Origin of the sequence: Corynebacterium auriscanis (assembly GCF_030408435.1) — a bacterium.
GTDB lineage: Bacteria > Actinomycetota > Actinomycetes > Mycobacteriales > Mycobacteriaceae > Corynebacterium > Corynebacterium auriscanis.
On sequence record NZ_CP047046.1, the window covers coordinates 1,152,225 to 1,267,567 of the forward strand.

The following is a 115,343-nucleotide window of genomic DNA, read 5'->3' on the forward strand; positions in this document are numbered from 1 at the left end:
GCCGCGTGCGGGTACGCCCTCCAAGGCAAGCGGGTCCATGTCATCACCGTGAACTCGTACTTAGCCGGTCGTGACGACAAATGGATGGGCCCGCTTTTCGATTTCTTTGGGCTGACCCACGGGGCGATCAACGAAAACCACACTAGTGACGAACGCCGCGATATTTACTCCCGCGACATTGTTTTCGGCGCGATCAACGAGTTGGGCTTCGATGTGCTGCGCGATCAACTCATCACCCGCCAGGAAGATGCCGTCCGCACCGATGCAGACGTGGCCGTGATCGACGAAGCGGATTCCGTCATGGTGGACGAAGCACTCGTGCCCCTGGTCCTCGCGGGTTCCGAACCCGGCCCCGCCCCAGCCGGTCGCATCACGGACCTGGTGAAGTCCATGAAGGAAGGCGAGCACTTCCATATCTCCGAGGATCAACGCAACGTCTTCCTCACCGACGATGGCGCCGCTTATGTGGAACGGGAGCTTGGCATCGACTCGCTGTACGGCACTTCTGATCTCGACGCCACCACGGGCTCCGCTCAGGCCGTTGAAAAAGGGGAGGAGGCTAAGCCCGGCGACACCCTAGTGCAGGTCAACGTAGCGCTTCATGCTGAACATCTGCTGATCCGCGACGTGCATTACATCGTCCGCGACGGCAAGGTTGCCCTCATTGACGGTTCCCGTGGCCGCGTGGCCGACCTGCAGCGCTGGCCAGATGGACTGCAAGCTGCCGTGGAAGCCAAGGAAGGCCTGGATGTCACAGACGGGGGTCGCATCCTAGACCAAATCACCATTCAGGCACTGGTGGGAATGTATCCCGAGGTCTGTGGCATGACCGGTACTGCGTTGGCCGCTAGCGACCAGCTGCGGCAGTTCTACGACCTATTCGTTTCCGTCATTGAACCCAACGTACCCACGAAACGCTTCGACGAGGCCGATCGGGTGTACGTATCCGCCGAGGAACGCAACCGCGCGGTGATTGAGCACATCATCGACGTACAAAATACCGGGCAACCCCAACTGGTGGGAACTCAAGACGTCGCGGAATCCGAAGCATTGGCCGATGCTCTGGCGAAGGCCGGAGTGGACTGCAATGTGCTGAACGCCAAAAACCATGAAGCGGAAGCCGGCGTCATTGCAGAAGCGGGCCGCCCCGGCAGCGTGACCGTATCCACCCAGATGGCAGGGCGCGGTACGGACATCAAGTTGGGAGGGACCGATGAAACGGAACGCGAAGAAGTAGTGGAGACCGGTGGCCTGCATGTGGTGGGCGTGGGCCGGTACCGGTCGGCGCGATTGGACAGTCAGCTGCGCGGGCGAGCCGGGCGGCAGGGCGATCCGGGAAGTTCGGTGTTTTTCGTTGCATTGGAGGATGACGTTGTAGCCGTCGGTGGTGCGGGCGAAGAACTGCAGGCCCGCCCCGAGGACGATGGGCTGCTGCCGCAGAAGAAAGTTTTGCAGTTTGTCGATCACTGCCAGCGTGTGACCGAGGGCCAAATGCTGGATATCCACGCGACCACGTGGAAGTACAACAAGCTGATCAAGGACCAACGCGACATCATCAACGAGCGCCGCCGGCAATTGTTGACGACCGATGCCGCGTGGCAGGACCTCAGTTACCACGACGTAGATAAGGCCAACGCGTTGAAAAGCCGTGGGATTGAGCAGTCCGTACTGGAGCAGGCAGCGCGCGAAGTGATGCTGTTTCACCTAGATTCCGCGTGGAGTGACCACTTGGCGTACCTCGATGACATTCGCGAGTCGATCCACTTACGCGCCATTGCCCGCGAATCGCCCATCGATGAATTCCATCGGATGTCGATCGCGGCCTTTAAGGACCTTGCAGAGTCCGCAGTGGATAAGGCCCGCTCGACCTTCAGTGAGGTGGATATCGACGAGGAAGGTGCGCATTTGGAGGAGCTGGGGCTGCATAAGCCGAGCGCAACGTGGACCTACATGGTCAACGACAATCCGTTGTCCAGTGGCGGAGGATCCGTGGTCGGGTCGATTGCGCAGATGTTCCGCTAAGCAGGCGCTGGCGCCCTCGCTGTGAGGGCACAATTCCATAACCATTTGATCTCAGGTTGGGGTGGGGCCTACAAAATGCGCACCGGGGTAGTATGGTTGAAAGCGTTGTACGTGGAACCTGCGTGCACCAGTGGGTTCACCTCGAACGAGGGGAGCGATGGGCTGGTGAGGGCGACTAGGTTCCAAGCCCTAAACGTTCCAGAGAGGACTAGAACATGAGCGAAAACACCGGAGTTCCGGAGGCATCTGTCGAGACGACGTCTGTGTTCCGCGCTGATCTCCTGAAGGAAATGGAGTCCGGCTCTCAAACGGATGCTGCTCCTGCCGGTGTGGAGGGCCTGCCCGAAGGCTCCGCACTGCTCGTTGTGAAGCGTGGACCAAACGCCGGCTCCCGCTTCCTGTTGGACCAGGACACCACCGCTGCGGGCCGTCACCCTGACAGCGATATCTTCCTTGACGATGTCACCGTATCCCGTCGCCACGCAGAGTTCCGCCGCAATGGCGATCAGTACGAGGTTGTCGATGTGGGATCTTTGAACGGAACCTACGTTAACCGCGAGCCAAAGAACTCCTCTGTGCTCAGCAACGGCGACGAAATCCAGATCGGCAAGTTCCGCCTGGTTTTTCTTAACGGCACCAAGTAGGGAGTAGGACACAAGTGAGCGCTCAGGCCGCACGCGCGCAAGCCGCCCGCAAGGTCTCCTCATCGACCGGGGTAAGTCAGGTTCTGCCCACCTCGTCCATTGGCGATGTGCTGAAGCAGCTGAAGCCGGACTTCCCCGATGTCACTGTGTCCAAGATCCGCTTCCTCGAGTCCGAAGGGCTCATCAGCCCGCGGCGAAGCCAGTCCGGATACCGGCGTTTCTCTCCCGACGATATCGCCCGTTTGCGGTACATCCTGACTCACCAACGGGATAACTACTTGCCACTCAAGGTTATTCGCGAGCAGCTGGCCGCGATGGATTCCGGCAAGGTCACTCCGGTGAGCGCTAAGCAGGGGCGCACCGGTGCTGTGAGTGCCGATCAGTTGCGTGCTGCGGAATCTCGCCGTCTGACTCGAGCGGATGTGACTGCTCGCGCTGGTGTGAATGATTCTTTCACCGGCAGTGTAATCCGCATGGGTTTGATCAATGCCGATGGTTCGGGGTTCTATTCCGTCGATGACGTGGAAGTTGTCCAGCTAGCTCATTCGTTGACCGAATACGGGCTGGATTCCCGTCACTTGAAGTCGCTGCTGACAATCGCTAATCGTCAGTACGACATTGTGGCGCGGGTGTCTGAGCCCCTCGCACACGGCAGGGATGAGAACGCCCGTCAGCGTTCTTTGGAGACCGCGCGCGAGGTGAGCGCCTTGTTGGTGTCTCTCAACACAGCCTTGGTTAAGGGGAATCTCGGCTAGTGCGTTCCCTCAATTTCATCGGGCGCCTAAATTCGACGTTCCTCTCGGAGGCGGAGTGGAATGCAGCGAGCCCCGATGTTCTCGTTTTCGGTACTGCGGATTTCACCCATATTTTGCCGGTGTGGGTGGAGCGCACGCACAACTTTGGTGGCCGCCCCACCGATGCAGTGGTGCTGGCTACTATGTTGGCTTTAGATTCGGATGGCCCCGTGTGGTCCGCGGAGATCGCAACCGGCGCGCGCGGGCAATTCACGGCAGCGCTGACCGCGGGGGATCGATACATCGATTGCCGCCCCAGCCTCCTGGAACCATTAGTTCGTACCGGCGCGGTCCGGGAGCTTCGCATGAAGCCCGCCTTGGAATCTGCCCTCATTCCGGTCAACCGGGAGTGGTTGGAGAAGCTGCAGGCTGCTTGCGGGGAGCAGGTTTATCGCTTTATTGAACGACGCCCCGCTGCGTCCGATCCCGGCCGGGAATGGGCGGATGACCTGTTCGACGACGATAAGGGTGTGGAGGATTCCGATACTTTTGCCACACTTATTGACGAGGGCTTTGAACCCGAGCGCGTGCGATTGGTCATGGAAACCGATGATGAAATGCAGGGGCCCGGGGGAGTGTTTTTGCGGTGGTCAGGACTGAATCTGGGTGTTCCTGCGGACGTTCGCGAGGGGTTTGAGCGCATGTGGGAAGCGCTGGGGTTAGATGATGAACTCGACGCGTGGTTGTCGGACACGGTCAATGAATCCGATGGGGATGCACCGCGCGAGTAGTTTCTCTGGGAACACGATAATGAGGGCGCTTGGCGCCCTCATTTTTTTTCTATGACTCACGCGCGTGTTGTTACATGCGTGAAATTTGTGACTAGTGTTAAACTGAACCCTGAAGTTGAACTCAAAGGTTAGAGTTTCACTATTTCTTCGAGCGATTTAGGCCGTGCTGTTGACGCAGGGCGAAAACTTGAAGAAGATAAACAAGAGTTGAAATTACACTCGTGGAAATTTAGCGAGTGTCACACAGCGCCAGGAGCGACGTTTTATGAGCACCAAGAACTTCGAGCCCCAACAGGATGCCCTCTTCGACATCAACGGGCCCGACGAGGAAGTGGGCTACCGCGTACCCATTGCGTGCCAAGTCGCGGGTATTACCTACCGGCAGCTGGATTACTGGGCACGGACGGGGCTCGTCCAGCCGACTATCCGCACGGCGGCGGGCTCCGGTTCCCAGCGTCTCTACTCTTTCCGTGACATTCTGGTCCTGAAGATCGTCAAAGGGCTCTTGGATACGGGCATCTCGCTGCAGAACATCCGCAAGGCAGTGGAGAAATTGGAAAACCTTGGTGTGGATGACCTCTCCGGTATCACGCTCGTATCGGATGGCACCACCGTGTATGAATGTCGCTCTCCGGAAGAGGTCATCGACCTCCTCAACGGCGGTCAAGGAGTCTTCGGCATCGCAGTTCCCGGATTGATGAAGGAATTGACCGGCACGATTACCGCATTCCCATCGGAGAAGGTGGCGCAAGATCCAGCGATCGACGAGCTGGCGGAGCGCCGCCGTCGTCGGATGGCCTAGGCGAACTAACCGCAGCGTTCTATCAGCTAGACGGAGCTATAGCCTTTATCGCAACGCTGCAGTCAGAGCGCGATCGAACTGCAAAGAATCCGGCGAGTAGTGCACTTTACCTCCCGCAGCCCCCGCAATGGTTTCCATTGCGGGGCGTTCTACGTTTGGCCCAATGGCCACCACGTCGAGGCGCACCGGGGCCTTTCCGTGCAACGCACGGATCTGCGCTGCTGCCGTGTCGAGGGTCAGCCTGCCACCATCATTGGGCCCATCCGTGATGAGAATAACGCGGGCAGGAGTTTGTGCCTTGGAGTCGCCTGCACCCGCAACGGCCGAGGCGTATGCCGCTGCAATGGACTCATAGGTGTGAGTACCGCCCTTCGCGCCCAACTGGTTTAGGATCGCCACGGCGATGGCGCCATCGTCCCGGTTCGTGATATCCACGTTATTGCGGAAAGGGGTGCGCGCCCCCTCACTCAAAGGGGATGAGTAGTTCCACAGTGCAACGGCCCCACCGCGCTGACCAACGCCGTGCATTGCCTGGGCCAACGAGCCCCGGATGTTGTTCAACCGTGTAGCCGAACCTTCCACCAACGTCATTGATCCCGAAGTATCTAGGACAAACGTTACATCGCGTGGCGCTGATGCGGGGGCCTTGCGGGCATCGGGAGTGGCACGTGATTCGGGGGTGGCCTGTGTCGGGGTGGTCGCAGAAACGCTGTCAGCTCCGTTGTCCAAGGCGAACTGTTCAAAGTCCTGGGCTGCGCGCCTAGCTTGTTCGTCGATCCGGTCACCAGCGCTCAACAACAACAGACTGCCACCACCGATCTTGGCCATGTCTCCGGCACCGACGTGCATCCCGGCGCGATTGGCCGCGGTGATGGCGCCGTCGGTATCTGCGGGCAACCATGCCGCCACATTCCTGGGGTTTTGGAGCTTGGATTTTACGTCGGCATCGGATGCCTGGGTAAAGGAGATCGAGGTGCACTTATCGCGAACCACGCGATTGCTGGCGTTGTATTTTTCGGCGAACTGTTTGGCTGCGGCCTCCCGCTCCGGCGCTGTCCACGCCTCGAGAGTGTAGTCACCTTCCGCACATGCCGGGGTGTTGACCTCTGCCTGGTTGTCTGCGGCGATCTTCTGCCAACCGAACACTAGCGCAGCGACAGCAATGAAAGTGATGAGAACTACCCACACCCATCCGGCGAGCTGAAAGCTAGATTTGCCACTGGAATGCCGAGCCATTGATCCTCCGACTAGTCTTCACGCTTGATGTTTGTCAGCTTATCGCATGCGTGTCAGTCATCTGGCTGGGATTCAGATAACACCGGATAGGTGGCGCGCAACAGCGCGATGAGCTGGGTGCGCAGGGCCTGGCCCCGGTCCATCAGCTGCTGTTGCCTTCGTACATATTCCGCACGGCCCTGGGGTGTTTCAATCGTGACCGGTTCAAAGCCCCACGCGGTTAAATCATAAGGGCTGGCTTCCATGTCCAACTGGCGGACATCGCACGCTAACCCGAAAGTATCCAACCACAAGTCACCCGGCACCAATGGGCCCAGTTTCGTGGCCCACTTGTATACGTCCATCGTGGCGTGCAGGCACCCGGGTTGTTCCAACATGGGCTGAGTGTCCCGCGTGGGGGTGAGCTGGTTGCGCGGGGCAGCGGCGGGCGTAAAGAAGCGGAACGCATCGTAGTGCGTGCACTTTAAGTGCGACTGCTCTACCACGGCATTCGTTGCCTCCGCACCCAACCTGAGGGGTTCGGGGTGGCGGGGCGAATCGCGGTACACCATCGCCCATTCGTGTAAGCCGAAGCAACCCAGCTGTGGTGTGTGATGCAACGTTCGGGTCAGCAGGTCGTGCACGTAGCGGATGGTCGAGCCACGAGCGGCCCAGAAGGCATCAACATCGAGCATCCAGGCCTCCACTGGCAGCGCATCATGCCAACGGTAGAGGTTCTTAAACGTGGGCAACCATGAGGGTTGGGAATCATCACCAGCTGCTAACACGATCCCGCGCAACGCCCCCGGATGCCAGTGGGCCAGCTTGCCCGGGGTGATGGGGTAGTAGTCAAACATGAAATCCCACACCGGGTGGCGTTGACCACGAGCGCGGCGGGATAGGTGGTCCCGCGTGAGTCGCTCCACTCGCTGCCTATGGGACACCTGCTCCGCGCGGGCCTGGGTGGCGTCGAGTAAAGAAAAGCCGGAAGCCGTGCGAGTAGAACTGCGAGTGGAACTAATCGTCATGTGTCCAGTCTCGCACGGTGCCCACGAGCTCCTCAATGATGTCCTCCAAGGTCACCATGCCGATGATCGCACCCGTGGCATCCTCTACCGCCGCCACGTGGCTGGAATTGGTGCGCATGCGGCGCATGGCCACATCGAAGCTGTCTTCTGCCGTGACACGAATCAGTGGGCGCACGTCCCCGGTATCGAGGTAAGGGTTCTGATCGGACGTGCCGTCAACGACCAGATTATTGAGCGCATCCTTGACGTGGACATAGCCAATCCACGTTCCAGTGGTGTCCGTGACGGGGTAGCGGGAGAAACCAGTATCGGCCACAGCCTTTTCCACATCACCAACGCGCAGGTTGCGGCCGGTCTGCTCGATGACATGAATATCCGCAATCGGAATGAGGACCTCACGCAATGTTCGACGGCTGGACTTCAGAGCGCGGTTGAGGCGTGTTGCCTCGGCTGGGGCGATCAGGCCCTCGGTGCGGGACTCCTGAATCATCGAGGCCAGCTCGCCGGCGGAGACCGTGGAATCCAATTCGTCCTTTTGCTCTACACCGAATAGCTTCAGCGTGATGCGGGCCACCCAGTTGAGGAACAACATAACCGGTCTAGTGACGCGCACGAACAACATGTGTGGGCGCACTAAGTACGTCGCGACCGTCTCAGGACCGGCCAGCGAAATACTCTTGGGAACCATTTCACCCAAAATGATGTGCAGCACCGTCACCAGCATCAACGCAATGGCGAAACCAACGGGGTGCAGCAGTTGGTCGGGCAGCCCCAGAGCGTGAAACGGCTTTTCGATCAGGTGGGCAATTGCGGGTTCGCCGACTTTACCCAGAAGCACCGACGCCAAGGTGATGCCGAACTGGGCTCCAGCCAGCATGATCGACAGATGCTCAATCGCGTACTGCACGTCTTTAGCGCGGCGGTTGCCCGTCGACAGCATGGACTCCAGGCGATCGCGACGCGACGAGATCAAGGCGAACTCGACGGAGACGAAGAAGGCATTGAATCCCAGAAGGACGAATGTCAACAGCACGCCGAAAATGTCGCCATTCATCGCTCGTCCCCCTTCACGATGGGTTGCAGAATCACGCGGTCAACGCGGCGGTTATCCATGGCCTTCACTACGGCCTCCCACCGGTTAGGGATGCCAGATTCGAAGCTATCCATGAACTCGTTATCGCCGATGGGCAGGACTACGCGATCGCCTTCGGCTGGAATGCGCCCCAGGGTGGCCATGACCAGGCCGCCCAGCGTTTCGTAGTCACCTTCGGGGGCGGTGTAACCGACGGCGTCGACAAGCTCATCGGTGCGAACCAGGCCGGAGACCTCCCAGCTGTGGCCCGTGCGTTTGACCTCGCGGTCGGTTTCTACGTCGTCGTATTCGTCGAAGACCTCGCCGAGAATCTCCTCGACCACGTCCTCGATGGTGACGATGCCGGATGTACCGCCGTACTCGTCGGCTACCAGTACCAGCTGGGAACCCGCGCGGCGCACGTGGTTCAATACAGCATCGCCGGCTAAGGAATCGGGGATAACGGGCACCTGGCGGGCCATGGTTTTCACCTTCGTGGTGGCACGTTCCTGGGCGGGAATTGCGATGGCATCCTTGACGTGGACCACACCTATAGTGTCGTCGAGGTCACCCCGTGTGACGGGGAACCGAGAGTGCCCGGTCTCTAGGGCAAGCTGAATAAGGTCCAGAGCGGTTTCATCCTGGTCCAGGGTTTGGACGGTTGAGCGGGGCGTCATGATGTCCTCGGCGCTGGCATCGCCAAAGCGCAGCGATAAATCCAGGATCCGTGCCTTGGCCTGAGTGATTCCGGCGCTACCTGCGGAGTTGCGCACGAGGGCAGACAGCTCTTCGGCGGAACGGGCGGAGGCCAACTCGTCCGCAGGCTCTATACCCAGCCTGCGCACGATGCTGTTGGATACAGTATTGAGCCCCTTGATGAAATACTTTAGTGCTTTGTTGAATCCCCAGACGGGGCGAACAACGGCGCGGGCAACGGGCAGCGGCTGGGAGATAGCCCAGTTCTTGGGTACTAATTCGCCAAAAACCATGGATAGCCCAGTGGCGATTACCAGGGACAGGATCAATGCGATAGCCACAGTGGCAGAATCCGGCACGCCCACGAGGTCCAAGAGGGGAGTAAGGAAGCGCGCTAGGATCGGCTCGGCCAAATAACCCGTGGCTAGGGTGGTGATGGTGATTCCCAGTTGCGCACCGGACAAGACGAAACTTAAATCGCCGTGAGCGCGACGAACCATCTTGGCCGAGGCATCGCCTACCTCGCTCACATGGTGGTCAACCGTGGAACGCTCGAGGCCGGTGAGGGCAAACTCGATGGCCACGAATAAGCCGGTCGCACCGGTCAGTGCTATGAACCCCACGAGCCCCAGAATCGAAAGCAGAATATCCATTATCGTGCAGCCTTCTTCGCCTGCGCTGCGATGTCCGGGCCACTCACAACATCCGGGGTTACCCCGGCCTGTCGCATCATTTTTAGCGTGTCATTCTTTGTATCGGTGAAGGTCAACGTGATGACCGTGCCTTTGGCACCCGCACGGGCAGTACGGCCAGCCCGGTGAACATAAGACTTGTGCTCGGCGGGAGCATCGATGTGCACTACCAGCTCAACATCCCGCACATCGATACCGCGGGCGGCGATGTCCGTGGCCACCAATACGGACACCTCACCGGAAGCAAACGATTCCAGCGCTTTTGTACGCGTAGTTTGACCCTTGTTGCCATGCAATCCAACGGCGTTGACACCCGCACGGACAAGTTTCCTGACTTGACGATCCACGGCGTACTTGGTTCGAACGAACATGACCGTGCGGAAGCCTAGCTTGCCCAGATCGAGGATGGCTTGATTCCGTCCATCGCGATCATCGAAGACTGCCAGTACGTGCTTCATCGAATCCACGCTGGCGGTTGCCTCACCCGTCGAATGGGTAATGGGGTTGTTCATGAATCGGTTCACGAGCACGTGCACATCCCCGTCCAGCGTGGCGGAGAACAACAAGTGCTGACAATCGCGCGGTAGTCGCTTGAGTAGGCGGGTGACCTGTGGCAAGAAGCCCATGTCCGCCATCTGATCGGCCTCATCCAAAGCCGCCACGCGCACATCCGAGAAATCGATGTGGTGCTGATCAAGCAAATCCTGCGCGCGGCCGGGAGTGGCCACCAAGATATCTACGGGACGTGCGAGTGCCGTGATATTGCGGCTGATTTTCACCCCGCCGACGACTTCCAGGATTCGTTGGCCAGCTGCATTGGCTATGGGTTCGAGCCGTTCCCTCACTTGGGCGGCGAGCTCGCGGGTGGGCACCAGAATCAGGGCACGGGGCTTCTTTGGTGCCGACGCCCCTCGCTGGAGCGACTCAATAATCGGCAGGCCAAAGGTAAATGTCTTACCCGAACCGGTAGGGCCCCGTCCGAGAATGTCTTTCCCTTCGATAGCCTGCGGTATTGCCGCGGCTTGGATAGGGAAAGGGTGCTTCACCCCCTCGGCGGTCAGTGCCTTAACGATTGGCAACGACAAGCCGAGGTCGGCAAAGGTGGTAGTTGTGTCTGCCATGGCTGAGTGGGTCGATTCAGGCGCAGACTGAGGGGCCGTTTTTGGCGTGGTCTTGCGTTGGTCGGGCAAAGATTGGGCGCGGCTACCGCGTCGCTGATCGCGGCGCCGCTTGGGGGATCGATCTGGTGATTGCGAACTCGAATTGTCTTCGCGTTTCACCGTGCGGGATCGGTGCCCTCGGTTAGATCGGGAGGAGCGGGATCCAGAGGATCTCAATTTATGCTTCCACCTCGCTACGATCGCCAGACCACAAGGTGTGGAAAGCACCCGGCTTGTCGATTCGGCCGTACGTGTGCGCACCGAAGAAGTCGCGCTGGCCCTGGATCAGTGCTGCTGGCAGGCGCTCTGCACGCAGGGAGTCGTAGTAGGACAAGCTAGAGGCGAATACCGGTACGGGCAAGCCCAAGCCGGTGGCCGTGATGACAACCTTGCGCCACGAGTCAATCAACCCCTGCAGTTCGTTGTTGAAGTAAGGAGCCAACAGCAGGGATTCTAGCTGTGGATTCTCGTCATATGCCTCGGTGATGCGGTTGAGGAAACGCGCGCGGATGATGCAACCGCCGCGCCAAATGCGAGCCATGTCCTTGGGATCCAAATCCCAGTTGTATTCTTGGGAGCCCGCCAGAATTTGGTCGAAGCCTTGGGCATAGGCAACCAACTTTGAAGCGTACAGTGCCCGGCGAACATCCTCGATGAAAGCATCCCGATCTGCCGGCTCTACGGCCGAGGCGATGCTGCCGGATGGTAGCTTCCCGAGTGTGGCGGCGCGCTGAGAACGCGCACCGGAAAGGGCGCGGGCAAAGACGGCCTCGCCAATACCGGTCACTGGAATACCCAAATCCAGCGCAGACTTCACTGTCCACCGGCCGGTTCCCTTTTGGCCAGCCGCATCCACGATGATGTCAACCAAGGGCTTGCCGGTTTCGGCATCCGTCTGAGCCAGTACCTCAGCAGTGATCTGGATAAGGTAAGAATCCAGATCGCCTGCGTTCCATTCACGGAAGACATCCGCAATCTCGGCTGGCTCCATGCCCGCTGCATTGCGCAGCAGGTGGTAGGCCTCACCGATGACCTGCATGTCGGCGTACTCGATGCCGTTATGGACCATCTTCACGAAGTGGCCGGCACCGTCGGGTCCAATGTGGGTGCAGCATGGTTCGCCATCGACCTTGGCCGAGATGGACTCCAACAGCGGTCCCAAGGACTCGTAGGATTCGGCTGGGCCACCGGGCATGATGGAAGGGCCGTTCAGCGCGCCTTCCTCGCCGCCAGAGATGCCCGCACCCACGAAGTGTAGGCCGCGCTCGCGAATCTCCTTTTCGCGACGGATGGTATCCGTGTACAGCGCATTACCGCCGTCGATAATGATGTCGCCCGGTTCCATGAGGTCAGCAAGCTGGCCGATGACGGCATCGGTACCCGCACCTGCTTGGACCATGATTAGAGCGCGACGGGGGCGTTCCAGGGATTGCACGAAATCCTCGATGGTCGCAGAAGCGACGAAGCTTCCGGAGCCCCCGAAATCCTCCATGAACTTTTCTGTTTTAGCCGTCGTGCGGTTGTACACAGCCACGGTGTGACCGTGGTTAGCGAAGTTGCGGGCAATGTTGGACCCCATCACGGCCAGACCAACAACTCCAATATGAGCGGTGCCAGTGGGGGTGGAAGATGCGTTCGAAGTCGAAGAAGATTCGGAAGCGGTAGTCATGGTTAAACATTCTACATTTATCAAACGACAATCCGCGGTAATGCCTGTGCGGTAACTTGTGCATCAGCAAAAGGAATTTTTGCCTACGCAGAAACCTCGAATTCACCGATTGAAGGAAGAAGGCGATTGATCATGGAGATCCCGGCGCAGCGAATCGAAGGTCTCAAAGCATTGGCCACAATCAAAAAAGCCCTAGCTACGGGTGCCGCAACACAGGACATTGTCGCGGAGGCCAACAAAGAAATCGAGTTGCACCCTTCGCTGGATCGTACCCTGGGCGTGCGTTACCGCAGCCTCGCACGAGATTCTGTCACCATTGCATGCGAGGTCACATGGGAGCATACCCAGCCGGTGGGTCTTGCCAACGGTGGGCTTTTCGCCTCGTTGGGAGAAACTGCTGGTTCCATGGCAGGCTTCTTGGCCGTTGACAACAGCATGCAGGTCATGGGAACCACCAACACAACCGAGTTTTTACGCCCGGCTTTTCCGGGTGACGTGATCATCAGTTCCGCCCGGGCTATCCACCTTGGTCGAACCTCGCAGTTATGGCGGATTGAACACACTAATGAAAAGACCGGCAAGCTGCTTGCAATCACCAGCTTGCGAACAGCGGTGCGCCCAATCGGGTAGAGCGTGGCGTCGACAAGGAAAAAGCCCTAGGGGCTACCTAGGGCAAAGGGGGGTTGCGCGCTGACTAATCGGAAACGGCGCGGGTGTTCCGACCCTCGCCGAAGCGCAGGTTATCGCGAACCTCGATGGAGCGCTCGTCGTTTTCGTCCTCATACGCACGCAACTTGCTGATCGCATTGCGGGCATGCAGTTGCTGGCGGGTTGCCACCAGCTGCCAACGCCGGCGAGACACGGAGTTCAAGCCCCAAGAAAACGCTGCGACAGCACGGTTGCGGAAGCCGACCATGTACAGCAGGTGGAGGACGAGCCACATGATCCAGCCGACGAAGCCCGAAACCTCGGCCTTGTTCATCTTCACCACGGCATTGAAGCGGGAAACGATGGCCATCGAGCCCTTGTCGAAGTAATCAAAGGGTTTGCGGGCCTCGGGGGACGTGCCGTTTTCTACTTCGTCGATGATGGTGCGGGCAGCGTACTGACCACCCTGCATTGCCACCTGAGCCACGCCGGGAAGGCGGTCGAGGGACATCATGTCGCCCACGATGAAGACGTGGCGGTCATCGCCAACGGTTAGGTCGCGATTGACAGGCACACGGCCGGCGCGGTCGACCTCCACACCCAGTTGCTCGGCGATGTGCTTACCCAGTGGGGAAGCAGCCACACCAGCGGACCAGATCTTGGCGTAAGAAGGCACGAATGTCTCTTCGTTGGTCTTCATGTCTTTGAATTTCACGCCCTGGCGGTTGACGTCCGTCACCATGGAGTTGAGAACTACCTCCACCCCCATGGCTTCCAGACGGTGGGAAGCCCGACGGCCTAGGCGCTTGCCGAAGGGGCCCAGAACCTGTGGTCCACCATCGACCAAGATAATGCGAGTATCGGTGGTGTTAATGCTGCGGAACTCGTTACGCAGGGTGCGGTATGCCATCTCGGCCAACTGGCCAGCCAGCTCCACACCGGTGGGACCGCCGCCTACAACCACGAAAGTCAACAGGCGCTCGCGCTCAGCGGGATCGTCGGTGATCTCGGCGCGCTCGAATGCGCCGGTGACGCGGGCGCGGATCTCTAGGGCATCGTCGATGGACTTCATACCAGGAGCGAACTCCGCGAAGTGTTCGTTACCGAAGTAGGATTGGCCCGCACCGGCAGCCACGATGAGCGAGTCGTAATCCAAAACGGCATCCTTGCCGCCCAGATCGGCGGTCACGCGCTTGGCGTTGACATCAACATCGCGAACTTCGCCCTTGACCACGCGGACATTGTCTTGGTTAGCCAAGATCTGGCGAATGGAAGGTGCGATCTCACCGGAAGACAAGATGCCCGTTGCTACTTGGTACAGCAGCGGTTGGAAGAGGTGGTGGTTCGTGCGATCAACGATGGTAACGGACACGTCTGCATCTTTGAACTTCTTCGCAGCAAACAGGCCACCGAATCCGGCGCCGATGATGACGACGCGGTGGCGGCCGCTCATGTTGCGGTGGCTATAGCTCATTAGGGGGGTTCTCCTCGGTCAACGAGTGGAAGCGATTCATTCTCAAATTTTCGCAAGTTGTACGGCCACCATCCTAACGCTTGTGAGGAATCCGCTCACATTAACCGTGGTTGGTCAGGTGAGGATGTGCCCTTTTTGCCGTATGGGGGCGATAAAAGCGTGGATAAACCGGCGATGCCTGCACTATAAGATGTGGTTTTGCTAGTAACTTCGGGGGGAGTTCCATAACGATATCGAGGAGGCTAAATACCGGTGGTGGAGAGGATGAATACGCAGTATGTTGATCCGAAGCGCTGGCCGCACCTGGTTGCGCCTCTCGATGCGCATTTTCAAGGCCGACGGGCCGAGGAGGCCTCCAAGCGGTTGGAAGCCCTCGCAGCGGAATACGATCTTTCGCTCACCGGAGCCACCACCCCTTTCCTGGATGTGCACGACGGAGAGCTGTTCGACCGCATCGTGGCCCACGAGTGGTTGGGCGTGGCAGAAAGTTACATGCTGGGGCAGTGGGATGCAGAGCCCCTGCCCGAAGTGCTAGAAATCCTGCTGCAGCAAAACTTGGAGGGGCGGCTGGGGGCATTGCTGAACCGTAAACGCAAGCACGGTAACTTCGGTGCCCCCTTACCAGGCGAGGTGCCAGATGGGTTGGTGGAGCTCTACGCCGGTGAAACGCGCGCCACGGGTGCCGCGTTATTCAAGTCCGCAGCTCGCACCACCACAACGGAGTCGGTGAGTGTGCCCGTTTCCCCCGGCGCGAAGAAAACCACCCAGCTCACGCTGGATCTAACATATTTCGGGGCGCCGGACAACGTAGATCGCCAAGACCTTGACGATGCTCAAATGCGCCGTATTGAAAGCATGCTCGACGAGGCCGGTGTGGGCCCCGGGGACCGAGTGTTGGAACTGACTAGTTCGGGCGGCACGCTGGCCATCCAAGCTGCAAAGCGTGGGGCCAGCGTGGATGTCCTTACCAGCGATGCCGAACATGCCGAGACTATCGGTGCGCGCGTCCGCGCTGCCGGAGTTGCGGGTGCCGTGCGCATTGAAAGAATCGTCGGGAGTATCCCCTCACCACGCCAATGGTCGGGCAGTTACGATGTGATCTTTTCCATTGAACGCATGGAGACGCTGGGGCGCGCCGGGATCCCTCATTTCCTGCGGGCTATTGATCGTATGTTGGCTCGCGGTGGGGTGGCGGTCGTTCAATCTATAGTTTCGACGCCAACCGCCCGCGAGACCGCCAAAGGCTCCCTAGACGTGATGCGCGCCTACGTGTGGCCCGCGCTGGAATACCCGCTGGTAGGTGAGGTGCGAGCGGCCACGTTATCCGCGACGAAATTGAATCTGGTGGCGGAGAACTACTTGGGTTCGCACCTGGCTGCCACATTGCCGCTATGGCGGAGCAATTTTTTAGCGCGTGAGCGGCAGGCTGCGGCGGCCGGGTTCGACCTCATTTTCCGCCGCTTGTGGGATTACCAGCTGGCGCTGCATCAGGCGTTGATGAGCGCCGGGGATATCGACTGCGTGCAGTTCGTTTTCGAACCGCGCAGCTAAGTGGCAGGAGGACCTAGATGTCCTTCATGTCCACGTGGCTGGTTTCACGCATCAAGAGGACGGCGACCAAGGTGATTGCCGTTGCAACCCCCAAGTACAAACCAACCGCGTGTACTCCGTAGGAGGCCACGAGCGCGGTGGCGATAAAAGGTGCCACAGCTGCACCCAAGATTGAGGCCACGTTGTACGAGATGCCCGAACCGGTGTAGCGCACATTGGTGGGGAACATCTCGGGCAACACGGCCGACATTGGCCCAAAGACCAGGCCCATTAATGCCATACCGATGGCAAGCCACACACCCACGGTGAATTCAGTCGCGGTTTCTTGCTTGAGGAAGAGGGAGAAGCTGGCCGCGAAAACCAACATCAGAACGGAGATTACGGCCAAGTAGTTCTTGCGGCCGAAGCGGTCCGCCAAACGACCGGAGATTGGCACGGCGAGAGCGAAGAACCAGATGGTGATCAGCTGCAGTTTGAGGAAGTCGACATAGGGGATGCCTAGGCCCCGGGTTTTGGCCGGGTTCGCAATGCCGTAGGACAAGACCCACGTGGTCACCAGGTAGAACAACGTGTACGTCGAAAGCATGATGAACGTACCCAGAACTAACGGTCGCCACGCGACCTTGAAGACATCGAGCACGGGGGCGTCGAGCTTCTTGCCCTTATCCACGGCCTCCCGGAACACAGGGGTTTCCTCCAGCTTGAAACGCACGTACAAGCCCACGATGACCATAACAGCGGACAGCAAGAATGGCACGCGCCAACCCCACTGCATGAATGCGCCGTCGGTCTTGCCGTTTTCGTGGCCCAAGCCGATAACGAGGATGAGGAAAAGACCATTGGCCAGAATGAAGCCAAATGGTGCACCCAGCTGCGGCCACATCGCGGCGCGGGCACGTTTGCCCGGCTCGGCGTTCTCCGTAGCTAGAAGCGCGGCGCCCGACCACTCACCGCCGAGGCCCAGCCCTTGGCAGAAACGCATGAGAGCCAAGATAGCCGGGGCGATGATACCGATGCTGGCGTAGGTGGGCAGCAAACCGATGATGAAGGTAGCGATGCCCATGGTCAGGAGAGATGCAACCAAAGTCACTTTGCGGCCGGCGCGGTCACCGAAGTGGCCGAAAACGATAGAGCCCAACGGGCGGGCAACGAAGGCCAGTCCGAACGTGGCAAAAGAAGCCAAGAGGGCGACCGTGGGGTTGTCATTCTTCGGGAAGAACAGGTGAGGGAAGACGGCAACGGCTGCCGTGGCATATGCATAGAAGTCGTAGAACTCAATGGTCGTACCCACCGTGGAGGCGAGAATGATGCGACGACGCACAGTCTTGTCTGCAATGGGGGTGGCGGGTAGGGCTGGTGACGCGCCGGCTGGGTCTGGGGTGACGGGATTGCCGGTTTCCGTGGAAAACTGCGACATTCAAACCTCCTTCTTTCCTGTATGGGTTGTGAACTTAATTAGGCAAGATATGCGAACGGACGAACGCCGGAGGGAAAACGTGAATATGCATTCACAACAGGGGTAAAAACACTAATGTGTTTTGCAGAACAAACACGTCACGGAATGGAGAACAAAATGACGAATGCCAACGTTGAACGCAACCGCACCGATGCTCCGGTGATCATTGTGGGCGCCGGTCTGGCCGGACTGGTGGCAGCGCACGAAGCGGTGAAAAGTGGATTGAAAGTCCTCGTACTAGATCAGGAAAACCGCAACAATCTGGGTGGGCAGGCGTTTTGGTCTCTGGGAGGATTGTTCTACGTCAACAGCCCCGAGCAACGCCTGATGGGTGTAAAGGACAGCGAGGAATTGGCGTGGCGGGACTGGGAGAACTCCGCCGACTACGACAATGCGGACAACGACTATTGGCCACGCAAGTGGGGTAGGGAATACGTTCGCTTCGCGACCCATGAAAAACGCGACTACCTTAAGGCTCTCGGGCTACATGTAGTTCCCACTGTGGGCTGGGCCGAGCGCGGGCACGGCGATGCCTCAGCGCACGGAAACTCGGTTCCACGGTTCCATCTAACATGGGGCACCGGCCCCGAGGTGGTGCGCGTTTTCCGCGAACCTCTGGAGGAGGCCGAGCGCCAGGGCAAGATCGAGTTCCGATTCCGTCACCAGGTGGATGAGCTGTTGACTGAGCCCGACGGGGACGGTGTGCGCGTGGTCGGCGTGCGCGGTAGTGTGCTGGAACCGACGGATCTGGAGCGCGGTCAGGCGAGCTCGCGCGAGGTTGTCGGCGACTTCGAACTTCGTGCACCCGCGGTGGTCGTGACCACTGGTGGTATTGGTGGCAACTTGGATTTGGTGCGTCGCACGTGGCCCACCGAGCGCTGGGGGGAATGCCCCAAGGAATTGGTACGGGGTGTGCCAGCGCACGTCGATGGTCGCATGATTGAGATCTCGAAGCAGGCGGGCGCGCGCCTGACGAACACTGATCGAATGTGGCACTACACCGAGGGCATGATGAATTGGGATCCCATTTGGCCTACCCACGGAATCCGCATTATCCCTGGCCCCAGCTCTCTGTGGTTGGATGCCGAAGGTAACCGTCTGCCCACCACGCTTATCCCCGGTGGAGATAACCTCGCGACCCTCGAGCACATTGGTCGCACTGGGCACGGCTATTCGTGGTTTGTGCTGACCAAGGCGATCGCCGATAAGGAGTTTATCTTCTCTGGATCCGAGCAAAACCCGGATCTCACCATCAAGAAGTTCAAGAACTTGCTGTCCAAGGTTGGGCCGGGCACTCACCCTGCAATTCAAAATTTCATGGATCACGGAGAAGACTGGGTGATTGCCGATGACCTAGACAATCTGGTCGAAGGTATGAACGAGGTCACGGCGGAGGATGCCCCACGCATCGATGCCCAAAAACTACGCCGCGTGATCGAAGATCGCGACAGCCAGCTCGACAACAAGTTCTCCAAGGATTCCCAGATCAACTACATTCGTACCGCCCGCGGATACTTGGGTGACAAGATTGTCCGCTGTGCTGCCCCGCACCGGTTGCTCGATGAGTCCAAGGGACCACTGATTGCGGTGCGTATGCGCATCCTTACCCGTAAGACTCTAGGCGGTATTGAAACTGATCTGTCGGGTCGTTGCGTGCAATCCGATGGCTCGGTACTGCCTGGCCTGTACGCCGCCGGCGAGGTCTCGGGCTTCGGTGGGGGTGGAATGCATGGCAAGAATGCGCTGGAAGGTACCTTCTTGGGTGGGTGTATCCACTCGGGCAAGCGTGTGGGTGAGGCCCTGAAACCGCAGATCGAGGCCCTGCTGCGCGAATCTCAAACCGCCCGAGGCGAAGACCGTGGGTAAGCATTCCTTCGACCTTCCATGGCATGCATTCTCGGCGGCGCAGTGGCGGGAAGCGGCCATAACCGAGGGGGCCGAGGTTGGAATCCACGCTGCTCTGGAGCGCATCGATGCTAAAGACGACCTGATTAATGCTTTCACCGTAGTTCTGCGCGAGGAGGCATTGGAAGCCGCTCGGCAACTCGACCGCGCGGCCACTTCCACACCTGGCCCGCTGTTCGGCGTGCCTATCGCCATCAAGGAAGAAATCGACGTCGCCGGCACCGTGACCACGTTTGGAACCAACGCCAACACATCGGTTCGCACTACTGATTCCGAGATTGTCCGGCGCCTCCGCAACGCCGGTGCCGTCATCATCGGCAAGACTGCCATGCCGGCCTTCGGTGCATTCCCGTTCACCGAATCCGAAGCCACGGGAATCACTCGCAACCCGCGTGATCTTACCCGCACCCCAGGCGGATCCTCCGGCGGCACAGCGGCGGCAATCGCTGCGGGCATGGTGCCAGTCGCTATTGGTGGCGACGGAGGCGGATCAGTGCGCATTCCCGCTGCCCATTGCGGGCTCGTGGGCCTGAAACCAGGACGGGGGGTGCTGCCCACAGATCCTTACCCCGACCTTTGGTTATCGCTTGGGACTGCCGGGCCGCTCGGCGCTTGTGTGGCTGATGTTGCTCTGGTATTCGACGCCCTGCGTGGCAGTTATGAACATCAACCCGCAGGGTCGCGGACAGCATGGGAACGCCCCTTGCGGGTTGTCCTGGATACGCACCCTGTGAGCCCTCTCACTCCTCCCCATGAAGATCACGTGGCCGCGGTCCATAGGATTGGTGAGGAGCTTAGGGGTGCGGGGCATGGCGTCGAGAAGAAAAAGTTGAGTTACCCCGACCCCACGCCGGCCTTTCTAGCCCAGTTCTACGCTGGGATTCGCCAAGAGATCGCCGGGTTAGATCACCCCGAGAGGATCGAGCCGCGCCACAAGCGGACGGCCCTGATGGGGGTGTGGACAATGCCGCAGCGGGTGCATGATTGGGCCCGGCGGGCTTCGCAGCAGCTGGGGGACCTCATTGAACGGGAGATCTTTAGCCAGTACGACCTGATCGTAACCCCGACGGTGGCAGGTCGGCCGATAAAGGCTGGACGCTTGATGCAGATGGGAACTATTGCAGCACAGCTGGCGAGTTTGCCGTCGGTGGCGTACACCGCCACGTGGAACGTCAGTGGGCATCCCGCGATCGCCATTCCTGTAGGGGTAGGGCGCGACGGTTTGCCGGTGAGTGTGCAATTGGTGGCCTCGCGCGATGGTGGGGAAGACCTGTTATTGGACGTGGCTGCGCGCATTGAAGAAAGGATTGGTCGGTTTCACCCCGTTGCGTAGGTGGGTACCACGTCCAGGGGTGGTTATGCATAGCTAAGTACCACGTCCGGGGGTAGTTATTAGTTTTGTAAACAGAATTTTTATTAAATCCCACCCTTCCTGTGAGTTGGATCACCATACTGAATGTGTCGATTGATTCGATTCAACTGGAAGGTGGACACTGATGAAGATTCATGCACGTCAAAGCCGTGTTTTGTGGGCGGCCTTGATGATTCCCGGGCTAGCGCTGGGCGGGGTGGGAACAGCTTTTGCTGAAGAGGACGCGCCAGGATCGGGTGCGGCAACGGCGGGGTCGTCGGGTGCTGAAGGATCGTCGGGCAGCGAGGCGCGCGTGGAAAAGGGTGATCATGACCCGTTCTATGATCTCGTGGATGTTTCCGGTAGGCGCCCAGGAGACGTGGTGAAAATCCAGGATGCGCCGTATGGTCGGGTTTTCGGGAACTTGGATTACAAGCTGCCGAATTCTGTGCACAAGATTATGTACACCTCCACCACACAAACCGGCCAGAAAGTACCCGTCACAGGTTACGTCGTGGAGCCAGTCGTGAAGTGGAAAGGCAAGGGGCCCCGGCCAACAGTAGTGGTAGGGCGTGGAACGGTGGGGCAGGGTGATCAGTGTGCGCCATCGCGCAACTGGCCACTGGATAACCAACCTAACCCTATTGCTTCGGAACGCGCCGTGGCGCTGGAAGGGATGTACGACTGGGTCTTTTCTAACCAGGGCGTGCGCGTTGTTGTCACAGATTATGTGGGCATGGGCACTGCGGGTGTGCACACCTACATGAACCGGTTGGATCAGGCGCATGCCATGATCGATGCAGCTAGGGCTACGCGCAACCTGGTGGAAGAAAAGGGTGGGAACTTCGGCAAGGTGTCATTCTATGGGCACTCGCAGGGTGGCGGAGCAGCTGCGGCTGCCATTGAAACCATCGGCGCGTATGCGCCAGAGCTGGATCCCGCGGGCGCTTATGCATCCGCTCCACCGGCCGATTTGGATGCGGTGCAGCGCAATATCGACGGATCGGACCTGGTGGGTGCGATTGGCTTTACTATCAACGGATTGCTGGAGCGCTATCCAGAGCTGCAGGCGGATTTGGAGGCCAATCTCAATGATCGAGGCAAGGTCGCACTGGAGGATCTGAAGACGATGTGTACGAACGAGATCACGGAAAAATACGGGCACCAGACGACCTCCATGTGGACGAAAGATGGGCGCAGTCTGGATGAGCTGTTGAAGTCAATGCCGAAGGCGCAGGCTGCCATGGAAGCTCAACGCATCGGAAAGTCCATACCGGCGGCGCCTGTCATGATCGTCTCCGGTCGGTACGATCTCAATGTGGAGTATCAGCAAGCCAAGGACTTGGCGCGGAAGTGGTGTGCTGCGGGGACGTCCGTCCTGTACCGAGATGACTATATGGCCAAGCTTGGCGATTACAACCACTTCGTCCAAGCGATATCCGGCGCGGAATTCGGCATTCCGTTCATTTTGGATCGCTTCAACGGTGTGCCGGTCAAGGGTGCGTGCCAAATTCCCGAAAAGGCCAATCCTATTGGCAGCGCGCAGGGGTCTGCAGAGGGCGCGGTGAACTTATCTGACGTTGCTGTGGGGTCCAGTGTGCTGGGTAGCAGCTAGCCGGGGTGGGTGCCCAGTAGCTTATTCGGGTGATATGACTCAGCGGAGCGCATCCGGCTGACATGAATGAGGGGTTGAGTTATGGGTTAGGGGGTTGAGTTTTGGGTTAGGGGGTTGAGTTTTGGGTTAGGGGGTTGGGTGCCCATAAGGGGGCCGGCGCCCCTTCATCCGCGAAGTGTCATAATATATATTATCGGCTAAAGGGCTGAACGCTCGCTATAGCTCGAGGTCATTACTGGTAGCTCATTACCTGCACAAGCTGGTGGTACGTTACCCATTAAAAAAGCGTTTAGATTTATCCGGCGAGTATCGTCGTTGTGCTAGCCATATTGCGACTCTGGGTCTAGGGTTATCCTTCGTGCAAACTAACGCAACAACACCACGGTTGCATCCCACCCAAGTGGTCGCCGTGGGTTTTATCGTACTGATCCTCATCGGTACGTTCGTCTTGATGCTGCCGGTGTCATCAACCGACGGAACGGCGACGGACTTTCTGCCGTCTCTCTTTACAGCCACAAGTGCTGTATCGCTGACGGGACTAGTCGTTGAGGATACGGCGACCCATTGGACTAGCTTCGGCCAGGTTGTCATTATTACGTTGATTCAGCTTGGCGGGTTCGGCGTCATGAGTCTGACATCCTTGGCCGCCATGATGCTGACTGGGCGCTTGAGTCTCCGCTCGCAGCTCAATACCTTGGCAGAAGGTCGAACGCAGGATGCTAGCAGCGTGCGCAAAACGCTTGTTATGACACTTGTGTTTATGGCGGGCACCGAGTTCCTTGTGGCCATCTTCCTCGCCTGTCGTTTCCACTTTGGATACGATAGGCCCTTTGGACAAGCTGTGTGGCACGGTGTATTCCACGCGATTTCCGCATTCAATAACGCGGGATTCAGCATCTACTCCGATAACCTCATTAGCCTGGCTACCGATGCTGCGGTCATCCTTCCCATCGCTTTCGCACTGATCGTCGGCGGGGTGGGTTTCCAAGTCCTGTTGGAAATCTTTAACAAGGCACGTCGGCGAATCCTCAACCCCCGTAACCGCAGTGATAACGTACGCTTTTCGGTAACCGCCACTGTCACCTTGTGGGGTACGGCATTTCTTCTGGTCGCAGGCTGGATTTGGTACGCGTTCTTCGAATGGAAGGCCACCCTTGCTCCCCTAGCTTTTCACGACAAGATGTTGTTGAGCTTCTTCGGATCAGCTACGGCTAGAACCGCAGGGTTCAATGCCGTCGATTACGGCATGCTGCACCCGTCTACTCTTATGGGAACGGACATCTTGATGTTCATCGGCGGCGGATCCGGTGGTACCGCCGGTGGCATCCGCATCACGACCGCGGCCATCATCCTGGCTGCGATGTTGACCGAATTTCGTGGTGAAAACAGCGTCACCATTAACCGAAGGCGCATTAGTCCCTCCACCATTCGCCGCGCACTCACCGTGGTGAGCTTCGGCGTGGCTCTCGTAGTGACGGCCATCGTGCTCATCCGCACGCTGGACCCGCAGTTCACCGCAGACCAAGTGGTGTTGGAGACCCTCTCCGCCTTTTCTACCGTTGGTCTCTCCACTGGTATCACCCCTTACCTCAGCGGTGCCTCACAGGGCATCCTCATCGCGATCATGTATCTTGGTCGCATCGGGCCAATCACATTGGTCACGGCGATGGCTTTGAAAAAGTTCAAGCGTCGTTTCGAATACCCAGAAGAAAGGCCGTTCATTGGTTAGGTTCTTTGGCCCGTCCGCAAAAAATCGGGCAAAAATCAATATTCCCCCTGTTGCTGTTCTCGGGCTCGGACGCTTCGGTTCTTCGCTCGCGAAAGAGCTGACCGCTCACGGCGTGGAAGTCTTGGGTGTCGATGCCGATGCCCGCCTCGTTGAGCAGTGCAAGAGTGAGCTCACAGATGCTGCCGTGGCGGATACCACCGATATGGATGCGCTGCAGCAGCTTGGGATCGGTGACTTTGACCGCGTGGTTCTGGGCATCGGTTCCTCCCTAGAATCGTCGATCCTCACGGCCTCGGCCCTGTTGGAGCTCGGAGTGCCCGATGTGTGGGCTAAGGCCGATTCCAAGGCGCACGCGCGCATCTTGACTCAGATCGGTGTGCACCACGTGGTGCGACCGGAACGCGATACGGGGCGCCGCGTGGCTCACCTTTTGGGCGGGCGTTTCCAGGACTTCGCGGAGTTCGATGAGGATTTCGGCATGATCAAAATGCACCCACCTGCTTTCTTGCAGGGCGGCCCTGTAGACAACGAAGCGTTGTCGGCCCGGGCGGGCGTGTGGGTTGTGCAAGCCCGTGTTAACGGTGATTGGCAACCCATTACTTCCGATACCCGCTTGAGCTCCGAAGACCTTATCATCGTTGCCGGCGAGCTCTCGGCGCTCGAGAAATTCGGATAATTCAACCCGAACGGTGGCGGTTGGGCGCTCCCCTCCTCTGGCAACGAAGGGTGCCGGGCGGGGGTGCCCAGCCGCCAGTCCGCACAATGTGCAGCAGAACTCTGGCAACGAAGGGTGCCGGGCGGGCTGCCCAGCCACCAGTCCGCACAATGTGCAGCAGAACTCTGACAAAATGACGCGTTTTTGTTGGAGTTCTGCTGCACATTCGTTTTCTTTCGCTGTTCAGCGGGAGGATACGGGCGCCGGGGCGTCCGAGACTGCCCCCGTACCCAGCCGAACCGCCCAGACCCCAATAAATTCACCCGCAGAGGTGACGACCTATGTAAAACAGCCCGGTTCGGCACAGTTACCCCGGTTTTGCTGCGCACACCGCCCCCGTGCTCCTACCCCGGCGTTGCTGCTGAATTGCCCTGTTGCCGCACTACCCTGCCGCCGCGATCTGCTCCGCCATAATCGCCCCCGCAATGGTGAAGTAGATAATCAAACCGGTTGCATCGACCAAGGTGGAGACCACAGGGGTGGAGAACACGGCAGGGTCCACACCGAGCTTTTTAGCCACCAACGGCAACATGCCTCCGACGATGCATGCCCACGAGCAAATGCACACGATCGCCAAGGAAATTGTGGCTGCGACTTGCGGATAATACAGCAGGGCCACGATGGGGAAAATCACCGCTCCAAGGAAAACACCCAGTAGGAATCCTACGCGCACCTCGCGCCAGATCACGCGGAAAACATCACTGGGGCGTACTTCATCAATAGCTAGGGCACGAACCACCGAACTGGCCGCCTGCGAACCCGCATTGCCACCAGTACCGATAATCATGGGAACGAACACACTGAGCACCACCACTTTTTCCAGAGTGGATTCAAACACTTCCATGACGTTGATGGTCAAAAACGCCGCGAAAATGAGCACAATCAACCACAGCCCGCGCTTGCGGGCCAACGTGAACACCGTTGCAGTCAGGTATGGCTCGTTGAGTGGCTCTTGGCCACCGGAACGATAGGCATCCTCGGTTTCTTCGTCCTCAAGGATCTCCATGGCGTCGTCCACCGTAAGAAGCCCCAGCAGCCGGTCTTCCTCATCGACAACCGGAAGTGCCAACAAGTCAGCTTCTTGCACCAATCTGGCCGCGAATTCCTGGTCGTCATGGGCATACACGCGGTGCTTCTCGGACTGCAGCACGTCACTCACTGGAGTGCCAGCGGGCGCGGTCACGAGGTCCGCCAAGTTCACCATCCCGATTAACCGGCGGGAATTGTCGGTGACGGGGACGGTGGCAAAGGCCTCCCCACGCAGCTGGAGTTTCTCGAGCGCTTCTTCCCTATTTGAATCCGAGGATAAAACCACCGTGACAGGTAGCATTGCGCGCCCAGCGGACCGGGCAGGATATCCCAGCAGTACCGAGGTGGCCCGGCGATCTTCCTGCGGTAGGTCACGAAGCAGGCGCGAGGCGACTTTGGCTGGCATCTCATCCAAGAGCGCCGCGCGGTCGTCAGCAGCGATGGATCCAAACAATTCGCCTACATGCTCATCGCGGAGTGCCTCCAGCAAATCCGCCTGGTGCGGTGGGTCCAAGTACTCGAACACACTGAGCGCGCGTTCCTTATCCAACAGCCGAAACGCAACCGCCTGTAACTCAGGCTTTAATCGCCCCAATTCAGCGGCGATATCAACACTGGTTTGTTCGGCAAGCCACCGCTGGGCCGATACTAGCTCGCGCTCATCACGGGAGGCCAGCAAGCGCGGCAATTCGCGGTCTTCCGGCAGGTCCTTCCTGGGATCTACCCGGGTAGCGGTCATTGCTTACTTCCTCGCCTTCGCAATTTGCCATGCTGTGAGGAGGAAAAACACCATGCACACTGCGGCAAACACCCAACCCAGCGGGTTCCCGCCGATACCGACAAACACCATGTACGCGCCGAAACCCACCAGCACAACTGCCCGCATAATGCGGGAGAGGTTCATCATTTCCGGTGACATTCTGCCTCCAATTACTTGCGCTGTTCGAAGACGAGCAGCAGGTCGATGGTGCCTTCTTCCGCGATCTTTGCGGCCACAAATTCGGGCGATTCCAATCCGAAGTCACTGCGGTGCACGGGGACATTGCCTGAGACAACGATGTTTTCCCCCGTGCGCAACACCTTGAGTGTAACTGGAACCTGTTTGGACACACCGTGCAACTTCAGATCGCCCGTCACCTGCACCTCGGCGGGCTTACCATCGTCGGGTACGTGCGAAATATCGACCGGTTTGGTTAGAGTGAAACTGGCCTCCGGGAACGCATCGGTTTCCAGGATGCGCCGGCGAACGTTGATATCGCGTTTTTCCACATCACTGGAAATCGCTGCGACCTTGACGGTTACTACGGCCTCCTCCAGTTTCCCGTCGGTCACGCGCATTTGCCCAGTCACGTTGTCGTCCTGAGCATTATCTGCACGTCCGGACGTGGTTTTGCGCTGTCCCGGCAGGATTTCGTTGAAGGTGTATCCCGCCTGTGTGCGGTTTGCGCCGGCCCCCTTCGTCACTTGCCACGAGCCATCGGTTCCGACAGTCGCCGCCGGTCCGCCTTCCGAGATATCCGCGGTCTGCAACCCCCGGTTGGACAGCAGATTGTAAGCGATGGGCCCCACGGCCATCAGGGCGAACACGATGATTCCGATGACACCCAGTGTGATTATTCCCTTACGCATACCTCCTACCCTATCCCCCGGCCCACCGGCTACCAACTGGTGCCATTGCACCACGGTTGCTACTTCTCAGCGGGCCCTTCAGCGGGCCCTAGTGCGCGGATTCGCTCGATGCTTTGTGCTAACTGCAAGACTTCGTCGGCTAGCCCCCGGATTTCGTCGTGGCTAGCCTTTTCTTCGGCGGCGGTACGGACATCTTCGGCGGCGCACCGTAGTTGGTACATCAGATCTTTTAGGTTCGACGCCGCCTTGGGCCCCAACGTTACCGTGCCACTTGGGTGCTCATTCTCCGTCGCTGAGGCGGGGTGAGTGGTGAGGTTTCGGTGTTCGTAGGCGCGTTGACGACATGCTTGGCTGCAGTAGTGGCGGCGACGTCCGCGGCTGGGTTGGTCAGTGATGGCTCGACCGCACCACTTGCAGTGGTGCGGGGAATTCGAGGAACGCGCAGAGATGCCAGCCATGGGAACAAATACTATCGGCTATCCGTTAAGCTTTATAGGTCGCGTTGCATAGTATTTTGTGCGGGGCGAAAAGAGTTTCACCAAATCTATTTATGGAGTGAGGTTTCAGGATGGCAGATCGGGTCCTGCGGGGCAGTCGTATGGGAGCGGTGTCGTATGAAACAGATCGTGATCACGATCTCGCACCGCGTCGTATCGCCCGTTACCAGACCGATAATGGCGAGGTTTACGAGGTTCCCTTCGCCGATGACGCTGAAATCCCTCAGGAATGGCAGTGCAAGAACGGCATGCTTGGCACGCTCATGGAGGGCGAAGGCCAGGAATCGAAGCCGGTCAAGCCACCACGCACCCACTGGGACATGCTGTGCGAGCGTCGCAGTATGGAAGAGTTGGACGTGCTGTTGGAAGAACGCATTGAGTTGCTGCGAAAGCGTCGGCGTCAAGCAGTCAAGCTGATGAAGGAACAAGAAGCGCAACGTTAATGTAGTGCATCGTTCGAATACAACAAGCCCGGGTAAGGAAGAAGGTTTCCTCACCCGGGCTCTTTGCGTACCCGTACTATCGCCGTAGCCACAGTCGCAACGGCCGCCGTGGCCCCCCGAGACTAGTTGAACAGCGGGATTAGTTGAACATGTTGCGAACGGTACCGGAACCGATGCGCCAGAACTCGGAAGAGAAGTTCTTGATCTGATCCGCGCGGTGTGCAAGCCCCCATTTGGTTACTTGCACCAAGGCCTCACCCACAATGTTGCCACTCATCTTGGAATCGCCGATTTCGCGCTCCGTGAATGTAATGGGAACTTCGCGTACGTCGAAGCCCGCCTCGATCGCGCGCCATGCCAGGTCGACCTGGAAAACGTAGCCGGCTGAATCGACGGCGTCTAGGTCAATGGCCTCCAGTACCTCGCGACGGTAGGCACGGTAACCACCGGTGATATCGGACAGCCCGGCCCCCAGAGCGAGCGAAGCGTAGATGTTGCCTGCACGAGATAGGATCTGGCGACTAGCTGGCCAGTTCACGGTTTTGCCACCCTTAACGTAACGGGAACCCAGGACCAGCTCCGCGCCGGCATCAATGCGATCCAGCAGCAGGTGAAGCAGCTCAGGTGCGTGAGAACCGTCGGCGTCCATCTCGCACAGCACTTCGTAACCGTTGTCGAGGCCCCAGCGGAAACCGGCGATGTAAGCACCGCCCAACCCGCCCTTGCCCTGGCGGTGTAGGACATGAATGCGGGAATCCTTGGCTGCCATCTCATCGGCAATGTCGCCGGTGCCGTCTGGGCTGGCATCGTCAACCACGAGTACGTCCACGCGCTCCGGCTCCGCCTTGAATAGGCGATCGACGATCAACGGCAGGTTCTCGCGCTCGTTGAACGTCGGAATGATGACCAGCGTTTTATCGCTGAGCTTGGCCATAGTGTGGAAACCTCTCTAGGTGTTAGTGGTTTATGGTTTTGCGGTTGCTATTTTCGCGGTGTCCGGGGTCGTTGATGTGAGACCGCCGACCATGAGATCGCGCAACAACAATTAATGCTAGAGCAGCGAGCGTGCCAATGCTGGCAATGACCCACTCGACCCAAGGACCTACCCGTGCGGACGGAGTTAGTGTATCCCGTAAGGGAACATCGGCCTGCAAAACGTCACGGGTGAATATGTTGCTGCGTTGCACCACATTTCCGTTCGGCTCCACAATAGCCGAAACTCCGGAGGTCGCAGCCACTACCACCGCGCGGTCGTACTCCATGGCGCGCATTCGGCTCATCGCCAGCTGTTGGTACGTCATTTCGGTAAAACCGAATGTGGCGTTGTTCGTGGGGCTGGTCAGTAACTGCGCTCCCCCGCGCACCGCAGAACGGAAAGCACCGTCGAAGCTCACCTCGTAACAGGTTGCCACTCCGACAGGGATAGTTGTTCCCGCTTTTTTACCTGCTTGGCTTGTCATGTGGACGACGCCATTGTCATTCCCCGGTTGAAGATTTCCAGCTTGGTCGACTAGGGGGCTGACCTTGCGCAGCAGGTCGCGCAACGGCATATATTCCCCGAATGGCTGTAGGTACTTCTTGACGTGGCTTTCCCCTGCGCCGTGCTCGTCGAACACCACCATGGTGTTGTGCTCGGGGCTGACAGTTCCAACCAGCATCGGGGCTTTCACTGCGGATTGGGAGTTCGTGATGACGGCGCGGGCATCGGCGTTGAGGAAAGGATTGATGTCTGAAGCGTTCTCGGGCCAGAACACCACGTCGGGTTGGGCAGCTTGGCCCGTCGAAACGCTGTGGACCAACTCATCCGTTGCCTTCGCATGGTTATCCAACACCGCCCGGCGCTGCGCGTTGAAGTCCAACCCCAGGCGAGGCACGTTCCCCTGGATGGCGGCGACGTTGACCAGCGTGGCGTCGTCGATAGAAGAAACTGATGAGCCCGACGAAGGGTGAGCTAGCTGCATGCCACCGCCGACCAGAATGATCACCGCGACGAGTACAGCCGACCATGCCGGACGGGCGGACGTCACGGGCGCGGCGGCAGTAACCACCCGGAGCGTGCGCCAGCGTGTGGCCAGGCGCGCCAGTGCCCACCCGATGAGGACCGATAGCAACCCGCCGGTGAAAACGACGGTGAAGGAAACTAGGGCTGGGCCACCTAGCGAGATCAAGGAGGCGAACGGACCGTCAACCTGACCCCACGCTAGGCGACCCCAAGGGAAACCACCGAAGGGCCAGTTCGACCGTAGGAATTCTGTCGCGATGAACCACGCAGCAATGAGGGCAAAGCGGAAAGGGAAAACGGCAAGTACGCGTTGGCGGGTGGCGAGCAGGCCCTTGAGGCCCACACCGAACAATAAGGAATACAGCGACTGCACCAGCGCGAGCGCAATCCACGCGGTCGCGCCAACGAATTCCCCCACCCAGGGCAGCAAGAGGGCATAGAGAACAAGACCCTGGACCCACGCCAGCACGATGCTGCGCTGTTGACTGACTGAGAAGAAGAACAGCGCCATTCCCAGTGGGGCCGCCCACCACAAGCCGGTGGGTTGGAACGAGGCGAAGAGCATGACCCCACTGAAAGCGGCCCCAAGAAAGCGAAGTAGGTCAGTGGTCCACGAGCGGACGGATTTGCCGAGGCGGGCAGGCTTAATGGGGCGGGAGATTGCGCGAGTGGACATCAACGCTTGAATTCGTCGTCGCGGTGGTCAATGACTTCACCCCAGCCGGGAACGTTCTTCGATTGTGGTGCGCCGAAACCGGAGACCGTCACGAACGACGAGCCGCCGAAGTTCTGCAGTGCACGCTGGGCTCGAACGGAGATGATGCGCCTGACCAGTGCGCGCGTGGGCGGCAGCAACAACAGCAATCCCAAGAGGCTAGAGACCAAACCGGGCAGGGCCACGAATACGGCCCCCACGCACGATAGAGCCGCATCGCCCGTCAGCGCGCCAGGGCGGTCGGTTCGCTGCGCTACCCGAGTAGCCAGAGAGCGCATCTGCCACATCGCCACGGCGATTCCCAGGATGAACAAGCCGAGGACAATCAATAAAGCCCAGCCGAACCCAACGGCCCAGCCCAGGGCGAGGAATGCTACGAGTTCAATCAGAAGGTAACCCAGTAGGAACTGAGGCATGAGGGAAGGACACTCTCCTAAGCGCCGGCGATAGCGCGGTTGGTGTGGATGGGCGGGGATACGCGCACGTGGCGCGCTATATCTCTAAATATTGTACTGAGCGGGGTGCATGTGCCGGTGGATCGACACCGGATTGGGTCGGTGCTGCTTGGCTGCTGCCTAGACCACACGGGTTCATGCCAGGTTTGAGCGATAGCAGCACGAGGGTTAAGCTGGCGATGTTACAATTACGTAACGATTACGTCTCTGCAGTGACCTGCGCTGAGCTACCGCCGTTGTTGCACGGCGCCAGCATCACAGCTTCTACTGCGTCAAGTAAAGGATGACCCAACCCATGAAGATGCGCCGAACCTCTCTAGTCGTAGGCCTGGCCGCCGCCCTCACCTTGAGCACCCTTCCAGCTGCTCAAGCGCAGAATACGGATCAGCTGTCCTCTGCGGTGGAGTCCAAGTTGAGCAGCGGTTCGAGTGAGGCAGATAAGGACAAGTTCATCAGCAGCGATTCCCTGCAGTCGTCCGAAACCGGCAACGAAACTTGGGACCAGATGCACCCCATGCTGAAGGTTCTTGTTGGCATCTTGGGGGCCACGGCGATCGTGACCGCTTTCGGTATGCTGCGCACGATCTTTTACAACTTGTTCCGCATCTAACGTGGCGCGCGGCGCCAGATAGCTCGAGGTACTGCCGGCATAATGGCCGCCAGTGCCTTGAGCTTTCGTGGTATCCACACGTCCCACTGGGAACTATCGGCGATTGCATCCACGGTCGCCTGCGCAACGACATCCGGAGTGGAAGACATCGGTGCGGGATCCATTCCTTCAGTCATACGCCCGATCACGAATCCAGGCCGCACGACCAGCAAGCGCACCCCGGTGCCCCGCAATGCATCCTGCATGCCTTGACAAAAACCGTCCAGGCCCGCCTTTGCAGAACCGTAGACGTAATTGGGTCGGCGAACGCGCGCACCCGCAATGGAGGAGTACGCCACTATGGTTCCCCTCCCCCGCTTTTTCATGCGAGACGACAGCTCCGTCAGTAAAACTGCCTGCGCGGTGAAATCCGTGTGAATAATCTTTTCCACTTCGTCGGAATCCTCTTCCGCGCGTTGCTGGTCGCCGAGCACACCAAACATTGCGAGGGCAACGTCAATCGCACCAGTGGATTCGATTGTTTCTAGGAGCACACCGTGGCTTGGGCAGTCCGTGGCGTCGAAAAACAAAGTATCCACACCTGTTGCGCCGGCCTGTCGCACCTTAGCTGCCAGCAGTTCGAGAGCCTCCATCCGCCGGCCGGCGAGCACCATGTGGTTACCAGAGGCCAGCCGGAGGGCGATCTCTCCGCCGATCTCGCTGGTCGCGCCAAAAATAGCTACTTTCTGCCCTTGCAAGGGCTGTGGTTTGGGCTTCAAGGTGTGCTCCTGACTCTGGGCTGGATAGGGTTTATATCTCTAGGGCGACGACGCCCCGCTGCATCGCGGCCACTGCCTTCCGGGAGGCGGATTTAACCTCCGCGGAATAGCCCGTCTGGCGGATCTGATCTAACAGGTCAATGACACGCCGACACCACCGCACGAAGTCGCCAGGTGTAAGGATCGCGCCCGCCGCTTCGGCCGCTTGCAAGCAGTATTCCAGTGGTGCGCCGGCCGTCCACTGGTGGACTGCCGTCGCAAAGCTGAGTTCGGGTTGGCGGGTCAGTGGCAAGTTGTGGCGCTGTTCGTCCGATGCCAACTCGTTGTAGATGCGCAGCGTGTGCTTTACAGCATCCTCGAGATCGTCGGTGGGAAGTGCCGCATCCCCGGAGGTCTCCTTACGGTTTTCGAATACGCACGTGCTGGTAACAGCGGCGAGCTCAGCCGGGTCCAAATTGTCCCAGATGCCACGACGTAGACACTGCGCGATGAGAAGATCGGATTCGTGGTGCACGCGGGCCAAGCGTTCGCCTTCGAGGGTGATCGTGGCGTCGGTAATGTCAGGGCCAGCCTCACCCCTAGTGAGTTCCACGTAGTCCATTTCTTCCAACAGTGCCAAAATGCGGTTGAACTGGGAGGATAGGCTTTCGCGGTCGGGTGTTGCCTCGTCTTGTTCGAATGCTAAGCGACGTTGGGCCTTAATGTACAGCTCCGCGGCGCGATTCATTTCCTCGCGACCCTCCCACGCATGTACCGGGTGGGAGTGGACACGCTGGCGCAGTTCCGTCGCATGGGCGGAACCACCTCGGGCCTTGGCTTTGAGCTTGGCAGGTTTATCGAAGTGCATGCGACGCAGATTGGCGGCCACTGACCGGGCTAACCGCTTTGGGGCACGTTCCACTCCCTTGTGGAGCTTCATGTGGCCGATGTGAATGGGCGTGTTGCCGAACGTTTCCGCGGATACGCGCTCTACCCAGCCGTCTTCTGTGATGATCGTCGGGTTGGGATTGTGATGGCGGTGGTCGCTGCGGGCCACGACGGCGGTCATGGGATTGCGGCCGGTAGGCAGGGCGAGCACGTCGCCGACGGTGAGGTTGGCCAACAGCTTGGCGGTTTCCTTATTGCGCTCCATTCCGGCATCGCGCTTGGCACGGCGTTCCTCCTGACTGAGTTCCCGGCGCAGGCGCGCATAATCCACCACCGTGGAGGTATCGGCGTCAAGATCCTCTTCAAAACGCGCGGCCTTGCGGCGGAAGTCGCTAATGACGTCGCGTAATGCCTTTTCCGCCTCGACTAACTGCCGGCGACGACGCTCTACGGCCTCGGCGGCTTCCACGATCGTGCCATCGGCCTGGTATTGCGCGAATGAACGCTGCAGCAGGCGGTGGGATTCCTCCAAACCCTTGGTGTTGATGAGGTTGACCGCCATGTTGTAGCCGGGGCGGAATGTCGAATCCAGAGGATACGTTCGGGTGGAAGCCAGATCGGCGACCGCGTGCGGGTCGATACCCTGTGCCCACAGCACCACCGCGTTGCCCTTGGTGTCGATGCCACGGCGGCCCGCACGACCGGTCAACTGGGTATATTGACCTGGTGTGAGGTCCACGTGGGCTTCACCGTTGAATTTAATCAGCTTCTCCAACACCACCGACCGAGCTGGCATGTTGATGCCCAAGGCCAAAGTCTCAGTGGCGAAGCACACCTTCAGGAGACCGCGCTCGAAAAGGTCCTCAATGATGTGGCGAAATGCTGGCAGCATGCCTGCATGGTGGGCGGCGAACCCGCGGGAGACTGCCCGCCGCCATTGGCGGAAGCCCAGAACATTGAGGTCTTCTTGGGTCAGGCCTTTCACTCCCTCATCGATGGTATCGAGGATCTCAGCGCGCTGGGCAGCTGTCGTGAACTCCACCTTGTCGGCCAACAACTGCTTCACCGCGGCATCACAGCCCACGCGGGAGAATATGAAGTAAATCGCTGGCAACATGTTGGCCGCATCCAAGTGCAGCGCCACATCTGAACGCTTGGGCCCGCGACGCTTTCCGGATTCCTCCGCCTTCGCGGCGGCCGCAACGACGGCACGGTTAACTGCTGTCCCTTGATTCATGGCAGCGGAGTGTTGTCGGGATTGCTCCGATTGAAACAGTGGCATAATCTGCCGTCCGACCATCATGAACTGAGACAGCGGGATGGGGCGGTGTTCGGTGAGGACAATGTCCGTGTGGCCACGTACCGTGGATAGCCAGCCACCGAATTCTTCCACGTTGGATACGGTTGCGGAGAGGGAAACCAAGATCACGCTGGGATCCAGGTTCAGGATCGCCTCCTCCCACACGGGGCCGCGGGATTTATCGGCGAGGAAGTGAACCTCGTCCATGACCACGTGGGTCAGCGTGCGTAACCTATCGGACCCCTGATAAATCATGTTGCGCAGTACTTCGGTTGTCATCACGACGATAGGCGCATCGCCATTAATGGTGACATCACCGGTCAGCAGTCCCACATTGTCCTCGCCGTACTGGTCCGTGAGGTCGTGGAACTTTTGATTGCTCAGGGCTTTGATTGGCGTGGTGTAAAAACAGGTGCCTTGGTTGTGAAACGCCGTGAATACCGCGAACTCACCGACCACCGTTTTACCGGCGCCGGTGGGTGCAGCTACGAGCACTCCCCTCCCTGCGGCGATGGCATTGGACGCCTCCAGCTGGAAAGGGTCAAGGGGGAAATCGTATCGGTCCTGAAAACGCTGAACCTCGGGGTGAAGTTCCGAGGGAACCTTAGAGGACGTCATCGAAGGCTGAGCCTCCTGAGAGATTGAGATCATTCCTTCCGGTGGGTTGTGGTTGCTGAATGGGCCGAGCAGCGCTGCTACTACGCGGCGCCGGTGTGGCCTCTACCGCGTGGTAATCGGCAATGGGAGCGGGTGCATCGATAGAGGAAGAAACCGGAGCCCCAGCAGCACTATCGACTGGGCTGGCCCCTCCGATGGACGCGGCCTCATCATCGGGCACATTCATCCATTCCGCGTTGCCACGTGCCTTGCGCTTATCGTGGATACGTGCAATCTGGGTTGCAATCTCCATCATCAACGTCAGTGCCAAGGACAACAGCACCATCGAGACAGGATCCTGACCTGGGGTGACGAATGCGGCGAAAACAAACATGAACAATATCACGTAGCGTCGCTTCTCCTTGAGCTGTTGGTAGCTCAAAACACCCGCGAAGTTCAGCAACACCGTCAGTAGCGGCACTTCGAAGCTCACGCCGAACACGAGGATCAGCGTGAAGATGAAGTGGAAGTAATCCGAACCCCGCAGCGCGGCAACCTGGGTGCCGTCACCGATGGTAAGCAGGAAGTCAAAGGCATACGCGAGGACGAAGTACGCCAGGACTGCACCCAAGACGAACAGCAGACCCGCACTCAAACCGACGGTCAGGGTCCAGCGTTTTTCATTTTTCTTCAAACCCGGGGTGATGTACCCCCAAATCTGGGCCAGCCAGAATGGAGAGGTAAATACGGCTCCGGCCAAGGCTCCGACCTTCAGTCGCAGAATAAACATTTCCAGTGGGGCCGTAGCCAGTAGGCGACAATCCCCTGATGCCGAACCGAAGCGTTGTTCCGGAGGCAGAGAACAATAGGGTCGCTTCAGCAGGTCACCCAAGCTGGGAATGGGGCCAACCCCATTGCCGTACCAGAGGTAACCAACGACGGCACCAGCCCCGATGATCAGCAATGACACTACTAACCGGCGCCGGAGCTCGTTGATGTGCTCCACAATCGTCATGTCTCCCGTGGGTGACTTCTTACGACGAATTCTGGGAGCTTTGACCGTCCGTCGAGAGTTCACCCGGTGGGATTGCTCCGTCAAAGGACTGTCGGGGCTGGAGCTACCCGGTCTGAGGCTACTGGAGGTAGTCATGATAGGCCGTCAGCCAACCTTCTTTCCTGGTGGAGACTGCTTTCTTAAGGCTGTTGTGGGTGGTTGGGATCAACCGGCTGAGCCATGCCCTGTGGCTTGGGCTGTGCCTGCTGGTTCATCTGCAGGCGAGCAGCGGACTGCTCTGGAGTTTCACCAGTAACCGGCTGCTGTGGGTCCTGCGCAGCGATTCCTTTGCGCTGGTTGCTTTCGGTCTTCATCTCGTCCATCTCGGACTTGAAGATACGCATCGACCGTCCCAAACCACGTGCGGCGTTCGGCAAGCGCGTTGCTCCGAATAGTAGAAGAACTACGAGCAGGATCAGAAGCCACTCTGTTGGACCTGGCATGGGTGGTTACCTCGCATTCGAAATTTTCATGCTTTACGTTCACCTTTGGTGCATCACGCAAGAATCTGGAAAACAATGAGTTGTCACAGTCACCCTAGCACTCTCCGTGGGGAGTCCCGGGCAACAACCGGGTTGGAGCCCGGCATGTTAGCTAGCAGGCCGGGCGCGGGCGGAGCGGTTTAGTCCGTGTAGTTGGCCAACCCGCGGCGCGCCCGGCTGCGAACCCTAGCGACCAATTCTAACGGCTGTATGCACCGTACGCTCGGCGTGTACGCAATGAGAAATCTCTCAATCCAAGCCCCGGTGTCCGGCATCATCACAAGGATCTCTCCCCCGTTGGACTCCACATCGTCATCGATGACCCACATTTGTTGGTACTCCAACATCCACCGCGCCGATTCATCGATGGCCACGCGTGCCCACGGGGTCGATTCGCTCCAGCCGAACGGGTTGGCCGTATCGATGCGGGGCTGCACCCGCTTGCCCGCCGAGCCCTCTTCTCCAACTTCACGCACGTTCATCCGGCTGAGTGCATAGCGCCGCTGCCCCGGCTTGGCTTCATCAGTTTCGCGGGCCCATAGGTATGTCTCGCCGTCCACTACTCCCAAGTGATCCGGCAGCAAGGTGCGGGTGGTACGCGAATCTGAGGATAAAGAGGTGTACTCCACCGTCACCGTGCACCGGTGCCGAATGGCCTCTGTCAAACGCAGGTGAATATGCGGTTGTTCTTTCACCTTTTCTTGGTCGACGCCCTGCTGCTTGCCGAACTCGCTGACCTTTGGGTCCTGCTCATCTGCTGTGTGAGGTGGGTGCGTGGGGGCGTCGGAATGAATAGAAGAACCGACGGCCAAGCCAGCAATGGTAGCGATCAAGCCATCGACAACGTCCGCGTCGGTGGGGTCGATGACGTCGCGGATGGCGTCGAGGCTCACGCGAATTGTGGCCGTTTCGGCAGAGGTCAAGCGGATGGGCGAATCGATGCCTGCGGAGAACTGGATGGTGGCGCCAGTTTTGTGGAACTCAACTTCGATGAGCGAGCCCGGCAGGTAACCGGGAAGTCCGCAAAATTCGAGTTGCTTCAGTTCGTGTTTGATCTGGGGGACGGAGGTGCCGAGATCGCGCGCAGCCGCCATGAAGCTTCCGCCGGGGTGGTTAGCGAACCACGCGAGGAGATCCACGCAACGGACGAATTGTTCACCGTAGGTATGTGGTTCGAACGCGTGGGATGGCTCGGATGGGGTGGCATCCGGCACCGCGAGGTCGTCGTCAGCAGCTGGAGCGGGATCGGTGACGTTGGGCGCGGCGTTGGATGCGACGTTGGGCGTGGCGTTGGGCGTGGCGGAATCAGCGACAGCGGTCTTTCCTGTGTGCGCCCCATCACCGCTGGCCAAGGCCACAATGCTATGAACCTCCGCGGCTACATCGGATGGTTCAATGATCACGGCATCGGTGGCGTAGGCCGCAGCCGTGCGCACTAACCATTGCCGCTGCACGCCGCGGATCATCGCTACCGTTGATGCGTTGGGCGCCGTACCTTCGGTGGCATCGCATCTATCCCGCAACTCCCACGCGCCAGGACCCCGGAACTCTAGCTTCGCATCGATGAGTTCCCCCGCTCGCGACAACCCGCGCCGAACTAGTGCATGGTTGCCCACTCCCTCGGGAGCCTGGTGCTCGACGAACTGTGGCAGTGCTTCTACCCCACCCAGCCGCGCTAGCCGGAATGTTCGCTGGCCCTGCTTGTCTGGATCGAAACCCGTGACATAGGTTCGTCCGCCAATTGTGGCGAATGCCCAAGGGTCCAGCTGACGGCGCATTGGCTCGACTAAAGGGGCTGGGTAGTAGTCGAATTCAATGCGCAGGCCCCGATCCAGTGCTCGGAATAGGGCTTGTAGTGAGGCCTGATCTAAGTCGATGTGATCCGGCACGTTGGTGACTACTGCCTGCGAATCCAATGCAGCAACACCGGCACTAGCCAGCTTGCGGAAGGCCGTACGGGCAACCGCTTGTTGTTCGTGTCCGTGGGCCCACTGGGCTGCGGTGGCTAGGATTTCTTTTTCCTGCGCACTGAATTCCACACGGGGCATAAAGGCGGCGGCCGCTTCAAGGGTCCAGCCTTTGGCCATGTCCTTAGCGGTGCCGAATTCGCTGTCGATGGTGCTTTCAACCAATCGAATGCCGGCCACGTCGGCCAAAGTCGCCCGGTCGCGGTCGAATTGGCGCTTGACCGAGGCCGGGTCGGCTGTTGTGCTGTAGCCGTCGACATTGGTGCGGATCCATTCAAACGACCGTGGCGTGTTGGACCGTGCTAGCGCAATTACTAGGTTCATCAGTCGCGCGGTGCCTTCTCGCCACGTCACGTCCACGGGCGTGTTGCCCCGCCGTCCCCGTCTGGGGATGGGGGTGTGAAGGAGTGGTTGGGCGGACTCGACGGGTAGGGCTGGCTTCTGGGCGCCACCCTGGCGTTGGGCGTTGCCCTCCGGTTGGGTCTGGCCCTGTGGTTGGGTCTGGCCCAGCTCCGATGAGGAATCTCTAGTCACAGTGCGCTCTTTCAATCACTCTGCAATGGTCAAGGGGTTTACGGTCACGGGACAGTGATTACGCGTCAGCGATTATGCGTTGCCGGCAAGATCCGGCAAGGAGCCCAGCATCGCGTTGACATCCTCGTTGGTGTTTGCGAAAGGATCGGGCAGCACAACCTCCTGGGCGTGCTCGCCGTTGATCTTCAACCGCATCCAGTCCACGGTGTGTGGCACGTCGTACCGGCGAACGGCCTTGAGGAATTGCCCACGGATGGCCGCTCGCGTGGTGGCGGGAGCCAAAGTCCGTGCGCGCTCGATCTCGGCGGGATCTACCAAAGTGTTGGCCATGCCGCGTTTGACCAGCACATTGAATATACCTCGGTCAGGGTGAATATCGTGATACGTCAGATCGATCTGCGCCAGCCTCGGATCCGTAATATTCAGTCCACCGCGCTCTGCCATGCGGTCCAGCAAGGTCTTCTTAATCACCCAGTCAATATCGCGAGATACAGGCGTGAAGTTGCCCGTCTCAAAGCATTCCAAGACCTTGCCCCACAGTTCGACTATGGGCCGCATCTGTTCGTTCGGCGTTCCGCGCCAACCTTCGTCGCTGTAGTCGGGTTCTGGTCGTTTGGTTAACCATTCCGACGCCGCCTCGTGCAGCGCCCGCTGAATGTCCAAGGGGGAAGCCGTGGCCCCCGAACGCAGCTTCACGGGTTCGGTGCCGGTGAAATCCCGCGCGATCTCTCGAATGGAGCGGATCTCATTGGCAATCTCAAAATCGGGCAGCTTCTCCCCTGCCTCAATCATTTCCAACACCAGCAACGTCGTACCCACCTTGAGCGCGGTGGTGATCTCCGACATGTTGGAATCCCCCACAATCACGTGCAGGCGGCGGTATTTCCCGCTGTCGGCATGGGGTTCATCGCGGGTGTTGATGATGGGGCGCGAGCGGGTGGTGGCGCTACTAACGCCTTCCCACACATGGTCTGCCCGCTGGCTCATGGTGTACCCCGCGGGGAAATTCTCGTTTGGGGCACCCTTAGTGGGGATAGAGATCTTTCCTGCGCCACAGATCAATTGGCGGGTCACCAGGAACGGCAACAGCTGCGCCCCCAGGGCCTTCAGGGGAATATCGCGGCTCACCAGGTAATTCTCGTGGCAGCCGTAGGAGTTTCCCATGGAGTCTGTGTTGTTCTTCAATAGGTACACGCGACCACCAACCCCCCGCTCGGCCAACACGGTCTCTGCCTTCTCAGCTAAGTCGTGAACCGTAACGTCACCAGCCCGGTCGTAGGCAATCAGCTGATGTAAGCTATCGCACTCTGCTGTGGCGATTTCCGGGTGCGCGCCCACGTCTAAATACAAGCGGGAGCCGTTGGACGTATAGATATTGGAGGATCGGAATTCCTCCACGATCGGCGCAAATAGTTGGCGGGAGATTTCATCGGGGCCTAGGCGCCGAGCTGAGTCCATGACGTTCGTGATGCCATACTCAGTCTCCACACCCATGATGCGGCGAACAAGTGCGGTCACTGTCCACCCTTTTGCACGTAGGAACGTACGAACTCTTCGGCGTTGTTTTCCAACAGCCCATCGATCTCATCAAGCAGATCGTCAGTGCCACTGACCTGGACGTTCTCTAATCCGCCACCAGTCATTACATCATCGTTTACATCGTGATCATCGCGGCCACCCCCGCCGCTGACTTGGCTGGAACCACCTGCGGAACCTGGACCATGCGCCATAATAATTTCCCTTTCTCGTTGCCGGGGCACCCTATTTCCAGTATCCGGCCGGGCCACCGGGGCAACTGATTGGACTGTGTCGTTCGTTGGGGCCAAGCCCCGAGAACTGTGGATGGTCTCTACTGTAGCGACCTCCCAGTTCCCTTTGGTCTAAACCCTTGGAGCTCTACCCCACTCCACCAACGCGATCCGGATACCGCGCTTGCAACGCGGCAACCACTTCGGCAATGTTGTGTGCTGTATCTTCGCCGCTCAGTAGGTTTTTTACCTCGACGCCCCCACGGTCAACCGATTGCATCACCCGTTGGCTGTAACACGGGAACATGCCTTCGGTTTCTGGGGCGGTGAAGATCCTCGGATCATCCAAAACCACACGGGTGGCTTGGCGGCCGTCACTGGGTGTATCCAGGACAAGGCTGTCCCAGTTGGCCGCTAGTACATCCGAGGAATAGTTGGCTACGAGGTGCCCGCGCAGCCACGCCCGTGTATCCGCCGGAGGGCAGGTGACGGCATGGTCGATTGCCTCAGCTGGAACCAGCGTGCGCATGCGACCGCGTTTAACTAAAGCGTGGTACAAGCCGCGATCGGGATCAATGTCGGTGTATTGCAGATCGACGAGCGCCAAACGGGGATCACCCCACTCCAGACCACGTGCGCGGTACCCATTGATGAGCGCCAGCTTCGCCGTCCAATCCAACCGATCGGAGGTGCTCAGTGGGTCGCTATCTAATGCATCCAGAATGGTTTCCCAAAGGTCCAATACCTGGCGATCATCTTCGGCTGCAGGGCCATCCAGCAAACCGTGGGGATTCAAGCCGTCAATGATTCGGCGACGAATCTCGCGTTGCGTTTCAATCGCGGTGCGCTGCACATTGCCGTAGAACTTCAGTGGCTCGGAGCATGTCAGATCGCGCGATACGCGCTGTACATCCGCCACCGGTTCCAACAGTCGGAGGTCGGAAAAATCCACGTTGTACTCCACAGCCTTAAGCACTAGAGCGGTGGTTCCGAACTTTAGGTAGGCGGCGGTTTCGGACATGTTGGCGTCGTTGATAATGACGTGCAAACGGCGCCACTTCTTGGCATCCGCGTGGGGTTCGTCGCGCGTGTTGACGATGCCGCGGTTCAGCGTGGTTTCTAGGCTGATGTCCGTCTCGATGTAATCGGCGCGCTGTGAGATCTGGAAACCCGGTTCTTCCCCGGTGGCCCCCAGGCCAACACGGCCGGCACCCGTGTAAACCTGTCTGGTGACGAAGTGTGGGATTAGTGCTTGCTGAACCTGCTCGATATCCACGCTGCGGGGATACAGGTAGTTTTCGTGGCTACCGTAGGAAGCCCCTTTGCCGTCGACATTGTTTTTATAGATCTTCAGCTGTGGCTGGTCCGCGACTTGGCCACTGGCTTGCGCAGCCTGGTGCATGATCACATCGCCGGCTTTATCCCAGACCACGCAATCCCACGCACTGGTTGTTTCGGGAGAGGAATACTCAGGGTGCGCGTGGTCCACGTAGAAGCGGGCACCGGAGGATGTAATGACGTTGGCGGCACCCAGCGCGTTCGGGTCCAACACGGGAGCTGCTCCCGATCGGTATCGGCGCAGGTCGAAGCCGCGGATATCGCGAAGTGGGGATTCATTTTCGTAGTCCCACCGCGTGCGCCTGTTGATGCCTTGGTTGCTGTTTTCTGCATAGGCCACCACGGCTTGGGTACTGGTGACTATGGGACTTACGTCGGGGGCATCGACGGCGACGATGCCGTATTCCGTTTCGCTGCCAATGATGTGCTGGCCAGAGCGAGTAAAGCGTACGGGCATTGGGGGATGCTCCTCAGGTGTGGGGGAACTGGTGATGGAACAGGTTGAGCGACGAGTGGGGTGCAACGCGGGCTGGAGCACCGTCCAGAAAAGCTGGCCCAGCGGCTGCCATTAAGCGACGGTGATATCCACAACGCGGCGGGAAGACACACCAAATATGCGCGCCCACTCTGCCGGGTTGGTGGTATCTGGTAGATCCTCATTGTGTGCAATTTCGGCCTCCACGGCGGCATCGACATGGTGGGCGGCCATACCGCCACCGGTGCCGTGGGGATTGCGCAGAACTTCCTTGATCGCGGCGGTTTTCGCCCGGTCGACGATGTTGGCCAGCATTGCGCCGGACACGAAATCTCCCCAATACAGATCACGGGAACCACCATCGGCGAAGTGGAGGGTGACGTACCGGTGCTGATCGCTGCGTTCGAACAGCTTTGAGGTGATACGTTCCCGCAAATACGCGGCGGCACCATTGGCGGAGCCGTGTTCGGCCACCAACTCGGCGTCAAAAGGAATGGCAGCCGTTAAGTGCTTGGACAGGATGTCAACAGCGGCGGCCTGATCGGGACGGGCGACTCGGATCTTGACGTCTAGGCGACCGGGGCGAAGAATCGCGGGGTCAATGAGCTCCTCGCGGTTGGAGGCGCCGATGACGATGACGTTTTCCACGCCCTCCACACCGTCAAGTTCCGCGAGTAACTGGGGCACCACCGTGGATTCCATGTCGCTGGACACGCCGGTGCCGCGGGTGCGGAACAGGGCTTCCATCTCGTCGAAGAAAACGATGACCGGGCGACCCGAGCTAGCTGCGCGCCGGGCTTGCTCGAATATCTGGCGGATCTGGCGTTCGGTCTCGCCGACGAACTTGTTCAACAGCTCCGGGCCCTTGACGTTGAGGAAATAGGAGGAATCCCCTTCGGTCATGTGCTGCGCCAATGAATTTGCGACGGCCTTGGCGATGAGGGTCTTGCCGTTACCCGGTGGGCCGTACAACAGCACTCCCTTTGGCGGGCGCAGGCCGTATTGCAAGTAGACCTCCGGGTGCAGGAAAGGCAGTTCCACGGCATCTTGGATTTGCTCGATCTGGGCGCTCAGACCACCGATATCCGAGTACTTCACATCCGGGACTTCTTCCAGCACCAAGCTGGATACTTCCTGGCGTGGGACCGCCTCGAAGGCCCAGCCGGCGCGCCGATCGACAATGACCGAGTCCCCGGTGGATACTTCGTCTGCGGCAATGTCGCGCGCCAAGGCACTCGCGGCCCTCACTACGCTTTCTTCCCCTACCTTATCGGCCACGATCAGACGATCGTCACCCACGATTTCTACGACCTGCGCAATGTCACCCGAGTCGTAGGCGCCTGTTGCTTCCACCACCACCTGGCCTTCCCCGAGGCGCACCATCACGCCCGGTTGTAAGGTGGCGCGGTTCACCAACGGGCTCACCGGCAACCGCATGCGGCGGTTAGCGGTAAAGACCTCGGCTGTGTGCCCCTGCGGGTTGAGCTGCAACAAAGTGCCATAGGTGCTCGGGGGCTCGGACATTTTTTCCAGCCGCCCATTCATTTCCTCCAGTTTGGCGCGGGAGGCGCGGAGCATATCGGCCAGCTTTTGGTTTCGCGCTCCGAGGGCGCGGTTGGCGATCTGCAATTCCCGCAGAGTCTCCGGCGGCTGGGACTGGTGGGACTGTGGCTCCGTCATTGTTCCAAGTCTAGCCAGTTGGTACTTCTTCTTGGCGAGGTGGGGAAGATTTACCTTGAGGAAACAGAAATCCGCCATGCGCCGCTAGTGCTCGATTGTCACCGCCGTGGCATCGGGGCCGGGACCGAAGTCTTCCTCGTGCAACGTGAATAACTCGCCCTCAACCCCGGCCATCACGCAGATCCCCAGCCCGGGCATCATCTCAATTGGCTCGACCACAACCGTGGCCCCCAGAGTCTTCGCCAACTCAACCGTCTGGGGCAGGTCCACCACACCAAACCACGGCAGCCATTGTGGCACGTCAGGGTTCGCATGCTCCCCCAGTCTCTGGTGGCCAGCAACCACTCCAGCCCAACTTTGGTCGTCCTTGGTCAACGTTTTATACCCAGGATCGGCATCATCTAACCCCATGTCACCGAGGTCGAAAATGCGTTCATAGAACTCCGCGGAGGTGGACACTTCGCTGGTGATCAATTCCGCCCATGTTACGGTCGCTGGGCCCGCAGGCGCTGGGGGCTGCGGTATCGATGCCTCGTTGAGGACCACAAACGCCCCACCCTTGGGGTCTCGGGCTTCCACGGCCACAAGCTTGGTCGGATCCTGCGTTACGGAATCCTGACACACCGTGGAGCCACCCGCGGCCAAAATTCGCTGCGCGGTAGCCCGAACATCGTTGGAAATGAAGCACACTGACCAGCGGGCGGGGGCGGCCCCCACGCTGGCTACCGGCGCCTGGGGTCCACTAGATAGGCTCGCGACGGGGCGTCGAGAAGAAAAGGCAACAAACCGCTGTTCTCCAGGAACGGAACCGGCAACGGTATCCCACTGCCAGCCGAAAAGCCGCGAATAGAATCCGCGAAACGCTTCGGCATCGTGCGGATGAGCGTGCACCCACCCGGGAACGCCAGTTGGGCGCACGCCCGGTACAACTGGCGAGGGCTCAGCGTGGTTCATAGCCACACAGTGTAGCCCTCGCGGGGGCACTGCGCTGGGCGAACAACGGGCGGTGAGGCGGACCAGCAGACGGTGCGGGATTGGCAGGCGATAAACACGCCCAGAAAACCGGGAAGGAGACCGGGTTTCGTAAAAGGGGAAACTGGACCCCGTTAAAGGATTAGCGTCGCGCGCGGCGCTGTGGACGTGGGGCCGTCACACCATCGGCTAAGCGACGAGCCAGAATCAAAAAGGCAGTGTGCGCGTTCATGCGGTGCTCCGGACGGGTGGCCAACCCCTCTACCTTCCATTCACGCACAAGGGATTCCCACGCCTTGGGCTCGGTGAAACAACCCGTTTCGCGAATGCCTTCCATGACTTTCATCAACTGCGGCACGGTCGCCACATACGTCATGAACACACCGCCGGGAATCAGGATGTCCTTGACCGTGTCCAGCATCTCCCACGGCTCCAACATGTCCAGCAGTACGCGGTCAACTTCCCCCACGTCGTCTTTGCGTACATCTTTGAGGTCACCTAGGCGCAGATCCCAGTTCTCCGGGTGCCCGCCCATGTATTCCGAGACGTTCTTCTCAGCGTATTCCAAATGATCCTCGCGGATTTCGTAGGAAATCACCTTGCCCGTGCTGCCCACGGCGCGCAGAAGCCACATGCTCATGGCGCCGGAACCAGCGCCGGCCTCCAGCACCGTTGCGCCGGGGAAAATATCGCCTTCCACGAGGATTTGTGCCGCATCCTTGGGGTAGATCACCGCAGCACCGCGTGGCATGGAAAGAACGTGGTCGACAAGCAAGTGCCGGAAGCACAGGTATTGGCCGCCAGCGGTGGAATCAACCACGGTGCCTTCATCTTGGCCGATGATGTCATCGTGCTTGATTTCGCCCTTATGGGTGAAGTAACTGGCCCCCTCTTCCAATGTAATCGTAAAGTGGCGCCGTTTGGCATCGGTGAGCTGGACGCGGTCACCGGCGGTAAACTTACCCGAGTAGGCCATGAACTGGGAATCCTCTCCTCAATTAAGTGTGCAGTGCATCAGTGCCCCCATTGGCGCAGTATCTGGTTGGGCGCGCGCATCGGTTTTATGAGAGCGGATAGCGCAATCCTACGACGGTCACGTGGCAAACTCTAAAGTGTGGACAGTGCCACTGGGGTGCTTGTGACGATGTGAGAAGTAAAGGAGAACGTGGCACATGTTGGCATACCGGCCCGGGGAACGATTGCTGGCCATGGTGTTTACCTTTGTGGCTGGGTTTCTGGACTCGGTGGGATTCATCTTTTTGGGCGGGGTCTTCTTGTCCTTCATGTCAGGCAACACCACTCGCTCGGCCACGGCCTTCGTCGATGGAAAGCCTCACCTGATGGGGTTGGCTGGTTCCTGCATCATTTTGTTCCTGGTTGGTGTGATGTTGGGGGCTTTGGTTCGACGCCTCGTCACCCGCTCCCGCGGCCTCACTTGGGCGCGGGAATATGTCCTGCTGCTGATCTGCGCGCTACTTGTGGTGGCATCGTCGTTAATTTTGTTGGACGCACAACGGTTCGGCATTGCCGTGGTATCCGTAGCCATTGGCGCTATGAACAGCATTTTTGAGAGGCGCGGAGAAGTCGCCATTCCGCTGACGTACATGACCGGGACACTGGTTAAGATGGGGCAGCGTTTTGTGGATGCCTTTTTTGACGGCAGCCATGTGGTGTGGTTGGCCCACTTGGTTTTGTGGACGAGCTTGTCGATTGGCGCGATTGCGGGCGCGTTGGCGTTTCGTTGGTTCGAGATCGGCGCGGTGCATTTCGTCACGGTGATCGTAGTGATTGCCACCATCGTGAATGCCCGAGTGCGCGCGATTCGCCGCGAGCGGGGTTTGCCGATTTAGCATCACCTAGGGTTTCACATGGCCCAGCGTTTAGCACTGCCTAGCGTTGAATATGGCCCAGCGTTCAGCACTACCTAGCGTGGAACATGGCCCAGCGTTCAGCATCACCTAGCGTGGAACATGGCCCAGCGTTCAGCACTGCCGAGCGTTGAATATGGCCCAGCGTTCAGCACTGCCGAGCGTGGAGCAGGTCCGGCTACTGCTTAGAATGGGATGTTGTGAATACTCCCGAGCCGACGAATACGCCCGAACACTCCCAGCGACGTTCCCACCTAGCGCTATCCCCCAGTCGCGCCTCTGACTACAAACAGTGCCCGCTGCTGTTTCGCCTGCGTGCGATTGATCGGTTGCCGGAGCCCAAGACTGTCGCACAGGTCAAAGGCACGCTGGTGCACGCGGTCCTCGAGGACCTGCACGGTTTGCCTCGTGGGGAGCGGACGTATCCGGCTGCGGTCAAGATGTTGAAGCCCAAGTGGCAACAGATGGTTGCTGATGATCCGGAACTGCTGGATCTGGTCCCTGAAGAGCAAACATACGATTACCTCATTGATTGTCGCAGCCTGGTTAAGGGATATTTCCACATGGAGAATCCGGAGGGGTTCGATGCGCACCAGTGCGAACAGTACGTCAATATGACGTTGCCCAACGGGGTTCCCGTGCGTGGCTTCATTGACCGTGTGGACGTTGCTCCCACCGGCGAGGTCCGAGTGGTGGATTACAAGACGGGCAAAAAGCCCCTGCCTCGTTATTCGGAGACGGCGAAGTTCCAGATGCTGTTTTATGCATTGGTGTGGTGGCGCATGACTGGGGACATTCCGGCACAGCTGCGATTGATGTACTTGAAAGTGGCCGATGACATGGTACTTAGCCCCAGTCCTGCGGAACTGCAATACTTCGAACGCGACCTCAACGTCTTGTGGCAGGCCATTACGCGTGATGTGGAAACGGGCGAGTTCCAACCGCGCCAAACTAAGTTGTGCGGTTGGTGCCACTTTCAAGACATCTGCCCAGAATTCGGAGGCACTCCCCCTGAGTACCCGCGCCAGCTAGCGCTGCAGCTCCTAGTCCGTTAGGAAACGGACGGCAGCTGTTACTTGTACAGCTTGCCCTGGAACTTCGGGTTCAGCAGGTTCTCGGCGCTGAGGACGTTTTCCAGGGTTTCTTCATCGAGCAAGCCCTTTTCCAGCACCAGCTCTCGTACGGATTTGCCGGTGGTAGCGGCTTCCTTACCGATGATGTCACCATTGTGGTGGCCGATCAGTGGGTTCAGGTAGGTCACAATACCAATGGAGTTATCCACGTAGCTGCGGCAGACGTCCTCATTGGCCGTGATACCCACCACGCACAGGGTACGCAGGGAATTGCAGGCGCGTGCCAGCAGTCGAACGGATTCGAACACGCACTGTGCGATGACAGGTTCCATCACGTTGAGCTGCAACTGGCCGGCTTCGGAGGCCATGGTAACGGTGGTGTCGTTACCGAAGACCTTGAAGCAGATCTGGTTAACAACCTCTGGGATAACCGGGTTCACCTTGGCCGGCATGATGGACGAGCCCGCTTGACGTGGAGGCAGGTTAATTTCGTTGAGGCCAGCGCGTGGGCCAGACGACAGTAAGCGCAGGTCGTTACAAATCTTAGATAGTTTCATCGCCACACGCTTAACGGCACCGTGGGCGTTGACGTACGCACCGCAGTCGCTGGTGGCTTCGATTAGGTCGCGTGCGGAGGAAATGTCTAGGTCGGTGACCTCGCCCAACGCACGGACCACGGCCTCGCGGTAGCCGGGAGGGGTGTTCACGCCCGTACCAATAGCGGTACCGCCCATGTTTACTTCGCGTAGGTGCTCCTGTGCTCGCAACAGCTGCAGCTGCTCTTCGGCGAGGTTGGCTGCAAAAGCGTGGAATTCCTGCCCCAAGCTCATAGGGACTGCGTCCTGCAGCTGGGTACGGCCCATCTTCAACACACGGGCAAACTCGCGACCCTTGTTGTCGAGGGCGCGCTGTACGGCGTCGAGGTGCTTAATTAGCTCGTCAAAAGCGAAGTGCAAACCTAGGCGGAAGCCCGTTGGGTATGCATCGTTGGTGGACTGTGACATGTTGACATCGTCGTTGGGGTTGATGATGTCGTAGCTGCCCTTGGGATGGCCCAAATGCTCCAGAGCGAGGTTGGCGATGACCTCGTTGGTGTTCATGTTCACACTGGTGCCGGCTCCACCCTGGAATACATCAATGGGGAATTGATCCATGCATCGGTGTTCAACGAGCACCTGGTCGCAAGCCCAGATGATGGCTTCTGCCTTTTCCTCCTGCAGAGCTCCGACTTCGCGGTTAGCTATGGCGGTGGCCTTCTTCACCATGACCATGCCGCGGATAAACTCCGGCAACATATTGATGGTGGTTCGGGAAATCTGGAAGTTGTCAACCGCACGCAGGGTGTGGATACCGTAGTACGCATCGGCCGGGATGTCCATTTTTCCCAGCAGGTCTTCCTCTACACGGAAGTTTTCGGCGGAGCGGGCCAGTTGGGAGTGTGTTTCAGCCTGGGTAATGATGTCCGTCGAGGTTACGACGCGACCCGATTCAGCGTCCGGAGCGGAAGCGGATGGGACAGGGGTGTCTGTCATGAAGGGAGTCCTTTTTATCTCGGTCGTCTAGGTGTTGTTAAAGATCGATCGTCGTCCACCATAACCATTTGTTCGGACCCCCATGGCTTGCCCAGATGCGGAACTTACGATCTTTCGGCGTAAAACCCGATTTGGTCTTGCCTTTTGTGGCGTTCGGGGTGGCTTTATTGGCACGCCTTTTTAGGGGTGGATGAATTATAGTTTTGCGCGATATCCACCCGTGCTCGCATTGAATTGTGTATAGGAATAAACCTTTGTTCTGACGGGTGAGGCCTGTCTATCCGCCAGCTCAGTGCGCGCGAGTTAGCCCGGTGCGTAGGACAATCACCCTAATGCACCACGACTACTCCAGTGCGCGACACCCACTCCAGTGCGCGACACTTTGTAGGGCCCGTTAAACCACGCGATGCTGTGGCGACACACTACTCCAATGTGCGACACACCACTCCGCTGCAGTGGCGATTAAGTACCACCCGCGGGGTGCTAGATACGCGCGATGCGAATGTCGGAGGCCAGGATTGCTTCCGCTCCTAGTGCAGACAACTCGTCCATCAAGGGGTTGGCATCTTTTCGTGGAACCATTGCGCGTACTGCAACCCAGTCCTGGTTGGCCAGCGGGGACACGGTGGGCGCGGATAAACCAGGGGTGACATCTGCAACTGCCTGCAACTTGTCGCGCGAAACGTTGTAATCCAGCATCACGTAGTTCTTGGCGTGCAAAATGCCCTCCATGCGGCGCAGTAACACTCGTTGCTCCTCCGTGACCTCTACCCCCTTGCGGCCCACGATGACGGCCTCTGAAACACACAGTGGATCGCCGAAAGGCTTCAAGCCCTGCAGCCGCAGGGTGCGACCGGTGGAAACGACGTCGGCAATGGCATCGGCGACTCCCAAGCGAATCGAGATTTCCACTGCCCCGTCCAAACGGATGACGTCGGCCTCAATCCCGCGGGCGGAGAGATCCTTGCGAACCAAGTTCGGGTAGCTGGTGGCGATGCGCGCACCCGCGAGCTTGTCGAGATCCCATTCCTCGTCGGCAGGTGCTGCGTAGCGGAAGGTGGAAGCGCCGAAGCCCAGACCCATGAGCTCCTCTACCTCTTCGCGCGTATCCGCGGCCAAGTCGCGCCCGGTAATGCCCATGTCCAAGTGGCCAGACGCAATGTAGATTGCGATGTCCTTGGGGCGCAGGAAGTAAAACTCCACCCGATTCTGTTCGTCCAAAACGGTCAACGCTTTAGAATCACCGCGGGTAGAGTACCCAGCTTCCTTGAGGATCTCGGTGGCGGCTTCGGACAACGAGCCTTTGTTGGGAACGGCAACACGGAGCATGTCGTCACACTTTCTTTATTCGATCGAGAGAAAACCCGGCTGAGCAGCGCCGAGATGGGCGAAGGGGTTGAGTTAGAGGAACTTGTAAATGTCTTCGGGCTGCAGGCCCCGTTGGATCATCACAACCTGCAGCCAGTAGATGAGCTGGGAGATCTCCTCCGATAACTCGTCATCCGATTGGTATTCAGCCGCCATCCACACTTCTGCGGCTTCTTCGACAATCTTCTTTCCCTGGAAATGCACACCCGCATCTAGGGCCTTGACAGTGCTCGAGCCCTCAGGGCGGTCGGCGGCGCGTTGTGCGAGTTCGGCAAACAGGGATTCGAATGTCTTCTTTTCGTTCACGTTCCCTATTGTTGCACGTCGGCGTACACACCGCGGGATGATCCCCCGCGTAATCCGGGAATCGCCATGTTAGCTCGCACCCGGGCGCGGGTAATTCGCATATAGCTGCTTGATTCGCTGCAGATCGAACAGCGCCAAGTCTTCCTCCCCATCGGTGAGTTCGCGTAAGAGTGGCACTTCGATGGGCGTGTCCATCTGAGGATCGGTGGGTACACCGACCACGCGACAACCGGCCGTCCAGGCGGCTGTCATACCCGCGCGTGAGTCCTCAAAAACTAGGCAATCCTCGGGTGCCACACCTAGTTTTTCGGCAGCAGTCAGGTAAATATCCGGAGCGGGTTTGCCCTGTGGCACTTCGTTCCCGCACAAGGTCAACACAAAGTAATGGCAGCCAATGGATTCTAACGCCACATCCGTCAGGTGCCGGGCAGTATTGGTGACCAGCGCCATGGGGATGTTCGCCGCCTTGGCTTCATCCAGTAAGGCGGGAACGCCTGGGCGAAACGGTAGCGAGGAATTCAGCAGCTCCCCCACGCGCTGAAACATCCACTGCACCCAGTGCTGCGTTTCACTCTCGTCGAGTTGTAGCCCTGCGTAATTCGCACAGATTCGTACAGTGTTTTCGGTGGTGCCACCTACCGTTAATTCCCGCACCTCAGGGGTGATTCGCCGCCCCATTACCTCGGACATCTCAAACGTCGCAATCCCCCATAGCGGTTCCGTATCTACGAGGGTGCCGTCCATATCCCACAAAATAGCCTTCATGATAATTCCCACCATAAACGACGCCCACCTGCTCAGCAGCCTAGCTTGTCCTTCGTTCCCGCGCTTTTCTCTTCCACCGGGGTAGGTGAGTCGTGCGGGGCAGCGAATTTGAGGGCTTCCCTACACTATGTTCCCGTGCGTTCGTCTTTCAACGGGATTGTAAGACTGCGCGATGTAGCTGGGTTGCGGAACAGAAACGCTGCCCCTCGTAGTCGTCCGGACAATGTGCAGCAGAACTCTGACAAAATGGCGCGTTTTTGTTGGACTTCTGCTGCACATTCGTTGTTCGGTGGGAGAATAACGGCAGCGTGGCGTGTTGGAGTTGTTCTTGTCCCCTGCCGAGCAGTCGTATTAGCTAGCCGCGTGCCTTCTACAACTGCGGAACCCCGAACATGTCCAAAACTGCGTAACCCCAGCACGTCCAGAACTGCGTAACCCCAGCACGTCTAGAACTGCGAAGCCCGAACATGTCCAGAACTGCGGGACCCTCGCCGAGCTGCCGGATTCCCGCACCTCAACACGCCCTATCCGTGGAGTCGAAAACCCGGAAGCAGAACCCCGACACCCCCCGAAGAGTTGAAAACCCATGAGCAATACCCCAAAACAGTTCACCGGCACTAGCATTACAGTTAATCGGCACTAACGTAGTGTGCGAAAAATATTTTGCCTCTCAACCGTTTGCGCAAGGAGTTCTCAGCATGGTTATGAACACGTCATCTCATGACATTCCCGATGCTCCCGCCTACTTTGTGGCTGGAGATGTCACCAAAGGCACAGACGAACTGGGCAATCCCTCGTGCGAGTACACCTATTACCCCACGATTCATACCGAATCCCCGTGGGGTGACGGCGGCTTTCAACACGGCTCTCCCCCAGCCGCGCTGGTGGCGGTCACGTTGGAAGAAGGCGCCCGCGAGCACGGTGTGGACCTGACCGCTGGTCGCTTCAGTCGAATGACCGTGGAGATCCTAGGGGCGGTTCCCCTCAGCGCCCTACGGGCGACGGTGCGTGTGGTGCGCCCGGGGCGTCGGATAACAATGGTGGAAACAACAATCCGTGATGAGGGCGGGCGGGCTTATATACGTGGCACTGGGTGGTGGGTCCGGACCGCTGACACCTTGGACATTGAACGCAGCGTGGCAGAAGCGATCCCAGGGCCCGAAACTGGGCGCCCCGCCCGCGAGTTTATTGATCAATGGACCAGCGGTTACATTGATTCCATCGAGGTTGTTCGCACCGAACTGACCGGACAGGACCACTCCGACTACGCGCACCGCAACCCGGCTGTGTACTGGTCGAAGTCCTCCCTGCCTGTGGTGGAAGGTCGTGACGATTCCCCCTGGGTGCAGTTGATGAAGACAGTGGATATCGCCAACGGCCTTAATACCGTGCTGGATCCGAGCCAATGGGTGTACATGAACGTGGACCTCAGCGTGTATTTGCACCGCATGCCCGACAGTGAATGGGTCGGCCTATCTGCTGAGGCCAACTACGGACCAGACGGAATCGGCACCACGATTTCGCGGGTCTACGACCAGCAAGGACCCGTGGGAACCGTCAACCAAGCGATCATGCTGGATCGGCTGAACTAAAACCCGCCGCTGCCGGCTGGGCCGGGTTGGCTGCGTTGGCCCGGTTGGGCCGGGTTGGCTGCGTTGGATCGGCTGGGCCGGTTGGGCCGGGTTGGCTGCGTTGGAACTGGCTCACTCGCCCAGCCACCCTCGCCCAGCGCGGAGGCTAGGAACAAACCCGCGGATTGCTAAACGTTGAAGTACTTCGCCTCTGGGTGGTACAGCACAAAGGCGTCCGTGGATTGCTCCGGATGCAATTGCAGTTCCTCGGAGAGCACAACTCCCAGCTTGTCCGCTTCAAGCATATCCACCAGCGCCCTACGGTCCTCCATGTCCGGGCACGAACCGTAGCCGAAACTGAACCGCGCGCCACGGTACTGCAGATCGAAGAAGTCTTCCTTGTGTGGAGAATCCTGATCGCCGGCGGTGGAGCCATCCTCGAAGGTGAGCTCGCTGCGGATGCGCGAATGCCAGTATTCAGCCAACGCTTCGGTGAGCTGAACTCCCACACCGTGGACCTCTAGGTATTCCCGGTAGGCATCCTTAGCGAAAAGCTCATTGGCATAATCGGCGATCGGCTGGCCCATGGTTACCAGCTGGAACGGCATCACGTCCGTCCTGCCCAATTCGATGGCGCGCTCGCGCGAGCAGATGAAGTCCGCAATATTGAGGAAGCGGCCACGTTGCTGACGCGGGAACGTGAACGAGTGCACCGGTTCCGCCTGGGGATCAGCGGTGGCGGTGGGGCTTGGGGGCGTCGGCAAAATATGAACCGTATCGCCTTCGGAAACAGCCGGGAAGTAACCGTAAACAACCGCGGCGGCATCCAGCACACCGTTGGATTTCAGCTCATCGAGTAACGCGCGCAGGCGTGGGCGGCCCTCGGTTTCTACCAATTCCTCGTAAGTGAGGCCGCCTTCTCCGCGGGAGGGCATCAATCCCCACTGACCGCGGAACAGTGCGCGTTCATCGAGGTTCGGCAGGTAATCTGCCACGCTTATGCCCTTAACGATCCGTGGGCCCCAGAACGGCGGAGTAGCAAGTGGCACGTCAATGGCCACATCGGAGCGGGCGGGCACCTCAACAGGCTCGGCTTGTTCCTTGCGCTTCGCGGCAATGGCCTTAGAGCGTTCACGACGGGCGCGGCGCTTGGCACGCTTCTCCATGACATCGGCGGATTCTTCGGTGTGCTCGCCACGCAAACCGGCCATGATCCCATCCAGGACAGTCAACGCCTCAAACGCATCCTTGGAGTAGTACACATCGCCGTCGTAGACTTCCGTGAGGTCATCTTCCACATACGGCCGGGTCAGCGCTGCCCCGCCTAACATCACCGGATAGTGCGATTTGCCTAGCCGGTTGAGCTCCTCCAGGTTCTCTTTCATAACGACCGTTGATTTCACTAGCAGGCCGGACATGCCGATGACATCCGCATTGTTTTCCTCTGCTGCCTCCAAGATCGCGCTAATCGGTTGTTTAATTCCGATATTCACCACGTCGTAGCCGTTGTTAGACAGAATAATGTCCACCAGGTTTTTGCCGATATCGTGCACATCGCCCTTCACTGTGGCGATGACCATCTTGCCCTTGGATGTACCCTGGCCCGCTTCGCTTTCCATGTGAGGTTCCAGGTGAGCGACGGCCGCTTTCATCGTTTCTGCGGATTGCAGCACGAATGGCAATTGCATCTCGCCGGAACCGAACAGGTCACCCACGGTTTTCATGCCCGCCAAGAGGTCTTCGTTGATAATGGCAACCGGGTCCTTCGTCTGCATGGCCTCATCGAGGTCTTGTGCCAACCCATTTCGGTCACCGTCGATGATGCGTTGGGCAAGGCGCTCGAACAGCGGCAGCGCCGCCAGCGCCTCTGCACGTGCATCCTTGGCACTGGCTGCGCTTATACCCTCGAAAAGCTGCATGAATGTTTGCAGTGGATCGTAACTTTCGGTGCGCCGATCGTAAATCATGTCCAGCGCCACCGTGCGCTGTTCTTCATCAATGCGGTTCATCGGCAGGATTTTCGACGAGTGGGCTATGGCCGTATCCAAGCCAGCCTCGATGCACTCGTTGAGGAACACGGAGTTCAGCACTTGCCGCGCTGCGGGGTTGAGGCCGAACGAAATGTTGGATAGCCCCAAAGTGGTGTGCACTTCTGGGTGGCGCCGTTTCAACTCGCGGATTGCGTTAATGGTCTCTATACCGTCGCGGCGGGTTTCCTCCTGCCCGGTAGAGATCGGGAATGTCAAACAGTCGACGATGATGTTTTCCTTCGCCACATTCCATGTGCCCGTAATGTCAGCGATCAGGCGCTCGGCGATTTCCACTTTCTTTTCCGCAGTACGTGCCTGGCCCTCTTCATCAATCGTCAGCGCAACAACCGCCGCGCCGTGTTGCTGCACCAACCGCATGATGCGCTGGTAGCGCGAATCGGGCCCATCGCCATCTTCAAAGTTCACTGAGTTAACCGCGCTGCGGCCGCCCAGGTGCTCTAGGCCCACGCGGATCACATCGGGCTCGGTGGAGTCGATCATGATCGGCAACGTGGAGTTCGTGGCTAGTAACGCAGCTAGCGTTGCCATGTCCTGAGTTCCATCGCGCCCCACGTAGTCAATACACAAATCCACCATGTGGGCGCCATCGCGAACCTGATCCTTTGCGATTTCCAGGCACTTTTCCGTATCGCCGGCCAGCATGGCCTCCCGGAATGCCTTGGAGCCATTCGCATTGGTGCGCTCACCAATCATGGTGATCCCCGTCTCCTGAGTCAAAGGCACCGCTTGGTACAGCGAGGAGACGTTGTTATTGTGAACCACTTCCCTGTTGCCCTGTTTTACGGGCGCGGTAGCTCCCTCTTGCTGGCTGTCTTTCGGGGGGTGGTTGTTTTCTTTACCCGACGCCCCGCTGTCCACCACTGCTGTTCCCAGTACCGCTGTGCGTACCGCAGTGATGTGCTCCGGTGTGGTTCCGCAACACCCACCCACCATGCTGAGACCGTAGTTGGCGACGAAGCCGCGCAGGGCCTCCCCTAATTCTGGCGCCGTGAGTGGATACTCCGCACCATGTGCACCCAGCACCGGCAGGCCGGCGTTCGGCATGACGGATACGGGAAGGGTCGTGTTGTTCGAAAGGAAGCGCAGGTGCTCGCTCATCTCGTCGGGGCCGGTAGCGCAGTTCATGCCGATCATGTCAATGCCCAGGGGTTCCAGGGCGGTGAGAGCTGCGCCGATCTCACTGCCTAGCAACATGGTGCCCGTTGTTTCCACGGTGACGTGCACGATGATGGGCAGGCGGGTCCCCAGTTCCTCGAACGCCTGTTTTGTGCCCAGTACTGCGGCCTTGACCTGCAGGAGATCTTGACAGGTCTCGATCAGAATCGCATCACACCCACCGCGTACCAGGCCACGGGCGCTTTCCACGTAGGCATTGCGTAAGTCCACGTACGGTGCGTGGCCCAGCGAGGGCAGCTTGGTGCCTGGCCCCATCGATCCGGCTACGAAGCGCGGCATGCCGTCGTCGGGGCGTGGCCCCATTTCATCGGCTACTTCACGTGCGATTGCGGCGCCTCGGTAGGCTAGATCTTCGATGCGGTCGGCAATATCGTAGTCTGCGAGGTTTGGCAGGTTGCAGCCGAAGGTATTGGTTTCGACAATATCTGCCCCAGCTTCAAAGTATGCCCGGTGAATCGCTCGTAAAACGTCCGGGCGGGTTTCGTTGAGGATCTCGTTGCAACCCTCGAGGCCCAAAAAATCACGTTCAAGGTCTAGATCGACGGCTTGCAACTGCGTACCCATCGCACCGTCGCCGATGAGCACACGCTGGTGCAATGCGTGCAGCAGCGGATGGTCGAACGAGGGCTGTGCGGGAGCTTGAGAGGTTGTCGCTTCGGACGTGGCGGTGTGCGGCACTGCGGTGTGCGACGGGGCGGTGTCCGGCACTGTGGTGCGCGACGTGGCGGGCTGTGGTGTTGGGGCCTGATTCGAATCGTCGGTAGTCACGCAGTTAACCTTAGCCCACGGCTAGACCGCTTAGTTCACAATCCTCGCTGGGGTCTACGCCGTGGCCCTCGAGCGAGCGGCGGAGCTGTCATTAAGGGCGAAGCTGCCAGCAATTGAAAGCCAAAAGCGTAGCTTAGGTCTCGAGGACGTTATCCACGTGCCCGGAAAGGATAGTTGCACTAGCGGAAAGATCATTTGCGGCCGAGGCGAATACTTCCTTGAGGTCTCGTACTTCCTCTTCATCCAAGAGAGCGCCCTCCACCTTGTCCGACAGTTCCTTGAGCTGCACCAGCTTTGGGGTGATCACGCCCGCAATGGCCGCAGCCAACACAGTGGCGTGAGCGTGGTCTTTGTCCATTTCCGTAGAACTTGCGGCGGTGCCGTCAGCGGAAGAACTACCACCCGGTTCAGAGTCTTCAGCATTGAGAAGCGCGGCGTCGACCTGAGAATCTGCAGCTAATCGCGCCAGATCCGCAGGTTGCCGGGCGGCGACCCCAACAGCGGCGGCGAGAGCATCGCGAACGATCGAATCAGCCTGGTCTGCAACGCTTTCCGGGTAGGGGGCTTCCCAGAACTCCCGATCTTCCGGGCGAAGGTAACTGCCGGTGGCCATTGCACGAATGTTGTCAGTGAACTCAGCCAGTGCGGTGGCGGTGCGTTCGGTAAGCGGGGCTGGCGCAGAGGCGGTCATGGTGAGTCGATCCCTTCGTTGTTGGGCGAACTGCTAACGCTTCGTTCATGCTAACTGTTGTGGCGCACACGTGCAGGACGTTCCACGTCCGGAGCGGTTTTCACCGCGCCCACAAGACGGTAAGCGGTGCACGAACCGAGTGTGGCTAAGAGCACTCGTCGCTAGAGGTCAATCCCGAAAAGCGCATCCAACCCCCGCTTGATGAGCTCTGGGTCGCTCCCCGCGCGCACAGCCCCCGCTGGATCGGCTGTTGTGGCCATGGCCCACTGATCGACGGCTTCTAGTGCAGCTGGGGAATCTAGGTCGTCTGCAATCAGGCCACGAACCGTCTGGATTACTGGTGGCAGAGTGTCCTGATCGATGGTGGGCAGTTCGGCGTTATTCCGCTGCGCCTGCTGCAAGTTCGCAAATGCCTCGCGCCACGCCTGCAACCGGTTTTCGGCGGCGGCAAGAATGGCATCCGACCAATCCCGATCTGCCCTGTAGTGGCTGGCGTACACACCCAAACGGATCGCAGAGGGTTCGTGGCCCGCGGCGGTGAGTTTGGAGACGAAAACCAGGTTGCCCAGGGATTTGCTCATCTTCACCCCATCGAGCGCGATCATGCCAGCATGAACATAGTGATCGGCCATACGCTCGCAGCCATGGGCGGCTTCGGCATGCGCTGCAGAGAATTCGTGGTGTGGGAACCGCAAATCGTTGCCGCCACCTTGGATGGCAAAATGTGGCCCCAATCGATTGGTTGCGATGGCGGAGCACTCAATGTGCCAGCCTGGGCGGCCCGCGCCGAACGGAGCGTTCCACTGCGGTTCACCCTCGCGGTGCGCCCGCCACAACAGCGCATCGAGAGCGTGGCGCTTGCCCGGGCGGGCGGGATCGCCCCCGCGCTCGGCAAAAAGCTCGGCCATGGTGGGGTTATCGTAGCGGGATTCGTAGCCGAACTGCGGGGTGAATGTGTGGTCAGCGTAAATATCGGGGTACTCGTCGTCGGTGAGCTGGTAGGCAGCGCCTACGTCCAGCAACCGCGCGACCATGTCCACAACCTCGTCCACGCTTTCGATGGCACCGATGTAATCGCGCGGTGGGATGACCCGCAGCGCTTCCATATCCGAGCGGAACAGGCTAACTTGGCTGTCCCCCAGCTCACGCCAGTCCACACCGTCGCGTTCTGCGCGTTCGAATAGTGGGTCATCAACATCTGTGATGTTTTGCACATAGTGCACGCGGTGTCCCGCGGACACCAAGTAGCGGTTGATGAGGTCAAAGGTTAGATACGTGGCCGCATGCCCCAAATGCGTCGAATCATAAGGGGTGATTCCGCATACGTACATCCCGATCTCTTCCCCTGCGGAAGGGATGGAAACGGGCCGTATTTCGTCATCTGCGGTGTCGTACAGACGGAGAGCCGGGGCTTCGCCGGCAAGAACTGGAACATCTGGATTAGGCCACGACTGCATGTTGAAAGAGTCTACCTCTCACCACCTGAATGGCTCCCGTCGGTCACGACTGAACTGTAGACACCCAGCTCATGTGGTTGGGTGCCGAAATCGACAACTCCGCCGAGCTGGACCCAAAACCGGGCCCGGCCAAGTCCTAGCGATGCCGTTGCCCTGCGGTGGTTAGGTCGCAGCTAGTACACCCGTTGCCAGCAGGACCATCACCAGCACGCCCACTGGGATCCGCCACAGCGCAAACCAGCTAAACGAGTGGTGGGAAACAAACTTCAGCAACCACGCAATGGTGGCATAACCAACGACAAACGCAATGGCCGTACCCACTAGCAGCTGCATGCCGCTGGCCGCTTGCCCTGCTTCTGGATTGAACGCATCTGGGAGGGAGAACAAGCCGGAGGCCAACACGGCGGGGATCGCCAGCAGGAAAGAAAACCGGGTCGCGACTTCACGGTCAAGGTTCAGGAATAGGCCAGCCGAAATGGTGCCACCCGAACGGGATACGCCAGGAATGAGGGCCAAGCACTGCGCCAAGCCCATAATGATGGCATCCTTCATCGTCAACCGATCGAAGGAACGCTCGTGACGGCCCACCTTCTCGGCCAGGATGAACACGAAGGAAAACAGCACCAGCATCGCTGCTGTGATCCACAGATTGCGCAGGTTCTCGCGAATCAGGTCCTTGCCCAGGAAGCCCAAGGCCGCCACCGGAATGGTGCCCACAATCACCATCCAGCCCATGCGGTAATCGAAACCGCGTGCTTGCTTATTGAACAACCCTTTCAACCATGCAGTTGCGATAGTCCAAATATCCTTGGCGAAGTACACCAACACGGCGGCCTCGGTTCCCAGCTGGATCACCGCGGTAAAACTCGCCCCAGCATCCTCCCCCCACAGCAGCTGCGAAACGATGCGGAGGTGTCCCGAGGAGCTGACGGGAAGAAACTCTGTCAAACCCTGAACGAGCGCAAGGACGATTGTCTGCGCCCACGTGATATCCGATGTCATGGAGGAAAACTCTACCGCTGGGGATGGTCGGGTTCCCAGTTGCGAAACCCCCATTAGCCTACGAAATCTCTGTGAACCCTACTGGTAGCGTTAAGGACGTGATGAACCAGCCCAAGTTGTTCCGTTCCCAAGTTTCTTCTAGTCCGGTATCTCCTCGCCGCCGCGGGGCGCGTGCGGTCATGGTCAGTGTCGCGGCGCTGTCGCTTGTGGTCGCGGGATGTTCTACGAACTTCACGGGCAATAGCAGCTCCGGTAGCCAGCAGGCTGCAGATCAGCCCATCGCCGGCACTCCCGCTAAGCCCGTGGAGTCTCCGCTGGCTGGCTCGGATACCTCTGGGGAGGTGAAGTCGCTGCCATTTCCGGAAGGGACCTCTGTTCTCGACGCCGCCACGGTCGCCCCTCACACCCAAGGTAATCAGTCCACAAGTGCCATTTTGACGAAGGGCGCGGTCTACTTGGCGGCGTCGAATAAAATTGAACAAGCAAAAAAAGTCCAGGTGGACGATAGCTGCGACAACCTCAACGCCACGGCCAGCGGTGTGGCAGTGGGATGTGATGGCGAGTACCTAGAATTGGACGCAAACGGTGACGTTGTGCGCAAAATCCAGGCCGATGGGCGTGTAAAGTCCGCAACAACTACCGCCGAAGGGCGCAGCGTAATTGGTGTAGACGGGGAAGAAAAGATCGGATTCTACAACCAAGAGGGCAAGCGAACCAACGAGGCTGTGGTGAGCCGTAGCCTCGATATGGCGGTATTGGTGAATGGGTCAGATAGCGCGGGGCGGGTGGCAGTGATCGACCGGGGACAAACCACCATCAACGATGTAGATCCGGCGAAGGAAGAGTACAAAGCAACCTTGCGCATCGGCCAAGGAGTGGGGGAAGTTGCTACGGGTACTGGTAACGATGCAGTGGTGGTGGCTAGCGATAACCGCCAGGATCAGGTGATGGTGTACACGATGGATGACGTGGTTCGCCTGCATCAGACTGCGCCGACTAAGAAGTCCCCGTGGGGTGTGGCCTGGGATACCGCGCGAAAGGTAGCGCTGGTGAGCACGACCGCGGACAATGCTTTAACGGCGTACGACATCGCCTCCGGTACCCCGAAAGACGTTGGTACGTGGAAAACGATTGCGAATGTTCGCCATGTTTTAGTACAACATGACGGGTCGGTACTCCTGGTCGGCACGGACAATAAGGTGCAGGTCATTAGCGCTTCGGATGTAGATAAGACCGTGGAAGACGGTAGGGCCGGTGCGAATCCGAAGACGAAGTTCCCTGTTGAGCTCAAGGGCTCCGAGCAGAAGTAACGCCGGCGTGCCGTGGCACAGGGCGACCAAGGCCAACAAGCAGACCAGCGAGAAGAGGATTACTCCAGTGAACACTAACCAGCCAAGCCCATTTCGCGCAGTGCGGGGAGCCGTGTACCGCCAAGCAGTCAAGGCAATGTTCCGCATTCCGCCAGAGCGGATTCACGGCCAGATGACCATGGCGCTGGAGAAAGTGAGCAATTCCCCAGCTGCACTTCAAGCGCTGGAAAAGGCCTGGGTAGTTAACGATTCCCGGTTATCGCAGAACATCGCAGGAATAACTTTCCCTCGACCGTTGGGGTTGGCGGCTGGTTTCGATAAGGACGCACGCGAGGTTAACGTGTGGGGGGCTATTGGTTTTGGTGCCGCGGAGGTAGGAACCGTGACGCACCTAGCGCAACCTGGAAACCCCGTGCCACGGCTGTTCCGTTTGCCGGAAGATCGCGCATTACTCAACCGCATGGGTTTCAACAACGAGTCGGCCCGCGCCGCCGCGATGCGCTTGCAGAATCACCGATCTACGGTGCCGGTGGGTGTGAACTTGGGTAAATCGAAGATCACTGAGCCAGAGCAGGCAGATAACGATTACCGCCAATCCGCCCGTGTTGTGGATTCTGTGGCGGACTACTTGGTTATTAACGTTTCTAGCCCCAATACACCGGGACTGCGCGACCTCCAGGCGGTTGCATCTCTGCGCCCTATCATCGCTGCTGTGCAGTCGGAAAGCTCTCGCCCGCTTTTCGTGAAGATTGCGCCGGATTTGAGTGATGAAGACATTGATGCTGTGGTTGACTTGGCCATTGAAAGTGGCCTAACGGGTTTGATCGCCACTAATACGACGATCTCTCGCGAGGGGCTCAAGACTGACTCGAGTTACGTGCGTGCGCTGGGAGCGGGAGGAATCTCCGGAGCACCGGTCGCCGTGCGTTCGCTAGAGGTCCTGCGACGCATCCATGCCCGCGCGCAAGGCAAGCTAGTCCTAGTGAGCGTGGGTGGAATCGAAACCGCGCAGCAGGCTTGGGAACGCATCGGGGCGGGCGCTCACCTGCTGCAGGGCTACACGGCGCTGATTTATGGCGGACCAGACTGGATCCGCGACATCCACTTGGGCATTTCCCAGCAGCTGACCCAGCATGGACTTTCCAACCTCGCCGATGCTGTGGGCAAGGGATTGCCCTGGGTTGACTAGGTGGGGTTAGCTGGCGGGTTCAGCTAGGCTAGCTTAGTTTTCGGCCCAGCCCCAGTACAGGCCACGTGCGATGGCCTTGAAATTGAGATTGAAGCCTAAGATTGTGGCTGGCTGGCGATCGTCGATATCCAATTCTTCCCCAACCGCGTGAACTGCGAAAATGTAGCGGTGTGGGCCGTGGCCTTCTGGAGCTTGTGCGCCATAGTACCCCCACGAGCGACTGTCCCCTCGCAAGGCCGATGCGCCCTCGGGCAGCCCGGTGAGGTCTTCATCACCCGCGCCTAACTTTAGCTCCGTAACGTCTGCAGGGATGTTGAACACAGCCCAGTGCCAGTAGCCGCTAGCAGTGGGCGCATCGGGGTCGAAGCACGTCACGGCGTACGTTTTGGTGCCTTCCGGGCCTTTCTCCCATGACAGCTGCGGGGACACCGAGGTGGGCGCCTGTTGATCCTTCGGAAGCTCCGCGCCTTCCTCAAAAGTTTCACTTGTCACCTTCAACGGAGGCAGGTCCACCAACGGGGCATATGGGTCTGGTCCAGGGAAACGATCATCCACGTAGGTGGGCTGATGATATTTCTGTTCTGCAGTCATGTTGGCCATCGTAGAACACGCGACTCTATCCTCGCAGAAACAGCTTATAAGTACATAGGCGACGGTGATCCTGTCCTACCCCACCAGCCAGTTTGGATAAATGGAAGGGTTGGCATTAGAGTAGCGGGAGTTCAACCAGTGCAGCTGGTTGTCGCAATCCTTGTCCGGGTGGCGGAATGGCAGACGCGCTAGCTTGAGGTGCTAGTGTCCTATTAACGGACGTGGGGGTTCAAGTCCCCCTCCGGACACTATGTGAAGTCTCGAGACATCGTTCCTTGCGGAGGGTGTGTTGGGACTTTTTTGTTTCGTAGGTTTCGGTTGTTGCTCGGAGTTTCCATTGGTAGTTTTCGGGGTTTCTTCACATGGAGGTGGACGATTCTTTTCGACGCCCCGCGCCGCCTGACACGCGGGTTTCGCAAAATGTGGAGTGTGTGGAGCAGCTGGTCGCTGCTGAGCCGAGTTCTGACGGTGCTTCTGCCCCTCGCCCTTGTTGCCATTGTGTTATGCGTTCCCATCCCCGCTATCGAGGAGACGCGCGCGTGGGTGAGGTCCACCGGCGCGTGGGGGCCTCTGACGTATTTGGCGCTGATGACTGGCTTTACCCAGCTCCCGTTGCCAAGAACCGTGTGGACTATTACTGCAGGAGTTGTTTTCGGATCGGTACTTGGTAGCGTTTTGGCATTGCTTGGTCTAACGGCATCCGCCTTGATCTCCCTATGCCTCGTGCAGTGGCTCGGCAAGGGATTCATTGCGAAGTCGACAGCTGGGGACGGTCGCTTAGCGATGTTGCAGCGCGTGGTTGCCGAACGAGGCTGGGTGGCAGTGCTGGGAATGCGCATGGTTCCGGCCGTTCCGTTTTCCATTCTCAATTACGCCTGCGGGTTGTCCACTATGCGATTGGTACCATTCCTGCTGGCAACCTTCATCGGTTCTGCACCCAATACCATTGCCACGGTTGTGGCTAGTTCTGCACTAGCAACTGGCAAAAGCCCAGCGGTCTTGCTGGTCAGTCTGGTGGTTGTCCTGTTGGGGTTCGCCATCTCGGCACGTGAATTCGCACGTTGGCGGTCGTTGCTTAAAGGGGCGAAGGTGGCCGAACGGGAGCGCCGATGAGCGCCAGCGAAGGACGGGGTGTGCTCCGAAGGTTTACCTGTCGAGGTATTCCCGGGGCCTAGGTTCGGGTGCAGTAGATTAGAAACCATGTTCGCGATTCATGCTTCCTACCGTGGCAGAATGCGCCGTCGAGGCGCTTATGTGCGGGAGGTCGTCGAAGCATTCTCCCATTCTCCGGTGGTACGGGCAGTTGAGCACAGGAGTGTGGAGGACTTCGTCGTCATCACCGAAGGGCCCGATGAAACCGGTGGAGTGGTGTTAAGCCTCATCCAAGGCGGGGATTTCGCAATCGGAATTGGGACGGTGACGGGTGGCGCAGCGGCGTCAGAAGAAGATTCCGAAGAATTGGAACAACAGGTTGCCGCTACGGCTGGCCGAGCGGTGTCCAGGACGCAAAAGGCCACCACGGTGACGGTGCGCATTGAGCGTCCCGGACCGGGTGGCGTACTAGCCCCTGGGGCGGCAGCCATGATCGGCGAGGACATCGCAGCAGCGTTCACACTGCTTGCCTTCGTCCTATCGCGACGAACCGAAGAGGGCCGCGAGGCCACTGCCCTGCTTCGTGCGGGTCACCTACAAAGTGAGGCTGCCGCCATCGTTGGGATCAGTAAACAAGCTATGAGTCAACGTCTGGCAGCTGCGGGGTGGCAGGCCGAGCAGTCGGGGTGGAGTTTGGCTGTTCATATGCTTGCTCGGGTTGATGAGCTGAAGGAGTGACTTGCGAGCCGAACTGCTGTGACCCACTGAGGTCATCGATATCAACGGGCTTGTTGGCCTGCGCATTAGCGGCGGCTACGGCTTCCCGAATCTCCGGGGCCGATTCCGTAGAGAACCAATCATCGGTATTGTCACCCTGGGATTCTCGGCGAGCATCGTCGGTAACGGGAGTGGGTTCGTAACGGAACACACCGTCTTCGTCCTTATTCCCCAGTGCCTTGGCGAACTGCTCCAGCGAATCGCCGAATTGCATGGGCACCAGCCACGTCTTGTTGGCATCCCCCTTGGCCATTTCCGGCAGCTTCTCTAGATATTGGTACGCAAGGACTTCCGGAGTGACCTGGGCGGACTTGATGGCTGCGTTGACTTTCTGAATCGCGCGGGCTTCACCTTGCGCCTTGAGGTAGCGGGCAGCTCGGTCGCCTTCAGCGCGCAGAATCTTGGCCTGGCGTTCGGCTTCTGCCGCCAAGATGTTCGCATGCTTTTCACCTTCAGCGGCCAAGATACGTGCTTGTTTTTCACCCTCAGCGGTTTTCACGGAGGATTCACGGCGGCCTTCAGCCTGCAGAATCATGGCACGCTTCTCTCTGTCGGCTTTCATCTGCATTTCCATGGACTGCTGAATGGATGGTGGCGGATCGATCGCCTTGAGCTCAACGCGAGCGATGCGCAGCCCCCATCGATTGGTGGCTGCATCGAGCTCACCACGCAAACGACGGTTGATAACCTCACGAGACGTGAGTGTTTCTTCTAAAGTCATGCCACCCACAACGTCTCGCAACGTAGCGGTGGAAATCTGCTCTACACCGATGATGTAGTCGTTCACACCGTAGATCGCCATTGCGGCATCGTTGATCTGGAAGGTCACCACGGTGTCGATGGCGACCGTGAGGTTATCCTGCGTGATTACTGCTTGGGGTGGAAATGATACGACCTGTTCGCGGGTGTCAACGCGCGCGCGAATCTTGTCCACAAAGGGAACGAGAAACGTGAGACCGCCGCTGACGGTTCGTGTGTAGGTTCCCAGTCGCTCGATAATTGCCGCTTCGCCCTGCGGGATGAGGGCAATGGCCTTGACAACGAGGACCAAGACCAAGATCAATACAACTATAAGGAAGATTCCTGGTGCTGACATGTTTCCTAAGGGCCTTTCCAAACAACGGCGGTAGTGCCGTCGATTTTGAGAACGTCGACTTCTTCACCCTCCGCAAAGCTCTCCCCTGGATACGCGGCCTTTGCTGACCACAATTCCCCCTCGAGCCGGACCATTCCGCTCCCACTGGGATTGACGGGAAAAGCTTCTACCACCGTGGCCTTTTTGCCCTCAAGGCTGCGTTGGTCGAAGAGATTCGAATGTGGGTTCCGCATCATTCTCTTCCGCAATACTGGGCGGATGAGAAGAAGGGTGAGGAGAGACGTCATAGCGAAAACGATGACTTCCACCCACATCGGGATGCCTACGGTGGCTACACCCGCGGTGACTAATGCGGCGGTGGCAAGCATCAGCAACGAAAAATCCATCGTTGCGAATTCAGCCAATGCCAGTATGCCGGCGCCAATTAACCAAATGATGGGACCCATGCCCCCGATGATAGGGAACGTGAGCGGCATGCGTGCCTAGCTGGCGGAATTGCCCACCCCCTCACTGCGGGCGGCCGGGCCCCGGTTGACTCGCTGTCACGTTTCGGAAACTAGCCCCTGCCCCCCCCTGCGACACAGCGTCCAGCCCCCGCGCCCGCGACACAGTGTCCAGCCCCGCCCCCCCTGCGACACAGCGTCCAGCCCCCGCGACACAGCGTCCAGCCCCCGCGACACAACGCGGCAGCTATTCCCCCACAGTCACAAAGTCGATCAAGCGCTCAACGGCACCGATGAGGGTGTAATCCAGATCGCGGAACGACGATACCGAGGAATACACCTTCCGCCACCCATCGCGCGGATCGCCCCACCCCAGTTGTTGGCACACACCGGTCTTCCAGTCCTGGCCTCGTGGTACCCGCGGCCACGCGGTGATCCCCACACTGGCGGGTTTCACGGCTTCCCAAATATCGATGTACGGGTGGCCTGTGACCATAACGTGTGGGCCCAAGTCCTGCGTCAGACGCGCTTCCTTAGTCCCTTCGATAAGGTGGTCGGCGAGTACACCCACACGGCGATGCGCGCTGGGACCAAATTCCGCAAGACGTTCCGGCAGGTTGTCTAACCCCTCGAGGTATTCCACAACCACTCCTTCTACTCGAAGGTCGTGGCCCCACACGCGCTCCACAATGGCGGCATCGTGCACACCCTCGACCCAGATGCGGGATGGTGCAGCCACTTTGGCTTGTACGTTAGCGACTTTGCGGGAGCCAGAGTTAGATATCTGCTGTGTCGGAGGCAAGGTGGCTGGATCTACGTACCTATTGAGGGAAACCCGCTGCCCTTCCAGCAGGAAAGCCCCTTCGCGCAATTTGAACAGCCTGGATTTCCCGTAGCGATCCTCTAGCCGAATAAAATCCCCTTCGGCAGTCTTCTCGCCCCCCACCACGGCCCCCACATAATCGTCGCTGATGACCTCGATCACCATGCCGAGCTCAGGGGTAATTGTGGGATACTGCGGCGCCTTGGCTCGGGAGTGTCCTTTGAGGATGTCGCCACCGTAGGGATCTCGGTAATTGAAGCTCATGGAACCCCACTTTAAGCTAATAGAGATGAACAACTCGAACACGGCTCTGTTGCGCTCGCAACTGTGGTCCCCTGTGCAAAACACCGCGCTCTGGCTGGGCTGGTGGCTCCACGATGTGATCAGCACGGACGATGTCATCGACGCTTTCCAAGCCGTCCAGGGCAAGCACCACCGATTTGTTTTCGACGCCACCTTCTCCCCACCCACGGAAAACTCTAATCCCCGAGCTGACCGCTTCGGGTTGATTGAGCTGCTGCGCTACGCGCGGAGGGTCACGGAGGATGCGGGCGTGGAGCTTGAGGATCGCCCATTGGTCTCGCTGGTACTGGCGGGTCCGGGTGACGTGCCACCACTGCCTGCGAATACCACGGCGGCACGGGCAGTCGCGGAAGCCGGTGCCGGGATCGCCATCGCCGATGGCGATCCCGATGTCACGCACGTGGTTATCCCGCGCGTCATCGATAACAGTGTGATCGAGTGGACGTGGTACACCGCATTCGGGCCTACGCCGACACTGAGAACCTATGGCCCAGGAGAAGCGGATGCAGGGCTGCGTGAGGCGTCGGATAAGGCTGCCCGCCTCATTGAGATGAGTAACCATCACCAGCGGCGCGGAGGTGTCGCCGGCGACGGTAGAAGATTTGAGATGGCGCGGTTGGCCGTGGGGAGTTTGAGCGATGCTTTCGGGCTCCCTGGTTTGCCTGCGGGGGTCTCCCAACGAGCGGCTAGGTTGATGGCCCGTGCCGATGCTCTTGCCGCGATTATTGAGGTGACGCAGAGAAGCGAAATTGGAGCGAACCTAGATGCCGAACTGCTTCCCATTCTGAGGGCTGTTCGATTGGCTCGGATGGTCGCGGTTGATTACGCGATGAGGGAATTAGTGCGGTGAGGTTCACCGCGTTTTCGTGATTGTTAGGCTATGCGATGCACCCCACGAAAAAAACGAGGCCGGCTGAGCTCGTTTTTCAGTGAGCGCGAGGATGCCATGTCTTGGCTATCGGGGGATCACTCGATCATGCGGACGGCCATCGGCTCAATGCCTGCCCAGCGGACATCGGAAACCTTGACCACGTCACCGGACTGCGGGGCTTCCAACATTTTGTTGTCACCTAGGTACAGTGCGACGTGCTGCGAGCCGCCGGGGCCCCAGAACAGCATGTCACCGCGCTTGGCTTCAGAAACTGGGACCTGTCGACCGGAGGTGTACTGGTAGCCGGAGTAGTGCTCCAGATGAATGCCGACAGCTGCGAAGGCATACATCATCAAACCGGAGCAGTCGAAACCGACCTTGGCAAAGTCACCATAGCTATCGGCCACTCCTCCATCGCGGATACCCAGCGTAGGCCCGTGGTGGTTACCGCCACCCCACGCGTACGTCACACCCATCTGGCCCTCGGCGCGTTTAATAACGCGTTCGATCTTCTCTGCCGCGGTGCCCGAGGTATCGACGGAATCATCGGCATTCCCCGTTGTGCCACCAGGATTGAGGCCGGGAATGGTGCCATCCGTTACACCGGGAATCTCGGGGATTGTTGGGGTTTCGGGTTCTGCTGGTGTCCCCGGCGCCGTCGGTTGGGCGGAGCTCGGTGGGGACGCGGGGTCGGCAGGAACCGCTGGGTTGCTGTTGGAGTTCCCCGCCGATTGCGCCTGCTTGAGGTAGTCATCGTACGCAGTACCAGCGGAGTTCCGTCCGGCTTGCAGCGCCGCGTTGAGGGCAGCGTTTCTGTCCCCACTTTGAGCATATTGCTCGAAACCAGCCATGAAGGCGCTCTCGCCCGCCTTCAACAAACCGTTGATAGCTTGCTGGCGCTGAGTATCACCTTCGGAAGTCGCTGCGAAGTTATTAGGAATGCTAGGCAATTCCGGTATCGCGGATCCGGCCGGAGCGCCAGGTTGCTGGACCGCACTGCGTTCCTGCTGATTCGTAGCTGTAGTCTCTGTGGGCGCAGCAGAGGTGGATTCCGTCGCCGGTGTTGTCGCCGTGGTGGTCTCGTTGGTGTCAGCAGCTGTTTCGCTGGGCGCCGTTGTGGACACGTCCCCCGTTGCAGGTGGCGTTGGAGAATTGGTCGAGTCCATCGCATCAGTGTCACCGGCGTAACCCTCCACGCCGGCCGGGGCTTTAGGCTTGGAGGTATCGGTGGACTTTGATGCAGTGTTGTTCTTGGTGTTGTCAGCAGGCTTGCCTTTATCGGAGGCGGACTTCACGCCTTCGGCGGCTGCTTCTGCGACACGACGCTTTTCCCAACTGGAGGCACTCGGCTTTGTATTAGCTAAGGTCTCCACCGCAGAACGGGCCGCGCGCAGCTTCGCCTGAATCTGCTTCTGCTGCGCCAGCAGCTTGACCAAGACTTGTTGCTTTCCACGCAACTGCGACTGGGCGCGAACCATTGCGTCTGCAGCCGCCTTGTGTGCCTGTACGGCAGCGCTCAAAGCTTGGTCCGCGCGATTTCGGTTGGCGCGCAGGCCGGATTCGTGGTTTGCGTTCTGGGTACGTGCCAACTCAAGGCGATCAACTTCAGCACGCTGCTTCTTCGCCGCTAGACGGATGTAAGTAGAACGGTCAAGCGCGGCGGAGGCCGCGTCCTCGCCAGCAGCTAACGGGATAGGCGAGGCATCGCCGCCCTGGGTGTAGGCAGAACGCGCAATGTCGTCCAGCTTTCCCTGGGCGTGGCTTACATCTTTATCGGATGCCTTCAAGCGACCGCGGGCAGACGTTACCTCGTCTTGTGCCTTTTGAGCCTCGGATTGGGCACGTCCCAAATCCACGCGAGCCTTGTTAGCAGATTCTCTTAAGCCGCCCACTTCTAACTGAAGTGAGGACACTTCCTTCTCAGTCTGGGACGCCTTGCCAACGAGGTCGGCGAGGTAGCCCTCAACCGTGACGTCCTTCTCCGCCAGTGCGGGGTGAGCGGACGCCTGGAACGCCATCCCGGCAGAGACGGCACAGGCCAACAGGGCTCGACTCGACCGACCGATCGATGTGGCCGCGTGACGGCGACTCAAAGGACGGTGATTCATGCTTGGGTTCTCCTGAACTGCTAACAGGTCATTACAGCGCCAGTTTTGGTGGTGTGTCCCGGTCCGGCTGTTCGCACTTCCCCATGCGGACAGTCCCGCTCCCGATGTCGAGTTCTCTATTTCATGTGGGCCTACGAGCGTTCTGAATAGACAGAACGCGCCCAGGCACCCGCAGCGAGGAGCTGCTTGCAAGTAGAACTCTGACACATCCATGTGAGGCCTGAGTTCAAAATAAACTCTTGAGTCGATTTTGATATCAAGCCGTTACAAAGACTGACTCAAGGAACACTAGGAGACTTACAACCGCTTGGTGAAGTTTTGTCACACTCGTAACAAAGAAAACACCTTCCACGTTGGTCACGGTTTGTAACTTGACCTGCAAGGACATCACTAATATATCGATGTGTGATTTATGTCACATTTACAAAACATGCCGGCGCGTCGGTTGAAAAGGGGGAAACACGCTCTCAACCTTTAGAGTTTCACGTCAGGAGAGTCAAGCCTTGAGGCTTGATGGAATTTCGCCGTGACACATGTCCCTGACTTAGGCCCTATCGAGCGGTGCGCTTTCCCTAGCTGTGCTTCATACCGCGCTTCATGGTGAGTCGCGTTGCTGTAGCTGTAATAGCAATGCCTAAAATCACACTCGTCAAGCCCACAGCGTTGACGGCCATGTCGGGATCGCGATGCTCCCCAATCGCTGCCATATAAGATTGCAATCCCTCGGTTGTGGATCCCTTGTACATAAGGTGGGTGTTGGATTCTAAGTTGTAACGCGAAAAATTATCCGCTACCGTCGCGCCACCACCCGGTGACTTCACGATGACGGTGTTCGCGCCCAGCTCGTCCTTAATTCTCTGTGCGACATCGCGCATGCCCGTTGGGCTGAGGGCACGCCCTAGCAGCGCCACCTTAACCTCGCCGTATTTTTCTTTCGACGCCCCGCTCTGTACGTCCTTGATGATCCTCTGCATCTCGTTTTCACTGATTGAATTAGCCCGAGGGAAGTTCGGGTCGATGAAGATTTGGGCGTCGGATAAAGAGGCGACGACCGCATCAATGTTGACGAAAGAGGGAATCATGACATCGTTTCTAACACCCCCGCCCCTTTTGGGGTGGCTCTGACACGCAACCTGCCCAGGGATTCCCGAGCATTACGATCGTACTGTTAGAATCGAGACGACGTTGCGGGGAATTTGCTGTCACAATGGACTGTGAAGCTTCCGCGCCGCGTCTACGACGAATACTCGGCCCACGGGGCACACAAGGTGTGACGAGTGCCCTTTGCGGTAGCGACCAAAACGACTAGAGAAGAACTCAGGAGCTTATTGTGACTGAAAGCATCAACTCCTTCGGTGCTAAGAGCACCCTGGAAGTTGGCGACAAGAGCTATGACTACTACGCCCTGTCCGCCGTTCCAGGCATGGAAAAGCTGCCATACTCCCTGAAGGTTCTCGGCGAGAACCTTCTGCGAAACGAAGATGGCAAGAACATCACCCGCGAGCACATTGAAGCTATCGCTAACTGGGATGCCTCGGCTGACCCAAGCATTGAGATCCAGTTCACCCCTGCGCGTGTGATTATGCAGGACTTCACCGGTGTTGCCTGCATTGTTGACCTAGCTACCATTCGTGACGCGGTTGTTGCCTTGGGGGGCGACGCCGACCAGGTGAACCCGCTGAACCCAGCAGAAATGGTCATTGACCACTCCGTCATTATCGAGGCATTCGGTGATGACAGCGCGTTTGAGAAGAACGTAGAGATCGAGTACCAGCGCAACGAAGAGCGCTACAAGTTCCTGCGCTGGGGTACTGGGGCTTTCTCCAACTTCCGTGTAGTCCCTCCGGGAACCGGTATCGTTCACCAGGTCAACATCGAGTACCTGGCTCGTTCCGTCTTCGACAAGGACGGCTTGGCTTACCCAGACACTTGTGTTGGTACCGACTCTCACACCACCATGCAGAACGGCCTGGGCATCCTGGGCTGGGGTGTAGGCGGTATTGAGGCTGAGGCCGCTATGCTCGGCCAGCCAATTTCCATGCTGATCCCTCGTGTTGTCGGATTCAAGCTGAGCGGAGAGATCCCAGCTGGCGTTACCGCTACCGACGTAGTTCTGACCATCACCGACATGCTGCGTCAGCACGGTGTGGTCGGTAAGTTCGTTGAGTTCTACGGCAAGGGTGTTGGCGAACTGCCACTGGCTAACCGCGCCACCATCGGTAACATGTCCCCAGAATTCGGCTCCACCGCCGCTATCTTCCCGATCGACTCCGAGACCATCAAGTACCTGGAGCTGACCGGTCGTGATCAGGAGACTCTGGAGCGCGTAGAGGCCTACGCTAAGGCTCAAGGTATGTGGCTGGACCCAGAGGCGGACGTTGAGTACTCCGAGTACCTCGAGCTGGATCTTTCCACTGTTGTTCCTTCGATCGCTGGCCCGAAGCGTCCTCAAGACCGTATTGAACTCACTGATGCCAAGGCACAGTTCCGTAAGGACCTGCACAACTACATCAGCGCAGATGACCAGTCCACTGACAACTCCCCTGAGTTCGATGCCGAGGGTCCTGCTACTGAGACCACCTCTTCTCAGCCAGAGACTCCTGCTTCTGCTGCAGATGCGAAGGGCAATGTTCTTTCCGCTGCTGCTGGCGCACAGGGGCGCCCGTCCGTGCCAACTGCCGTTAACTACAACGATCAAGACGTTGAACTTGACCACGGTATGGTTGCTATCGCATCCATTACTTCTTGTACCAACACCTCTAACCCATCCGTCATGATTGGCGCTGGCCTGTTGGCGCGTAAGGCTAACGAGAAGGGTCTGAAGGCTGCTCCATGGGTCAAGACCTCCATGGCTCCAGGTTCTCAGGTTGTTAACGGTTACTACGAGAAGGCGGACCTGTGGAAGGATCTCGAGGCTCTCGGCTTCTACCTCGTGGGTTACGGCTGCACCACCTGTATCGGTAACTCCGGCCCACTGCCAGAGGAGATCTCCGAGGGAATCAACCGCACGGATCTGGCTGCTACCGCCGTTCTGTCCGGTAACCGTAACTTCGAAGGCCGCATTAACCCAGATGTCAAGATGAACTACCTGGCATCTCCAATCCTGGTTATTGCCTACGCCATTGCCGGCACCATGGACTTCGACTTCGAGACCCAGCCACTGGGTCAGGATCAAGACGGTAACGATGTCTTCCTGAAGGACATCTGGCCATCCACCCAGGAGATCGAGGAGACCATCGCCACCTCCATCTCCAAGGAGCTGTACGAGTCCGACTACGCCGACGTCTTCAAGGGCGACGAGCGCTGGCAGAACCTCGAGGTTCCAACCGGTAAGACCTTCGCTTGGGATGAGAAGTCCACCTACATTCGTCGTGCACCATACTTCGACGGCATGTCCAAGGAGCCACAGCCAGTTTCCGACGTCAAGGGCGCTCGCGTTCTGGCACTACTCGGCGACTCTGTGACCACCGACCACATCTCCCCTGCATCCACCATTAAGCCAGGTACTCCCGCTGCTCAGTACTTGGATGCCAATGGTGTTGAACGCAAGGACTACAACTCCTTGGGTGCCCGTCGTGGTAACCACGAGGTCATGGTTCGCGGTACCTTCGCTAATATCCGTCTGCAGAACCAACTGCTTGACGGTGTTTCCGGTGGTTACACTCGTGACTTCACCCAGGAGGGCGGGCCACAGGCCTACATCTACGACGCTGCGCAGAACTACAAGGAGCAGAACACTCCTCTGGTCGTTCTGGGCGGTAAGGAATACGGCACCGGTTCTTCCCGTGACTGGGCGGCTAAGGGCACCCTGCTGCTCGGTGTGAAAGCCGTAATTGCAGAGTCCTTCGAACGTATTCACCGCTCCAACCTGATCGGTATGGGTGTTGTTCCCCTGCAGTTCCCAGAAGGCGAGTCCTGGAAGTCCCTGGGTATTGACGGTACCGAGACCTTCGACATTGAGGGCATCGAGGAGCTTAACAACGGCGAGACCCCGAAGACCATCAAGGTCACCGCTACCAAGGAAAACGGCGAAAAGATCGAGTTCGACGCCGTGACCCGCATCGATACACCAGGTGAGGCGGATTACTACCGCAACGGTGGTATCTTGCAGTTCGTGCTGCGCAACATGATGGCCTCCAAGTAGGCGATCTGTTAACCAGTTAGGGTTGTACAGCAATGCCCAAGGTCAGCGATCTCGATTTGACTGAAAAGAAGATCGAGATCCTCACCGGGGCACGCACGTGCTTTGCGACTTATGGTTACGACGGCGCAACCGTAGCTCGGCTGGAGGAAGCCACGGGCAAGTCCCGTGGCGCCATCTTCCACCACTACGGCAACAAGGATGCGCTGTTTCTCGCCGTAGCGCACGAAGACATGCGCCGCATGTCAGCTATTGCGGCGCGTGCAGGACTCATCGGTTTGATCCGCGAGCTCGTCGATTCCGACGACCTCACCGAATGGTGGGGAATGCGAGTGGAGATCACTAGGCGTGCCAACAACGATCCCTGTTTTTCTGCCAAGTGGGAGCTGGATCAGCTCGCCCTGCAGCAAACTGTTCGCGATCGTTTGCGAGAGCAGGCGCGCCAAGGTCGTATTCGAACCGATGTCCCTGTAGACACCATTGCGGAAGTTCTCGAGCTGGTCATGGAAGGTGTACTGAGCAAACTCGCTCAAGGTGTGCTTTCTCCTGACTCAGATTTAGAGCCCGCGCTGGACTTTGTGGAGACCGCGCTGCGGCGCCACCCTGAATAACTCCCGCATCGCTGTGCTTGCCTTGCGGTGGCCCGGTATCTTCTCGCCTGGAGGTTGAACCTCCGCGGCGGGAGATGCCGGGTTTTATGTATTTTCTATGGCTTCTGGACCCTTGGCAGGAAGTGACGGGATTCCATGCGTTAGCATCGATGATCGTGCCATCCCCGAAGATTTTCCCCTACGCACGCTCAAGCGCATTGATCGACGACCCCTCTGGAGCGCTACAGGCAGCGGCCTCCTCCGATGCATTCGCAAGCCAATGCCCACATCCGGCAGGGTCGCCTGCGGTCACCAAGGCTCTGGCTGAACACGGAAAGCTACCTGTCAATAGTGCCTTTGGTGGGCTGGGTGGTGGGCGCGTCATACTGGGCATCGTGGGGTTCGTGATGACTCTTATGGGTGTGGTCTGTGCCCTGCTACGGTTTACGCGGGGCGCGCCCAGCATTGTCGTTGCCCTCGTCCTACTACTCATCGGTATGCTGCTGGTGGTTGTCACGGTGTATAGCGCGCGCCAACGCAGCCACAACTTGCATCAGCTGGGGATGGCTTGGCGAAATGGCTGGGTTCGGTTCGCGCCTGCACGGGTGGGTGGAGTGTGGGTTTCTAGTGCCACTAGGCACAATGGTCCGGAAGACCATACTCATGAGGTGCGGTATAAATTTCGCGCAATTGTGGAGGTCCTGCCCACTGACGGCGGCGAGTCCTTCACGATTACCACGGCCGAATTCTCTGCACCTGCCGATGCCGATGGCCAGCCGTATGATCTGATCTCCGCGGAGAATCCGCTGGATGTGTTGGAGCCCGAGCATTTCAATGGGTGGACGATTGCACGATACCTAGCGCACGATCCCCACGGCACCGCCACCATCAGTACTGATCTATCCGCGGCTCAGATAAAAGCAGCCGTCCAGGTGGTTGCGGGCCACCGCTGATAGCTCCTACTAGCTTGGTATGTTCCCATAGTGATGCCTTGTGCCGATCGGGCCGGTTCGCCTGTCTGGGCATAGCTCAGCTGGACTTTGTCACGACTGCACCCTGCGTTAGTGGCGCTTTCCCTCAGTACTGGGCGTGGTTGATTCTGGTTCAAACAATTGCGCGCTGCGGAACGGGATCCGATGGCGTAGAACGATGTCAGTCCGGATTCTTTGCACACCCTCAATCGTGAGGAACATTTGGCTAATGGCTTCCAAATGCTCGTGATCGCGCGCCACTACCCTACACACCAGATCCAGTTCGCCCGCCATGGAATCGGCCTGGTTGACGAAAGGTATCTTCGCGATCTTCGCCACGACGGCATCTAGATCCTGCTGATCGAGTGTGCAATACACATAGGCGCTGAGGGGGTAACCCAGTTGAGCCAGATCTAAATGGGGAGCGAAATCCCTGATGGTGCCACTTTCCACAAACTTATCGATCCGATTTTGAATCGTTGCGCGAGCCATCCCGAGCTGCCGTGAATACTCACGCACCCCGGCCTTTGGCTGCTGCATCAACAGTCGCAGTACTGCTGCATCGACGGAATCAAGTGGGTTGCGGGTGGTCTTTTTCATACTTGCTTATTGTATCGACGCCAAAATTATCCCGTGTTCATGTTGGATAAATGGCTATTATTATCCCCTCTCCCGTAGTGCGTGTGGTTCTCCACGAGGGTTCAAAGATGGCCAATGGCAATGCCCAGCGTGGCGTCGCCCCAAAACTCTGTACAAGTGGCAGCGTGCCGAAGAAAAGGTTTTCCAGCCAAAGGTGTGCGATATAGCGTATGGGCAAAGTTGTGATCCACAGCACACGAGAGGATTGCGACTACCAGCAACCAACGCCGAGAACAGTAGGTGATGACGATGACCTCCACCGTGCCAGGAAGCACTACCCTGCCTCGCTCCACGGGAAGTCGGGATGTATTGGCCGATAAGTACACTGCGGATACCGGATCGGTCCACCTCACGGGCATTCAAGCACTCGTTCGCATGATCCGCGATCGGTCATTGGCGGACCGGGCCCGGGGGCTAAAAACCGCCAGTTTCGTCTCTGGTTACGAGGGCTCTCCACTGGGAGGGTACGACCTAGAGCTGGCGCGCCGCGGGAAGCTCCTGGCGGAGTTCGATGTCATCCACAAGCCCGCAGTAAATGAGGAGCTCGGCGCGACAGCGGTGGCCGGTAGCCAGCTGACTGGGGTGGGCACGCTACGCGAGGGTATCGAAGGAGTGGTTGGCTACTGGTATGGCAAGGCACCCGGTTTGGATCGTTCGGCGGATGCGTTGCGGCACGCGAACCTCACCGGTACCAGCGGCAAAGGTGGTGCGGTTGCGATCTGCGGTGATGATCCCACAGCCAAATCTTCCACCGTACCTTCCAATTCTTCCCGCTTGTTAGCGGATCTGGGCATGCCTACGCTGGTGCCCGCAGATTCCAGTGACATCTTGGCTCTGGGAAACCATGCCGTGTGGATGTCTCGCTATTCGGGGCTGTGGACATCCCTGCGGGTGACTACGGCCGTCGCCGATGGCTCAAGCTCGGTAACGCTCGATAGCGCCCCACTGGCCCCGGATGTCGTTAACGATGTACACACGCCGGACGCCCGTTTGCTGGGCAAGCGTCTTTTGGATCTCGACGCCACCCGCAGTGGCGTGCGCTTGCAGCGTGCGCTGGAATACTCCCGTGAGCACGCGCTCAACAGGTTCCTGCACGTGGGATCGGCCGACAAGGTGGGCATCATTTGCGCAGGGAACTGTGCACTGGAAGTGGAACAGGAACTGCGCCGCTTGGCCCAGGGTCTCATTGAGGAAACGCCTTCCGGAATCCCCCGCCACGTTCGTGTGCTGCGCCTGGGGATGACGTGGCCGTTGGATCAGGCGGAGCTGGAACATTTCGCGGAAGGGCTAGACCGGCTCATCGTGGTGGAGGAGCTGGGTACGTTCTTGCATGAAACTGTCCGCACCACGATGTATGGCGCCAAGGTGCAGCCGCAGATCCACCACCTCAATAACCCCGCGACGGAGTTGGCCCGTGCGCTGCGCGATGCAGGCATTGATATTGCTCCCCCAGCTGCCGGGCCTACCCGCATTTCGTTACCCATTAACGTGGCCAACCGTGTGCCCCACTTTTGTTCGGGTTGCCCGCACAATGCCTCCACCCGTGCCAGCGAAGACACCCTGGTGGGTGCTGGAATCGGCTGCCACGCGATGGTCATGTTGATGGATACCGAGCGGGTGGGCGATGTTATCGGCACCGCCCAAATGGGTGGGGAGGGTGCGCACTGGATCGGGATGCAGAACTTCCTGCAAGAAAAGCACCTAGTGCAGAACATGGGCGACGGCACGTTCCTACACTCCGGGTCGTTGGCGCTGCGCGCTATGGTCGCAGCCGACGTCAACGTCACACTCAAGCTGCTGCACAATGGGACCGTCGCAATGACGGGTGGACAGGATCCGGTAGGGCAGCCCGATTTGGCCGGTCTCATTGACATGGTGAAGGCTGAAGGCCCTGCGAAGATTGTGGTCACCTCCGACGACCTGCGGCGCACCCGTCGGCAGCTGCGCAGGCACCTCTCCGATGTCGACGTGCGGGATCGGGCGCAGCTTAGTGAGGTACAAGCAGAGTTGGCCTCTACCCCAGGGGTTACCGTGTTGGTACACGATCAGTTCTGCGCCGCTGAAAAGCGCCGTGCCCGTAACCGAGGGAAGTTAGAACAATCAACCTCCAAGGTGGTTATTAATGAACGTATCTGTGAAGGCTGCGGTGACTGTGGTGCTAAGTCAGGCTGCCTATCCGTCCAACCCGTGGACACACAATTTGGTCGCAAAACCAAGATCGACCAGACCAGCTGCAACGCTGACTTCTCTTGCCTCAGCGGAGACTGTCCAGCGTTCACCACCGTGACCGTGGAGCCAGGCGGAAAACGGGGCGACCAGCTGATCGGTGGCCCGCAGGGAATGCGTGCGGGGACCAAGGGGGCGTCGGTAAATCAAGATAGCTACCACGTGCCCACCCTGCAATTGGCAGACCTGCCCCGGCCCGCGATGCCCGACCTGCATGCGGTGGCGGATGAAACGTGGAATGTGCGGGTGTCTGGTGTAGGCGGAACGGGTGTGTTGACGTTGGCTGCGGTACTTGCGACAGCAGCCCAGCTGGATGGCCGGTATGTGCGTGGCAACGATATGACAGGTTTGGCGCAAAAGGGTGGATCAGTGATCTCCGACCTGCGGATTTCTGCTCTTCCGCTGGATCTGCCCGGAGCTGTGCCGACCTGCGGTGCGGACCTGCTGTTCGCGCTAGACGGTGTGACCGGTGCGGAAGAGAATACCCTCAAGGTATGCAGTAGTGAACGGACCACAGCGGTGGTTTCCAGCTCGAATAGCCCGACCGGCCGAATGGTGACCGATGTAACCGCCCACCGGCCAGATGGAGTGCAACTGGCGGAGGCCATAGCCGAAAGTGCGCATCGCAAGGTCGTCACCGATGCCATGTTGGTTTCCCAAGCGGTGCTGGGCGCGACAACATGCCAGACTATGGTGGCGCTGGGTATGGCGCTGCAGGCTGGAGCAGTGCCGGTCAGCGTGGATGCCATAGAGCGGGCACTGGAAGCCAATGGAAAATCCGTGGACAAGAACATTCAAGCCCTGCGTTGGGGACGGATGATTATCGCCGAGCCGCAACGCGTGGAGCAGTTGGTGGAGCAATACCGCAGTCAGCAGGACTTCCTGACGGTGCGTGCTCGTCCAGCTACTGTGCGCCACGTCGCCGCACAGTTGCCAGCGTTGTCGGAGGAACCTGCGCTGATCGAGACCATCGCCGTAAATGTCGATGAGCTGGAGCGATGGGGATCGAAGGCCGACGCCCTGCGCTACTTGACCGCGCTATCCCGGATGGTCCGTGCGGAGGTCCGAGGCAAGGATCGCATGGGGGCTGGCGCAGAAGGGTTTGCTGCCCCGAGCGGGTCCCGGTTCTCGTTGACAGGGGCGTTCGCAGAGGGGTTGTTCAAACTCATGGCCTACAAGGACGAATATGAGGTTGCCCGTTTGGCAACCGATGAGGGGTTCGAGAACTACGTGGCTGGAGAGTTCGGCCCAGAGGCCGCGGACACGCTGACCTTTAAGCTGCACCCACCGGTGTTGCGGGCATTGGGTATGGAGAAGAAGGTCGATTTGCCTCGACGCTGGGCTGGTCCGATGCTCAAGGGGCTAGCAAAGATGAAGCCGCTGCGAGGCACTAAGTGGGACGTCTTTGGCTACGCGCAGGTGCGCCGACTGGAGCGGGAACTGCGAGATGAGTACGAGAAAACCGTGCTGACCTTAGCGGAAGGAGCGCAATCGGCTGCACAGCTGGAGCGAGCATATCAGTTGGCGCTGGGTGCCGATCGTGTGCGTGGTTACGAAGAACTGAAGTTGACCTCGGGCCGAGCGCTATTTGAGGAATTGGTGGCTGCCCGCGGTGAGGTGGAGAACCATGCTGATGAGTTTGGGGCAGAAATACCAAACTAGACCAAGCGGTCTGTTAAAGTTGGGGGCATGACATTCGTACTGTTGTGCCCCCGAGAGGGTGAAGACGTCCTCGCAGCTGAATATGCGGACTTTTTGCGCTTCACCGGATTGCAGCCCGAGGAGTTGGAACAGCGTGCGCTGCGCACAGCAGATGCGCCCCTGGGGGAATTCGCTCATGTAGAAGGTGTGTTCATTGGTGGCTCGCCTTTCACTATTTCCACGCCAGAGGCCTATGGCGAGTGGCAGGAAGTGGTTTCCCGCCGGCTCACAGACTTCGTCGTTGACTATGGGGTGCGCGGTGATCTGCCCATGTTCTTGGCCTGCTACGGATCCAGCATGCTAGCGCACTATCTGGATGGGAAAGTTACAGCGGACCATGCGGAGGAACCGGGGTTATCGGAGGTTGTTTTGACTGAGGCTGGCCTGACCGATCCCCTCACCCAGGATCTGCCTGGAGTGTTCTACGGAATGACCGGGCACAAAGATAGCGTGGAAGTGTTACCAACCGGAGCTACCCTGTTGGCCGATGGGCGTTCGTGCCCGGCGCAGCTGTTCCGCTTCGGCGAACATGTATGGGCCAGTCAATTCCATCCTGAAATGGATGATGCCGCTATCCGCACCCGCCTGTCGTTCTACGAAAATGCCGGATATTGCGATCCTGACGAGCTGGCAGAAACGTACGCGCGACTGCACGGACACGATACGTCTCACGCGAATAGTTTGTTGCGCCGCTTCGTGGAATATTGTCGCAACCGTTCCCGTGCTGATGTGAACACACCCGCATCCCAAGCTGATGTGGACACACCCGGATCCCGCGCTGATGTGGACACACCCGCACAGGCCCATACGTAAGTGCGCCTATGCGTAAGTGAGGGTGTGCGCGGTCGGCTTCACGGTGACGTCCCCCACCACGGGGTAGCTCTGCATGCGGTGACTACACTGCCACCTATGAACGCAATCATCACGACAACAGGGCATGACCGGGTAGGCATCATCGCAGGAGTGGCGACCGCCGCGGCAGACAGAAATCTCAACATCCTGGATGTGTCCCAAACCCTCATGGACAACTACTTCACAATGATCATGCGGGTGCATATCGACGAAGACCGCCCCGACATTGCAGGTCTGCAGAAGCACCTGGCCGAGGTCGGCGAGCGACTGGGCGTGATCGTGCGCATCCAGTCGGAAGACCTGTTCACTTCCATGAATGAGATTTAAGGGGTGCATACGGTTGTCTAGCGATGTGAAACTCGGCGCCCAGAATATCCTCAACGTCATTCAGATGATTGAGGACTACCGTCTTGATATCCGCACCGTCACCATGGGAATCTCCCTCATCGGGTGTACGCGCAACACGATGCAGGAAACGTGCCAAGCCGTCTATGATCGCGTTACTACCCGAGCTGCGCGGCTCGTGGAAGTATGCGAGGGACTGGAACGCGAACTCGGCATTCCAATTGTCAATAAGCGGATTTCCGTATCACCCGTGTCGCTCGTGGCCGCGGGCGTTGACGGGGATCCCGTGGATATCGCCAAAGCGCTGGATCGGGCTGCTAGCGAGCTGGGTGTCAACTTCGTCGGTGGCTACTCTGCACTCGTCGAAAAAGGTGCAACCAAATCTGACGAACGGTTGATTCGTTCCTTGCCAGAGGCCCTTTCCGCCACTAACTCGGTGTGCGGTTCGGTCAACGTTGCTACTTCGAGGGCTGGTATTAACATGGACGCCGTCGCGCTCATGGGAAAGGTAGTCAAGGAAGCCGCGCAGCTCACCAAAGACGAATCGTCTATCGCCTGCGCCAAACTGGTGGTCTTCGCAAATGCCGTTGGGGACAACCCGTTCATGGCCGGCGCATTCCACGGCATCGAAGAACCCGATACTGTGATCTCCGTTGGTGTTTCGGGCCCCGGTGTGGTCGATAACGCCATTGGTTCTCTCCAAGGGGCCTCCCTCAATGAGGTGGCCGAAGAAATCAAAAAGGCCGCGTTCAAGATCACGCGCGCGGGCCAGCTGGTGGGTACGTTGGCGGCCCAGCGGCTGGGCGTACCATTTGGCATCGTCGATTTGTCCCTGGCTCCGACCGCGGAGATTGGCGATTCCGTCGCACACATCCTGGAGCGCATGGGCTTGGAACAAGTGGGCACCCACGGCACCACAGCCGCTCTGGCGTTGCTGAACGACGCGGTGAAGAAGGGAGGCATGATGGCCTGCTCACGCGTGGGCGGCTTGTCTGGATCCTTCATCCCCGTATCCGAGGATCAAGGAATGATCGATGCGGTGCGTGCCGGTACGATTTCCATGGACAAGCTCGAAGCCATGACGTCCATCTGCTCCGTTGGCTTCGACATGATCGCGATTCCCGGTGATACATCCGCGGAGCTTATCGCGGGCATGATCGCAGATGAGGCTGCCATTGGTGTCATGAACCATAAGACCACTGCTGCCCGCCTTATCCCAGTGCCAGGCACCAAGCCGGGTGACGAGGTGAACTTCGGTGGACTCCTAGGCTATGCCCCGGTGATTCCCGTCAACACGAAGGGAAATGACGCTTTCATCCTGCGCGGTGGATTCATTCCGGCACCGGTGCACGGTTTCCGAAACTAACCTGGCGGGGCTTAAGCCAGCTCAACGATTTCCATGTATTCGTCCGACCATAGATCCTCGGTGCCATCGGGCAGCACGATTACCCGCTCCGGTTCCAAGGCTTTGACGGCACCCGGGTCGTGAGTGACTAGCACCACCGCACCCGTGTAGGTGCGCAAAGCATCGAGGACCTGCTCACGGGATTGGGGATCCAAGTTGTTGGTGGGCTCGTCCAGCAACAACACATTGGCGCGCGAGCTCACCAACGTGGCCAAGGCCAAGCGGGTCTTTTCACCACCGGAAAGCGTCCCGGCGGGCTGGTTCAATTGTTCACCACTGAACATGAACGCGCCTAATAGACCGCGCAAGTCCTGTTCACCTGCATCGGGGCACGCAGCAATGGCGTTTTCCCATACAGACTTTTCCCCGTCGATGGTGTCGTGCTCTTGAGCGAAATATCCCACCTTGAGGCCGTATCCCGAGACAATTCCACCCTCACCATCAGTGCGTTCCACTCCGGCGAGCAGCTTCAACAGCGTGGTTTTACCCGCACCGTTGAAGCCCAGCACAACCACCCGGCTGCCTTTATCGATAGCTAGGTCCACACCCGCGAATACCTCTAGGGAGCCATACATCTTGGTCAGTCCCTTGGCGTTCATCGGGGTCTTTCCACACGGCGCAGGTTCGGGAAAACTAATGGATGCTACGCGGTCTTCCAAACGAACCTCATCCAACTCGCCCATCATGCGTTCTGCGCGGGCCGCCATCTGCTTGGCCGCCTTTGCCTTAGTAGCTTTGGCTCCCAACTTATCAGCCTGCTGGCGCAGGGCACTCGCCTTCTTTTCGGCATTCGCACGTTCCCGCCGACGGCGTGCCTCGTCAGTTGCGCGGGCGTCGAGATACTTTTTCCAACCCATGTTGTATACGTCGGCCTCGCCACGAACCGCATCAAGGAACCAGATTTTGTTGCAGACATCTTCGAGCAGCTCCACGTCGTGGCTGATCATGATCAGCCCACCCTCGTGCTTCGACAGGAAGTCGCGCAACCACGTGATGGAATCGGCGTCTAGGTGGTTGGTGGGCTCATCAAGCAACAAGGTGGTTGCAGAGCGGCCCGATCCGCTTGTGGCGGCGAAGAGAATCTGCGCCAATTCCACGCGGCGGCGCTGACCACCGGATAACGTCTTCAACTGCTGGTCCAGTACGCGCTCCGGTAACCCCAGTGCATCGCAGATGCGAGCAGCTTCGCTATCGGCCTCGTATCCGCCGAGTGCATGGTAGCGCTCCTCCATGCGGCTGTATTTGGCGATCGCAGCATCCCGGGCAGAATCGGAGGACGTAGTCTCCATAATGTCCTGCTGCTTATCCATGGAGCGGCGAATCTGATCCAGTCCACGCGCGGACAGCACTCGATCGCGCGCGGTCTGGTTGATATCGCCTTCTTTGGAATCCTGCGGTAGGTATCCCAACTCACCGCTGCGGGTGACTGAACCGCCGTATGGCTCGCCTTCACCAGCGAGAATACGCATGGTTGTCGTCTTGCCTGCACCGTTGCGCCCCACAAGTCCGATACGGTCTCCCGGCTGCACTCGCAGCAGCTGCCCGGGCGCGTTCAACAGGGTGCGAGCCCCCACGCGCACCTCGAGGTCATTAGTCACAATCACAACGAATCACCCTATCAGCCCACCCTCATGACGAGTGCATGACTTGCCCTGCCTTACCCAGCCAGATCGTAAGCAACCACCGTTCGGCCAATACGGCTAGTAGGGATAACTGAGCCAGCGGCGTGCACATCTGGTCTGCGCCCGTGTACCCCCTAAACCACGACAGCGACGCTGCAATAACCTGAACGTGTCACAATGGCGAGCATGCACATTCACGTTGAAGGTCTTGGCCCAGCGGGCACTGCTTTCGCATTGCGGGCTCTCGCGCGCGGCCACCACGTCACAGCCACCGAGCCCAAGTGGCCCCGGCTCACCTGGCCCGCGACTTACGGTGTGATTGAGACGGACGTGCCCGCCTGGGCGGATGAGTGGTTCCGTCCGCCACATGAAGTCACGGTGCGAACCACTCCGGGGCTCTCTATTACGGGGCCGACTCCAGCCGAACACGTATCCACGGGCAGGACCACCACACAGCCCATTGGGGCCCAGCACATTGAGGCACGGCGCATTGAGGCCCAGCACATTGAGGCCCAGCGTATTGAGGCACAGCACACTGACAAACAGGGCGCCTTCACCGAACGCACACTTCCCTACCGCTACCGCATGATGGACAACCCCAGGATGCTCTCCGCACTTCGCGAGGCCGCCGCAGCAGGGCAACTCATCATCCACTCCAACGCCCCCACCTTGACATCCGGCGCACAACCGGAGGCGATCGTCGCCGCCCACGGTGCCGCCCACACTGACGTGGCACTGTGGCAAATTGCCGTGGGATACGTCTACCAGCACTCCGCCGAACCCGGGACTCCTCCATCAGCGCCCCAGCCTCGTTTTATGGACTGGACTCAACCGGCGACAAACGCGGACTTCCCTCCCAGCTTCGTCTACATTCAACCCGTCGATGATGGCATCCTCATCGAGGAGACGGTACTGACCACGCACCGGAAACCAACGGAATTACTGGCAGCGCTGCGTAACCGGTTGGACAATCGCCTCACCGACCCCGAGCTGCACACATTCGTCGAATCCTCGCCACGGGTGCGCATCGAGGAAGTCGCCATTCCCATGGCCACGCGCGCACGTGCGTGGTACCGCCCCCGCAAAACCCCCCTCGGGAGGATCCAAAGCCACCGCCGAAGCCACCGCGAGAGCGCCCATAAGAACACACCTATCACCATCTACTTCGGTGCTCGCGGTGGCCTTATTCACCCCGCTACGGGATACAGCGTGGGTGCCTCGCTGCAAGCGGTCGACCAAGTACTGGACCAACTTGAAGGCAAAACTGCTCGCTCAAGTCTCGTAGCTCAAAGACTGCACGCCGAACTGGCATTCGTGCTGCGCCAAATCGGAGGCGAACTCATCGCCCGCGCTGATCAATACGTACTCGCAGACTTCTTTGACTGCTTCTTTAAAATGCCCCAGACCACACAGTTGGCGTACCTCACGGGGCATAATGGCGTCGAGGTGATGAAGGCCATGTGGTCCCTGCGAAAGGAAACTGGGCTGCGACATCCATTCCTACAACCCCTATGGAAAAACCCCCGGAGCGTATACCGTGCAGTTAAGCAACGGATGGCGCACGCCGAGGATAACTAAGCCCTGGCCGGACAAACCCACCACGAGGGTGGGTGAACCGGACGGGTTCCTTTAGACCGAGAAGCCCAAGTAACGCAACTGCTCACGGCCCTCTTCGTTGATCATCTGCGGGCCCCACGGGGGTGTCCACACCCAGTTGATACGCATGTCCGTGATCTCGTCGACCCCACCCGTCACAGCGGATTGCGCTTGATCTTCCAGCATGTCGGTCAGAGGACATGCTGGGGATGTCAGCGTCATATTGATGACGGCCGTCGTGTCCTCGATCCACACGTCGTAGACCAGTCCCAAGTCCACCACATTGATGCCGAGCTCCGGGTCAATCACATCGAGCAGACACTCTTCTACTTTCCCAGCCAGTTCTACCTGCTCCTGCGTGGGATTTTCAGGCGGTTGTGGGACGTCGTTGAGCGGTGATGGATCCATTTCTGGAGTCGAGGGGTTTTGATTACCATCTTCTGTTGTCATAGCGGGTTGCTCCTTTCGCGGGGGCATTACCGTTGTTTCTGGTTACTCGGTTTTTTATTCCGACGCCGGGCGCTCCACACCCGCATCGATGGACGCTGCTTCGAAGGCCTTCCAACCCAGTAGGGCGCATTTCACGCGGGCTGGGTATTTCGATACACCGGAAAAGGCCACGCCATCGCCGATGATTTCGTCATCGCCCTCAAGTTTGCCACGGGACGTCACCATCTTTTCGAACTCTGCAAGCTTGGCGAACGCCTCCTCAACCGGCTGGCCCACGATCTCTTCAGCCATAACTGACGTGGAAGCTTGGCTGATTGAGCACCCGACCGCATCGTAGGAGACATCTTCGACGGTCTTGCCGTCGTCGCTGATCTTCACCCGCAATGTGAGCTCATCGCCGCACGAGGTGTTGACGTGGTGAACCTCAGCATCGAAGGGATCGCGCAATCCAGCATGCTGCGGATGTTTGTAGTGATCCAGGATTACTTCCTGGTACATCTGTTCAAGCTTCATTATGCTCCAAAGAATTCCTTTGCCTTGTGGATTGCTGCCACCAGCTCATCCACCTCGTCAAGGGTGTTGTAAATGTAGAAGCTGGCGCGCGCAGTGGCCTGAACTCCCAAGCACGTGTGTGCGGGCCATGCGCAGTGGTGGCCGACCCGGATGCACACACCTTGATCGTCAACGACCTGTCCCAGATCGTGCGGGTGGATGCCGTCGACGACAAAGCTGATAGCACTGCCTCGGTCCACAGCCTCAGCAGGGCCTATGATTCGTAACCCGTCGATGGCGGACAGCTTCTGCAATGCGCATGCGGTGAGCTTGTTTTCGTGCGCTGCAACATTGGCCATGCCCAGCTCGCGAAGGTAACGCACAGCTGCTCCGAAGCCCACGACCTGGGAGGTCATTTGTGTGCCTGCCTCAAACCGTTGGGGTATTTCCGTGAACGTGGAACCATCCATAGTTACCTTTTCGATCATGGATCCACCGGTGAGGAATGGTGGCAGTTCGGAAAGCAGTTCCTGCTTACCGTAGAGTGCTCCAACACCATTTGGGCCCAGCATTTTATGGCCGGAAAAAGCCGCAAAATCTACGTCGAGCTCACGAAAGTTCACTGGCATATGAGGAACGGATTGGCAGGCGTCGAGAACAAAAAGTGCCCCAACGGAGTGCGCACGGCGAACGGCCTCTACGACGTCCAGGACAGCGCCGGTGACGTTGGACTGGTGGGTCAGAGCTACGGCCTTAGTCTTATCGGTGAGCTCTAGGGAATCCAGATCAATCCGGCCATCCGCAGTGGTGGAATACCACTTCAGCGTGGCTCCCGTGCGCCGGGCCAGTTCCTGCCACGGCACCAGATTGGCGTGGTGTTCGAGCTCAGAGACCACGATCTCGTCTTCGGATGTGACCTGCCACTTCCCCGCCCGGTCATCACCTAGGATGTACGCGACCTCGTTGAGTGCTTCGGTGGCGTTTTTCGTGAAGGCGATTTCTGAATAGTCAGCGCCCACAAAATCTGCGATGTCCTCACGCGAGGCCTCGTAGGCATCCGTGGCCTCCTCGGCGATTTGATACGCACCGCGGTGAACGGGCGCATTGCAACGCGTAAGGAAGTCACGTTCTGCATCGAGAACCTGAACCGGGCGCTGTGAGGTCGCTCCGGAGTCTAGGTAGACCAAGGGGCGGCCATCACGGACGGTGCGAGACAGGATCGGGAAATCCTTCCTGATCGCTGCGGTGTCCAATGATGTGCTCATGGGAAGGGGCAAACTCCTTATTGAATTACTTGACGAACTTCTCGTAGCCTTCGGCCTCGAGCTGCTGAGCCAGCTCCGGCCCGCCGGATTCGACGATGCGGCCACCGGCAAAAACGTGAACGTGATCGGGTTTCACGTAGTTGAGGATGCGCTGATAGTGGGTAATCATCAGTACACCACCGTTCTCGCGTTCCTTATAACGGTTGATGCCGTCACTGACTACGCGCAGGGCGTCCACATCCAAGCCGGAGTCGGTCTCGTCCAAAATTGCGAACTTAGGCTTGAGCAGACCCAGCTGCAGAACCTCGTGTCGCTTCTTTTCGCCACCGGAAAAGCCTTCGTTGACGGAACGCTCGGAGAAGGATGGATCGATGTCTAGTTCCTGCATTGCGCCACGGGCTTCTTTGACCCATTCGCGGATCTTTGGAGCTTCGCCGCGGACGGAAGAAGCTGCAGAACGCAGGAAGTTTGCCATGGATACACCCGGGACTTCAACTGGGTACTGCATAGCCAGAAACAGGCCGGCGCGAGCGCGCTCGTCCACTTCCATATCCAGCAGGTTCTCCCCGTCCAAAAGGACCTCACCCTCAGTGATTTCGTACCGTGGGTGGCCAGCGATGGCGTAGGACAACGTGGACTTACCGGAACCGTTTGGCCCCATGATGGCGTGGGTTTCCCCGGAGTTAATGGTGAGGTTAACGCCGTGGAGGATTGGCTTTGGATCTTCGTTTTCGTCAGCGGGAACGACCTGGGCGTGCAGGTTCTTGATTTCGAGAGTGCTCATAATGTGTTCGATGTACCTTTCGCTAAGCAAGGGGGGTTACTAGAAGGGCTGTTAGAGGACGGTGGTGGACAGCTCTTCTTCCACCTTGGCTTCGAGCTCCTCACGGATGCTTTGCAGAGGGATGCGCTTGATGACGTCCGTGAAGAATCCGCGCACAATCAGCATCTTGGCCTGGGCCTGTGGGATGCCTCGGGACTGCAAGTAGAACATCTGCTCGTCATCGAAGCGACCGACGGTGGCAGCGTGTCCCGCACCCACGATTTCACCCGTTTGAATCTCCAGGTTCGGCACGGAGTCTGCGCGTGCGCCGGTGGTCAGGATCAGGTTGTTGTTCTTTTCGTACGTATCGGTGCCCGTGGCCTCGGGGCGGATCAGTACGTCGCCGATCCAAGCCGTACGGGCTTCGCGGGAACGTGCTTGCTTTCCGGGCTCACCCTGCAACGCGCCCTTGTACAGCACGTTGGAACGGCAGTTCTTAATGGAGTGATCTACCAGCAACCGCTGCTCGAAGTACTGACCCGCATCGGCGAAGTACAGTCCCAGCAACTCAGCGTCGCCGCCAGGTGCGGTATAACGCACGTGCGGTACCGCGCGAACAACTTCGCCACCGAAAGCAGCATAGTAGTGGCGCACCGTTGCGTCGCGACCAACGAGGATGTGGCTGTTAGACAGGTGCACGCCGTCACGCTTCCAGTCCTCGAAAACCACTACGGTCAGTTTGGCACCATCGCCGACAACGAATTCCACGTTGTCAGAGTGTGCGCCGGACCCCTGGTAGCGGATGTAGACAACGGCCTCTGCGTGGGTTTCCAGCTCCACCAACAGGTTGCCATAAGAGACTGCATCCTCACCCGGACCGTCAATGGTGATACTGACGGGCTTGTCGAGGACTGCGTCTTTTTTCACTAGAACGTAGTCGGCCTGTGACGTGTTTTCCCACGCTTGAGCTGCAGCGCGGTCCACGGGCGCGCCTGCGCGCCCTAAACGGGCATCGTCCCTGTCAATGGTGCTGACCTGCACAGCATCGGAACCAGCGGTATCCACCGTGATTCGCGTGGCAGTCCTTTCTGCGGCCGAGCCGTCGTGCAGACCACGCAAACGGCGCAGAGGGGTGAAACGCCAGTCGTCATCCTTGGCATGGGGAACCTGGAAGTCGTCGGTCTTATAGGAAGTGAAGCGATCTCCCTTGGTTTGGTGACCGGTACCGGCCTTGACCGGGGTGATCTGTGGTTCGGTTTCCTTTAACTGGGTGGTCATCTGTCTTAACCCACCGATCCTTCCATCTGCAGTTCAATGAGGCGGTTGAGCTCCAAGGCGTACTCCATTGGCAGCTCCTTGGCGATTGGCTCAACGAATCCGCGCACGATCATGGCCATGGCTTCCTCTTCTTCGATGCCACGGCTCATCAGGTAAAACAGCTGATCTTCGCTGACCTGAGAAACGGTGGCCTCGTGGCCCAAAGTGACGTGGTCGTTGCGGATGTCGTTGTATGGATATGTGTCCGAGCGCGAGATGGAATCGACCAGCAACGCATCACATTCCACGTTGGAGGCACAGTGGTGCGCATTCGCGTGAACTTCAACCAATCCGCGGTACGCTGCACGGCCACCGGACCGAGCCACAGACTTGGATACGATGTTGGACGACGTGTAGGGCGCGAGGTGCTTCATCTTGGCGCCCGTGTCCTGGAATTGTCCTTCTCCAGCAAAGGCAACGGACAATACTTCGCCCTTTGCGTGTGGACCCGTCATCCATACGGCTGGGTACTTCATGGTCACCTTGGATCCGATGTTGCCATCGACCCACTCCATGGTGGCGCCTTCTTCACACTTGGTGCGCTTGGTCACCAAGTTGTACACGTTATTCGACCAGTTCTGGATCGTGGTGTAGCGGCAACGACCACCCTTCTTCACAACGATCTCGACCACAGCGGAGTGCAGCGAGTCGGTCTTGTAGATTGGGGCGGTACAGCCCTCAACGTAGTGCACGTAGGCGTCCTCATCCACAATGATCAGGGTGCGTTCGAACTGGCCCATGTTCTCGGTGTTAATGCGGAAGTAAGCCTGCAGCGGAATATCCACGTGCACGCCCTTGGGGACGTAGATGAAGGAGCCACCGGACCACACTGCGGTATTCAGCGCGGAGAACTTGTTATCGCCGGAGGGGATAACTGTGCCGAAGTACTCTTCAAACAGCTCTGGGTATTCGCGTAGACCGGTATCGGTGTCCACGAAAATAACGCCCTGGCTTTCAAGGTCCTCACGAATCTGGTGGTACACAACCTCAGACTCGTACTGCGCGGCCACACCGGCAACCAAGCGCTGGCGCTCGGCCTCCGGGATGCCCAGCTTGTCGTAGGTGTTCTTGATGTCCTCTGGCAGATCCTCCCAGCTGGTGGCCTGCTTTTCGGTGGACCGAACGAAGTACTTGATGTTGTCGAAATCGATGCCCGACAGGTCAGCACCCCACGTTGGCATGGGCTTCTTGTCGAAGATGTCGAGTGCCTTCAGGCGGCGCTCCAGCATCCATTCTGGTTCGCTCTTCTTTGCGGAGATGTCGCGCACGACCTCTTCGCTCAGGCCACGGCGTGCACTCGCACCCGCGTCGTCCTTATCGTGCCAGCCGTAGCCGTAGGCACCGATGGAATTGATGATCTCTTCATCTGACTGTGGTTTTTGTGCAGCTTGAGTCATAACTTTATTTCTCCTTCGTAGCTGAAGGGTGAACGGTTGTCAGCGGAATATGGGTGGTGCAAATACCGTTGCCATCGGCGATCGTGGCCAAAGGTTGGGTATGTTGACCGAGTAGCTCCGCAACCACCCGGTGTTCCGCCGCACAGAGCTCGGGAAACTCTTGCGCGACATCCTGGATTGGGCAGTGATGGCGACAGATTTGCACACCACCGGCGGCGTGCCCCACGGTAGCAGCGTATCCGCGTTCGGTGAGCGCCTTAGCGATCGCTTGGGCGCGCTCCTCCACATCGCCATCTGCTTGCGGTTCTGCACTCGCCGGTAGGTCACCGAGGACCTCGGCTATGCGCTTGGCCGCAAAATCTTCCACCGCCGCTTCGCCTCCAGCATCTTTCAATGCTTGCAACGCAAGCAGCGCCAGACTGTCGTAATCATGCCCGAACTGCGCACGGCCTTCGTGCGTGAGACGGAACAACTTCGCTGGTCGACCGCGCTGGCCGGATCGTGGAGCATCCACGGCCTCTGCCAGCCCATCAGCAACGACGTTATCCAAGTGGCGTCGAACACCGGCTGTGCTGAAGTCAAAGACTTCGGCGATATCAGCAGCGCTCGTAGCACCGTTGCGCAGTAAGTGCAGCAAGATGCGGTGGCGGGTGTCTCCGTCAACGGGCCTATTTGTCTCCATTGAGCGTTGTCACCTTCTTCCTCATTCCGTACCGCCGTTGCCACCTCGGCTTGTGTGAGCGTGTGGTGAACGCACTCAGCCACATAAGTCACTCAGTGCATTCCCCTGTCATGATTAGACAACACGAGTGTGTCTTAAATAATTCCCTCTGTCCACTAAGGTAAACCTATTTAGGCCCGCTAGCTGGGTTTTATTAATACTCGCGGGTGTAGCGTGGGGCTATCAGGATGTTGCCTTATGTACCGCCGTCGTTCGCTAGCTGGGCTTTACCAATACCCGCGGGTGTAGCGCGGGGCCACCTTTTCGGGCCGGTGGTCACCCCTTTACGTTCATTGGCGTGGTGGTCGTCGCCGGTGTCGCACTCGCCCACTACACTTTGCAACCATGAACCAGGCTGACTCGAACTCCACTCCGGTTGATGCCGCGGGTCAGCGTGGCGTCGATCAGAAGAAAGCCCCTCGCTCCCCACACCCCGGCTCCATCCGTGAGACCCTGCCACGCCTTGGGCATGCAGGCTCCCGTGCGGCCTTGTTGCATGCTCCACCGGTCGACGGGCCTGGGGTTCTTTTTGGTTCCGACGCCCAACTGGATTCGGCTTCATCCCACCCCGTGGCGAAACTGCAGCCCCACCACGTGCTGCGTTTGCGTTTGTCTACATGGCTGGGATGCTTAGGAACAGTCATGGTGGCTCTCGGTGGACTGGGCGCGGGCGCGTTCCCCGTTGTGGACAACCCGTATTGGAATTTGCCGCTGGGATCATTCCTCTCGCGTTTGTTACACACCTCGACTGTTGCTGTATTCCTGGGAATTGGAGCGCTGGTGGTGGCATGGCTGCTGCTCACACCCTTTGCGTTACCGCCGTCCAGGAATTCACGGCGCCGATATACCTACCTGGTACCGGAACGCACACTATGGCGCATCCTGGCCTGTTGGGTTGTGCCCATCTTGTTTACCGCGCCCATGTTTACGCAGGATATCTACTCATATCTAGCCCAGGGTGCTATCGCGGCCAAAGGAATGGACCCGTATGCTGCGGGGCCTGTTGACTTGCTGGGGATTCAGGATCCCCTGGCTAGATCTGTGCCATTGCTGTGGGCGCATTCCCCTGCTCCCTACGGTCCGGTCGCACTGGGGTATTCCGCTGTTATTAGCTTGGTGACGGGCAATTCAATTCTCGGAGGAATAATCGCCCACCGCTTGGTCTCTTTGCTCGGCATTGTGCTGGCCGGGTGGGCCTTGGTGCGATTGGCCCGTCGCTGCGCTGTGCCCGGGCAAGCGGCACTGTGGCTCGGCATACTCAACCCACTGGTGATCCTGCACCTCATCGGAGGCATCCACAATGAGTCAGTGATGATGGGCCTGCTGCTGGCTGGCATGGAATTGGTGTTGCGTGGCACGGACAGCGAATCCCGCCCGATGGCCAGCCGGTGGATCCTGCTTGTATTGGGGCTTACCCTGATTACCGGAGCGGGGTTAGTCAAGGTGACAGCGCTGATGGGATTGGGTTTCGCCGGGGTCGCCATCGCCCGGTGGTTCGGCGGAAGCTGGTTGGACCTGGGGAAAGCCGCAGCTTTAACGGTGACTATTGCTGCCGTGACGGCAGTCGTAGTTTCCCTGGGAACGGGGGTCGGGTTCGGCTGGGCAACAGCTCAAGGTGGGGCGGCTGAGGTGATCTCGTGGATGTCCATATCTTCTGTACTGGGCCTAGCCAGTAGCCTCCTAGGCATGCTTTTGGGGTTGGGGGACCATCAGCAATCCGCCCTGGCGGTGGCCCGGTTACTTGGATTGCTAGTGGGAATAGGCTGGGTAATCCGTATGCTCTTTGCATCCTTCCGGGGCCGTATCCACCCGGTAGGAGGATTGGGTGTGGCTACCTTCTTCCTCGTGGTCTTCTTCCCCGTCGTGCATCCGTGGTACTTGCTCTGGGCCATTTTGCCGTTGGCAGCATGGGCTAACCGGCATTTCTTTCACGTTTTCGCGGTGGGTTATTCCGTCGCATTCAGTTTCTTTATTCTGCCCCGGGGCCTTAGCTTGCCCCCTGGCACCGTGGTGTACATCTATGTGATGTCCGCTGGGTTGTTCTTGCTCTTGGCGCTGGTGCTATTGCACCTAGTTCGAACCCGACCGCACTTGCGTGAATCCCTGTTCTTTGACGACCGCTCGGCAATGGAACGGTCGTAACAATGCCTTTGAGAAGAGCGCCCGGCTGGATCGCCTAGAACGGCTGTTTCCAGCCTCTCGAACAGGCCCGAGGTGTTTCCTGAACTGGCGTGCAGCCCAATCCGATCGCCTGTTAGCTACCTCGCGTCTGCCACATGTCTGGGCACGACCTAGACTGAATCATTGTGAACACGGCAGAACCTTCATCCCAGACCATCCTGCAATTGGATAACGTGGTCAAGAAGTTCGGCGCAACCGTTGCAGTCGATCACCTGAGCCTGCACGTAAATGCGGGCGAAGTAGTCTCAATCCTCGGCCCTAATGGCGCCGGTAAAACCACCACGATCGAAATGTGCGAAGGTTTCGGCTCCCCCGATTCTGGAACCGTCCGTGTATTTGGCCTTGATCCATCCACGAATTCCGATGAGGTTCGTGCACGCATAGGCGTGATGCTCCAAGGCGGTGGTGCTTATCCAGGTATCCGAGTGGGTGAAATGATTCGGTTGGTGGCCAGCTACTACGACAACCCATTGGATCCCGGCTGGCTAATGGAGACCGTGGGGTTGACCAAGCACGCGAAAACCCCTTACCGCCGACTGTCGGGTGGCCAACAGCAGCGCTTATCACTGGCGTGCGCACTAGTCGGGCGCCCCGAGCTGGTCTTCTTGGATGAACCAACCGCGGGCTTGGACGCCCAATCTCGCCTAGCCGTCTGGGAATTGATTCGAGCCCTGCGGCGCGATGGTGCCTCCGTGGTCCTCACCACTCATCTCATGGATGAAGCTGAGAACCTATCCGACCGAATCTACATCATCGATCGTGGCCAACTAGTGGCTGGCGGCACCACCGAGCAGATCATCAGCGGTGAAGTTGGGTCACTGCGAACCGATATACGGAACGAGAATCGGGCGGAGCGTGGCGTCGAGATTAAAAAACAGACGCAAAACCCACCCCGGCGTGTGACGTTCCAGTTGGCTGACTCGCAACGGGATGTGCAATGGTTGGCGCAGGCCGTGCGAGAAGAGCTGGACGAGTCGAAGGTTGAAATGACCGCCACTCGGCCTGGCTGGTGGGAGCTTAAGCACCTGGACGTAACCCCAGCAGCATTGGCGCTGCTGACCGCGAAGTTTGCCGAGCATGACATCTTGATCCGCAGCATCGAAGTGGATAAGCGCAGCTTGGAGGATGTTTTCTTGGATATCACCGGAAGGGAAATGCGATAAATGAACACGCACGAAGCCCAGCGGTTCCCCGTGGATACTTTCACTCCAGCACCGCGACTGGCAAAGTCCAGCAAGATCGTGGCGGCACAGGCAAAAATCGAAGCATTGCTGTTCCTCCGGCATGGAGAACAACAACTGCTGTCCATGGTGATCCCGGTGGCAATGCTCGTGGGGCTATCCCTATTCCGAGTGAACGACCTCGCGGACCCCGTGCAGCGCATTTTCCCGATGACGTTGGCAATCGCCGTGATGGGCGCCGGATTCACGGGGCAAGCCATCGCGGTTGCTTTTGACCGCCGATATGGCGCACTGAAGAGGATTGGTGCTAGCGGAGTGCCAACATGGGCGCTGATTGGCGGCAAAGTAGCGGCGGTGACCGTGGTCGTGATGCTCCAGGTGTTGGTGCTGTCGGTGGTGGCCGTGGTTCTGGGCTGGGAACCCAGCTGGGGCACGGTGCCGGGGGGTCTCATCATGCTGGTGCTGGGAGTGACCACGTTCACCAGTGCCGGGCTGCTACTAGGAGGCACATTAAGCTCAGAGATGGTCCTGGCACTGGCCAATACCATTTGGTTCGTGTTGCTAGGAACGGCTGTATATGTGGCGATGATGGGTGACAACCTAGCTACGGTCCCACGCTATGCGCTGATGATGATTCCATCCGTGGCTTTATCGGAGGGTTTTCACTCCGCCGTGACAGGTGGTGGGGTGAACATGTGGGCTGTAGCAGTGCTATTGGTGTGGACTTTCTTTGGGGTGATTGCTGCGCGGAGATTCTTCCGGTTCACGATGGAAAGCGATTAACGAACCGTACCTCGGCTGCGTTAGTCTGAGCTTGTGATTCAAATGATGCAAGATCGTGTGGCTCGGGAATCCAATTCCTTCCTCAAGGCACTCGTAGCTTTGTACAGCTGGGTGCACAGGATGGACCGTAAGTTCGGGTTGCCCAAGCCCGTCCAGGTCCCTTCGATCCACCGGCAGCGCCTCTTCGCTATTATTTTGTTGATATGCCAAACGGGCATCACGTTCACGGGAGCTCTCGTGCGCGTGACGGGCTCCGGATTGGGCTGTGACACGTGGCCGCAGTGCCATCCCGGTTCACTTTTTCCGGTCGCCGGCGCTGCGCCTTGGATCCACCAAGCCATCGAGTTTGGCAACCGGATGTTGACATTCGTTCTGGTTATCGCAGCCCTCGTGACCTTCATTAGCGTGATCCGAGCCGCACGGAGAAACGCCATCTTGCACCTAGCATTTTTCCAAGGTATCGGCATCATCATTCAGGCCGTGCTGGGCGGCATCTCGGTGCGCATGGATCTGGCGTGGTGGACAGTAGCCATGCACTTCCTGCCGTCGATGCTGCTGGTGTTGCTGGCCGCCCGGTTAGTGATCCGCATTGGGGAGCCCGATGACGGCACGCTGTACTACCAGATGCCTCGCCCGCTCATCATTTCCACCAACGCGGCGACCGCATTGCTGGGTATCACACTGTTCACCGGCACTCTAGTGACCGGCTCCGGCCCACACGCTGGCGATGCTGCGGTTTTACCTGAGCACCGTTTGCAGGTGCCTCTCGTAGAGATCGCGCACATTCACGCTCACTCGATGTACCTCTACCTGGGCTTGATCCTGGGGCTGGTGGCCGGCCTGTTCACGATCAAGGCCAATCGTGATGTTCGGAAGGCGGCGTTGTGCGTAGTGGCCGCTATCGTCTTCCAAGGCATCGTTGGTATCGCGCAATACTGGATGGGCGTACCGCGGTGGACTGTCCCCATTCACGTCATCGGCTCGGGTATTCTGACCGCCCTGATGGGTTTCCTGTGGTCGTTGACTGCGCGTCTTTCTGGGGGCGACGCCACACTGTGCGGTTCTGTCGAAGCTGACCAGGAGCAAGTCCTCAGCTACGACAGCTAGCCGAATAGCCCTCTCGGGGCCGGCGGGGCCCCGCTGGCAGTTTGCAGGCTGCTGATCCGATTTTCCTGCTGATCTTGAGCGCCCCCGGTTTGCCTGCCGCCGATAACGTACGGCGTGGGGCGGGGTGCCTGCCGCCCGCAAGCTAGTTCACACAATGTGCAGCAGAAGTCCAACAAAAACGCGTCATTTTGTCGGAGTTCTGCTGCACATTCGTTTCAACTCGCGAGTATCAATTGGCTCTTCGGCCCGCTAAAAACAACACCGCGTCGCAAACAGTAGGATTCTTACACCCCTCAAAAACCCCACTTGCTGAGTCGGCAACTTAGACCCACAAGAACCCCACCTCGCAGAGATGACGACCCGTCAAGGCACACGCCCCCAAACCCAGTAGGGCAGAGTCCCCGACCCGTCAAGGCACAGGCCCCTTACCTACTAGGGCACAGTCCCTGACCCGTCAAGGCACACGCCCCCAAACCCAGTAGGGCAGAGTCCCCGACTCGTCAAGACTCACGCCCCCAAACCCAGTAGGGCACAGTCCCTGACCCGTCAAGGCACAGGCCCCTTACCTACTAGGGCACAGTCCCTGACCCGTCAAGGCACACGCCCCTTACCTACTAGGGCACAACCCCACAGCCCAATAAGGCACCGCACCTGGTAGTCCCGGAAATGCTTCGGTTTAGGTCAATAGTTGGGCAACGGTATCCCATCCCAAGACCGCATCTACCGAGAGGGCGACGAAGAGGATGGATAGGTAGTTGTTCGAGAGGAAGAACAGCTTCATCGGCTTGACCGGCGTACCGTTTTTCACACCGCTGTGCAGGCGGTGAGCCATGATGATGAACCAAGCGCCGGAGGCCAGTGCTGCGACTGTGTAGATCCAGCCGGCCGCGGGAACCAATAGCAAGCTGGTTATCACAGTGGCCCAAGTGTAGGCCAGAATCTGACGGGTGACCTCAAGGGGTGGTTTCACCACGGGCATCATGGGCACACCGGCGGCTTCGTAGTCCTCGCGGTAGCGCATTCCCAGTGCCCACGTGTGTGGTGGGGTCCAGAAGAAGATAATCATGAACAAAATGATTGCCTGGATCCATGAACCCCAGCCAGCGTTGAACGCACCGCCGTGGTTATCCGTGGTAGCAGCCCAACCTACGATGACGGGCATACAGCCAGCTGCACCGCCCCAGATCACGTTTTGCCAGGTACGGCGCTTCAGCCATTTGGTGTACACGTAGATGTAGAACCAGATGGTGAGCACAACGAACCCGGCGGCCAGCCACGAATGGGCGAGCAGGCCTAGGAACAGTACGGACGCGATCATCATGACCCAGGCGAAAACGCGAGCCTGATTAACCGTGACGCTATCCTTCGCCAATGGGCGACGGCGCGTGCGGCGCATGAGCTGATCAATATCGTAATCCGCCACCATATTGAAAGTGTTGGCGGAAGCGGCCCCCATCCAGCCACCGATGAGGGTCAGTAGGATCAGGCCGATATCGACGTTCCCCCGGGCGGCCTGCAGCATGGCCGGAATGGTGGCGACCAGCAACAATTCGATGACCCTGGGTTTCGTCAAAGCGATATAGGCCTTGACCCTATCAGTGAAGGTGGTCACTGGTTGCTCTGCCTCCATATAGATGTATTCAGTACTCCCCTACGCTACCCGAGGGCTGTCCGAATAGGTAACTAGTGGCCCAGCTTGCCGCTAGTGGAAGAGTCCTGAGCACGGCTGGCACCCCGCAATGTCCAACCGCTAGCCCACACTGTCTGTTTAAACCACTAGTATGAGTGCGTAACGATATATCTACTGTGAACGCAACCGGAAAGGCTCGCACACGTGACGCTCTCCCCTGAATTGGCAGCTTTAACCGTACGTAATTACCCAGCTGATTGGGCCGAAGAAGATACCCGAGCAGTCGATCTGGCTAGGGTGCTGGCTGCGGATGCCGTGGAAAACTGCGGTTCCGGCCACCCGGGTACCGCGATGAGTCTCGCCCCATTGGCCTACACCTTGTACCAGCGCGTGATGCGTCACGATCCCAAGGACACTAAGTGGGTCGGTCGCGATCGCTTCATTCTTTCGTGTGGTCACTCCTCTTTGACGCAGTACATCCAGCTGTACTTGGGTGGATTCGGCATGGAGCTGGATGACCTCAAAGCTCTACGTACCTACCACTCCAAGACCCCCGGCCATCCAGAGGTTCACCACACCGATGGTGTGGAGATCACCACCGGGCCACTAGGCCAAGGTCTGGCTTCCGCTGTGGGCATGGCCATGGCGGCTCGTCGTGAGCGCGCTTTGTTCGACCCTCAGGCAGCTCCCGGTGAATCTCCTTTCGACCACTTCGTTTACGTCATCGCATCCGATGGCGATGTGCAGGAGGGTGTTACCAGTGAGGCTTCTTCGCTGGCTGGTACGCAGCAGCTGGGCAACCTTATTGTCTTCTGGGACGACAACGGAATCTCCATTGAGGACGAGACCACCATTGCCTTTAACGAAGATGTGGTGAAGCGTTACGAGTCATACGGTTGGCAAACCCTGGAGGTTACTGGCGAAGATGTTGAAGGCATCCTCGACGCCGTGTCGAAAGCACAGGCGGAAACCACTCGTCCCACGTTCATTCGTCTTCGTTCTGTCATCGCCTACCCAGCGCCTAACAAGATGAACACTGGCGCATCCCACGGCTCCGCCCTCGGTGCGGACGAGATCGCCGGTATCAAGCAGGAGCTGGACTTCCCCAACGAGCCATTCCCCGTTGAGGAAAACATTGTGGAGCACGCCCGCGGCTTGGTAGAGCGCGGCGCGCAAGCCCATGCTCAGTGGCAGAAGTCTTTCGATGAGTGGGCAGCTGCAAACCCAGAGAACAAAAAGCTTTTTGATCGCCTTTACTCGCGTGAACTGCCCGCTGGCCTCGCAGGCAAGATGCCGACGTGGGCGCCCGGTGACTCGGTCGCGACCCGCAAGGCTTCTGAGGCTACGCTGCAGGTTCTTGGTGCTGACATGCCCGAGCTCTGGGGTGGTTCTGCTGACCTAGCCGGTTCCACCAACACGATTATCAAGGATTCCTCTTCCTTCGGTCCAGAGAGCATCAGTACGCGGAGTTTCACCACAGAGCTAGGCGGGCGTAATCTGCACTTCGGTATTCGCGAGCACGGGATGGCTGCGATCCTCAACGGCATTGCGTTGCACGGCCCAACCCGTCCATACGGTGCTACCTTCTTGCAGTTTTCGGATTACGCCCGTGGTGCCGTTCGCCTAGGGGCCTTGATGAAGTCTGATGTCTACCATGTGTGGACGCACGACTCAATCGGTCTGGGCGAGGATGGCCCAACCCACCAGCCCGTAGAGCACTTGGCGGCCCTGCGCGCTATTCCCCACTTGGCAGTGATTCGTCCTGCTGATGCCAACGAGACGGCTCAGGCTTGGATGGCTGCCCTGGAGGCCGAGGAGAGTCCAAAGGCACTAGTCCTCACCCGCCAGAATGTTCCAGTTCTGGAAGGCACCAAAGAGAAGGCTGCTGAGGGCGTGCGTCGTGGCGCATACGTACTCGTAGAGTCCTCCACCGAGAAGCCGGAGGTCATTCTGCTGTCCACCGGTTCTGAGGTACAACTTGCGGTTGAGGCCGCCGAGAAGTTGGAAGAGCAAGGTATCGGGGCCCGCGTTGTTTCGATGCCTTGTATGGAATGGTTCTTGGAGCAGGATGCCTCCTACATCGAATCGGTCCTGCCGAGTGATGTCACCGCCCGCGTTTCTGTGGAAGCTGCCATCGCCATGCCATGGCACCGCTTTACCGGATTCGGTGGCCGGAACATCTCCCTGGAACACTATGGGGCTTCTGCCGACTACAAGACCCTGTACGAGAAGTTCGGGATCACCTCTGATGCGGTGGTAGTAGCGGCGAAAGAAGTTGCCGGGAAATAACCCAGCTGTCTAAGGACCCCGTTGTTCGTTGTGCCGCGGGGTCCTTTCTCCAACGGACCTTTTAAAAAACCCTCACCCTGAACTAACCCAGCTTCCCTTTACCAATTTCAACCATTTGCAAACCCAATTGGTTGTTCCCGTCTAGGAGACTTCTACCCCGCGACCGGTTGCTAACCCTCAGCCGTTTGCTGGGTCAGAGTCGCCAAGCCATCTCAAGTAAGCCCGTTTATTTCATTTCTCACGTCCCTAGGAGCATCTTTCATGAACACCAGTTCTTCCGCCCACACCCAACTAGGCCCCGAGCCAATTCAAAAGCTTCGTGACCTAGGCACCTCTGTCTGGCTGGACGATCTATCGCGCGAACGCCTGCGTAGCGGCAACCTCACCGAGATCATCTCCGCTAAGGGCATTGTTGGTGTAACCACCAACCCAGCAATCTTTGCTGCGGCAATGGGCAAGGGCAACGCATATGACGAACAGATCGCGGAATTGGCAGCCGGGGACATCCCAGCGGTGAACGCAGTGTTCGCAATGGCCTCCGATGACGTCCGTGATGCTTGCGAGGCCTTCGCCCCAATCTACGAGGCTACTGGGGGTCAGGATGGCCGCGTTTCGTTGGAAGTTGATCCCCGCTTGGCCCACGACCGTGGTGCGACTGTGGCGCAAGCTCGGGAGTTGGCGGAGAAGGTGGGTCGCCCTAACGTCATGATCAAGATCCCCGCGACCGAGGAATGCCTTCCCGCCATCAGCGATGTGCTAGCCGAGGGCATCAGCGTGAACGTAACGCTAATCTTCTCCGTATCGCGTTATCGCCAGGTGTGTGAGGCATTTCTCGATGGTCTCGAAGCAGCTGACCAGGCAGGCAAAGACTTGTCCACCATTCATTCGGTAGCCAGCTTCTTCGTTTCCCGCGTGGACTCGGAAATCGATAAGCGCCTGGATGATCTGGGCCAAGCAGACCTGGAGGGCCAGGCAGCCCTGGCAAATGCCCGACTTGCGTATGCCGCCTTCCAGGAAGTTCTTCTAGCAAACCCACGATGGGAAGCTCTAGAGGCCAAGGGAGCACATGTGCAGAGGCCGTTGTGGGCGTCGACCTCTGTAAAAAACCCCGACTACCCCGATACCTTGTATGTCGATGCCCTGGCCGGGCCCCAGACTGTTAACACCATGCCAGAGGCAACTCTCGATGCAGTCATCGCTCACAGCGAAGCCGATGAAGACATGCTGAGCGATAAGAAGATGCAGGCTGAACTGGTATTCCAGCAACTGGATAACGTCGGCGTGGATCTATGTGACGTCTGGCAGGTCTTGGAGAGCGAAGGCGTGCAGAAGTTCATCGATTCCTGGGAAGAACTGCTCGCGACCGTGGAAGAGCAGCTGCAGGCGAAGAAGGGCGAGGCGTAAACAGGTGACGATCGAAAACGGGGCGGAGGAACGCTCAATCAGTTCGATGTTGACGCAGCCACAGGAGTGGATCAACCCCCTACGGGATGACCTAGACAAGCGACTGCCACGAATTGCCGGCCCCAGTGGCTTGGTGATTTTCGGTGTGACCGGTGACCTCGCGCGGAAAAAACTCCTTCCCGCGGTATACGACCTTGCCAACCGAGGCCTTCTGCCACCCGGATTCAGCCTGATTGGCTATGGTCGTCGCGATTGGACTAAGGAAGAGTTCGAGGCCCAAGTACTCGATGCCGTGAAGGACCGCGCCCGTACCCCATGGCGGCAATCCGTGTGGGATCGGCTGGCTGAGGGCATCTTCTTTGCCAAGGGCGATTTCACCACGGACTCGGCTTTCGATAACTTGGCTGCACTCACCCGTGAGATAGATGCCACGCGCGGGACTGCAGGTAACTGGGCATTCTACCTGTCGGTTCCGCCGGAGTACTTCTCCGATGTGTGTAACCAATTGGATCGTTCTGGCTTGGCGCGTGGAGAGAAGATTGAATCGGCGACCGACGAGTTTCCCGCTATCCAAGGATGGCGGCGCGTGGTTATCGAGAAGCCATTTGGCCACGACGAGGAATCAGCACGCGAGCTGAACTCCATTGTCAATAATGTCTTCCCCGAAAGCTCGGTCTTCCGCATCGACCACTACCTAGGCAAAGAAACCGTGCAAAACATCCTTGCACTGCGCTTCGCTAACCAGCTCTTCGATCCTCTCTTCAACAGCCACTATGTGGACCACGTGCAGATCACCATGGCCGAGGACATTGGTCTGGGTGGACGTGCGGGATACTACGACGGCATTGGTGCTGCTCGCGACGTGATCCAGAACCACCTTCTGCAGTTGTTGGCGCTGGTGGCGATGGAGGAACCAGTGGCTTTCAATCCCGCCGAGTTGCAGACGGAAAAGATCAAGGTGTTGCGCGCCACTCGGCCCGTTGGTCCATTCGCGCAAACCACCGCCCGTGGTCAGTACACATCCGGTTGGCAAGGCAGCGAACCGGTCAAAGGTTTGCGCCAAGAAGATGGCTTCGATCCCGAATCCACCACCGAGACCTACGCGGCGGCAACATTTGAGATTAATTCGCGCCGCTGGGCCGGCGTGCCTTTCTACCTACGCACAGGCAAACGCCTGGGGCGTCGCGTGACAGAAATCGCGCTCGTGTTCAAGGAAGCACCGCACCTGCCGTTCGGAAAAAACCAAACTGCTTCTCAGGGAAGCAACACGCTGGTGATTCGAGTGCAGCCCGACGAAGGGGTTCTGATGCGCTTTGGTTCCAAGGTTCCGGGATCCGCCATGGAAGTCCGCGATGTAAACATGGACTTCAGCTATTCCGAGGCTTTCACCGAGCAATCACCGGAAGCGTATGAGCGTTTGATTCTGGATGCGTTGTTGGATGAAGCCAGCCTGTTCCCTACCAACGAAGAGGTGGAGTTGTCCTGGCGGATCCTCGATCCCATCTTGGAATACTGGTCGATGCACGGCCGTCCCGAGGATTACCCAGCCGGTACGTGGGGCCCGGATAGTGCCGACAAGATGCTTCGCAGCACTGGTCGCGCGTGGCGCCGTCCCTAGTAGCACGTCAGGTCGAAAGGTTTAATACTCATGATCATTGATCTTCCTAATACCAAAACCCACGACGTCATCCGGCGACTGCGCGAAATCCGCGACGAGCGCGGTCAACTGACGAGTGGCCGCGTGCTGACTCTCATCGTTGTCGCGACCGGTGAGGACGATCTGGATAGCATCATCGCTGCTACCCACCAGGCCTCCCGCGAGCACCCAGCGCGCGTGCTGGTGCTGGTGACTCACCGCACGTCGGCGGAGGCTCGCTTAGATGCGGAGATTCGCCTGGGTGGTGATGCGGGCGCATCCGAAATCATCGTCATGCACCTGTACGGTGAGCTCAGTGCACATCGCGATTCCGTAGTGACTCCCCTGTTGCTGCCCGATACCCCGGTGGTCGCGTGGTGGCCCACGCACGGCCCCCGCAATCCATCGACCGACCGCATTGGCTCGTTGGCAACGCGACGTATCACCGACTCGCTGTTCGACGACGATCCGGACGCGCTATACCGCCGTCGCATGACGTACGCTCGCGGGGACTCGGACATGGCGTGGAGTCGCATTACGCTGTGGCGTGGATTGCTTGCCTCGCTGCTGGATCAACCGCCACACGAGGATATTCTCGCAGCAGAGGTGTCTGGCCCGCTGGACGATCCCAGTGTGGATATAGCTGCCGGCTGGTTGGCGGATCGACTGGACGTGCCTGTCACCCGCAAAGTCAGCGGGTCTCCTGCCGTTCCCCTAGATGGCAACGGCAACGAGTGCCTAGGCTTGGAATCCATCGTATTGCGACGCACAGATACGGATGTTCGAGTGGCGGTCGCTAGTGCCCACACGGTGGAATTCACCGTTGGGGATATTACGCGCAAAGTCACTCTGGGCCGCCGTGAGCTTTATGAATGCCTTGCTGAAGAACTGCGCCACTTGGATGTCGACTATGCGTTCGGCCATGCCCTCCGCGGTCTCGCGCGTGTGAGCCGTCCGCACCGCGGACGTTCCGGAACCGACCGCAATCGTTACGACTCCCGTGATCAGTGGTTCGTCGATCGCGACGATTCACAGTTTGACGTGCAAGAATCCCTGCGTTAGGAAGGTTCTACGATGACTAGTCCCCACGTTCACATCCGTGTGCAGGCCGATCAAAACGACCTGGCTCTCGCTGCGGCCCGTGAACTCGTTCACGCCGTCACCCACCTGCAACGCACCCAACCCGAGGTGCGGTTGGTGCTGACCGGCGGTGGCGCGGGCATCGCTACTCTGCGTCACCTAGCTGCCCTCGATCACGCCGCGGTTCGCAGTGCGGAGGACTTTCCCACCGGGCGCATCGACTGGAACCGCGTGCTCATCTTCTTCGGCGACGAGCGCTTTCTGCCCGTCGGCGATCCGGAACGCAATGACACCCAGGCTGACGAGGCACTTCTTAATCACGTCTCCATTCCTGACCACCAGGTGTTTCGTTACTCTTCGCCCGAGGTTTCTTCTTTGGACAACGCCGCCACGGCTTATGCTGCCACCGTTCGTGAGCAGGCACCGGAAGGGTTCGACATCCATTTGCTGGGAATGGGCCCGGAAGGGCACATCAATTCCCTGTTCCCCCATACTCCGGAATTGATGAATCCCCAGGACATCGTGGTGCCGGTGCGCGATTGCCCGAAGCCTCCACCAGAGCGAGTCTCCCTCAGCATCGATGCCGTAGGTAGCGCCGATGAGGTGTGGCTACTCGTCGCCGGGGGTGCTAAGGCAGAAGCGGCTGCCAAGGTGGCCGCTGGCACGGATGAGGAATACCTGTGGCCAGCCGCGTTGGCGTCGGGTAGAAAGAAAACTCTGCTGTGGGTAGACAAGGAAGCGGCAGCAGGGTTATCCGATTAGGTGCTAGGTGCGGTAGGCCGGGTCGGTGGGTAGCGCGGAGTAGACGGCGAGATCGTAGAACTCGTCGCGGAGGTGCTCGGCATCCCGTGCAAAGCCTTCGAAGGCGAAATCAGCGCGCTCTGCGACCCACCTAGAGGCCATGTTGTCTACGCGCGCCTTAATCACCACGCGGTGAATACCCTGTTGAAAAAGGTGTTTCGTGGCTAGCCGGACCCCTCGGCCCTGCAGTCCCCTGTTGCGAGCCCACGGCGCAGTGTTATAACCTAGTTCGCCCTCAAATGGGTTGCGTCCGGATGGGTTCTGCCGGAATTCGATGCTGCCGCAGTACCGGTCCCCCGTGTTATCCGGTTCCGTCAGCGCCCATGCCACGGTACCCGCTGCGCGGATGAGGCCTTCGATGTGCTTCACCGCGTATGCGATGGTGTAATCACCGGGGTCGTTGACCGGAATGTGAGTGAAAGCGATCATGCGTGCGTCCACGCTCTTGACCAGCTGAGGCGCATCCGTGACGCGCAACGGACGCAGACGTACTACACCGTCGGTGAGTTCTGCAGACTCTATGGATCCAAAGGGTTCTTGACTCATCGGGGTTATACCTTTCACCGCTCGAGCGTGGTGGTGAGCTCCTCACCCTCTTTATACCCCGAATACGAAAAGCGGGCCGGTTCTGCGAACCGAGCCCGCCCTGTGGGAACCCCGTGGCTGAAAGCGCGAAGCTAGTTGCCGTAGTAGCGAATCTAGTTACCGTAGTACAGAACCAGGTTCAGGCCGATGATCGCCAACACCCAGATTAGTGCGGTGACAATGGTCAAGCGGTCGAGGTTCTTCTCTGCCACGGTGGAACCCGACAGGTTAGATTGCATGCCGCCGCCGAACAGGCTGGACAGGCCGCCACCCTTACCCTTGTGCAAAAGCACAGACAGCCCCATCAGGAGGCTCGTGATGACCAAAATGATCTGAAGTGCGAGGATCAATTTCCTACCCTAAATGACTGTCGTTGAAGCTAATAACAGTCTAAATCTACCCATCGACGCGCGTTCACGCAAAAGTGACACGCGCCTTGCGAACGTGCTTATGCCTTGGCAGCTGCGGCTACCAGTTTGGCGAAGTCTCCACCGTCCAAGCTGGCACCACCAACGAGTCCCCCGTCCACGTCGGGCTGGGAGACGATTTCAGCCACCGAGTCGGTCTTGACGGAACCGCCGTACAGAATGCGCATGCCGGCTGCGATCTCCTCGCCGGCAAGTTCTGCGACTAATGCTCGGATGGCCTTGCAGACTTCCTGAGCATCTGCCGCGGAGGCAACCTTACCGGTCCCGATGGCCCACACCGGCTCGTAGGCGATGACGGTCTTAGCCAGATCGTCGGTGCTGAGGCCCTCCAGCGACGCGCGGGTTTGGTTGACCACGTAATCAACGTGCTCGCCTGCTTCGCGGACTTCCAGGGGTTCGCCAACACACACGATGGGGCTCATCCCCGCGCCTAGGGTTGCCTTGGCCTTGCGCGCCACGAGTTCATCGGTTTCGGCGTGGTATTGCCGGCGCTCAGAGTGCCCAACCACGACCCAGCTGCAGCCCAACTTTGCCAGCATGGCCGCGGAGACCTCACCGGTGTATGCACCGGATTCGTGCTCGCTGACATCCTGAGCGCCGTAGGTGAACAGCATCTTCTCTCCATCGGCTACCGTCTGCACAGAGCGGATGTCGGTGAAAGGAGGGATGAAGGCTACGTCGACCTTCTCGTAGTAATCCTTTGGCAGGGCAAAATCAAACTTTTGAACGACCTGGATTGCCTCAAGGTGGTTGAGGTTCATCTTCCAGTTACCGGCAATCAACGGGGTGCGCTGGGACACAGCGGGTTCTCCTTTAGTTGTGTGAGCGGGTACGACTGCGACCGACACTGGACATTGACCGGGACGTTCAGAGCCCAGCCAGGGTTGGATGGTCAGTTGTGTGGTCGCCTGTTTATCTGCTGGGGCTTCTAGCTTTCTAGTACAGCGACGCCCGGCAGCTCCTTGCCCTCGAGGAATTCCAGGGAAGCGCCACCACCGGTGGAGATGTGAGAGAAGCCATCTTCGTCCAAGCCCAAGGTACGTACGGCTGCGGCGGAATCGCCACCGCCAACCACGCTGAATGCACCATCCTGGGTGGCAGAGATGATGGATTCGGCTACGCCACGGGTGCCCTCAGCGAATGCCGGGAACTCGAATACGCCCATGGGGCCATTCCAGAACACGGTCTTGGCCCGCGACAGAATGTCGGCGAAAGCCTTAACGGATTCTGGTCCGATATCCAAGCCCATCCAATCAGAAGGGATGGAATCCAGACCAACCGTCTTGTGCTGCGCATCCTTATCAAACTCCTCCGCAGCAACCACATCCTTGGGCAGCACGATGACATCGCCGAAGCGGTCTAGGAGGTCACGGCAGGTATCCAACATGTCCTCTTGCAGCAATGAGCCGCCGACCTCGTGGCCCTGTGCCTTGAGGAAGGTGAAGCACATGCCGCCACCGATGATGAGGTTGTCGACCTTGGGGGCCAGCGCCTCGATCACTCCTAGCTTGTCGGATACCTTGGAGCCACCCAGTACGACTGCATAGGGCTGAGCTGGTTTTTCACTGACCTTCTTCAGCACCTCAAGCTCGGTCTCCACCAATCCCCCAGCGTAATGTGGCAGCTTCTTGGCAACATCGTAAACCGAAGCCTGCGCACGGTGGACTACACCGAAGCCATCGGAAACAAATGCGCCGTTGTCGGCGGTCAGGGCCGCGAGCTCACCGGCGAATTCTGCACGCTCGGCCTCATCCTTCGAGGTTTCGCGTGCATCAAAACGAACGTTTTCCAGCAGCAGGATATCGCCATCGTTCAGGCCATTGGCGCGCTCGTGCGCATCTTCGCCAGTGACGTCCGCAGCTAGTGGAACCCACTGATCCAAGCGCTCTGCCAAGGCTTCCGCAACAGGGGCCAAGGAGAATTCAGGGTTCGGCTCACCTTTCGGGCGGCCGAGGTGAGCAGCTACAACCACGCGCGCGCCGGCCTCCAGTAGCGCCTTGAGCGTGGGAACCGAAGCGTCGATACGGCCGGGATCGGTGATTTCACCATCTTTGAGCGGAACGTTGAGGTCCGCGCGGACGAGGACGTGGCGACCTTCTACCCCTTCATCGATGAGATTCTGAACGGTTTTCACTGCCATGTTCTACTCCTTAGCCATGCTGGTTACATTCGCACGCTTTTAATGGTTGAGATGGATGCTATTAACTATATTCTGCCCACGCGACCCAGTGCTGTGGGCGCATGAAAAAGGGCACGCCCCCCACACGGGGGAACTGTCCTTGAGACAGCGTGCGTGCCACAAAAAACTCATGTGGATAACGGGGGTAATTCCCCGAATTAGAGGCGCTCGCCCACGTACTTCGTCAAGTCAGCTAGGCGACTGGAGTAACCCCACTCATTGTCGTACCAAGACACAACCTTGACCTGGTTGTCAATCACCTTGGTCAGACCGGAGTCGAAGATCGACGAGTGAGAATCACCAACGATGTCGGTGGAAACTAGGGGTTCGCCATTGGAGTACTTGAGGATGCCCTTCAGTGGTCCCTCAGCTGCCTTTTGCAGCGCGGCGTTCACGGACTCGACGGTGACCTCCTTCTCGGCCTCAAACGTAAGGTCGGTCAGGGAACCGGTGATGACAGGTACGCGCACTGCGTAGCCGTCCAACTTGCCCTTCAGCTCAGGCAGAACCAAGGAGACGGCCTTAGCAGCACCGGTGGACGTAGGAACCAAGTTCACAGCCGCGGCGCGGGCGCGACGGAGATCCTTGTGCGGTGCATCGTGCAGGCGCTGATCACCGGTGTAGGCGTGAACGGTGGTCATCAGGCCACGAACGATGCCGAACTCGTCAGATAGAACCTTAGCCAGTGGTGCCAGGCAGTTGGTGGTGCAGGACGCGTTGGAGATCACGGTGTGCTTCTCTGCGTCGTACTCCTCATGGTTTACACCCATGACGAAGGTGGCATCCTCATTCTTGCCTGGCGCGGAGATGATGACCTTCTTCGCACCAGCATCGATGTGTGCGCGGGCATCGTTGGCGTCGGTGAAAAAGCCGGTGGACTCGATGACGATATCTGCGCCCAGCTCGCCCCACTTGAGGTTCTTTGGCTCCTTCTCGGAAGTTACGGTGATGCGCTTGCCATCAACGGTGATGGACTCATCATCGTAGGTGACCTCAGCATCGAGAACTCCCATCACGGAGTCGTACTTAAGGAGGGTGGACAGGGTCTTGTTATCAGTCAGGTCGTTAACACCGACGATCTCGATATCAGCGGCTTGCGCGCGAACAGCACGGAAGAAGTTACGACCAATGCGGCCGAACCCGTTGATGCCTACTCGAATGGTCACTGTTGGACTCCTAAATCAGTAGCTGGTTGTGCAGGTAATCTCTTGCCTACCTCATGCTACCGACGGGCACGGGATTGCGCAGTCAGAAGTGAATAATGACCAAAATTTATAACCATCTAGGGCGCCTTCTTAAGCACAATGACCTTAGATGAGCCCCCCGGACAGTAGGATCGGATGAGCCCCCCGGACAGTAGGATCGCTCGCTGTCGTCAGTTACACCGATCCCACGGCTCGGCCCAGCAGTTACGTCCCCAGCCCTAGTCGACCTCATTGAACAGATCATCGGTGACTGCAGAATTCGTATCTGGGATCTCCAACTCTTCAGCCCGCTTATCCGCCATTGACAACAACCGGCGAATACGGCCGGCCACTGCATCTTTGGTCATCGGTGGGTCTGCCAACTGGCCTAGCTCTTCGAGCGACGCCTGGCGGTGCTGGACACGCAACTGCCCCGCTTGCGCGAGATGCTGGGGAACGTCTTGCCCCAGGATTTCCAATGCGCGTTCTACACGGGCAGCCGCGGCCACCGCGGCCCGGGCAGAGCGACGCAGGTTTGCGTCGTCGAAATTGGCCAATCGGTCCGATTTCGCGCGCACCTCGCGGCGTTGGCGTTGCTCTTGCCAGGCGACCTTCGAATCGGTAGCCCCGATCATAGTCAGCAAACTATTTATGGATTCGGCATCCTTGACGATCACGCGATGGGCGCCCCTGGCTTCCTTCGTCTTGGCGATCACATCGATACGGCGGGCCGCGCCCACGAGGGCGAGAGCCGCTTCATTGCTAGGGGTGGTGACCTCCAAAGCTGAAGAACGGCCCGGTTCAGTCAGCGCGCCCTGTGCCAAAAACGCGCCCCGCCAAGCAGCCACACACTGCTCGCGAGTGCCACCGATGATAAATCGCGGCAACCCCCGAACCGGCCGGCCAGCCCGGTCGATGATCTCGGTGCGCCGCGCAAGCTCCAAACCGCCATCGACCCATTTCACAATGTAACGGGCAGCCCGGCGACTATTGCCGGCCCCGATCACCTGCAGCTGGGCGTCGAGATCAAAAAGCTGTTCGACCATCCCCATCAAACGGTGAGCTGTGGCAGAAGAATCGAGTTCGGCCTCGACCACGAGGGTGCCCGCAACCAAGTGCAAAGCCCCGCTATAACGCAGAATACTGGCGACCTCCGCGGTCATTTCGTCACTAGCGATGAGCTTTACACGATTGAGCTCCGACTTCACATCTGCCGTGAGAGCCACTTGTCGCCCACTTCCTTTCTTCCCAGGGCCGGTGGGTTGTCCCGGCTAATGCTCCCTCGCACCTATCGGGCGAACTCTGCAAGTACGTTAGCCAACTTGGTGTGGTCATGTCGATCTGTGAACCGACCACGGCCATCGTCTTCACGTACATCGCGGTACACAACCTCGGCCCCCATGGCCGAGGCGGCACGCTCGATGTGTAGCCGGGCAGCGTCACCCGTGACCGTTGATTCATCGATGAGCAAATAGTCAACACTCAAGTCCGCACTGTGCTGCCGCATCATGTGAATATGATGCTCAATTGACATGCCACTGGTCTCACCCGGTTCCGGAACCAAGTTTAGGATCAGTATCTTCTTAGCCGAGGTTTCCTTTAAAGCGTGGATAATGCCCGGAACTAAAACGTGCGGGATAACGCTGGAAAACCAAGAGCCAGGACCCATAGTCACCAAATCGGACTCCATGATAGCCTCCACTGCGGCAGGACTGGCCGGTGGTTCCGCAGGGTGCAGCTTCACCCGCCGTACCTGACCCAACGTGGTGGCCACGGCAACTTGGCCGCGCACCGGGTTAACCTCGCGTGGGTCAACACCTAGCCCGATAACCTCTGCTTCGAGATCCAAAGGCTCCGGGCTCATGGGGATCACCCGTCCACAGACCCGGAAGATTCGAGCCAGCTCATCCAGCGCCTGCTGCTCATCGCCGATGACCTGCGCTAAACCAGTGATCAGGAAGTTCCCAATCGCGTGGCCATTCAAACTGCCCTTGCCTCCGAAGCGGTGCTGCAAAGCTTGTTCCCACAAC

96 protein-coding genes and 1 tRNA gene (2 of these 97 cut by a window edge) are annotated in these 115,343 nt (G+C 58.8%); 40 read left to right on the plus strand and 57 right to left on the minus strand.

All coding sequences use genetic code 11. The features are described 5' to 3' along the window. The 5 genes from secA2 to CAURIC_RS04820 all read left to right on the plus strand — a co-directional run. On the plus strand, positions 1-2,022 hold the 3' portion of the coding sequence (secA2, locus tag CAURIC_RS04800) for an accessory Sec system translocase SecA2 (RefSeq protein WP_035112769.1). Its footprint begins 378 nt before the window's first position; the window shows 2,022 of its 2,400 coding nt (coding positions 379-2,400); its start codon lies off the left edge, out of view; it ends in the stop codon at positions 2,020-2,022. 215 nt (positions 2,023-2,237) lie between these two features. After that, positions 2,238-2,666: an oxoglutarate dehydrogenase inhibitor Odhl gene (odhI, locus tag CAURIC_RS04805; RefSeq protein WP_035112767.1), complete on the plus strand. Its 429-nt coding sequence runs from the start codon at positions 2,238-2,240 to the stop codon at positions 2,664-2,666. 14 nt (positions 2,667-2,680) lie between these two features. After that, positions 2,681-3,421, plus strand: coding sequence for a transcriptional regulator FtsR (gene ftsR / locus CAURIC_RS04810; protein WP_070434013.1), 741 nt, complete (start codon positions 2,681-2,683; stop codon positions 3,419-3,421). Next, positions 3,421-4,191 (plus strand): hypothetical protein, encoded by a 771-nt coding sequence (locus CAURIC_RS04815; RefSeq protein WP_070434014.1) that lies wholly within the window; start codon positions 3,421-3,423, stop codon positions 4,189-4,191. Before ftsR ends, CAURIC_RS04815 begins: the two co-directional genes overlap by 1 nt. Positions 4,192-4,456: 265 nt before the next feature. Next, complete coding sequence (locus CAURIC_RS04820; protein ID WP_035112762.1) at positions 4,457-4,993, plus strand: MerR family transcriptional regulator; 537 nt, start codon at positions 4,457-4,459, stop codon at positions 4,991-4,993. 45 nt (positions 4,994-5,038) lie between these two features. On the opposite strand, the gene CAURIC_RS04825 is transcribed toward CAURIC_RS04820, so the two are convergent. The 6 genes from CAURIC_RS04825 to gndA all read right to left on the minus strand — a co-directional run bounded on the left by CAURIC_RS04825 (position 5,039) and on the right by gndA (position 12,525). Next, complete coding sequence (locus CAURIC_RS04825; protein ID WP_052094635.1) at positions 5,039-6,229, minus strand: vWA domain-containing protein; 1,191 nt, start codon at positions 6,227-6,229, stop codon at positions 5,039-5,041. A gap of 53 nt (positions 6,230-6,282) precedes the next feature. Continuing rightward, a complete protein-coding gene (locus CAURIC_RS04830) occupies positions 6,283-7,236 on the minus strand; it encodes a 3-methyladenine DNA glycosylase (RefSeq protein ID WP_235700627.1) in 954 nt (317 codons plus the stop codon). Continuing rightward, positions 7,226-8,290 (minus strand): hemolysin family protein, encoded by a 1,065-nt coding sequence (locus CAURIC_RS04835; protein ID WP_035112760.1) that lies wholly within the window; start codon positions 8,288-8,290, stop codon positions 7,226-7,228. Before CAURIC_RS04835 ends, CAURIC_RS04830 begins: the two co-directional genes overlap by 11 nt. Next, positions 8,287-9,657, minus strand: coding sequence for a hemolysin family protein (locus tag CAURIC_RS04840; protein ID WP_290183394.1), 1,371 nt, complete (start codon positions 9,655-9,657; stop codon positions 8,287-8,289). Before CAURIC_RS04840 ends, CAURIC_RS04835 begins: the two co-directional genes overlap by 4 nt. Continuing rightward, positions 9,657-10,817, minus strand: coding sequence for a DEAD/DEAH box helicase (locus CAURIC_RS04845; RefSeq protein ID WP_035113017.1), 1,161 nt, complete (start codon positions 10,815-10,817; stop codon positions 9,657-9,659). Before CAURIC_RS04845 ends, CAURIC_RS04840 begins: the two co-directional genes overlap by 1 nt. Before the next feature lie 217 nt (positions 10,818-11,034). Further along, on the minus strand, positions 11,035-12,525 hold the full coding sequence (gndA, locus tag CAURIC_RS04850; RefSeq protein ID WP_052094633.1) for an NADP-dependent phosphogluconate dehydrogenase: 1,491 nt from the start codon (positions 12,523-12,525) through the stop codon (positions 11,035-11,037). 132 nt (positions 12,526-12,657) lie between these two features. Between gndA and CAURIC_RS04855 the strand changes: the two genes are divergently transcribed. Continuing rightward, positions 12,658-13,155, plus strand: coding sequence for a PaaI family thioesterase (locus tag CAURIC_RS04855; protein WP_035112757.1), 498 nt, complete (start codon positions 12,658-12,660; stop codon positions 13,153-13,155). Positions 13,156-13,219: 64 nt separating this feature from the next. Here CAURIC_RS04855 and CAURIC_RS04860 read toward each other — a convergent pair whose 3' ends face one another. After that, positions 13,220-14,647: an NAD(P)/FAD-dependent oxidoreductase gene (locus CAURIC_RS04860; protein ID WP_070434021.1), complete on the minus strand. Its 1,428-nt coding sequence runs from the start codon at positions 14,645-14,647 to the stop codon at positions 13,220-13,222. Positions 14,648-14,911: 264 nt separating this feature from the next. Between CAURIC_RS04860 and CAURIC_RS04865 the strand changes: the two genes are divergently transcribed. Continuing rightward, positions 14,912-16,198, plus strand: coding sequence for a class I SAM-dependent methyltransferase (locus tag CAURIC_RS04865; RefSeq protein ID WP_035112755.1), 1,287 nt, complete (start codon positions 14,912-14,914; stop codon positions 16,196-16,198). Between the two features lie 13 nt (positions 16,199-16,211). Here the strand turns inward: CAURIC_RS04865 and CAURIC_RS04870 are convergent, their stop codons facing one another. Then, the gene (locus CAURIC_RS04870) at positions 16,212-17,615 is read right to left on the minus strand and encodes an MFS transporter (RefSeq protein ID WP_141739652.1); all 1,404 of its coding nucleotides are present in this window, start codon (positions 17,613-17,615) and stop codon (positions 16,212-16,214) included. A gap of 156 nt (positions 17,616-17,771) precedes the next feature. Here CAURIC_RS04870 and CAURIC_RS04875 point away from each other — a divergent pair, with 156 nt between their 5' ends. The 5 genes from CAURIC_RS04875 to CAURIC_RS04895 all read left to right on the plus strand — a co-directional run bounded on the left by CAURIC_RS04875 (position 17,772) and on the right by CAURIC_RS04895 (position 24,930). Further along, positions 17,772-19,520, plus strand: a complete 1,749-nt coding sequence (locus CAURIC_RS04875; RefSeq protein WP_070434023.1) for an FAD-binding dehydrogenase — start codon at positions 17,772-17,774, stop codon at positions 19,518-19,520. Next, entirely contained in the window at positions 19,513-20,892 is a 1,380-nt protein-coding gene (locus CAURIC_RS04880) for an amidase family protein (protein WP_070434024.1), read from the plus strand. Before CAURIC_RS04875 ends, CAURIC_RS04880 begins: the two co-directional genes overlap by 8 nt. A 163-nt stretch (positions 20,893-21,055) precedes the next feature. After that, positions 21,056-22,525: a lipase family protein gene (locus CAURIC_RS04885; RefSeq protein WP_083284036.1), complete on the plus strand. Its 1,470-nt coding sequence runs from the start codon at positions 21,056-21,058 to the stop codon at positions 22,523-22,525. Between the two features lie 358 nt (positions 22,526-22,883). Further along, the gene (locus CAURIC_RS04890; protein ID WP_052094624.1) at positions 22,884-24,254 is read left to right on the plus strand and encodes a TrkH family potassium uptake protein; all 1,371 of its coding nucleotides are present in this window, start codon (positions 22,884-22,886) and stop codon (positions 24,252-24,254) included. Then, entirely contained in the window at positions 24,247-24,930 is a 684-nt protein-coding gene (locus tag CAURIC_RS04895) for a potassium channel family protein (RefSeq protein ID WP_035112752.1), read from the plus strand. Before CAURIC_RS04890 ends, CAURIC_RS04895 begins: the two co-directional genes overlap by 8 nt. Before the next feature lie 421 nt (positions 24,931-25,351). On the opposite strand, the gene mgtE is transcribed toward CAURIC_RS04895, so the two are convergent. The 4 genes from mgtE to CAURIC_RS04915 are packed head-to-tail and all read right to left on the minus strand — an operon-like array spanning position 25,352 to position 28,085. Further along, complete coding sequence (gene mgtE / locus CAURIC_RS04900) at positions 25,352-26,737, minus strand: magnesium transporter (RefSeq protein WP_084588046.1); 1,386 nt, start codon at positions 26,735-26,737, stop codon at positions 25,352-25,354. A gap of 3 nt (positions 26,738-26,740) precedes the next feature. Beyond that, entirely contained in the window at positions 26,741-26,905 is a 165-nt protein-coding gene (locus CAURIC_RS04905) for a hypothetical protein (protein WP_168155981.1), read from the minus strand. Between the two features lie 23 nt (positions 26,906-26,928). Next, positions 26,929-27,627, minus strand: coding sequence for a YceI family protein (locus tag CAURIC_RS04910; protein ID WP_035112750.1), 699 nt, complete (start codon positions 27,625-27,627; stop codon positions 26,929-26,931). A gap of 59 nt (positions 27,628-27,686) precedes the next feature. Continuing rightward, a complete protein-coding gene (locus CAURIC_RS04915; protein WP_084588045.1) occupies positions 27,687-28,085 on the minus strand; it encodes a hypothetical protein in 399 nt (132 codons plus the stop codon). Between the two features lie 110 nt (positions 28,086-28,195). Here CAURIC_RS04915 and CAURIC_RS04920 point away from each other — a divergent pair, with 110 nt between their 5' ends. Beyond that, the gene (locus CAURIC_RS04920; RefSeq protein ID WP_035112746.1) at positions 28,196-28,567 is read left to right on the plus strand and encodes an RNA polymerase-binding protein RbpA; all 372 of its coding nucleotides are present in this window, start codon (positions 28,196-28,198) and stop codon (positions 28,565-28,567) included. A gap of 139 nt (positions 28,568-28,706) precedes the next feature. Here CAURIC_RS04920 and CAURIC_RS04925 read toward each other — a convergent pair whose 3' ends face one another. From CAURIC_RS04925 to CAURIC_RS04935, 3 genes are read right to left on the minus strand one after another with little or no spacing between them, the layout of a single operon-like run. Further along, entirely contained in the window at positions 28,707-29,501 is a 795-nt protein-coding gene (locus CAURIC_RS04925) for a polyprenol monophosphomannose synthase (protein WP_035112744.1), read from the minus strand. A gap of 22 nt (positions 29,502-29,523) precedes the next feature. Further along, positions 29,524-31,245 (minus strand): apolipoprotein N-acyltransferase, encoded by a 1,722-nt coding sequence (gene lnt, locus CAURIC_RS04930; protein WP_083284042.1) that lies wholly within the window; start codon positions 31,243-31,245, stop codon positions 29,524-29,526. Further along, positions 31,245-31,700 (minus strand): FxsA family protein, encoded by a 456-nt coding sequence (locus tag CAURIC_RS04935; RefSeq protein ID WP_282938594.1) that lies wholly within the window; start codon positions 31,698-31,700, stop codon positions 31,245-31,247. Before CAURIC_RS04935 ends, lnt begins: the two co-directional genes overlap by 1 nt. A gap of 334 nt (positions 31,701-32,034) precedes the next feature. Between CAURIC_RS04935 and CAURIC_RS04940 the strand changes: the two genes are divergently transcribed. Then, positions 32,035-32,349, plus strand: coding sequence for a hypothetical protein (locus tag CAURIC_RS04940; protein WP_035112742.1), 315 nt, complete (start codon positions 32,035-32,037; stop codon positions 32,347-32,349). Here CAURIC_RS04940 and CAURIC_RS04945 read toward each other — a convergent pair. From CAURIC_RS04945 to CAURIC_RS04995, 11 genes are all read right to left on the minus strand, one after another. Then, positions 32,346-33,107, minus strand: a complete 762-nt coding sequence (locus tag CAURIC_RS04945) for an SDR family NAD(P)-dependent oxidoreductase (RefSeq protein ID WP_235700622.1) — start codon at positions 33,105-33,107, stop codon at positions 32,346-32,348. The genes CAURIC_RS04940 and CAURIC_RS04945 overlap by 4 nt on opposite strands. Before the next feature lie 31 nt (positions 33,108-33,138). Beyond that, positions 33,139-35,892: a DEAD/DEAH box helicase gene (locus tag CAURIC_RS04950; protein ID WP_035112740.1), complete on the minus strand. Its 2,754-nt coding sequence runs from the start codon at positions 35,890-35,892 to the stop codon at positions 33,139-33,141. Continuing rightward, positions 35,879-37,021 (minus strand): twin-arginine translocase subunit TatC, encoded by a 1,143-nt coding sequence (gene tatC / locus CAURIC_RS04955; protein ID WP_084588044.1) that lies wholly within the window; start codon positions 37,019-37,021, stop codon positions 35,879-35,881. Before tatC ends, CAURIC_RS04950 begins: the two co-directional genes overlap by 14 nt. Before the next feature lie 44 nt (positions 37,022-37,065). Then, on the minus strand, positions 37,066-37,368 hold the full coding sequence (tatA, locus tag CAURIC_RS04960) for a Sec-independent protein translocase subunit TatA (RefSeq protein WP_035112738.1): 303 nt from the start codon (positions 37,366-37,368) through the stop codon (positions 37,066-37,068). A 179-nt stretch (positions 37,369-37,547) separates the two neighbouring features. Then, positions 37,548-39,908 (minus strand): WYL domain-containing transcriptional regulator, encoded by a 2,361-nt coding sequence (locus CAURIC_RS04965; protein WP_156963316.1) that lies wholly within the window; start codon positions 39,906-39,908, stop codon positions 37,548-37,550. 72 nt (positions 39,909-39,980) lie between these two features. After that, entirely contained in the window at positions 39,981-41,426 is a 1,446-nt protein-coding gene (pafA, locus tag CAURIC_RS04970) for a Pup--protein ligase (protein WP_035112736.1), read from the minus strand. Then, positions 41,423-41,638 (minus strand): ubiquitin-like protein Pup, encoded by a 216-nt coding sequence (locus CAURIC_RS04975; RefSeq protein ID WP_035112734.1) that lies wholly within the window; start codon positions 41,636-41,638, stop codon positions 41,423-41,425. The genes pafA and CAURIC_RS04975 overlap by 4 nt, the downstream gene beginning before the upstream one ends. 166 nt (positions 41,639-41,804) lie before the next feature. Further along, positions 41,805-43,451, minus strand: coding sequence for a depupylase/deamidase Dop (gene dop, locus CAURIC_RS04980; protein ID WP_035112732.1), 1,647 nt, complete (start codon positions 43,449-43,451; stop codon positions 41,805-41,807). Between the two features lie 111 nt (positions 43,452-43,562). After that, on the minus strand, positions 43,563-45,149 hold the full coding sequence (gene arc, locus CAURIC_RS04985) for a proteasome ATPase (protein ID WP_035112729.1): 1,587 nt from the start codon (positions 45,147-45,149) through the stop codon (positions 43,563-43,565). Between the two features lie 84 nt (positions 45,150-45,233). Beyond that, positions 45,234-46,103: a VOC family protein gene (locus tag CAURIC_RS04990; RefSeq protein ID WP_035112727.1), complete on the minus strand. Its 870-nt coding sequence runs from the start codon at positions 46,101-46,103 to the stop codon at positions 45,234-45,236. Between the two features lie 160 nt (positions 46,104-46,263). Continuing rightward, positions 46,264-47,097 (minus strand): tRNA (adenine-N1)-methyltransferase, encoded by an 834-nt coding sequence (locus tag CAURIC_RS04995; protein WP_035112725.1) that lies wholly within the window; start codon positions 47,095-47,097, stop codon positions 46,264-46,266. 196 nt (positions 47,098-47,293) lie between these two features. Between CAURIC_RS04995 and CAURIC_RS05000 the strand changes: the two genes are divergently transcribed. Together CAURIC_RS05000 and CAURIC_RS05005 are read left to right on the plus strand one after the other, a co-directional pair. Further along, entirely contained in the window at positions 47,294-47,971 is a 678-nt protein-coding gene (locus CAURIC_RS05000; protein ID WP_035112722.1) for a YoaK family protein, read from the plus strand. Between the two features lie 218 nt (positions 47,972-48,189). Continuing rightward, positions 48,190-49,044, plus strand: coding sequence for a RecB family exonuclease (locus CAURIC_RS05005; protein ID WP_035112720.1), 855 nt, complete (start codon positions 48,190-48,192; stop codon positions 49,042-49,044). A gap of 17 nt (positions 49,045-49,061) precedes the next feature. Here the strand turns inward: CAURIC_RS05005 and aspA are convergent, their stop codons facing one another. The 4 genes from aspA to CAURIC_RS05025 all read right to left on the minus strand — a co-directional run bounded on the left by aspA (position 49,062) and on the right by CAURIC_RS05025 (position 53,033). Next, positions 49,062-50,594 (minus strand): aspartate ammonia-lyase, encoded by a 1,533-nt coding sequence (gene aspA, locus CAURIC_RS05010; protein WP_141739653.1) that lies wholly within the window; start codon positions 50,592-50,594, stop codon positions 49,062-49,064. 483 nt (positions 50,595-51,077) lie between these two features. Further along, positions 51,078-51,923 (minus strand): ATP phosphoribosyltransferase, encoded by an 846-nt coding sequence (gene hisG, locus CAURIC_RS05015; RefSeq protein ID WP_035112719.1) that lies wholly within the window; start codon positions 51,921-51,923, stop codon positions 51,078-51,080. Positions 51,924-51,995: 72 nt separating this feature from the next. Next, positions 51,996-52,268: a phosphoribosyl-ATP diphosphatase gene (locus CAURIC_RS05020; RefSeq protein ID WP_035112717.1), complete on the minus strand. Its 273-nt coding sequence runs from the start codon at positions 52,266-52,268 to the stop codon at positions 51,996-51,998. A 69-nt stretch (positions 52,269-52,337) separates the two neighbouring features. Next, positions 52,338-53,033, minus strand: a complete 696-nt coding sequence (locus CAURIC_RS05025) for an HAD family hydrolase (protein ID WP_235700621.1) — start codon at positions 53,031-53,033, stop codon at positions 52,338-52,340. A 704-nt stretch (positions 53,034-53,737) separates the two neighbouring features. On the opposite strand from CAURIC_RS05025, the gene CAURIC_RS05030 reads away from it, so the two are divergent. Continuing rightward, positions 53,738-54,625, plus strand: a complete 888-nt coding sequence (locus CAURIC_RS05030; protein ID WP_156963315.1) for a thioesterase family protein — start codon at positions 53,738-53,740, stop codon at positions 54,623-54,625. Between the two features lie 167 nt (positions 54,626-54,792). Here CAURIC_RS05030 and metH read toward each other — a convergent pair whose 3' ends face one another. From metH to CAURIC_RS05050, 4 genes are all read right to left on the minus strand, one after another. Further along, the gene (gene metH / locus CAURIC_RS05035) at positions 54,793-58,440 is read right to left on the minus strand and encodes a methionine synthase (protein WP_070433633.1); all 3,648 of its coding nucleotides are present in this window, start codon (positions 58,438-58,440) and stop codon (positions 54,793-54,795) included. Between the two features lie 292 nt (positions 58,441-58,732). Then, positions 58,733-59,290 (minus strand): hypothetical protein, encoded by a 558-nt coding sequence (locus tag CAURIC_RS05040; RefSeq protein WP_052094615.1) that lies wholly within the window; start codon positions 59,288-59,290, stop codon positions 58,733-58,735. A 161-nt stretch (positions 59,291-59,451) separates the two neighbouring features. Then, a complete protein-coding gene (gene mshC, locus CAURIC_RS05045; RefSeq protein WP_035112716.1) occupies positions 59,452-60,747 on the minus strand; it encodes a cysteine--1-D-myo-inosityl 2-amino-2-deoxy-alpha-D-glucopyranoside ligase in 1,296 nt (431 codons plus the stop codon). 162 nt (positions 60,748-60,909) lie between these two features. Further along, positions 60,910-61,749: an undecaprenyl-diphosphate phosphatase gene (locus tag CAURIC_RS05050; RefSeq protein ID WP_035112715.1), complete on the minus strand. Its 840-nt coding sequence runs from the start codon at positions 61,747-61,749 to the stop codon at positions 60,910-60,912. Between the two features lie 98 nt (positions 61,750-61,847). On the opposite strand from CAURIC_RS05050, the gene CAURIC_RS05055 reads away from it, so the two are divergent. Then, complete coding sequence (locus CAURIC_RS05055) at positions 61,848-63,059, plus strand: YncE family protein (RefSeq protein WP_290183395.1); 1,212 nt, start codon at positions 61,848-61,850, stop codon at positions 63,057-63,059. A gap of 67 nt (positions 63,060-63,126) precedes the next feature. Beyond that, positions 63,127-64,248 (plus strand): quinone-dependent dihydroorotate dehydrogenase, encoded by a 1,122-nt coding sequence (locus CAURIC_RS05060; RefSeq protein ID WP_035112713.1) that lies wholly within the window; start codon positions 63,127-63,129, stop codon positions 64,246-64,248. A 33-nt stretch (positions 64,249-64,281) separates the two neighbouring features. Here the strand turns inward: CAURIC_RS05060 and CAURIC_RS05065 are convergent, their stop codons facing one another. After that, on the minus strand, positions 64,282-64,848 hold the full coding sequence (locus tag CAURIC_RS05065; protein WP_172644017.1) for a YbhB/YbcL family Raf kinase inhibitor-like protein: 567 nt from the start codon (positions 64,846-64,848) through the stop codon (positions 64,282-64,284). A 153-nt stretch (positions 64,849-65,001) separates the two neighbouring features. Here CAURIC_RS05065 and CAURIC_RS05070 point away from each other — a divergent pair. From CAURIC_RS05070 to CAURIC_RS05080, 3 genes are all read left to right on the plus strand, one after another. Then, a tRNA-Leu gene (locus tag CAURIC_RS05070) sits at positions 65,002-65,087 on the plus strand. A 172-nt stretch (positions 65,088-65,259) separates the two neighbouring features. After that, a complete protein-coding gene (locus CAURIC_RS05075) occupies positions 65,260-65,952 on the plus strand; it encodes a TVP38/TMEM64 family protein (RefSeq protein ID WP_070433616.1) in 693 nt (230 codons plus the stop codon). 87 nt (positions 65,953-66,039) lie between these two features. Beyond that, a complete protein-coding gene (locus tag CAURIC_RS05080) occupies positions 66,040-66,669 on the plus strand; it encodes a DNA-binding protein (RefSeq protein WP_083283859.1) in 630 nt (209 codons plus the stop codon). On the opposite strand, the gene CAURIC_RS05085 is transcribed toward CAURIC_RS05080, so the two are convergent. The 3 genes from CAURIC_RS05085 to CAURIC_RS05095 all read right to left on the minus strand — a co-directional run bounded on the left by CAURIC_RS05085 (position 66,569) and on the right by CAURIC_RS05095 (position 69,334). After that, the gene (locus CAURIC_RS05085; protein WP_035112712.1) at positions 66,569-67,804 is read right to left on the minus strand and encodes an SPFH domain-containing protein; all 1,236 of its coding nucleotides are present in this window, start codon (positions 67,802-67,804) and stop codon (positions 66,569-66,571) included. The two genes, CAURIC_RS05080 and CAURIC_RS05085, sit on opposite strands and share 101 nt — an antisense overlap. 5 nt (positions 67,805-67,809) lie before the next feature. Then, entirely contained in the window at positions 67,810-68,250 is a 441-nt protein-coding gene (locus CAURIC_RS05090; RefSeq protein ID WP_070433635.1) for an NfeD family protein, read from the minus strand. 244 nt (positions 68,251-68,494) lie between these two features. Beyond that, entirely contained in the window at positions 68,495-69,334 is an 840-nt protein-coding gene (locus CAURIC_RS05095; protein WP_035113184.1) for a DUF3097 domain-containing protein, read from the minus strand. A 25-nt stretch (positions 69,335-69,359) separates the two neighbouring features. On the opposite strand from CAURIC_RS05095, the gene CAURIC_RS05100 reads away from it, so the two are divergent. Continuing rightward, positions 69,360-70,223: a hypothetical protein gene (locus CAURIC_RS05100; RefSeq protein ID WP_035113182.1), complete on the plus strand. Its 864-nt coding sequence runs from the start codon at positions 69,360-69,362 to the stop codon at positions 70,221-70,223. A gap of 116 nt (positions 70,224-70,339) precedes the next feature. Here CAURIC_RS05100 and CAURIC_RS05105 read toward each other — a convergent pair whose 3' ends face one another. Beyond that, positions 70,340-72,352, minus strand: coding sequence for a DIP1281 family NlpC/P60 protein (locus CAURIC_RS05105; RefSeq protein WP_290183396.1), 2,013 nt, complete (start codon positions 72,350-72,352; stop codon positions 70,340-70,342). Positions 72,353-72,924: 572 nt separating this feature from the next. Next, positions 72,925-73,434 carry an Rv1476 family membrane protein gene (locus CAURIC_RS05110; RefSeq protein WP_035113181.1) on the minus strand — a complete coding sequence of 170 codons (510 nt, stop codon included), beginning with the start codon at positions 73,432-73,434 and terminating at the stop codon, positions 72,925-72,927. A gap of 248 nt (positions 73,435-73,682) precedes the next feature. On the opposite strand from CAURIC_RS05110, the gene CAURIC_RS05115 reads away from it, so the two are divergent. The 3 genes from CAURIC_RS05115 (at position 73,683) to CAURIC_RS05125 (ending at position 78,036) form a co-directional block, all read left to right on the plus strand. Further along, the gene (locus CAURIC_RS05115; RefSeq protein WP_035113180.1) at positions 73,683-76,496 is read left to right on the plus strand and encodes an aconitate hydratase; all 2,814 of its coding nucleotides are present in this window, start codon (positions 73,683-73,685) and stop codon (positions 76,494-76,496) included. Between the two features lie 32 nt (positions 76,497-76,528). Then, complete coding sequence (locus CAURIC_RS05120) at positions 76,529-77,104, plus strand: TetR/AcrR family transcriptional regulator (protein ID WP_035113179.1); 576 nt, start codon at positions 76,529-76,531, stop codon at positions 77,102-77,104. A gap of 86 nt (positions 77,105-77,190) precedes the next feature. Then, a complete protein-coding gene (locus CAURIC_RS05125; protein ID WP_290183397.1) occupies positions 77,191-78,036 on the plus strand; it encodes a hypothetical protein in 846 nt (281 codons plus the stop codon). A gap of 108 nt (positions 78,037-78,144) precedes the next feature. Here the strand turns inward: CAURIC_RS05125 and CAURIC_RS05130 are convergent, their stop codons facing one another. After that, positions 78,145-78,654: an Lrp/AsnC family transcriptional regulator gene (locus CAURIC_RS05130; protein ID WP_035113176.1), complete on the minus strand. Its 510-nt coding sequence runs from the start codon at positions 78,652-78,654 to the stop codon at positions 78,145-78,147. A gap of 288 nt (positions 78,655-78,942) precedes the next feature. Between CAURIC_RS05130 and CAURIC_RS05135 the strand changes: the two genes are divergently transcribed. The 4 genes from CAURIC_RS05135 (at position 78,943) to CAURIC_RS05150 (ending at position 85,183) form a co-directional block, all read left to right on the plus strand. Then, a complete protein-coding gene (locus tag CAURIC_RS05135; RefSeq protein WP_290183398.1) occupies positions 78,943-82,581 on the plus strand; it encodes a DUF6537 domain-containing protein in 3,639 nt (1,212 codons plus the stop codon). 27 nt (positions 82,582-82,608) lie between these two features. After that, entirely contained in the window at positions 82,609-83,433 is an 825-nt protein-coding gene (locus CAURIC_RS05140) for a glutamine amidotransferase (protein WP_084588069.1), read from the plus strand. A 96-nt stretch (positions 83,434-83,529) separates the two neighbouring features. Beyond that, a complete protein-coding gene (locus CAURIC_RS05145) occupies positions 83,530-83,799 on the plus strand; it encodes an ACT domain-containing protein (protein ID WP_035113175.1) in 270 nt (89 codons plus the stop codon). Continuing rightward, on the plus strand, positions 83,789-85,183 hold the full coding sequence (locus CAURIC_RS05150) for a PFL family protein (protein ID WP_290183399.1): 1,395 nt from the start codon (positions 83,789-83,791) through the stop codon (positions 85,181-85,183). Before CAURIC_RS05145 ends, CAURIC_RS05150 begins: the two co-directional genes overlap by 11 nt. 11 nt (positions 85,184-85,194) lie before the next feature. On the opposite strand, the gene CAURIC_RS05155 is transcribed toward CAURIC_RS05150, so the two are convergent. Beyond that, the gene (locus CAURIC_RS05155) at positions 85,195-86,826 is read right to left on the minus strand and encodes an ABC-F family ATP-binding cassette domain-containing protein (RefSeq protein WP_035113173.1); all 1,632 of its coding nucleotides are present in this window, start codon (positions 86,824-86,826) and stop codon (positions 85,195-85,197) included. A gap of 204 nt (positions 86,827-87,030) precedes the next feature. Here CAURIC_RS05155 and CAURIC_RS05160 point away from each other — a divergent pair, with 204 nt between their 5' ends. Next, complete coding sequence (locus CAURIC_RS05160) at positions 87,031-88,422, plus strand: lycopene cyclase family protein (protein WP_290183400.1); 1,392 nt, start codon at positions 87,031-87,033, stop codon at positions 88,420-88,422. 51 nt (positions 88,423-88,473) lie between these two features. On the opposite strand, the gene CAURIC_RS05165 is transcribed toward CAURIC_RS05160, so the two are convergent. The 7 genes from CAURIC_RS05165 to CAURIC_RS05195 are packed head-to-tail and all read right to left on the minus strand — an operon-like array spanning position 88,474 to position 94,806. Then, positions 88,474-88,890, minus strand: a complete 417-nt coding sequence (locus CAURIC_RS05165) for a metal-sulfur cluster assembly factor (protein WP_035113172.1) — start codon at positions 88,888-88,890, stop codon at positions 88,474-88,476. Positions 88,891-88,944: 54 nt separating this feature from the next. Further along, positions 88,945-89,403 carry a Fe-S cluster assembly sulfur transfer protein SufU gene (gene sufU / locus CAURIC_RS05170; RefSeq protein WP_035113171.1) on the minus strand — a complete coding sequence of 153 codons (459 nt, stop codon included), beginning with the start codon at positions 89,401-89,403 and terminating at the stop codon, positions 88,945-88,947. Continuing rightward, positions 89,403-90,647, minus strand: a complete 1,245-nt coding sequence (locus CAURIC_RS05175) for a cysteine desulfurase (RefSeq protein ID WP_035113169.1) — start codon at positions 90,645-90,647, stop codon at positions 89,403-89,405. Before CAURIC_RS05175 ends, sufU begins: the two co-directional genes overlap by 1 nt. Before the next feature lie 25 nt (positions 90,648-90,672). Beyond that, positions 90,673-91,431, minus strand: a complete 759-nt coding sequence (sufC, locus tag CAURIC_RS05180) for a Fe-S cluster assembly ATPase SufC (RefSeq protein ID WP_035113168.1) — start codon at positions 91,429-91,431, stop codon at positions 90,673-90,675. A 51-nt stretch (positions 91,432-91,482) separates the two neighbouring features. Next, a complete protein-coding gene (gene sufD, locus CAURIC_RS05185) occupies positions 91,483-92,688 on the minus strand; it encodes a Fe-S cluster assembly protein SufD (protein ID WP_035113167.1) in 1,206 nt (401 codons plus the stop codon). A gap of 5 nt (positions 92,689-92,693) precedes the next feature. Next, positions 92,694-94,124 carry a Fe-S cluster assembly protein SufB gene (sufB, locus tag CAURIC_RS05190; RefSeq protein WP_070433629.1) on the minus strand — a complete coding sequence of 477 codons (1,431 nt, stop codon included), beginning with the start codon at positions 94,122-94,124 and terminating at the stop codon, positions 92,694-92,696. 4 nt (positions 94,125-94,128) lie between these two features. Beyond that, positions 94,129-94,806 (minus strand): helix-turn-helix transcriptional regulator, encoded by a 678-nt coding sequence (locus CAURIC_RS05195; RefSeq protein ID WP_035113165.1) that lies wholly within the window; start codon positions 94,804-94,806, stop codon positions 94,129-94,131. A gap of 384 nt (positions 94,807-95,190) precedes the next feature. On the opposite strand from CAURIC_RS05195, the gene mptB reads away from it, so the two are divergent. The 4 genes from mptB to CAURIC_RS05215 all read left to right on the plus strand — a co-directional run bounded on the left by mptB (position 95,191) and on the right by CAURIC_RS05215 (position 100,097). Then, a complete protein-coding gene (mptB, locus tag CAURIC_RS05200) occupies positions 95,191-96,987 on the plus strand; it encodes a polyprenol phosphomannose-dependent alpha 1,6 mannosyltransferase MptB (RefSeq protein ID WP_172644028.1) in 1,797 nt (598 codons plus the stop codon). A gap of 161 nt (positions 96,988-97,148) precedes the next feature. Further along, positions 97,149-98,189 (plus strand): ABC transporter ATP-binding protein, encoded by a 1,041-nt coding sequence (locus tag CAURIC_RS05205; RefSeq protein WP_035113164.1) that lies wholly within the window; start codon positions 97,149-97,151, stop codon positions 98,187-98,189. Beyond that, positions 98,190-98,990 carry an ABC transporter permease gene (locus CAURIC_RS05210; protein ID WP_035113163.1) on the plus strand — a complete coding sequence of 267 codons (801 nt, stop codon included), beginning with the start codon at positions 98,190-98,192 and terminating at the stop codon, positions 98,988-98,990. A 42-nt stretch (positions 98,991-99,032) separates the two neighbouring features. Then, complete coding sequence (locus CAURIC_RS05215; RefSeq protein ID WP_246815795.1) at positions 99,033-100,097, plus strand: COX15/CtaA family protein; 1,065 nt, start codon at positions 99,033-99,035, stop codon at positions 100,095-100,097. A 676-nt stretch (positions 100,098-100,773) separates the two neighbouring features. Here CAURIC_RS05215 and CAURIC_RS05220 read toward each other — a convergent pair. After that, on the minus strand, positions 100,774-101,727 hold the full coding sequence (locus tag CAURIC_RS05220; RefSeq protein WP_035113161.1) for a heme o synthase: 954 nt from the start codon (positions 101,725-101,727) through the stop codon (positions 100,774-100,776). Between the two features lie 204 nt (positions 101,728-101,931). On the opposite strand from CAURIC_RS05220, the gene tkt reads away from it, so the two are divergent. The 5 genes from tkt to pgl all read left to right on the plus strand — a co-directional run bounded on the left by tkt (position 101,932) and on the right by pgl (position 108,898). Next, on the plus strand, positions 101,932-104,016 hold the full coding sequence (gene tkt, locus CAURIC_RS05225) for a transketolase (RefSeq protein ID WP_035113160.1): 2,085 nt from the start codon (positions 101,932-101,934) through the stop codon (positions 104,014-104,016). 261 nt (positions 104,017-104,277) lie between these two features. Then, positions 104,278-105,420 (plus strand): transaldolase, encoded by a 1,143-nt coding sequence (gene tal / locus CAURIC_RS05230; RefSeq protein WP_052094736.1) that lies wholly within the window; start codon positions 104,278-104,280, stop codon positions 105,418-105,420. A 46-nt stretch (positions 105,421-105,466) separates the two neighbouring features. Continuing rightward, positions 105,467-107,038 (plus strand): glucose-6-phosphate dehydrogenase, encoded by a 1,572-nt coding sequence (zwf, locus tag CAURIC_RS05235; RefSeq protein WP_035113159.1) that lies wholly within the window; start codon positions 105,467-105,469, stop codon positions 107,036-107,038. A 30-nt stretch (positions 107,039-107,068) separates the two neighbouring features. Then, the gene (locus CAURIC_RS05240) at positions 107,069-108,118 is read left to right on the plus strand and encodes a glucose-6-phosphate dehydrogenase assembly protein OpcA (RefSeq protein WP_035113157.1); all 1,050 of its coding nucleotides are present in this window, start codon (positions 107,069-107,071) and stop codon (positions 108,116-108,118) included. A 12-nt stretch (positions 108,119-108,130) separates the two neighbouring features. After that, positions 108,131-108,898, plus strand: coding sequence for a 6-phosphogluconolactonase (gene pgl / locus CAURIC_RS05245; RefSeq protein WP_290183401.1), 768 nt, complete (start codon positions 108,131-108,133; stop codon positions 108,896-108,898). Positions 108,899-108,901: 3 nt separating this feature from the next. On the opposite strand, the gene CAURIC_RS05250 is transcribed toward pgl, so the two are convergent. From CAURIC_RS05250 to CAURIC_RS05280, 7 genes are all read right to left on the minus strand, one after another. After that, on the minus strand, positions 108,902-109,483 hold the full coding sequence (locus tag CAURIC_RS05250; protein ID WP_052094733.1) for a GNAT family N-acetyltransferase: 582 nt from the start codon (positions 109,481-109,483) through the stop codon (positions 108,902-108,904). A gap of 152 nt (positions 109,484-109,635) precedes the next feature. Continuing rightward, on the minus strand, positions 109,636-109,872 hold the full coding sequence (gene secG, locus CAURIC_RS05255; protein WP_035113156.1) for a preprotein translocase subunit SecG: 237 nt from the start codon (positions 109,870-109,872) through the stop codon (positions 109,636-109,638). Between the two features lie 98 nt (positions 109,873-109,970). Beyond that, positions 109,971-110,750: a triose-phosphate isomerase gene (tpiA, locus tag CAURIC_RS05260; RefSeq protein WP_290183402.1), complete on the minus strand. Its 780-nt coding sequence runs from the start codon at positions 110,748-110,750 to the stop codon at positions 109,971-109,973. A 128-nt stretch (positions 110,751-110,878) separates the two neighbouring features. After that, a complete protein-coding gene (locus CAURIC_RS05265) occupies positions 110,879-112,090 on the minus strand; it encodes a phosphoglycerate kinase (RefSeq protein WP_290183403.1) in 1,212 nt (403 codons plus the stop codon). A 197-nt stretch (positions 112,091-112,287) separates the two neighbouring features. Next, positions 112,288-113,295: a type I glyceraldehyde-3-phosphate dehydrogenase gene (gene gap, locus CAURIC_RS05270; protein ID WP_035113155.1), complete on the minus strand. Its 1,008-nt coding sequence runs from the start codon at positions 113,293-113,295 to the stop codon at positions 112,288-112,290. Between the two features lie 257 nt (positions 113,296-113,552). Next, a complete protein-coding gene (whiA, locus tag CAURIC_RS05275) occupies positions 113,553-114,539 on the minus strand; it encodes a DNA-binding protein WhiA (protein WP_035113154.1) in 987 nt (328 codons plus the stop codon). Positions 114,540-114,601: 62 nt separating this feature from the next. After that, on the minus strand, positions 114,602-115,343 hold the 3' portion of the coding sequence (locus CAURIC_RS05280) for a gluconeogenesis factor YvcK family protein (RefSeq protein ID WP_035113152.1). 245 nt of this gene lie beyond the right edge of the window; only the last 742 of its 987 coding nucleotides appear in the window; the start codon falls outside the window, past its right edge; it ends in the stop codon at positions 114,602-114,604.

Bases quoted from the DNA above. Each gene is read 5' to 3' on its own strand.
- odhI (WP_035112767.1), top strand. From the start codon at position 2,238: ATGAGCGAAAACACCGGAGTTCCGGAGGCATCTGTCGAGACGACGTCT.
- CAURIC_RS05215 (WP_246815795.1), top strand. From the start codon at position 99,033: ATGATGCAAGATCGTGTGGCTCGGGAATCCAATTCCTTCCTCAAGGCA.
- CAURIC_RS05100 (WP_035113182.1), top strand. From the start codon at position 69,360: ATGAACAACTCGAACACGGCTCTGTTGCGCTCGCAACTGTGGTCCCCT.
- CAURIC_RS05065 (WP_172644017.1), bottom strand. From the start codon at position 64,848: ATGGCCAACATGACTGCAGAACAGAAATATCATCAGCCCACCTACGTG.
- CAURIC_RS04875 (WP_070434023.1), top strand. From the start codon at position 17,772: ATGACGAATGCCAACGTTGAACGCAACCGCACCGATGCTCCGGTGATC.
- CAURIC_RS04975 (WP_035112734.1), bottom strand. From the start codon at position 41,638: ATGGCGCATGGTCCAGGTTCCGCAGGTGGTTCCAGCCAAGTCAGCGGC.
- mptB (WP_172644028.1), top strand. From the start codon at position 95,191: ATGAACCAGGCTGACTCGAACTCCACTCCGGTTGATGCCGCGGGTCAG.
- sufD (WP_035113167.1), bottom strand. From the start codon at position 92,688: ATGACCACCCAGTTAAAGGAAACCGAACCACAGATCACCCCGGTCAAG.
- CAURIC_RS05175 (WP_035113169.1), bottom strand. From the start codon at position 90,647: ATGAGCACATCATTGGACACCGCAGCGATCAGGAAGGATTTCCCGATC.
- pgl (WP_290183401.1), top strand. From the start codon at position 108,131: ATGACTAGTCCCCACGTTCACATCCGTGTGCAGGCCGATCAAAACGAC.
- mgtE (WP_084588046.1), bottom strand. From the start codon at position 26,737: ATGACCGCTACCCGGGTAGATCCCAGGAAGGACCTGCCGGAAGACCGC.
- CAURIC_RS04950 (WP_035112740.1), bottom strand. From the start codon at position 35,892: ATGACGTCCTCTAAGGTTCCCTCGGAACTTCACCCCGAGGTTCAGCGT.
- CAURIC_RS05110 (WP_035113181.1), bottom strand. From the start codon at position 73,434: ATGATTCCCTCTTTCGTCAACATTGATGCGGTCGTCGCCTCTTTATCC.
- CAURIC_RS05095 (WP_035113184.1), bottom strand. From the start codon at position 69,334: ATGAGCTTCAATTACCGAGATCCCTACGGTGGCGACATCCTCAAAGGA.
- CAURIC_RS04840 (WP_290183394.1), bottom strand. From the start codon at position 9,657: ATGGATATTCTGCTTTCGATTCTGGGGCTCGTGGGGTTCATAGCACTG.
- CAURIC_RS05025 (WP_235700621.1), bottom strand. From the start codon at position 53,033: ATGAAGGCTATTTTGTGGGATATGGACGGCACCCTCGTAGATACGGAA.
- sufC (WP_035113168.1), bottom strand. From the start codon at position 91,431: ATGAGCACTCTCGAAATCAAGAACCTGCACGCCCAGGTCGTTCCCGCT.
- CAURIC_RS05000 (WP_035112722.1), top strand. From the start codon at position 47,294: ATGTTGGCATACCGGCCCGGGGAACGATTGCTGGCCATGGTGTTTACC.
- CAURIC_RS05090 (WP_070433635.1), bottom strand. From the start codon at position 68,250: ATGGGTCCCATCATTTGGTTAATTGGCGCCGGCATACTGGCATTGGCT.
- tatC (WP_084588044.1), bottom strand. From the start codon at position 37,021: ATGACTACCTCCAGTAGCCTCAGACCGGGTAGCTCCAGCCCCGACAGT.
- zwf (WP_035113159.1), top strand. From the start codon at position 105,467: ATGTTGACGCAGCCACAGGAGTGGATCAACCCCCTACGGGATGACCTA.
- sufB (WP_070433629.1), bottom strand. From the start codon at position 94,124: ATGACTCAAGCTGCACAAAAACCACAGTCAGATGAAGAGATCATCAAT.
- CAURIC_RS05120 (WP_035113179.1), top strand. From the start codon at position 76,529: ATGCCCAAGGTCAGCGATCTCGATTTGACTGAAAAGAAGATCGAGATC.
- CAURIC_RS05135 (WP_290183398.1), top strand. From the start codon at position 78,943: ATGACCTCCACCGTGCCAGGAAGCACTACCCTGCCTCGCTCCACGGGA.
- CAURIC_RS04990 (WP_035112727.1), bottom strand. From the start codon at position 46,103: ATGAACCACGCTGAGCCCTCGCCAGTTGTACCGGGCGTGCGCCCAACT.
- CAURIC_RS04830 (WP_235700627.1), bottom strand. From the start codon at position 7,236: ATGACGATTAGTTCCACTCGCAGTTCTACTCGCACGGCTTCCGGCTTT.
- CAURIC_RS05080 (WP_083283859.1), top strand. From the start codon at position 66,040: ATGTTCGCGATTCATGCTTCCTACCGTGGCAGAATGCGCCGTCGAGGC.
- CAURIC_RS05240 (WP_035113157.1), top strand. From the start codon at position 107,069: ATGATCATTGATCTTCCTAATACCAAAACCCACGACGTCATCCGGCGA.
- CAURIC_RS04995 (WP_035112725.1), bottom strand. From the start codon at position 47,097: ATGGCCTACTCGGGTAAGTTTACCGCCGGTGACCGCGTCCAGCTCACC.
- arc (WP_035112729.1), bottom strand. From the start codon at position 45,149: ATGACGGAGCCACAGTCCCACCAGTCCCAGCCGCCGGAGACTCTGCGG.
- CAURIC_RS04870 (WP_141739652.1), bottom strand. From the start codon at position 17,615: ATGTCGCAGTTTTCCACGGAAACCGGCAATCCCGTCACCCCAGACCCA.
- CAURIC_RS04885 (WP_083284036.1), top strand. From the start codon at position 21,056: ATGAAGATTCATGCACGTCAAAGCCGTGTTTTGTGGGCGGCCTTGATG.
- CAURIC_RS04940 (WP_035112742.1), top strand. From the start codon at position 32,035: ATGAAGATGCGCCGAACCTCTCTAGTCGTAGGCCTGGCCGCCGCCCTC.
- CAURIC_RS05145 (WP_035113175.1), top strand. From the start codon at position 83,530: ATGAACGCAATCATCACGACAACAGGGCATGACCGGGTAGGCATCATC.
- lnt (WP_083284042.1), bottom strand. From the start codon at position 31,245: ATGTCCACTCGCGCAATCTCCCGCCCCATTAAGCCTGCCCGCCTCGGC.
- CAURIC_RS04915 (WP_084588045.1), bottom strand. From the start codon at position 28,085: ATGGCTGGCATCTCTGCGCGTTCCTCGAATTCCCCGCACCACTGCAAG.
- CAURIC_RS04905 (WP_168155981.1), bottom strand. From the start codon at position 26,905: ATGATGAACCTCTCCCGCATTATGCGGGCAGTTGTGCTGGTGGGTTTC.
- sufU (WP_035113171.1), bottom strand. From the start codon at position 89,403: ATGAAGCTTGAACAGATGTACCAGGAAGTAATCCTGGATCACTACAAA.
- CAURIC_RS04835 (WP_035112760.1), bottom strand. From the start codon at position 8,290: ATGAATGGCGACATTTTCGGCGTGCTGTTGACATTCGTCCTTCTGGGA.
- CAURIC_RS04935 (WP_282938594.1), bottom strand. From the start codon at position 31,700: ATGCCTCAGTTCCTACTGGGTTACCTTCTGATTGAACTCGTAGCATTC.
- gndA (WP_052094633.1), bottom strand. From the start codon at position 12,525: ATGACTACCGCTTCCGAATCTTCTTCGACTTCGAACGCATCTTCCACC.
- CAURIC_RS05220 (WP_035113161.1), bottom strand. From the start codon at position 101,727: ATGGAGGCAGAGCAACCAGTGACCACCTTCACTGATAGGGTCAAGGCC.
- CAURIC_RS05250 (WP_052094733.1), bottom strand. From the start codon at position 109,483: ATGAGTCAAGAACCCTTTGGATCCATAGAGTCTGCAGAACTCACCGAC.
- CAURIC_RS05085 (WP_035112712.1), bottom strand. From the start codon at position 67,804: ATGTCAGCACCAGGAATCTTCCTTATAGTTGTATTGATCTTGGTCTTG.
- CAURIC_RS05050 (WP_035112715.1), bottom strand. From the start codon at position 61,749: ATGACATCGGATATCACGTGGGCGCAGACAATCGTCCTTGCGCTCGTT.
- CAURIC_RS05165 (WP_035113172.1), bottom strand. From the start codon at position 88,890: ATGACAACAGAAGATGGTAATCAAAACCCCTCGACTCCAGAAATGGAT.
- CAURIC_RS05160 (WP_290183400.1), top strand. From the start codon at position 87,031: ATGCACATTCACGTTGAAGGTCTTGGCCCAGCGGGCACTGCTTTCGCA.
- CAURIC_RS05030 (WP_156963315.1), top strand. From the start codon at position 53,738: ATGAACACGTCATCTCATGACATTCCCGATGCTCCCGCCTACTTTGTG.
- CAURIC_RS04920 (WP_035112746.1), top strand. From the start codon at position 28,196: ATGGCAGATCGGGTCCTGCGGGGCAGTCGTATGGGAGCGGTGTCGTAT.
- CAURIC_RS04825 (WP_052094635.1), bottom strand. From the start codon at position 6,229: ATGGCTCGGCATTCCAGTGGCAAATCTAGCTTTCAGCTCGCCGGATGG.
- dop (WP_035112732.1), bottom strand. From the start codon at position 43,451: ATGCCCGTACGCTTTACTCGCTCTGGCCAGCACATCATTGGCAGCGAA.
- CAURIC_RS05040 (WP_052094615.1), bottom strand. From the start codon at position 59,290: ATGACCGCCTCTGCGCCAGCCCCGCTTACCGAACGCACCGCCACCGCA.
- CAURIC_RS04865 (WP_035112755.1), top strand. From the start codon at position 14,912: ATGAATACGCAGTATGTTGATCCGAAGCGCTGGCCGCACCTGGTTGCG.
- tatA (WP_035112738.1), bottom strand. From the start codon at position 37,368: ATGCCAGGTCCAACAGAGTGGCTTCTGATCCTGCTCGTAGTTCTTCTA.
- CAURIC_RS05210 (WP_035113163.1), top strand. From the start codon at position 98,190: ATGAACACGCACGAAGCCCAGCGGTTCCCCGTGGATACTTTCACTCCA.
- aspA (WP_141739653.1), bottom strand. From the start codon at position 50,594: ATGACAGACACCCCTGTCCCATCCGCTTCCGCTCCGGACGCTGAATCG.
- CAURIC_RS04845 (WP_035113017.1), bottom strand. From the start codon at position 10,817: ATGGCAGACACAACTACCACCTTTGCCGACCTCGGCTTGTCGTTGCCA.
- mshC (WP_035112716.1), bottom strand. From the start codon at position 60,747: ATGCAGTCGTGGCCTAATCCAGATGTTCCAGTTCTTGCCGGCGAAGCC.
- CAURIC_RS05105 (WP_290183396.1), bottom strand. From the start codon at position 72,352: ATGAATCACCGTCCTTTGAGTCGCCGTCACGCGGCCACATCGATCGGT.
- CAURIC_RS04925 (WP_035112744.1), bottom strand. From the start codon at position 29,501: ATGGCCAAGCTCAGCGATAAAACGCTGGTCATCATTCCGACGTTCAAC.
- CAURIC_RS05150 (WP_290183399.1), top strand. From the start codon at position 83,789: ATGAGATTTAAGGGGTGCATACGGTTGTCTAGCGATGTGAAACTCGGC.
- CAURIC_RS05140 (WP_084588069.1), top strand. From the start codon at position 82,609: ATGACATTCGTACTGTTGTGCCCCCGAGAGGGTGAAGACGTCCTCGCA.
- CAURIC_RS05075 (WP_070433616.1), top strand. From the start codon at position 65,260: ATGTGGAGTGTGTGGAGCAGCTGGTCGCTGCTGAGCCGAGTTCTGACG.
- CAURIC_RS04820 (WP_035112762.1), top strand. From the start codon at position 4,457: ATGAGCACCAAGAACTTCGAGCCCCAACAGGATGCCCTCTTCGACATC.
- tal (WP_052094736.1), top strand. From the start codon at position 104,278: ATGAACACCAGTTCTTCCGCCCACACCCAACTAGGCCCCGAGCCAATT.
- CAURIC_RS05125 (WP_290183397.1), top strand. From the start codon at position 77,191: ATGTATTTTCTATGGCTTCTGGACCCTTGGCAGGAAGTGACGGGATTC.
- hisG (WP_035112719.1), bottom strand. From the start codon at position 51,923: ATGCTCCGTGTTGCCGTTCCCAACAAAGGCTCGTTGTCCGAAGCCGCC.
- CAURIC_RS04855 (WP_035112757.1), top strand. From the start codon at position 12,658: ATGGAGATCCCGGCGCAGCGAATCGAAGGTCTCAAAGCATTGGCCACA.
- CAURIC_RS04860 (WP_070434021.1), bottom strand. From the start codon at position 14,647: ATGAGCTATAGCCACCGCAACATGAGCGGCCGCCACCGCGTCGTCATC.
- CAURIC_RS04910 (WP_035112750.1), bottom strand. From the start codon at position 27,627: ATGCGTAAGGGAATAATCACACTGGGTGTCATCGGAATCATCGTGTTC.
- CAURIC_RS05265 (WP_290183403.1), bottom strand. From the start codon at position 112,090: ATGGCAGTGAAAACCGTTCAGAATCTCATCGATGAAGGGGTAGAAGGT.
- CAURIC_RS05195 (WP_035113165.1), bottom strand. From the start codon at position 94,806: ATGGAGACAAATAGGCCCGTTGACGGAGACACCCGCCACCGCATCTTG.
- CAURIC_RS05130 (WP_035113176.1), bottom strand. From the start codon at position 78,654: ATGAAAAAGACCACCCGCAACCCACTTGATTCCGTCGATGCAGCAGTA.